The following is a 115,343-nucleotide window of genomic DNA, read 5'->3' as shown; positions in this document are numbered from 1 at the left end:
CTGGCTACGGCTTCCCTCTCGCCCCACTGTGATGATCGGAGGATGTTCACAGACAAAGACGACTGCCTGGTCTGTTTGTTGCCCATGCATTTCCTCTAAGGCGTGCTTTTGCAAGGTCAACAGAGAATCAAAATCGACACACCCCAGCATGTATATTTTGATCGCCCGGTTTTGTTTTTGCAAAAGATCAGAATTAGAAGAATGAGTTTTCATAGTTATTGAAACCAGTGAAGAAACTTGCTTCAACAAATGACTTTGCTGCTGCACACAGACATTTTCGACGATTCGAGTTACGAGTCAATCGTAGGGAGCTTGGATTTCATGACTCGCTATGTCAGGGAGCCAAGCTATATGTAAATGTATACGTTTGCAGATGGCAATCAAGCCGGAATACCATTTCATTTTACTGTTGGAACTGACAAAACCAACTACGTAATGCCTTATAGAATTTAAACTTGAGATACATTTCAGCATTACTGGCTAAGTGGAACCTAAGAAATCGTCATAATCAGGAAATCTTATTATTTCCGTTTATTTTAAAAAATTGGAATATCTCATTCAATTTTGAGAATCCCTACATCCGATTAAGAGAGATGGATAAGAGCCATACCGCAGTTTGTAATTTATTTGAACTCACCTGCTCACACCAAACTCGTCACGTCAATCCAAATCAATGCTCAATCCTATCCAGCAGTAAATTCCAATCGGTAAGGAGAAACAAAATGCGACGCGGAAAAAAGATGCTCGCGATATTTTCAACTATGGTAATGAGTGCGAGTATCGCTGCCGCCGATGACCGCATTTTCGAATCGAAGTCTCCCTTCGATGCGATTCCCCCATCAAAATCGTCAAACCAATTTTTCTCGAATCAGAATGATAAAGTGAAATCTTCTGAGGGAAGAATTACGATTTCTCGACCGAATCAGAAATCGACCACGACGAAACAGCTTTCACCTTCAAAGCAATCAGCGAAAGCCAAACTTTCCAAGGTTCCCAACTATTACAAGGAACTCTTCGGTCAGGAACGTCCTTATCGTCGATTGGAAGACAAGAAGCTGACACCACAGAGTAATCGCTCAACATTCCAGCAAGTTGGTCATGCTGAATCTGCTGCCAAACAGAACAAATATCGCTTTGAAGAATTTTCTTCTCAACAGGCTGACCAGAAAAAAATTGTGCATGCTGAATTTCAACGTGGCAATAATCAGTCCCGTAATGGTAGGATTCAACAGGTCAGTGCAGGTCCAAAAAATAATCAGCAATTTCGATTGCCTACTGATTTTAATCAGACAAATTCCCAAAAACCAAATGTTACGATTCCACGAATTCCGAACCGGAAAGGTAGTGAAAAGAAACATCAGTTAACATTTGGAAACCCTCAAACCAAGGACAATTCGACTCGGCCTACTGGAATTACGATTTCAGCGCCCATTCAAAATCGTAGCGTGATTCAAAGAACTCCAGAGCCTGTTGGTGTGTCTTCTAAAGTCTCTACCTCTAAAGTTTCTCACAAGTGGACTAAGAAGACTGAGATCAATGTCGGCCAGGAATGTAAGTTTGAACTTGAAATCAAGAATGAAGGCCAGCAAACTGCCAGCGATGTACTTGTGGAAGTCTTCTTCCCCGTTTCAGTCCGATTGACGAATGCTGTACCCCAACCAACTTCGAGTCGTGATCACCTGGAATGGAAGTTTGGATCGTTAAAAGCGGGTGAAACAAAAATCATCCAGATTTCTATGATTCCCAGCCAGCGTGGTGCAATCTCAGCGAGTGCCAATGTTCGGTTTACAAACTCATCATCTGAATCATTTACGGTTGCAGAGCCACTATTGCAAGTTGCTGTGAAAGGGCCAACAAATGTCATGATTGGAGAGCCTGCTTCTCAATCAGTGACAATTTCCAACCCAGGAACAGGAACCTTACATAATGTGATTCTGGAAGCAGAAATCCCACCAGGATTAGAGCATGTCACTGCTGAATTTTTACAAATGCAAGTCGGCTCTCTGAATCCTGGCGAGACTCGAACGATTCGCCTAGCTTTGGCTGCTGTGCAGGGTGGCGAGCAGACTGTACGAGTTCGTGCGAAAGCAGAAGGTGGTTTGACTCAATCCACTCAAGCACGTGTGAATGTCATTGCTCCCAAAGTACAAGTTGCCATTGATGGTCCCGGCCTTCGCTATAAAGGTCGCAATGCACAGTACGTCATTACGACTATCAATGACGGAGCCGCTGCGACAAACAATGTGAGAGTTTTACACAGAGTTCCTGATGGCTTTGAATTTGTCAGTGCCGATCATGGCGGGCAGTTTAATCCAGAAGACTCAACCATCAGCTGGTTCCTTGGTCGTATGGAGCCAGGTCAGTCTTCAAATGTGAAACTAAAGTTGAAAACTAAGACAATCGGTAACTACGTCCATCATGTTCGGGCTGTCTCTGAGCACAATGTCAAATCAGATGCTCAGCTACAAACTCGAATTGAAGGAACGGCACAACTTGTTCTGGAAATTTCCGATCTGGATGATCCCGTTGAAATTGGTGCTGAAACAGGTTACAAACTGAACGTCAAGAATGATGGTAGCAAATCTGCTTCGAACGTTGCGATCTCATGCGAACTTCCACCAGGAGTCCAATTGATCTCAGCAACCGGTCCTACACAGCATATCGCCGAAAATGGTGTTGTTGTCTTCAAATCTTTGGGAGACCTGGCACCGGGAGACTCGGTTGAGTATCAAGTGATCGTGCGAGGGACTGTCGAAGGGAATCAACGTTTCAGAGCACGTCTTGCCAGCGACTCCATTCGTGATCCACTCATCTTTGAAGAGTTGACTCGATTCTATCGAGACTAGTGAGAATCACTCTGTGATACGAAAAACGAAACCAGGTCAGTCTTGAACTGACCTGGTTTTTTCGTTTTATAACAGTCTATTTTCAGCTCAGCGGTAGCATATTCTTAAAACTACTGATTTCTCTGCCAGACCACTAATTGATGATGTGGATTCCCTTTTTTCCCATTGGATACTTTCAGTATTAGAGAATTAAGTGCCCGGTTCTGTTTGAGAACTTGTTGGAACTCACTCAGATTGTGTACCGGAGTACCCGCTACTTCTTCAATCACATCGTACAGGTTGACAACTCCGTACAGCGGGCTTTTTTGAGCCACATCCATCACGAGTAATCCTGATTGCGATGTTTCAAATCCCAGTTGAATCGCAAGCTCTCTATTCATGGTATAGAGTTGTAAGCCTGTCACCTCTGCTTGATCGTTATCGTTCTTGATACGCTGAAAGCTGGTGGGTTCTGCAGCTGGTCCAATTCGAATCGAAGACTGTTCAGACTCTCTTTTCTGCTTCCGTTCCAATTCATCCAGAATTTTTCGATTAGCCAATTCCACCATGACATTGATTTTTCGGCCATTCCTGAGCAGCACAACATTAGCACGTTTATCAATTGGTGTCAGACTCACTAAATTGATCAAGTGATTTTGATCCAGGACATCGATTCCGGCAAAGCTGAGAATGATATCATCGTATTTCAAATTGGCTCGGGAAGCGGGGGTATTTGAAATGACTTTCACAACACGGGCACCACGTACGCGGTCCATTTTCAATCGATTCGCGGTCGCGATGCTAAATTCTGGATCAAGTTGAACTCCCAGGTAAGCGCGATAGACTTGCCCATACTTGACAAGCTGATTGAATACATGACGCACAAGTTTACTGGGGATACTGAAACCAATACCATCATTGCCCCCACTGTTAGATGCAATCGCTGTATTGATGCCGATGATTTTCCCCTCAAGGTCGATTAAAGGGCCTCCACTATTTCCAGGATTGATGGCAGCGTCTGTTTGCAAAAAGTTTTGGTTAAGAACTTCGGAACCGCTGCCCAGCTGGAGAGAGCGACGACCTTTCGCACTGATGATTCCCAAAGTGACTGACTCACTTAAACCAAAAGGACTTCCCATCGCCAATACCATATGTCCGATATCCAGGTTATCACTGTCTCCCCAATCTGCGGGCGAAAGACCACTCGCGTTTACCTTTAATACGGCGAGGTCAGTATCTTTGTCTTCCCATTTACGGAGCGGGTGAATGATCCGCCCATCGTGCAATTGAATCGAAATGGACCGCCCATTTGAACCTCGGACGACATGTCGATTCGTGACGATAAACAAACCGGAAGTTTCTTCGCCTCGTACGATAACACCTGAGCCGGTTTCTTCGACCGCACCACGTGGCGTTTGTCGTTCACATTGAATATGAACAACACTCGGAGTTGCCAGTTTCGCAATCTTCGCGAGATGCTTACTGCCTTCGTGTAGCGATGAAAGAGGGACAGAAGTCGAAATCTGCTGTCGAGCGATTCCCTGTGCAGGAACCTTTGCTTCCAGATGTTTTGAGTTTAAGGGAGACTCAAACCAGGTGCTCCACAATGAAGCAGAGAGAGTAAACGCAAGCACGAAAACGAGCGTGTATCGATTTTTCATTTTGCAAGTCTTTCAGCGGGACCCAGGACCGATATTTTTGCATTCCAGCTATTTCTAGCTACGGCAAAATAAGGCACTCCTTCGCCAACTGCCGGACGATTTTGCATACAGGAAACCAGCAATTGATAAAGATTTGCTGAAGTGATTTCCTACATTGCTAAGGATCACACTCCTGATTGAAATCAATCTCTTTCAGAACCAAACTATCGATGGAAAATGGAATGGCTTGTGAAGAGATCGATCAACTCGCAATCAAGTCGTAGAGAACCTCTTTTCCTGATATCGGAAAGAGAGTTTATTTTTCCATATCCAAATCATGGATTCTGACATCTTGATCGTTAAGCCGACCTTCAAATTCGTAGGCATTCTCCCAATCGCTACCAACATCATTACTGGGTAAGCCCATTGATTCGCGCTTTTGCGCACAATCGACGCAAAACATGGTATACGGAACTGCCTTAAGTCGAGCAATGGGGATATTTTTGTTACAGGCCTCGCAATGACCGTAGCGCCCTTCTTGAATCAGTGAAATTGCGCGACGAATCTGCACTAATTCTTGCGACTCAATTTCTGCTAAGTGAGACTCTAACCCCTGACGGGTTTCGCGAATCGCCGCATCGCCGCTGTCTTCTACAATCGCACGGCTGGCAGAGGAGCCCTCTGAACTACCAGACACTAGTTTTTTGAGTACATCTCGTCTATTTAACAGTTGCTTATGCAACTTGACTATTGCGTCTTTTCGTACCACGTCTCTTCCCCTCATAATTATCAAATTCGGCAAGTAGATTCAAAAGCTGCTATTTTAAAAAGCATAGCTTTTAAAAATGCTCAAGTGATGAGAAACCTCTCCAATCAAATTGCATTTTGAGGGAACCCATCTGTTCGTATTATTCTCTACGTGAATTAAATGTCGATAGTTGGAAACTTTCTAAAGGTTCATGTATTACACAAGTTCATTTTCAAAAATGACTTATGAAAACTCTTTTTGTCATGAGACAGAAAAATCATCTCTTTGGTCACCTGCGAGAACTAAATAAACAATAATTGAAAATAAGATCACATACGTATACATTTTACATGCTGGTTTGGCTCTCCTGATATTGACCCATTTGACTGATTCCGATGTAATACGCGGCCTGCTTTTCTGAGCCATCCTTCTGGCTCAACTTCTCTGACGATAATCAGCGATTGGGAAACGTGTTCACAACCTTCGACCGTTATTTGCTAAAACGATATTTCCATGTCTTCATTATTGGTTTCATGGCGACCTATGGTTTGTATATGGTCTTTGATGGATTCACCAATATTGATGAATTTCAAATGGCCGTAAAAAGTGATTCGTCGACCAGCTTGCTCGCGGTGATGATTCAGCACTACTTGTATCAATCCAGCATTTTCTTTGATATGATCAGTCCAATCCTAACTGTGCTTTCTGGTGTTGTTGTCTTTTCTTTAATGGTTCGTCACGGCGAACTCAACCCCGTTCTTTCAGCAGGTATTCCTACATACCGACTGGCAATTCCATTAGCATTCGCCACAATCACAGTCAACTGTTTTGTCGTCGCAAACCAGGAGCTTTTAATCCCGAAGATTGCCGATAAAGTTCAAGCTAATCGTGGTGATGCAAGTAATAGTCTTCAATTTGTGGAACCCGTTTATGATTTCAGTACAAGGATTATGATTAACGGGCTGGAGCTCTCCCTCACAGAACAGAAAATGTCCAACGCAGAATTCGTGCTCTCCAAACCTACCGTACATGATTTTGTAACACTTAAAGCGAAAACCGCTTTCTATTTTGCAAAAACACCAGATTCCCCGGGAGGCTGGTTACTCAAAAATGCCTCACCAAAGTATGATGATCTGGAAATTGCAGAATTCGCAAAAGAAATGATTCTTCCCGGAGAAGATCCAAACGATGTTTTTGTTGTGTCTGATGTCGGCTGCGATCAACTATGCAATCGGAATTCCAGTTCGTTGATCTCAACCCCTGAGTTAATCGCGAGAATCAATAACCCGTCCTTTAGTGATCTCTCCATCCGAAAACAGACGATGGATTTGCATTCTCGGTTAACCAGCCCTCTTATGAATCTGATTGCCGTGATGGTTTCGATTCCGTTTGTGCTTCGCAAAGAGAGTCGTAGTCAGATTTTGAATATCGCTATTTGTTCGTGTGTCATGGGCGGACTGTTTGCCATTTCTCAATGCTTTTTTTATCTGGGAAGTTCCAGGATGATCACACCAGATCAAGCTGCCTGGTTTCCTGTGATTACAAGTGGAACGCTCGCCGCCTGGTTTTCGAATCGTGTGTGGACTTAGTTCACTTGCGCTTTCGAGACTTAGCCACTCTGTCCCAGGTCCATCAATTGGCCAAATCGTTCCAGTACGCGAACTTTTAATGGCGCAAATCGGGGTTGGTCGAATTCTCCTTTTTCTACCAGACGCAAAGCCACTTCGCGCGTTTCGTGCAATATTGCCTCATCTCTACGCAGGTCAGCCACACGTAAGGGCAATTCTCCATGCTGTCTCGTTCCAAAAATATCACCGGGACCACGCGTTTGAAAATCGGCTTCGGCGATCTTGAATCCATCGTTTGTCTCTTCCATCGCGGAAAGTCGTTTTAGTGCATCCTCACTTTCGGTATAAGAAAAGAGAAAACAGTTTCCCTGATGTACCCCGCGTCCGACCCGTCCTCGTAGTTGATGAAGTTGCGATAAACCAAAGCGGTCAGCTTGTAGAATCACCATCAATGTGGCGTTAGGAACATCAACCCCCACCTCGACAACCGTTGTGGAAACCAGAACCTGGATGTCTCCCTGATGAAACTGGCTCATAATTTCCGCACGTTCTTCACGGTCGATCTGACCGTGTACTAATCCGATTGAAACCGAAGCGAGTTCGCTTTTCTGAAGTCTACGATAAACTTCTTCTGCACTAAAACGACGATTTTGTTCATCACCCGATTCTATGCTCGGACATACAATATAAGCTTGTCTGCCCGTTGCAATTTGGGCTCGTAAAAAGTCCCATGCTTTTTTACGTTGCGGATTCGTAGAAACGCGACTTGTGATCACTGGCTGCCGACCGGGGGGTAACTCGGTAACGACGGAGATATCCAGTTCTCCAAACTGAGTCATGCAGAGGCTACGTGGAATCGGTGTCGCCGTCATCACCAGCATGTGAGGCGTATTTTGATCGCTCGTAAAGTGAGCGCGTTGCATCACGCCAAACTTATGCTGCTCATCAATAATGACCAGTCCAAGATCGTGATACTTCACATCTTTTTGCACAACGGCCTGCGTGCCGATAATCAGTTGCTGCTCACCGGATTCAATCTGTTCCAATGTCGCTTTACGTTCTGAAGCTGATAAGCTGCCCGTGAGCAGGCAGCGTTTCACGCGGCTCTCTTTTAAAATTTCGTTGATCGTCTCCCAGTGCTGCACAGCCAGTAATTCAGTCGGTGCCATGAGTACCGCTTGATAACCACCGGCAATCGTTGACAGCATGGCGTAAATCGCGATTGCCGTTTTCCCCGCGCCCACATCGGCCTGCAGCATGCGATGCATGGCCCGGCCCGATCCCAAATCGTCGCTGACTTCCTGAATCGCCTGGTTTTGCCCGTCTGTTAAGTCATAAGGAAAGAGCCGACGGATTCGAGCATCGACCTTGGCGGTCACCTTCAAGAGTGGTGCATTATCCACACAGGTCCAGAGTCGGCGGCGCATGGCCAGTGCCAACTGAAATTCTAAAAGATCATCATAGATCAGCCGATGTACGCCGGCATGATATTCTTCCATCGTTTGAGGTTTGTGCATTTGAATCACCGCTTGCGACAGGGGAGTCAGTGATTGTTCCTGCAAAAACGCTTCCGGTAAATAATCGGGGATCAGATGCGCGTATTCATCGACGACCGCGCGGATCAGACGTCTGATCTGGTACATCTTGAGTCCCTCGGTCAGACTGTATTTGGGTAAAATTAAGCCTTGAGGATTATCCAGATCTTCTTCCAATACCTGATATTGAGGATGAGACATCTCCCATTTTCCGGAACGCTTTTTGGCTTTGCCAGAAAACATCAATAACTGACCTTGGAAGAAACGCTTGATCACCCAGGGTTGATTGAACCAGGTTCCCTTCAAAAAACCGTCGCCACAATCCAGGAGGATTGAAGTAATCGTACGGCCTCGGGAAATCGTGCGGGCATCAAGGTCGACCACTTTTCCACAAACCGATGCAACCTGATCATCTTCCAGTTCGTTCACGGGACGAACGTCCGTCAGGTCGAGTACACTGCGTGGCAAATGCCAGAGCAGGTCTTCAACCGTTTGAATCCCGATTCTGTGCAGTAACTCGGCGCGTTCTGGCCCTACTCCATTAAGAAATTGAACAGGAGTTTCCAGAGGGGATTCGCTCATCGTTTTCCGGAACCATATGGTTACAAATCAGACTGATTCTGCAGTTTCAACGCGTAGTCAACCGCCAGTTCATCGCAACGTTCGTTTTCCGGATGACCACTGTGGCCTTTAATTGTGGTGAACTTGACTTCATGCTGCTCCAGCAGTGTATCTAGTTTTCGCCAGAGTTCTTCATTTTTCACTGGTTTCCAACTCTTGCCTTCGCGGCGTCTCCAGTTATTTTTTTTCCAGTTTGGCATCCATTCTTGAGATCCTTTTGCCACATAAACGCTGTCCGTAATAATTTCGACTCGTGAAGTGCGCGTCAGTAATTCCAGGCCAGAAATCACCGCCTGCAATTCCATTTGGTTATTGGTGGTAACAGCTTCTCCCCCGGAAAACTCTTTCTCGGTCCCGGTAGAGGGATGTCGCAGAATAATTCCCCAACCTCCTGGTCCCGGGTTCCCTCGGCAGGCACCATCGGTATAGATTTGCACAAAGGGAAGCGGCTCCGTATTCGCTGACTGATCTGGCATAATATTACGGCGCAGGTTTCACAAGGAGATTATAACGAATGTCACACGAGTACAGAATTAATTAAGCAAAGAATCACATCGAACGAGTGAATGAATCTGCACTTCGTATGGGAAAAGAACGGATGGCAGATGCGTGCCGACTATCGTTCTCGATAGACAATACGTCCACGGTTCAGATCGTAAGGCGAGACTTCAACAACCACTTTATCTCCGGGAACAATCCGGATAAAGTGTTTTCGCATCTTACCTGCCACGTGAGCCAGAACCTGGTGACCGTTTTCCAGTTCTACTCGAAATTGAGTATTTGCCAGTGCTTCTGTCACTGTACCTTCGACTTCAATGGCCTCTTCTTTGGCCATAACAATTGTATCCTATCCAATAGAGTTCATAAAATGGGGAGAAACGAAACGATTCCTACAGACCTAACTCCTGTCTGCTTCTGATCATTCAGAAATTGGGAGCCACGCTGTGCCGCTTATTGTGACAGGGAATCGACGATTATGCCAGTCTGAAGAGAGTCCCAACAGACAATCCCGGAAATTCCCCCTGGAAAAATCGGAATTCGATCCGGATTTCCATAATTTTATAACAACTTTTCCAAATTTTACCGAGACCGATTTCAAACATGAGGTAGATTTAATGTATAGCGAAGGCACTTTGACAGAGAAATTACGCCAGCGTCGTGCTCATGATGTCGGCTGGCGATGATACACCATATTCCTGTTTGTTTGAGAGGTCGTAGATATGAAATTTCTGAAACGTTTTATTCGTGAAGAAGATGGTCCGACCTCTGTAGAGTATGCTGTCATGTTGGCCGCGATATTGATGGCTTGTATCGCTGGAATCGCCGCTGTCGGAAATCAAACGAATTCCATGTTTGAAAATGCCAAGACAGAACTGGAAAATCACGGCTGATTCAAGTGGACGACGTTCTGCCTGCCATCTTGTTTCGATCGAAAAGATGTTTGTCTCACCTCTCAGTGTGAGTTCTGTGCGATCTCTTTATTAATTGCGCAGAGCTTGTTGAAACCCGTGTTTTCTGGAATTACACTGATTCGTTGACTGATGAAACAGCTATCGTAGAACAAAACCACTCATTTCCAGGTTCAGAGAACTGGTATGCCTGACTGCTTTATCGCTTTGGGAGGAAATCAGGGAAACGTGCGGGAAACCTTTGCCCATGCGCTGGATCGACTCAACCAGCATCCTGAGGTCTCACTGATCAAGACCAGTCAATGGATTGAGACGGCACCTGTAGGCAATCAAACCAATGATACCTTTTTAAACGGGGCCGCACATCTGAAGACGACGCTTTCACCCGAAGCGATGCTGGCAGAATTACAGACCGTGGAAACAGAAATGGGCCGCACTCGGGAAGTCCGTTGGAGTGCGCGTACACTCGATCTGGATCTCCTCCTCTACGATCAAGTTGTTTTAGAAACCGCGGGCTTGCTGATTCCTCATCCCGCGTTCTGGTATCGCCGTTTTGTACTCGACCCACTTACAGAAATCGCTCCCGAAGTCATACACCCCATTAAAAAAGTGACGATCAAAAAACTACAACAACGTTTGCTGAAACGGCCCTTCGTGTTCTCACTGGCTGGCTTACCTGCTGAAGAAACTGCGGCCATCATTCAAGAATTAAAACGACATTATCCTCAAGTGGCTTTTTGTCATTGGGAAGCCTCAGAAACCACTCCCCAATCGATGACCCCCACTTTGATTGCCTGGTTCGACACTGAGAAGTCAGATACCAGCTTTGAATCGCTGCCTGAGATACCCCGCATCGACGTTTCCGAATATAGGAATAATACTGGACAAATTATACACATCTTACAATCTGCGCTGGATTTCTAATCAAAATCGTCTATACTAATTCATAAAGGTTCGCCGATATTTTTATATGGCTAACTAGATTTGTTGAGATGGATACCAAATAGCTAGTCATCCCTACCTTTAAACATCCCACCGTGTTGAATTTGGAGACCTGAAACCATGCTGAAGATCTTGGGTTCTCAGAAAAGTCAATTTTGTGATCGGATCACTCGCAGAAATTTTCTGCAGATTGGTGGTCTTGCTTTAGGCGGAATGTCTCTTCCACAGTTGCTCCAGGCCGAATCAGCAACGCCGCAAAAGAAACAACACAAGGGGATCATTATGATCTTCTTGCCCGGTGGCCCTCCTCATCAGGATATGTGGGATATTAAAGTTGACGCGCCCAGTGAAATCCGTGGCGAATTCAACGCGATTCAAACCAACGTCTCCGGCATTGAAATTGGCGATCAATTTCCGCGCATGGCACAAATGGCCGACAAGTTTGCTTTCATTCGTTCTATGGTTGGTTCGGACGGACGGCACGATGCATTCCAGTGTCTCTCCGGCCAACGTTTCAATAACCAGCCACTCGGCGGTTGGCCTTGTTTGGGATCTGTACTTTCACATAAATATGGAGCCGTTGATCCTGCGGTACCTGCGTTCCTCGGGCTGTCTCCCAAAATGGGCCACATGCCCTGGTCACGTGCCGGCGAGCCCGGTTTTCTTGGCTTGTCACACGCGCCCTTCCGCCCCAACGGCGAAGGCATGGCAGACATGACGCTCAACGGCATTACCCTGGATCGTCTCGACAATCGGAAACAGGTGCTCGGTTCACTCGATCGTTTCCGCAGCCAGGTCGATGCTTCGGGAATGATGAAAGGTCTCGATTCATTTACAGAGCAGGCGTTCGGCATCTTAACCTCCAGTAAGTTGGCGGATGCATTAGACATCACAAAAGAAGATCAGAAACTCCGCGATCGCTATGGCAGAGGAACCGCGAAAAAAGCCGCCGACGGTGGACCGAAACTGCTTGATGATTTCTTGACCGCCCGTCGCTTGATCGAAGCGGGTGCCCGCTGCGTGACGCTTGCCTTCAGTCGCTGGGACTGGCATGGCGGCAACTTCAAACGCGGACGACAGGACATGCCAATGTTGGATCAGGGGGTCACCGCGTTGATCGAAGACCTTGAAAATCGAGGCATGCTCGACGATGTGACCGTTGTTGTCTGGGGTGAATTCGGACGGACTCCCAAGATCAATCCGAATGCAGGCCGCGATCATTGGCCGCGTGTCTCGACCGCGCTCCTGGCCGGTGGCGGCATGAAGACGGGGCAGGTCATCGGTTCGACCAACAGATTGGGCGAATACGCAGAAGACCGTCCGGTCCATTTCCAGGAAGTCTTTGCCACCCTGTATCACAATCTGGGAATCAACGTGGAAACGACCACCGTCACCGATCTGCAAGGACGGCCTCGTTATCTGGTTGACAATAATGCGTATAAGGTCATGCGTGAACTGGTTTAATAAGTTCATAAAGATCACCACCACACTAAGATTCGCTTGACACACTCGCGACGAGTTTTCCTCTTCCCTTTCGTGCGGCACCCCGGTGAATTTTTTGCACTTGACGTCGTCGCGCCGTTCTCGAAACTCCCTGATTCTGCGTCGCGCGCGCGAGGCGCGTTTTTCTGAGCACTGCTCGCCGCGCACCACCTCAGTTTGTGCATGCGAAAAAGCATCGTTTTTTCCACATTTTCACCTGAAATACCAGAACTGGTTCTCCATGTCTCGTACCGAGTCACTCCTTTTGAGCACGCTTTCTGAATCCGCAAGTGAAACCAAACCGCGATTTCGTACCACATCTCAGACAAAACTGCGCAAATCTTTCTGTTGACCCGTGTGTGCCATTGGGCATGATGAGTCTCACTCAACAAAGAAAGCTCGCGTTTAAATAAAGGAATGACGAACATGACCAACCTAACCTCTCAAGGGAAAACAAAGCTCACCAGAGAACAGCAAATTCAATTAGTGCAGCTTGTAAAACATTTACTCAGTCTCGGAAAACATCTTTTAGAGATCAAACGAGCCATTAATCTGGAATTCAATCTTTCCACACGTTCGATTGATCGTTATATCACCCGTGCCCGCCGCGAGATGATGGAACGTTTAGAAGTACCGATTGAACAGTTACGTGCTGAATCGTTTTTCTTCTATGTCAGTGTGATCAACGATGCCAAGTCCACCCAACGCGAACGCCTCCGCGCCCGCGAACGCATCGATAAGCTGTTAGGCCTCGACAAACCGATCCAATCCCGCGGCAACCTCTGGCAACTCAACCTGACCCCGGACGACATCCAAAACATGTCCGACGAAGAACTGGAAGCCGCCTACCAGAGCCTGCTGAAAGAAGCCAACGAGCAACAACCCACACCATACCGAATAGCGCCCATTACCCCTAGCTGAAAATTGGGAAGTGCACAAAACGCGTTCCTCTAAACAAAATGAAATCAGGACTACCACGAAAGACACGAAACTCACGAAATTCTATCAGCGACAGTTCATTGGGGGCGACTGGTAACAGACTTGACGAAACAGAATGGTCATTGAGTATACGTAGGGGCAAACCCACGTGTTTGCCCGTCAGGGTTGGTGTGATTGTGGTGCGTCGAGCGGATGATTTGCGAGGTTCCATTTTGGGAGTGAATCGATGGAACGTCGTGAGGCGGGGCGACACATGGGTCGCCCCCTACGAGTGTGATGTTTGTTGGGCAATATCAGACTCCGGTTATCTTTTTAATATCACACCAATGACGACGGCAGCGTCGTAGTTTTTCGTGAATTTCGTGGTAGTAAAAAGCCGAATTGTCATGACAGTGACATTCAATAGTGCGCAAATTTCAAAGCGATCAAACAGTCCCATGAGCGACAGTGCGCTAGCACTCGGTAATTCGAAAGACCAATTTCACTCACAACAGTGATACTGAGCCCCGACGGTTGATCTTACAATCCAGACTGCAGTTCACCAAATTCTGGTCCCATGATTTATTAGGATCTGGAAATTGTACCAGCGTTTTATTGGTGGTTTGTTTTGTGGGGGGGGTAAAAATCGTTACGACCTGTTGGTAATCAGATGTGCCAATTCGGCGTCATTCATATTCTCAAGGTTTAGAATCGACGCATAAGGATCTCCCGGCAATTCAAGGGCACGCGCAAATGCTGGTTCGGTTTTCAGCCCTTGTTGTTTGAGTTGCAGTACGATGCTTCTTAACTTTGGTTCGAGATTGAGGAGTCGTTGTTCGATGTTGAAATGCCGAACACCCCACTGTTGATTTGTGGGAATCGTTTGGCAGAACAGCTCAATCTCCCAATCATATGCCTGGAATTGAACGACGACCGAGTTTTGATTCTGCAAATTGGAATTGCGGCATTGAAAATTGTTAAATGTGCTGAATTCGATTGATGCTACATCTTTGAAGCGCGCAAGATCATTGGCTGAGCAGGCAATGTCTATGTCGCTGGTTTCAAGTTCGATCCCGAGTGGTGGAGTACCAATAATTTGAGGATCGAATTCGCGGAGTCTGGCCAGTATTGAAAGCTTTTGGATCACTTGTTCAAAATCAAGACGCATTAAACTGGATTACTGACTGTATGAGGATTAAGAGTCCATGTAAGTCCCTGATTTGAGATGACTGCGATACGCGACTGACCTGGCAGTGCTAATGCATTACACGATTCTCCACTCCAAATTGAGTGGGATGAATCATGTAGAGTTTTGCAATCGAACTCGATAAATACAACTCGACGTGCCTCTTTTTGATCCAGAAAGCCAAACGGTCATGAAAGTCTCAGCGATCAACGGCAGTCTCATTACAGTTTGGTAAGTCTCTAAAACTAATCTGATTGCGTTCTCATTTGATTATATTAATTCACACAATAAATACATATGCAAAATAATTGCAATTTATATCAATGTTTATTATGCTCAGCTTTAGTATCTTACAAACGAAATCAAATACAGATAGCAGTTGAAGTGCTTTCTTCAGGTGGCTCAAACGTGGTATGGCGGCTGTTTAATAGACATTCTGCATTTCCTCAAGCTGGACTCCCTTTGGCGAAGTAGATCGCGAGATGTTCATCGAATATACAAATATGATATTGATGATGAGCGCGATCCTGGGCTGTCTATTCTGGGCACTGCAGATAACAGAACCCTATTTTGCAGTAGTGCTATTTATAAGTAACTTATGGATCGTCTTAAAAACAGCTGTTAACTCTCAGAATCGTTTTCAGAATATGGTATTTCATTTACTGGTTCTGATTCTGTTGTGTTTCACATTCTTTTATGCAGAAAAAACTTCAGAAACAAACTTGTTCTATCATGGGCCTTTTTCCGCTCCTGTTGTCGCAGTAATGGTTCTGATCCTGCTTCTATTAGATCTATTCAAATTAGCTCCAGAAAACTAACGATATCAAAATGCAGAACAGACCATCATTTCCGATGTTTAAGCTGTTAATATGTTCGTTATCTGTGTTATTGATCGTTTTTTTTCTGTTTCTTCCTACGATTGAATTTTTCTCTGACGACTCGACACTACAAAGCACGGCCTCGTCAAACGAGCTGGAAGATCAGTCCCTTTACGATCTGATTCTCTTGTATGCTACAAGCCTGTTTGCAACGGTTTCGTTTTTTGCGCTCGGTGCAGCGGTTGGCAGCTATCTGAATGTCATTGTTTATCGCGTACCCAGAAAGCTTCCTCTCACATTCAGTCGATCTTCATGTCCAGCATGTGGCTCACCCATAAAACTCTCTGACAATATTCCCCTCATAAGCTGGCTTCGTCTCAAGGGGCGGTGCCGTGACTGCCAGGCACCCATTAATATCCGATATCCATTGGTCGAGTTTTCTGTAGCGGCTATTTTTTTAATACTCTATTTTCGAGAACTCATTTCAGGTGGTGCGAATATTCCCTTTCGAGAGCCCAACCTTTACAACGGTGTGCTTTGGATTCTGTTTTATACGAAATGGGATCTGGTCCGGTTGTACCTCTTGCACTGTTTCATGCTGACTTCCCTATTGGGCTGGGCGTTAATTAATGCGGATGGCTTTCGCATCCCGATTTCTTCACTACTGACATGTTTATGCATCGTGTTGATCGCTATTCTGATCTGGCCGGACCTGATCCCCCTCAAATCGACTCTTCATTCTGTGCACGCTCCTCACCGTAGTGATGTGCTGATCTCATTATTCTTTGGCACGGTTTCCGGAGCGCTGTTTGCTCCTGTTCTCGTTTGGATCATCAGAAAAACCGGGTTGTCAGATTTTACACACTTAAACAGCGTAAATTATTCGTTCATTTTGTGTGGAATGATTTATGGCTGGCAGGCAATGCTTACGATTTTTCTCATGACTTTCATTTTCATTTTGCTGCAACAAATAAGCACGCGCCATTTTGAAATTCATGTCCTGCGTGCTCCCGGCTACGCTGTTTTTCTGTCCGTCTTTGCCTTCCACTATTTCTGGCGATCTCTCGCCTGGTTCTAAGTGCCTTTATACATGTTTGTAGGCGCATTATTTTCGTTATCTCTTAAAGAGCACTGTTTAGATTCGATTTGCTACTAACAATCATGTTAATATTGCAATTTATTTGCATTTGCATGTTGACTTGACAATGAGTGGAAGGAAATAATCGTTTAGTGAAGAGAATGTAATTCCAAGTCTCCCCATTACTTGAGTTGCAGGTGTTTCTGGTTAGACATCATGGACCATAATCGGGATCTCTCAGGGGAGAGTTACTTAAGTCCCTGGAACTTCTTCGGATGATGTATTCACTCACAACAACGGAATGCAGTCTCTTCAATCGTTTCGTTCTTATTCTTATCCATAATTTGCAATTAAAACACATCACCAACCTCTCATGGAAAAACGATTTGCCATCATTACGATATTGTGTTTTTGTGGTCTCTTGATTTCACTACAAGCCGGATGCATACAGACGACTCAGTCTGCTGCGGAAGAGGAGCATCTTGAGCACCACATTCCGGAACATAAGCCCGAGTCTTTTTCTGCCACAGTGAGTGAAATTAAAACTCGGATGAAATGGCTGCTGGAAAATAATCAGGCTGAGGAAAGTCAGGTTAAAACACAGGAGCTTGCAGAGATCATTGCCTGGATCCCTGAAATGGCGGCAGACAGTGAGCTGAAACATCGAGAGTGGAACGAAGTGAAACAGCTTTCAACCCAATTAAATACTATCTTTCAGCAGATTGACCTCACCACTGCAGATTCAGAATTGGTTGATCAATACTTTCTCCTGGTCAAGAACTTAAACGAATTTACCGCGCGCTCCGAAATGAATCAGTTCAATCATTAAACCTCATGCTGAAAGTCTTTTTTATCCATTTACTACTATTCTGAGACAACAACATGTTAGAATATATTCTCTGGGGATTCGCACTTCGGTTTGTGCAATGTTTATTTGAAGCATCGCCCTTTATACTCGCCGGCCTGTTTATTGCAGCAATCTTTCAGCGTTTTTTTGGTTCAGCAGAGACCAGAAAGCTGTTTGGTGAAGGAACCAGATCGTCCCTGGTTCGAGCATGGGGCATTGGAATGCTGCTCCCGGTCTGCTCGCTGGGTGTCATTCCCGTTGCCCGACAGTTAAAAAGATCAGGACTGGCAGGGGGCACCATCATTGCTTTTGCAATGGCCGCTCCTCTGTTTAACCCGCTCTCGTTACTTTACGGTCTGACTCTCTCTGAACCGGTAACGATTCTGGCCTTTGCACTGTTCTCGCTGTTGATCGTTACTGCCGTGGGGACTATTTGGGACAGGCTCTTTCCCGAAAAAACTGCATTACCCGCCGATGACCAGGCGATTCCCTACGGAATTAAGCGTATGATCTCAGTTGGGGTCAGCGCTGTCAAAGAGGCGTCGGGGGCCAGCTTGATTTATATTATAATCGGACTGGCAGGTGTCGCATTATTAGGCGTGGTTTTACCACAAAGCAGTTTGCAGAGATCGGTCAATTATGACAACCCCTATGCCCCACTGCTGATGACCGGGGTTGCGATTCCCGTTTACGCCACTCCCATGCTGGCGATGTCTCAACTGGGGTCGATGTTTCAGCACGCCAACTCGGTCGGGGCTGCGTTCATTCTGCTGGTGCTCGGTGCCGGAGTGAACTTGGGACTGGTTGTCTGGATCATTCGAAATTATAACTGGAAAAAGACGATTGTCTGGTTTTCTCTCCTGTTACTGATCATCATCGGTCTGGCATATGGAGTGGAAAAACCTCTCTTTCCGACGCATATTGAGCCGTCGGACCACACGCATGCGTTCGATATCTATTGCCAGCCTTTTAGTTCGGGAACGACCGACTTTTATATCACCGCAAAACAGAAGTTGGGACATGTCGTCGACCCTTATGAAATTTATTCAGCGGGTATTCTTGGCTGCTTGATTCTAGCAGGCTTTGCCCTGAGATTCTTTGACAGACACTCACGTATCGAAAGCTGGCTGATGAAAACGGAACCTGTTCGTACTGGTAAATATGACGTTGTGATTCCTGGGCCGGTTCTGGGATTATTAATTCTCGTTGGTTTGATCATAGCCAGCGGTGTCGGCTGCTTTTCCTATTACCCGGCGCCGGATGTTGTCTTCGAAGAAATGGGGATTGCCAAAACAGAGGCCCTTTCCGGTGCTCTGTCTGGGAATAAATCACATTCGAAATACTGGATCGAAAACTATGATGACTGGACACGCAAGCTGGAGGTGGGCGTCTATTTAAGAAAATGGAATCTCAGTGAATACCACCACTGGAAAGCCCTCCTTCTTCGAGAAAAACTTGAACTACTTGAGCATGAGGTCGAGGACGAGGAACAGGACGAAGTACGGCGTTTAGTTTCTGAAATCCACCACACACATCGTCGGATGGCTGACGCATACCTGAGAGATTTAAACTGAGCTCATTTATCGATCGATACCAGATCAACGAATCGATGAATTCTGGCCTTTCGATCAAATAACTTGATTACGGGCCTATCTCGAATAGTTCACAAATCTTACTATAATTTTATTGCAATCAATTTGCTAATAATCGTATTATACTGATGCATCAATTATGCAATATGATTAATAAAATAGGAATGATGTCACTATTTTATATTGAGCCTCTATCAAATGTGTTCTCTATCAGGCTCTTCTTCGGATGAGGTGATGGTGAAAATTTCTAGATGAGGACACTCTACATCTGCATGGAGTCGAGATCCTTTCATGATCTCGACACGTGCGAGAAAAACTTTGATTTTTTATCTAACGCGGGCATAGAGAAATGCAGACAAATCGACCTGAAACAAAAACAGGCTGTCGTGGATTAACCGTAGTCGAATTGCTTGTTGCCATAACCATCATGTCAATCTTAATTGCATTGCTATTACCGGCTATGCAACAGGCGAGAGAAGCTGCGCGTAGGGCAAGTTGTGCGAACCATTTGAAGCAGCTGGGTCTGGGCATGCATTTGTATTCGAAATCTCACGGGTGTTTTCCACCTGGATACACAGCAGAGTTAAGTCAGGATCAATATGCCAAAAGCTGGGCCTGGGGTGCGTTCCTGTTACCTTATCTGGAAAAACGGCCTCTTTACGACACTATCAATCTTGAGAAGCAATCCCTGACTGAGTCGGTTGTAGACCCAAATATGATACGCTTCTACCAGACGGAGTTATCGATTTTCTTGTGTCCCTCCGATTCCGGTTCTTCTCTTTCTCATTCCTATCGGCAATTGTTGGTTCCGCAATATCTCACGCAGACAAAACCAGAACCAGAGAACGACTTAAACAATCATGCTTCTTCTGAATTAATGTGGGTATATCTTACTCCTTCTGTATCCCGTGGTTTCTCAGGGATTTCTGTAATCGCTCATGCCCGTCCCCCCATTCCTTTCCCTGTACCAAAACCAAAGCCTAAACCAAAACCATTCCCTTTTCCTTTTCCTGACTCTGATCCTGATCCTACAGATGATACCGAACCAGAACCGACTCCAGATCCTCCCCCTGTGACGACGATGCCGACCAAAATTGGTAAATCAAATTACGTCGGTTCGCTGGGTAGTATCTGGAAACCAAAGCAAAGTGATTGGTCTGACGAAGACTTTAAAGGAAACGGTGTGTTAGGACGTAACACACGAGTTTCCTGGCATCATATCACCGATGGAACCAGTAATACGTTTGTTCTAGGTGAGCGAAGCTGGAAAAATTATGCTGCTGTCTGGCCAGGAGTCAACTCGGTCAATGATTGTGGCTTTATTGATAATCAGATGGTGTTAGGCACGGCATTTTATCCCCTCAATCAACGAAGCGTGTCGGTCAATATTGACTGTGATGGAACGGGATCTGCCAATTTCAGCAGCCATCATCCGGGGGGAGCAAATTTTCTGTTCGCTGACGGCTCGGTTCATTTCCTGTCTGACAAAATAGATTTTCGAAACTCAGATTCTTCTCACCAGTCAGGGCTGTTTCAACGGCTGGCCCACCGTAGTGACGGAGAAATTACTGGTGAATTCTAAATATACTATCTTGAAAAAGATCATGAAAAAAATTCATTCAATGCAAACAGTTCCGACAAATTGGATCTATTTGCTGGTGTTGACATGTATCACTACCGCCTGTAGCCAGGAATTGGAAGAGACGAGTTCGCTTAAACCTCACACAGATCACGAACATCACACAGATCACGAACACCATAGACACATCATCCAGCTACCTGAAAGCAGTGGTGTTGAGTTAGAATTTTTATCCAGCGGCAAAAGAAATCAAATTGAAATTCATGTCATCAATGCGAAAACCCACAAGCCTTATTCGATAGACTCTGAAAAGATTCAGGCAACTTTTCATACCGGTGACCAGGATATTCCCGTCATTTTTGTTGCATCTCCATTGGAAGAAGATCCAGATTCCCAATCCTCAAGATTTGTGCTTCCTTTTGAAGAGCTGCCTCAGCAACTCAAACTACTCAATGATTTTCAGGTCACGTTGACTCTTGAACTTGACGGTAAGTCGGTTACAGGAACGTTGGATCATAAAAACGACCATCAACATCACCACGACTGAAAAAGAATAAATGGTCTTGCAGTCGATAGTGATAACATCATCATTCTTTGTTTCTGGATTCTACGAAATGGAAGTCAGGATTAAAGAATTTGTCAATTGAGCTTATGATGCCGATTCTTTTTGACAGCACGCACGACCACATAATCCATTTAAACAATGTGCCCATGCCAGGAGAGTCGCACCGATTGCAGTAGGGTGACTCGATAACCAATTTAAGAATGTCAGTAATGCTACGAGGACGTCGGCCTTTTCCGTAATGGCAACAACTTCTTCGTTTTTATACTTTTCAGAAACAGAAGTGCTACAGCAGGAATCTTGACAGCATTCAGGCAATTGATTTGTTTCCTGATTGTTTGGATGAATCTGACAGCATTCCGTTCCAAAAAAAGCAGCGTAGTTCATGATCATCAATCCGCTTCCTGCTAATAAGATCACTGTGCTGCGACCATGAACCCTCCAGCTTGGTAGTAGTGCCCATAGTCCAATCCCAATACCAAGCAACGCAAGAATTTGATGCAGACGTGGACTAACTAGCCAGGTCAATCCCCAGGCTGGCAGGCTTGCCAGTAAAAGTGGCATCATCATGCAATGAATAATACATCCGACAGCAAGAATCAGCCCGGATAGATTAGATAGCGAGCGAATGAAATGAAACACTTGATGTCTTTCCGCTAACAATTTTAATTCTGGAAACAACTTAAACAGATCTATACTGTTAATGAAGTTCTGTTTTTTACATTTTATATACATTTGCAAATTATTTACAATAGTTGTTTTGATTTTTTTACAACGTCGATTATCAATTCAGGATTCCCGTTTCCAAAGAACAAATTCGTTACGTTCTTACACGCGATCACATCCCTTCCAGAATATGTCCGACGAAGAACTGGAAGCCACACCTACCAGAGTCTGCTGAAAGAAGCCAACGAGCAACAGCAAAACACCTTATGGAATAGTGCCCGCTCCCCTAGCTGAAAATAGGGAACTGTATTAAGAGCATCAAAGTGCTTTCGTCTAAAGAAAAGGAATCAGGACTACCACGAAAGACACGAAACTCACGAAATCCTGTGGGCGACAGTGCATTGTATGCCACTAGAAACAGAATTGACGATTCAGAATGGCAATTGAGAACACGTAGCGACTGTCTCTAAAATCAAGCTTTAATTATTTTTTCATCCCATTTTCTCCCTTCTCTGATCATGACATTGAGAATGGTGAGCAGTTTCCGCATAGCCGCCACGAGTGCGACCATTTTGGGCTTCCCACTTTCGACGAGCCGTTTGTAGAACGCACAGATTTTGGGGTTATGTTTTTGAGCGACAACGGTAGGCATATACAATCCATTACGGATACCGACCCGTCCTCCACCGATCGTTCGTTTCCCTCTCATGATTCCGCGATCCCGATTGGTTGGCGCAACTCCTACTAACCGTGCGATCTGTTTTCGATTCAGACTCCCTAGTTCTGGCAACTCTGCAATCAGTAAGGCCGCCGTAATCCCTCCTACACCTGGAACCGATTGAAGGATGTTGGCGCGTTCCTGAGCCTGCTTATCAGCGGCGATCAGTTGCTTTAGTTTCTTCTCGATGACTTTGATCTGCTTTTTATAGGCACGAATCGACTGCTGAATCAGCTTACTTACGTCTCTGTCCGCAGTGGATGCCAGACGGTTTGTTTCCTGGATGATCATTTTACTGACCTGCTGTCTGCGGGAACTGAATTCACGCATTTTCTGCTGAGCTTGTGTTAAAGCTGGAGTAATGCGGGGTTGCATCAGTTGTGCAAACTGCATGATGGTTCGGGCATCAATTTGATCAGTTTTGGCAAGTTGATTTTTGGCCCGGGCAAAGTCCCGGATTTGTCTGGGGTTCACGACTGCCACGGCGAACTGATGCTTGTGTAAGCAGGCAACGAGTTTTCGTTCCAGTCCTCCTGTTGCTTCGAGGCAGATCAGTTGCGGCTGAATATCTCGAAGTATCTGAATGAACTTTTTGGTCTCCTCTGGTGTATAATTATAGGTAGTTCCTTTGGAAAGATGTGAGAAAGCGACATCGAATTTAAATTTCGCAATATCGATTCCGACGAAAATTGTGTTATGCTGTTGCATGCTAAGTCCCTTCCTTGCTGATACGAGCTGGTGTTGTGGCACCGCTCAGGCGACTGTACGGGTTAAGGCATGTAGAGAGCGAGTGGCGATCAAGCTACAGACCGGTCTTTGAGACCAGGGGCGGACACGATCTGACACTCGCCACCATTGATTCCCGCCTTTAAAGGCGGGAATCAATGGCTTTGTTTACATATCAAAACAAAGAATTGCAGACAGTCAACCGTAAGATACAAGGGGCGAACCCATGTGTTCGCCCGCTGCTATCCAGCATTCCCAATGCCTAAAAATAAAGCACAGAATATTCGCCAACAAAAGATAAAATTACAACGGATCATAAACAACCGCGGTCGGACACGCGGGTCCGACCCTACATGATGCGTTATTCGTTGGTCGCAATTTGGCTTTTGTCAACTTTAGCATTTCAGACCAGCGATCTCGGCAGCGTCACTGTAGTTCGTGCTTTTCGTGAATTTCGTGGTAGTAAAAACCTCAAACAGTTACGCCCGCCAGTTCATGCCAGAGCAGGGCACTGGCTAACGTTCCCTGGCGAAAGGCTTCGAGGGCAAAGCGTTCGTTTGGGCTATGCAGGTTGTCCGTGTTCTGTCCCCAGCCGAGTAACAGGGTTTCCACGCCGACGACCGTCTGAAATGTTTCGACAACGGGAATCGAACCCCCTTCGCGGATCATAACAGGAGCCGCGCCGAACGATTGCTCAATCGCCGTTTTGGCGGCGCTCATGTACGGGCTGTTGAAGTCGAAAACCAGTGCGTTACATCCGTGGAAATCAACAAACTCCATCGTCAAGCCGGTCGGCAACTGTGCTCGCAAGTATTGCTCCAGCGCTTTGGTAAGTGCCACCGGATCCTGACCGGGAACCAGACGGCAACTGATTTTGACCCGTGATTCCGCTGGCACTATGGTTTTTGGGCCTTCTCCCGTGTAACCAGAGATCATGCCGTTCACATCACAGGTTGGCCGAGCCCAGCGACGTTCTAACGTGGAAAAATCTGCTTCTCCGCTGACGGCGTTCACACCGAGGTCGCTCATGAATTTTGCTTCATCAAAGGGTAGAGCAGCAAACTGCGCACGTTCCTCCGGCTGTAATTCGATCACGCCGTCATAAAAGCCGGGAATCCGTACTCGCCCCTCGTCATCATGCAGGGCGGCGATCATTTTAGCTAAGCCGTTTCCGGGGTTCATCACCGCTCCACCAAACACGCCGCTATGCAAGTCCTGACTTGGACCCTGCACAATCACTTCGCAAGCCAGAATGCCACGCAAGCCATACGTAATCGCGGGTATGCCCGGTGCGTACTGGCTCGTATCACTGATCACGGCGATGTCACTGGCGACCAGATCTTTGTTCTCTTCCAGAAAGCGATCCAGATTGTCGCTGCCCACTTCTTCTTCGCCTTCAATGACAAAGATGACATTCACTGGCAGTTCGCCATGGGTTTTCATCCACGCTTCGACCGATTTAATGTGTGTATACATCTGCCCTTTATCGTCCGTGGCACCGCGGGCGTAAATGTGACCGTCGCGAATGTCGGGTTCAAAAGGGGGCGTAATCCATTGATCCAATGGATCGGGTGGCTGCACATCGTAATGCCCGTAAACCAGAACGGTCGGCTTACCTTCGGCTTTTTTCCAGGCACCGTACACAATCGGGTGCCCGGCGGTTTCGATGATTTGGCTTTCGATGCCCGCGTCCTCGAGCTGCTTCAACACAAACTCGGCACCGCGCCTCGTTTCGGAATTGAGAGTCGAATCGGCACTCACGCTGGGGATTTTTAAAAATTCTGTGAGTTCCTTCACAAAACGATCCTGATGTTGTTCTAAATAACTGCGAACTTGCTCAACCATTGTTTTCCTGCCGCCTTGATCCTGCTAAGTTATGATGTCAATGAAGGTGAGAGAGACCCAGATTGGAGTTATTGTATTGTGGAGTATAAGAGTCTGCTTTCCATTTGAGTATAGAAGTCATCCATGAAAACAGTAGATGTAGCAATAATTGGCGGCGGCATTATCGGATTAGCCACCGGTTGGAGGATCTCACAACGCTTTCCTGATAAATCTATCCTGGTTCTCGAAAAAGAAACCCAAGTTGCCCAGCACCAGACGGGACACAATTCCGGCGTGCTGCATTCGGGCATCTATTATAAACCCGGGTCATTAAGGGCCACCAACTGTCGCGAAGGCAAAGAAGAGATGGAAGCCTTCTGCGATGCCGAAGAAATCGCCTGGGAAAAATGTGGTAAGGTGATTGTCGCCGTCGATGAAAGTGAACTCTCCTCCCTTAACACCATCTTTGACCGCGGTCAGCAAAACGGCGTGACCTGTGAAATGATTGGCGAGGAACGGCTCAAGGAACTGGAACCGCATGTCGCAGGCATCAGAGGCATTCATGTACCGGAAACCGGTATCGTCGACTATAAACAGGTCGCTGTCCGACTGGCAGAACGGATTCAGGAAAAAGATAATCAGGTAGAGACCACTGCCGAGGTGACAGGCATTCGGCATCACGCCGACTATCTCACGATTCAGACCGGACTGGCAGAGTATTCTGCGAAGCACGTCATCAATTGTGGTGGCCTGTTCAGCGATCGCGTGGCCCGCATGGGTGGCGCGCGGCCTAATTCCAAAATTGTTCCTTTTCGCGGTGAGTATTATGTGCTCAAACCACAGGCGCAACACTTGTGTCGTGCTTTGATTTATCCCGTTCCGAATCCTGAATTTCCTTTCCTCGGCGTGCATTTCACAAAGATGATTCACGGCGGCGTCGAATGTGGCCCCAACGCGGTCTGGGCGTTTGCCCGTGAAGGTTATTCAAATCGGCATATCAATTTCCGTGACATGTTTGAATCAGCCACCTATCCGGGTTTCCTGAAGATGGCGTTCAAATACTGGAGGACGGGCGTCAAAGAAATGTGGCGTTCGCTGAGCAAATCCGCGTTCGTCAAAGAACTACAGCATCTGCTCCCCGAAATCAAAGCCGAAGATCTGGAAACCGCCCCCGCCGGTGTTCGCGCACAAGCTTTGGGTCCGGATGGGAATATCATTGATGATTTTCTCATCGATGAATCCGACCGCATGATTAACGTGTTGAACGCTCCTTCGCCAGCCGCTACGTCTTCATTAAGAATCGGTTCGATGGTCACTGATCGGCTCGCAGCTCATTTTTAGCACAAAGAACAAGGCAACGCCTGATGCAAGCATCGTTCATCACATTCTGGGGCTGGGCTACCGTCGTATTCTGGTCCGTGTTACTTGTGCCGTCGATTGTGATGATGGTGCGCAAGCGTTTGTCCCGCTGCGTCGCTCAGACCGAAGCTCCCGAAACCTGGCCGCTGATTTCCGTGATCGTACCCGCCAAAGACGAAGCGGAAACCATCGAAGTCACACTCAACTCGCTCTTGGCCACCAATTATCCTTGCCTCGAAATTATCGCCGTCAATGATCGTTCGACAGACGAAACCGGCGCGATTATGGAGCGTGTCGCAGAGAAGGCAGCAGCGCAGGAAGAGATTTCCATGCAGGTCCTCCAGATTGAAGATCTGCCGTCCGACTGGCTGGGAAAATCGCACGCCATGCATCAGGGAGCGAAGATCGCAAAAGGGGACTTATTGCTGTTTACCGATGGCGATATCGTTTTCGATCCGCAGGCGATCACGAACGCCACGCAAATCTTTCTGCACAAGCAACTCGATCACCTCTGTTTGATTCCCCAACTGGCACGTGGAGGAATTATTGAATCCGCGTTTGTGACGTATTTTGGTTTTCTGTTAGCAGCAGGCACGTATCTCTGGCTGGTCCCCTCACGATGGCAGCACGTTTATATTGGCGTGGGGGCGTTTAATCTCATACGCAACTCAGTTTACACTCGCATTGGAGGCTTTGAAACCATTCGGCTCGATGTGATCGACGACATCAAGCTCGGAAAGCTGGTCAAACAGCATCGGTTCAAACAGGATTTCTATCTGGGCATCAAAGAGCTCAAAGTCCGCTGGCAACCCTCGGCCTGGGGCGTCATCACCGGCGTCGAAAAGAATGCGTTCGCTTCTCTCAATTATTCGTTGAAACGTCTCTCCGTAGTCACATCGCTCTACGTCCTGTTGTTTTTCGTCCCCTTTATCATGCCCTTCTTGTTTCCGATCGCTCAGACCGCTGGCTTTGTTGTAGCTCTGGTCCTCTTACATCTCAGCTACGCCATATTGGGGAGTCTGTTTCGTTCCGGAATTCGTATCACCCCGTTCCTGCTCTACGCCTCGCTGGCACTCACATTCGCTTTCTGGCGCTCAGCCTGGATCACACTCAAAAACGGCGGCGTCAAATGGCGCGATACGGTCTACCCGCTCGATGTCCTAAAAAAACACTTATACTAAAAGCTCAAATATTTCGTGTCGTTCGTGTTTTTCGTGGTAGTAAAGAAGCGGTAGCGAATTAATCAGAATTCTTTTCAACCGTTTCTGCAAGACGATCAATTTCCTGCAAGATCGTTTCGGCTTCTGCCATCAAAGACGCGTAACCCTGAATGTTCCCATTCCGCTGTGCATCACGCGCCTGCTCCAGCTTCGTCGCGTATTGGGCCTCTAATTTCTTTTTGGGATTGCCGCGAAACCAGCCAAACATCGTTCAGGTCCTCTAAAAAACGTACAGATTATGGTGTCCTAAAGTACTATAGTCGTTCGGCTCCGGTTGGCAATTTTATTTATTGGATTCATGCAGTGAATCGAGTGTTTCTCTGCGCAAAGCTTATCGTCCAATTTTAGAGAAATCTTTCACCAGAGCACGGCCAATCACTCCGCTATTCTTCGATTTGTCTTTGCACGGATCTTTCACCTCACCGGTGCGATAATAGCCGTGATAAAACATCCACACTTTGCCGTTCTCTTCCCGTAATGTCGGAGCGAACAAGCCTGTGACATGACATTTCGAACTCATCAGACCGGAGTCATGCCATTTCACACCGTTGTTCTCAAAAATGAGTGGATGCCATTCTGTGAAGTCGCCTGTTTTGCTCCCGTCCGGCGTGCTGGATTCCGTGATCCAGAGTCCTTGTTTGGAAAGGTCCTGCTGGTTGTAGAGGAACCCGGCAAAGTAGTAGCGTCCATTCTTGACAAGTACATCGATCGAGAAGGGCCCCGTTTTTACAAATTGATTGGTAAACGGCACTTTATGTGTCAGTCTTTTTTTGTTTCCCCAGGTGATTCCGTCCTGACTCGTAAGATGCACAAGGGAAGCACCACCATCCTTTGGTTTGCTGACGGCCTGATACCACATATGCCAGACGCCGTCCGCTCCGCCTCTTCCTGAGCCTGCTTCGTAGTAAACCGATTGATCACCGATGAAGCTGGAATTATTCATCCTTTCCCACGGCTCGGTACCCGTGGCAACGGGCTTACCATGTTTCACCCAGCGTTTCTGTTTGTCGTCCCATTGTGCAAAACTGATCTGATAATGTTTCTGTCCATTTTTCTGTGTCGGCCAGCCAACATAGTACAACCGGCCCACAAACTTTTTGGCTGTGGCATCATATCCAAAAACGTATTTGGTGGTCTCAATCGTGCGATCATCCCACGAACCTTTGGGACCTGGTGAAATCACCGGATGTGGTTGCACAGTCCATTTAGAGGGGGCGGCACTCAGCGGTTCACCGGGGGGCAGGTTGGCAGCCAATACATGAATGGGCAGGCCCTTTTCAAAGTCGAGCTGAATCGAATTAAAAAACATCCACCAGCGGTTACCAAATTTGACAAGCTCCGGATCAGAAGCCACAACCCAACCTTTGGGTAGATCCTTATTTGAAATCATAAGCGTTTCATCGACGGCCAACTCCTTCTCGAAAACCTCTGCCGAAGCCTGAGAATGATTCCACGTCAGTGTAGCCAGGAGTGCCAGAACGGCGAGATTGCGATGTCGATTCATTACAAACCCTTTCTATCGTGTATGGTCTATGGAAGATCGGGCGATAACGATTGTTCGAAATAGGCTCACTTCCCGGGGGTCATTCGATACGGGACGCTATTTCTTAGCAGAATTTTGCAGATTTGAGCTAAAATATGGGTTTTGTCTGAATGCACTTGTACTAAGAACGACTTCGAAAACGTGAAAAGGTCGTTTTCGTGTCTTTCGTGTTTTTCGTGGTAGTAAAAAATCGTTCTAGTAAAATTAACCGGAAGCATCTTCAACCGTCTCTGCAAGACAATCGATCTCCAGCAAGATCGCTTCTACCTACGCTGTAGAAATTGCTAACGCGATTGTTTGGGTTTCCGTTTTTTTCTGCCTCCCCCTTGAGGAACGACTTTGACGGCGGTTTTAGGAATCGGCGCTTCTTCAGCCGTGATGAGGGGCAGGTCATCGGGTAGTCGTTTGAGATAAAAATCTTTGTATTGAATTGTCATCGGCGGGCCCACGTGGACTTGTACTCCCAATAGACCGGCGAGGTCGCGTCCTTTTTTGTCGAGGTCGATCACGTCGATTGTTTGATGACCGTCGATCCAGTGTTGCAGGTGGTTGCCTTTGGCCAGAACTCGAAAATCGTGCCACTCTCCCGCGGGGAAGGTTTTGACCAGCAGCTTGCCGACCACCCAGGGCTGTCCCGCCGTGTCGATGATGACCTTCTTCCCGGTGCGGGCGAGAATCCGCCGTTCTTTTTCTTCATAGAGCATGCCGTTGTATTCGGGACGATTCGAAACCACATCGCATTGATAACCGGTGAGCACGGTATCGCCGAGATCGTGAAACTTTTTACTGCGATATTGAATTCCACTGTTGCCGCCGGGAGAAACTTTGACCTTCACTCGTAATTCAAAATTGCGAACAGGCTGGCCTTCATAAATGATAAAACGATTGTACTTCAAACTGCCATCCGCTTTGCCTGTGAGTGCCCCGTCTTGAACAGACCAGTATTTGTCTGATCCATTCCAGTTGGTGAGGTCTTTACCGTTGAAGATTTTTTCAAAACCAGAAGGAGTCTCTCCACCCACGACAGGAGCGATCAAAGCGAAGCTGAGCAGGAAGCAAAAGCAGGGTGCCTTTGGAATATGAAACATGGTGTGTCCTCAAGGTAAGTGAATCGTTAAACCATCTCTTATATCCGATCATATCGTATTGTGAGAAACATGTTAAACATTCTTCAACAGGAAAGTGCAAAAGATTCTCAAAGGATATTTACACGCTACACACAGGGCTAGTTGCAATGTTACAATGATTCTCGTTGCGTTTCTGGAATATAGTCAAAATCAGCCCCATTGAGCCTCCCCTTATTCCCACAGAGAGACCACAACCGTGATCAAGAAATTCTCCTCGCTCATTCCCTTTGTCATTCTGTTTGGTCTCTTACTGTGTGACATGCAGAGCTTGCCGGGGGCAGAGTCGGTTCCCGTTGACCTTTCGCAGATCGCCGACGATGTCATTATCAACGAGGAGAGCAAAACCTACGACTCTCATCCTTCTGCGGTCACGATGTCCGATGGCTCCACGTGGGTGGCCTGGAATGCGTTCAAGAATAGCCGCGATCAAATTCTACTGCGTAAAATCGAAGCGAACGGAACACTAGGACCGATTCAAACTGTCAGTAAACAGGGAGCCGTGCATGGCCATCCGACTGTGGTTTCAATGCACGGCGATTCACTGTGGGTCGTCTGGTCTGCGAAACAACCCACTGGTTGGACAATTTTGGCACGCGAGTATCGAGCGGGTAGAGGGCAGAAAGTAGTCACTGTTTCCGATGCGGAGATCGATGCCATTCAACCGACGGCAACCCGCATTGCCGACGATCAACTGATGGTTGCTTGGAGCGGCAAGCAAGGCGGGCGTTTTCGCATTCAAGGCCGTGTGCTTAAAGGGAAGGAGTGGCAGAAACCGTTCACGATTTCGACTGACACGGTGGATGCCTTCCGTCCCGCGATTGCTGTTGAAGAGTCAGCGAATGTGTGGGTGGTCTGGGATCAGTATCGTCACAAGCGGTACAATGTCGTTGGGCGAAAAGTCGCCCCCGAAGTCGGTCCGATGGAAACAATTTCCCCAGCCGAGATGCACGGTTTACAGCCAACGATTCTTTCCACAAAACAAGGTCTGTTTGTCGCCTGGCTACAAAAACAGGATGTCGTGGGCGGCCCGGGGGTGATCAGTCAGTGGCATACACTGCATGTCGCGAAGCGTGGTCCACAGGGGTGGAAACAGATTCAAGATGCAGAGGGGAACCGTGTCGCGGCAAAACTCACACAAGGCTTGATGGCGCAGATCGAACCCAAACCGGTTGCCACAAGTGGTTATCTCGGCAGACGTACGGCTCCGATGTTACTCGCTGACGGAGAGGACCTCTGGCTGTTATGGGAACGAAAATCAGACCATCGCGGATCGACGGCCAACCCACGGGGAGACCTGGTGGGACGTCGCATTCAACAGAACATACTACAGCCTGCGGCTGTGTTGTATCAGGGAAAGGTTGATTATCATCTGGCACATCCCGAACAAGCGATCGATAACAAATTTGCTCTGCTGGCTTCGAATGTGTTTGGCGGGGGACGTCGTGTGTATCATCGTCTTGTCGGTGATTTGAAAAAGCAAACGAAGTTTGAACAGGAACAATGGGCTGGCTGGCAACCAATCGAGCTTCCCATCGAGCGGGAAGTCACCACGCGAAGAACGATTCAAGCCGATGGAAAAACTTTGAAACTGTTCTGGGCAGACATGCATTGTCATAATAATCTTTCGTCCGATGCCGAGGGGGAACCCGATGAGTTGAACGTTTACGCCCGAGACCGGGCCGCTTTGGATGTGGTTGTTTTTACGAATAACGATTACTACATCGTCCCGTTAACACAATACGAATACGAACTGGGTAACTTCTTCGCGAATGCGTTTACGCAAGAACAGAAGTTCCTTTCACTGCCCGGCTATGAATGGACGTCCCGCATTCCCGGCGTCAAAACGGCGAAAGCCGCTGATCCTGGCAACTGGACGCATCCTTATAAAAACCGTTCCTACCCCAACCATCGCAGCGTCGTTTACCCTTCCACGGGAGGCCCCGTGGTGCGGTTTGTTGAAGTGGAAAATGACATCAGCCAATTGAACACAGCCGTTCAAAAGACGGGTGGTATTACCTTAACGCAACACCCGGCCTTCAAACCATCGGGACATCCCGTTGAAGTGGGCATGGAATTAACCTCGGGCTGGAGTAATTACATCGCCCGTGTTCCGAAACTGTTTCATGGCGTCCTCAATCGCGGCGGAAACCTGGCGTTTGTGGCCTGTGGGGATTCTCATCGTCGCGCTCCCGGATTGAGTGGTGCCTTGACGGGAATCTACGCCGAAGAGTTAACGGCGGAATCGATTCTCGACGCCTTAAAAAAACGCTGCTGCTTTGCCACAAACGGTGCTCAGTTCTTTGTCGATACTCGCGCCAATGGTGCCTTGATGGGTGAGGAAATCACAGCGCAAGATGGTACGATCAATCTAGCTCTGCAAGCAATCGGCACACGTCCCATTGTTTCAGCCATGTTGATTCACAATGGCAAGGAGATCAAAACATTCACAGGAACGGGAGCAAAAGAATTCAGCACTGAGTATCGTTTGACAGATTTACCTCCTGGCAGACACTGGTTCTACTGGCGAATTGTGCAATCGAAAGATGCCCCCGTTCTGCCCGGAAACCTGATGGCCGCCCATGGACATCTTGCCTGGTCAACGCCACATTTTGTGAATGTGGGACTTAAATAATACACACAAGGGGCTTAGTTATAGCCTCTTTCCTATCCAACATCTCTAAAATTGTTCTTACTCGATCCTGCCTGAGCCACTACAATAGAGTTCGAAAGAAAGAGCGTGCCTTTACTAAAGTCTTTTAATACTCAGGTTGAAATTCACATGAAACGATTTTCCGGAACGATCGGTGTTTGTCTGATATTAGCACTGCTGCTACAGGAAAATCATTGTTTGCAGGCACAGCTCTCGATTCCGAAATCAACGAAACCTCAGGGAGCTCCGATCAAAACTTCCGTTTCGGTCACATTGCTCATGGAAAATACAAGTTCGGCTTTGTTTGCTCAGGAGTGGGGGCGGATCTTTCGTGATTTGAATATTTCCATTCAGACCCGGCGTTCTTCGGGCGATGACAAGCCCGAGATTGAACAAAATGTACGGGGCACGTTTCGTGAAGTCCGCCTGATTGGCATATTAGATCGGAGGGGTGAGGTTCAATTTCCAGGACACAAGTTCGCACGCAAAGATGTGGGGAAACTCAAGGAGTGGCTGAACGAACTCAAAACTTATGGCGCTCAAGGTTCACCCGACAGTAAACCCCTCTGGGGTTTATCAGCTGACCAGTTTCGAACCGTCTTTGCCGAACTCTCCGAGCCAGCTCCCGTTAATGTGCAGGGAATGTCTCTGAAAGAAGCGATCAGCAAACTTGATTTTCCTAAAACACTTCTTGTGAGAATGAACATCGATGCGGAAAAACGGGTATCAGAAAAATATCAAGATCTCAAAGTCATTCCCGATCTCGGAAAGCTGGCGAAAGGAACCGTGCTCGCAATTTTATTGAAGCAGTACGGATTGGAATTTTATCCCTCACGTACTCCCTCGGGTTCCCTGGAACTGGTTGTGACTCCGATAGGATCGGTATCCAGCGCGTGGCCTATCGGCTGGGAATTGAAAGAGTCCCGTCAGAAAACGGCACCACGTTTCTTTCAATTGATTCCTGTGGAACTAACGAACGTTCCACTAAGAGACGTTTTGCTGGCGGCGTCTAAAGCCTCAGGCATCCCGATGATTGTCGATGAGTATGCAGTCCAGCAAAAAGGAGTCGATCTGGACCAGGTCAAAGTCAACATTTCGAAAAAACGAACGACCTGGGGCATTCTGATTCGTAACGCCATCGGCCGCGATGGACTCACGCGCAAGCTGGTGATCGATGAACGGGGACAACCCTTTATCTGGATTACGGTTTTTGTACCGAAGGTTTCATCTGCGATTCGCAAGTAATTCGCTTTGAAAAACTTTCATAGATCGGGTGGTTCCGAATGCAATTCGGAATTGTCGTCAGACAACAGGAGGTTGTAGTGAATATGATCTATTAAGAAACAGCATGCCGTTCTGAGCTTGAAAACACAGGTAGCAAGTATGCGCTGAGTTGAAAAGTGAATTCTCAACCTCCTGCTCTCTGTGCTCGGCCCGAATTTCATTCGAGCCCACCCTTGTTTATGAACAAAATCCTTTCGAACGATAATCTCTGAAAATACAACAACCGCCCCTGTATGGTAGATTCTTAATTGCGTTTCAGGATCGTTCAGATATTAAGGAGCAGGTGGCACAGGGGGAGGCGCTGTTGTTCCCGCAGCAGGCGGTGGTTCTGGTGAAGGTGGAATGGATTGGGGATACGGTTTCTTCGGTGTCACAGGGGGGCTTACTTTCCCATGATAGGGGATGGTCATTGCGCCGTTTGGGATGACACTCGGTGTCGGTTCATTCGGCGGTGTATGCTCATTTTCTGTCGCGCCGACATTCACTACAGCTTCATAAGGAGCCGCACCAGCTCCTTGTAATCCGCCAACCAGATCGGGTCGCGAATATTTCACATCACGTCCCGGAGTCACTCCATATTGCCAGTGGAAATAAGAAACCTGCCTTGCTTTGTAAGGCATATGTTCTTGTTTTTGCAAAAAGATGGCAGGCGCACGCAACGTATTATAATCGGCCCACATACTGGCCAGGCTATACCGTTCTCGACGGACGAGACAGCCTTGCAGACTGATCATGGCAGTACACAGCAACAGCAATATCAATCGACGCCAATTTCGTTGCGTGATAAAAGCTGGCATGGGGAATGACGTATTTCCTAAATGAGTACAAGTAGAATAGCTGACATTGATTGCGCAGTTTCTCTGATCGGATATAGATTTTTATCGTCGAAAGAAATGGGAGGGATTAAATCAATTCAGCCCGAATGAAAGCCAGCCTGAGAAAAGAGCCTTTATTTTGTAAAATAGGGAGAATGGGAAGAGTGCTTAGCGCCACATTTCGGCAAATATCTTTCCCAGTGCGGGAAGCTGGTAGTGCGCGTTCAGGCCACTTGGATTGGGGAGCACCCAGAGAGAAGCGTTTCCGATGGTCCGTTCCTGTAAACCGAGTTGAGCCTTGGGTTCCTGAAAGGCTTTCCGATAGGAGGTGATTCCCAGGAAAACCACCTTTTGCGGACGATACTTAATGACCTTCTCGGTGAGGATTTCCGCACCTTCGAATAGTTCCGTTTTGGAAAGTTCGTCAGCTCGTTTGGATGCTCTGCTGACAATATTCGTCAGGCCACCTCCCCGTTTGGGGAGAAGGTAATCTTCAAACGGTGAATAGAGTCGCTCCGTCACACGACCTTGATACATGGCGGGCCAGAACCGGTTGCCGGGACGCGCAAAGTGATGTCCGACTGCAGCCGAGTACAATCCGGGGTTCGTACCGACAAACAGTGCCTTCAACCCCTTCTCAATGATATCGGGAGTCTGTTTATGAATTGCTTGTTCCAACTCTTTCGCAGTTGGTTTCCAGATTTCATCCACGTTCAATCGACTCCGAGAGTTTTCGCATTGTATCAATCGATGAAACCATCGGCGCGAAGTGCATCGATGGCCCGTTCGAAGGCATTCACGGTGAAGCTGATATCCTCATCCGTGTGTGCAGCCGTGGTCATGGCGCCCCAGCCGAACCAGTCGACCCCATTCAAGAGCAGGGCACAGCGAAACGCGTGGCCTAACTGCGCATCGTGTTTGCAGTCCAGACGATCAAAGTCATTATCGTAAGGCACAAATTTGTCATCCACGGGCCGCGGACCATCGTAGCCGGGAAGCACTTTGATAATCGAAAACTGACCATAGACGGCCCAGTTCACATTCTTACGTGTCAGGACTTCGTTCATCCCCATTCGCAGTTTCGCGCCGCTCTCGTTGGCTTTCCGACAGGGCTCTCCATTTTCGATCAACTTGAGAGCAGAGACGCCTGCCGCCGCCGAAAGTGGATTCGCATTATAAGTTCCGGGGTGCTTCATTTTTTTGCCGAACGGATTATCAAAGGCAATCGCCTGCATCAGATCGGCGCGACCGGTCAAACAACCGCCGGGTAATCCGCCGGCAACGATTTTTGCCAAAGAGGTCAAATCGGGGACAATCCCACAGACTTCCTGCATTCCCCCGGGCGCGACTCGAAAACCACTGATGACTTCATCCATAATCAGCAGCACGCCTTTGTCAGCCGTCAGTTGTCTTAGTCCTTGTAGAAAACCATCCTCCAAAGGCACTACACCCCAGCGGCTGCCCGTAGCTTCCACAATGATACAGGCCGGGTCATGTTCGGCAATCGCTTTCTCGACCAGCCCCAGATCATTGGGACGCACGATAATCAATTCATCAGACACGCCGTGCGTGACTCCGGGCATCTTATAGGTTTTGTCATCGTGTGGTGGTTCGGCGGCCTGAGCTAAGAGATCGTGCCAGCCGTGAAAGTGACCGGCGAATTTCATGACTTTTGTTTTTCCGGTAGCGATTCGCGAGACGCGTAACGCCATCATGGTGGCTTCAGTTCCGCTACTGGTAAAACGCACCATTTCACCAGAAGGGACCAGTTTGCGGACAAGTTCCCCCCACTCCAGTTCCAACTCATGACAGGCGCCGAAATGCGTTCCTTTCGCAACCTGATCCTGAACCGCCTTGACCATCTGCGGATGACTGTGCCCCATGATCAGAGCACCGTGACCACTCCAGTAATCAATAATATCGTTGCCGTCCACGTCATATTTATGTGAACCTGTTGCATGATCGACATAAATGGGAAACGGTTGCATATAGCGACCATCGTGAGTCACCCCACTGGGAAACAAAGTACAGGCCCGCTGGTACATCTGTGAAGAGGTCGGAAACTTCGCAAAAAACTCGGTTTCAATCTGTTGTCCCACAGCTTGGCTCATAGTGTACTACTCACATAAAACAGGTATAGAATGGATCTGATGCTTTAACAGAAACGATGCTGTCCGCGCATTTCATTTTAGAATGCAAAATGAAACTCACTTCCGTAATTTATATCGGAATGGAATCTAAATATCAAAGTGTTCAGAGTAGGAAAGCTGGTCTGAACAACCAACTTTCGGTCTGAATCAATCGACGAATCCTGTGAGCGACAGTGCGCTGGCACTCGGTACTTTGCGACTTTATTTCGAATTGCAATTGAGTGTGAATTACCGATTGCAGATCGAATGACGAATAGAACAGTACCGGCGGCTAGCGCCGAGCCGCTCAAATAGATCGTACTTTAATCCCACATTTCCCATTTGACTTCCCACACTTTGACACGTGATTTGCGTCAGACCTTTGAATAACAACGTAACGTTATGATTAGGTACCGAAAAAATTTGCCTGGAGCGGTTTCGGACTCAATCCAAATGGGAATTCCCTGTTTAATTCGTCGAGAAAACGCTTGGAACCCCAGAGTGGTTCACTTATGATAGAAACGTATCCTTTGTTTATTTTGCACATAAGTCTAGACAAATTCTTAATTGGATTTAAAAATGTTAACTCTAAAAAACCAGTTTCTCGTTCACATGCTTAGTTTTGTCTTGTGTTCCCTTATTATTTCGGATGGAACGCAAGTTCTGGGAGCATTTCCACTTTCTGAGAACATCGATTTCTCTGAAAAATACAAGCAGCTGTTACAGAAATCGAAATCGAGATCAGGGTCCAGGAAAGAACTGGCGTTTGAAGCGATCGAGACCAGTCAGGCTGCAATCAAGGCAGGCGATTATTCGTCAGCACTGAAGATCGCGGCATTAGCCGTCAAAGCGGGGAAAGCGTCAGGAAACAACCACGCATATACACTGGCGAACAGTTTAAAACAGCGCTGTGGAATGCTGGTTCGCGAATATCGCAACGTCGAAAGATTTCATAAAAAACTGCAACAGAATCCGAACGACGCAAAATCAGCTTTTCTATATGGACAGTTTCACGCCTTAAAGTTGAATGACTGGAAACAGGGGCTTGTCTGGCTCGCCAGAGGCGAAGATGCGGAATTTCGAACCCTGGCTAAGCAGGAACTTGCGAACTTAAATAATCAAAGTGCGCTGCTGGAGGTTGCCAATGGCTGGTATCAATTAGCTGAGAAAGAGAAAGGATTGACAAAGCGAGAATTGGAAATGCACGCTTATGACTTGTATAGTCGAGCGTGGAATCAATCAATCGGAGAAGATAAAAGGGAGATCAATGAAAAGTTAAGCAAGATGCCCCTGCGGTATCTGAACCACATGCAGGAACTGGATGTCATTCCAGGTGGATGGCCTTTCGGAAAGAATGGTGATCCTGGAAATGGGGGAATATTTACGGTCAATCAGATTGAGTTCCCCAATGGTCTGGGACTGGTTCCACCAAGTAGAGGTTTCGCGCGCGTCTGTTACCAGCTGGATGGTCTATACAATACTTTTGTGACCGGTGTGGCCATCCGGGACTCTAAAACTCAATTTAACAGTACAATTACCTTCATAGTCTTGGGAGATAACAGAGTTCTCTGGAAATCCATCCCAATTCGACATGATAAGGACGTGCTATTCTGTAAAGTTTCTGTCAAAAATATTCATCGACTGGAAATTCGAACTGAAACTCCAGGGATTAATCGGGGGGCATATGCCGTCTGGCTTGATCCACACGTTTTGAAATAGATCTGAATTCATAGGTGAAATGGCCTTGTTGAGAATAGAAAACTCATGCGAGTTTTTTTATGGCCGATAATCTATCTCAATCATCGTCGGAACGCAGCAGAATTTTTGGTAGTGGGTCAGTTTGAATTTTGACTTCGGGCACGGAAGCGTCGAGTCGCTTGACTAGGTGTCGATCTCTTGTTGCTCGTTTTGCGTTAGGTACTCTGCCAGTGCTGAATCGGGGCTGGCCAGTTCGGAAACCAGAGTTCGGAAACCATTCATATCCGTAAGGAACATTGGAATCCAAATATTGTTTGAACGGCTTTGAAGTATCGCCACTTTAAGCCCAAACAGATAGGTGAACGGTCGCACATTCTCTGCTTCACTCCATTTTTGCTCTCGATAGAAACCCCAAAAGTCACGGCATCCAATTCGATCCTTATACACGCTTACCTTGTAGTATGGGACTAGAACTACAAGGGCTACTAGAGCCACTGCAATGACTGCCATTCCAATAATAGTTCCCAAGACTGTGATCAGCGTACCAGAAAAATTCATGTTTTCAACACCGCAAACCGCTGCATCTGCAATCACAACCAATAGAAACCCCGGAATAGCATAGGCCATCACCACAAGGTACATACGCTTGAATGACAGTTTGAATTTGGCGATTGGTTTCTCTTTCATCGGTTCTTTCCCCAAGAGATGTCTTGACTTGCCGAGACTTGATAGCCAGCACATACTTTATCCATGCCTAATCGCTCAAGCAAGAAAAAACGCAAACTGCCCCACTACCGCATTTTTTTACTTAGTGCCCTTTATGATTCTCAAATGATTGATCCCAGTTAATATTCATTCGATTCCTCAGTCTGTCCTTCGATTCCGGAAAAGCTGTTTTCCACAACCTGCCGTACAAGACGATCTTCGACTTCCTGTTTCAGTTTGGAAATTGCATCCCCTAACGGCATTGGTCCCAAGTCACCGTCGATACGGTCCCGTACCGCGACCGCAGTTTGTTCCGCCTCTTTGGGACCGACGATGAACATATACGGAATCAATTCCAGTTGGGCGTCGCGAATTTTCGCGTTGACTTTCGAACTGCGTGTGTCGACGGAAATACGGAATCCGTTCTTGCGCAGTTCGGCTGCCACTTCGTTCGCATAATCGAGTGTCTTGTCGCTGACGGGCAACACACGGATTTGCTCAGGAGCCAACCAGAGTGGAAACGCACCTGCGAAATGTTCGATCAACATACCGGTAAAGCGTTCCATCGAACCAAACGGGGCACGATGAATCATGACCGGACGGTGTGGCTGATTGTCGGAGCCGGTATATTCAAGCTGGAAACGCTCTGGCAGATTGTAATCGAGTTGTACCGTTCCCAACTGCCATTCGCGGCCGATACAGTCTGAAACCATAAAGTCGGCCTTTGGTCCGTAGAACGCGGCTTCACCTTCACACTCTGTGAATGGCATTCCCGAATCGGAGAGTACTTTTCGCAGACTGTTTTCGGCACGTTGCCAGTTCTCTTCACTGCCCACATACTTGTCACTGCCCGGTTCACGCAGCGAAAGTTGCACGCGGAAATTGTCCAGGCCAACCGAAGCCAGAATGAATTTGACAAGATCCAGTGTGATCCGGAATTCGTCTTCCACTTGCTCGGGAGTACAGAAAATGTGCGCATCATCCTGAGTCAGGCCGCGGACGCGCAACATCCCGTTCAATTCCCCCGTTTGCTCGTGGCGATACACGGTTCCAAATTCCGCCAGTCGCACGGGGAGATCGCGATAACTCCGCGGCATCGAGCGATACATTTCCGCGTGATGCGGACAGTTCATCGGCTTCAGCAGATACCGTTCGTTTTTGTGTTCCCAGTCTTTGAGGATTGCAATTTTTTCTTCGCGATTCGCGCCGGGAGGGAATTCGAAATCGCAGTTCATCACCCGTGAGGATTTCCAAAATGTCTCTTCATCCTCAGCCGACAGATTGTCCTCTTCCAGTTTGCGGACCCAGAAATCGACCAGTTGACCGGCATCGTGCCCGAACAGGGGCGCGAATTGCGAGTCGCGATAGTAGGGGAAGTGACCGCTGGTTTCATACAGTTCGACACGCCCGATATGGGGTGAGTAGACCGGCTGATAGCCGAGCCGTGTGAGTTCAACTTTGATGAAGTCTTCCAGTACCGCGCGGATCGTGGCCCCTTTGGGCAGCCAGAGGCAGAGTCCCTGTCCCACTTCCGGATTGATCTGAAACAGTCCCAGTTTTTTGCCAAGCACACGATGGTCGCGGCGTTTGGCTTCTTCGACCTGTTCCAGATACTTTTTCAAATCTTTTTTGCTGAAAAACGCAGTTCCATACAGACGCTGCAACGGTTTATTCCCGGTGTCGCCTTTCCAGTAGGAACCTGCAACCGACAACAGTTTGAAAGCTTTGATTTTTCCCGCGTTGGGAATATGAGGACCACGGCAGAGATCAACAAACTCGCCCTGTCGATAAAAGCTGAGTTGCCCATGATCGGCGAGCCCCGTTTCGATATGCTCCGCTTTAGAATGCTGAGCCATCTCGTTCACAAACGAAACGGCTTCGCCTCGGTCGAGGGAGAATCGTTCGAACGGTTCCTCCTCTTTGATGATCTTTTTCATCTCCTCTTCGATTTTGGGAAAGTCATCTTCGCTGATGGTATGTTCGAGACCAAAATCGTAATAGAATCCATGAGGCAGGGTCGGGCCAAAGGCCAGTTGAATGCCGGGCCAGAGACGCATCACGGCTCGCGCCATTACGTGGGCACACGAGTGCCGCATCACGCCGAGTGCTTCGGCATCGCGATCGGTCAGCAGGCGGAGTGAGATTTCGGACGAATTCGCGATCTCCTGCATGGGTCGGAACGCATCACAAACGGTTCCGTTTACCTCGGCAGCGACCACCGCGTTGGCCAGCCGTTCTCCAATTGATTGTGCGACATCGATTGCGGAGCTGTTGTCTGAGAATTCCTTAACACTTCCATCGGGTAATTTGATTTGAATCATTCGTTTTTTGAACTTCATCTAAAGTCGGAACCACCACAGTCGCCGTTACAAAGGGCTCACTGCTCAGGCAGTTCGAAGGAGGTAGAGTCTTTATATTCGACAAGTTATGTCCGCGTCAATGTTCGCCCGTCCGCAGAAAAATCGTCGGAAACCGCTGAAATTGATATGATCGGTCAGACAGGGCGCCAGACTCTTACTTTCAGCAGTTTTTTTCACAGAAACTCGTCTGGAACTTGACGATTTCTTAATCGGCGCGTACCCTTTTTAACCGCAGGACGATTAGCTCAGTTGGTTAGAGTGCCACGTTGACATCGTGGAGGTCACTGGTTCGAATCCAGTATCGTCCAATTATAAGCCCTTTCTCATTAAAGAGATAGGGCTTTTTTAGTGACCCGGCTCTCGTCTCAGCAGCATCTAATCCAAGCAATACAGAAGAGAGCAGCCCACTTTGAGAGAGTTTTCATGACGATTTCAGTTCAGTGTGACGAATGCTTCCAAAATTATAATGTACGCGATGAACGAGCCGGCCAGACACTCAAATGTAAATCCTGCGGTGCGAAAATCCGAGTGCCGGCCGCTGACGAAGAAATCGAAGATCTATATGAAGACTACGAAGAGCCGAGTGTCCCCACACGGAGAAAAAAGAAACCCGCTTCCGCCAAGAAGAAAAAGAAATCGAAAAAGGCAATCGAGATCACTCCCGGTAAAGTCGTGAAAAAGATATTCGGCTGCCTTGCCATTTTACTTGGCTTACTCATGCTCTTTGGTGCGATTCGAGTATTATTTACCGAGGGGTTGCAGGGTAAACAAGGGGCATTTCCCATAGTAGGATTCTTTGCCGCCACCGGTTGTTTTACAGTTGGCAAAAAATGGTTGACCGATTAAATGATGACTTTGATTGCCTATTCCTTCATTTCGACAGCTGTTAGCGGTTCCAATCAATTTGTTTACAGTTTGGGTTTCTTAGCTTTTAATGCGGGGTCTGGCCCATTGATGAAATAGATTCGGTCTCCGTTTTCATCTTTTCCTTCGACGAGTGAGTATTGATCTAAACGGAAAGTTCTTAAACGTGGATTCATCTTATGGTAATCCTCAATCCATTGGGATGAATTTACAATGGCCCCATGCAGAAAAGCTCCATAAAAAACAGCCAATTTTATGTACGATCCATGAAATTTCGCTCCAGCCAAGCGTGTTTCAAAGAACATGGCTCCCTCTAAGTTTGTTGCTCTGAGGTTCGTGTCGATTAAGTTGGCTCCAAAGAATCGCGCCGATTCCAAATTAGCTCCTAAAAAAGTGGCGCCTTCCAGATTTGTATCGCTAAAGTCGACTCCTTCCAAGTGTGCTCCTCTCAGGCTAGCACCTTTCAGAGCCCCTACCAAGTCATACTCTTTTAATTTTTTCCTACTGAGATCAACATTACTTAGAAAAGCACTATTCAAATCAATTTTCTTTCCTGCTTCCCTTTCAAGTTTGATGAACTCGATGACAGCTTCTCGTCTCGATCGCAAGTTGGCTTTTGGTAATCTCGGTTTTCTGGATGTTGAGTGATTTTTGAGGAACACAGGAATCGATCCACTCTGAGCTTCCCTTTCCTGGTAGAGGATATCTATCAAACGAGTTCGTTTTGCTCTTTTTCTTTCTATAATCTGCTGATCTATCAGTTTTTGAAGTTTCGTATTCTGTTGATTTAGTTGAGTCTGTAGCTTCTTAGTTTTTTGATTTAGCTGGAGCTGAAGCTCTTCGTTTTGTTTCTGAATGGAATGGTTTTGAGACTCTATAAAACTGTCTTGTTTTATATAAAGTACTAATACTGTCAGAGAGATAGTAATAGATACAAACACAAAGAAAAAATTGATTATTGGTTTCATGATAATTCTACTTATTAGGAATAATATGTCTGTATTGGACTACTACAGTGCTTGCCAACTGCCCTTTTTCAAGTGATGGCTGACATATTGATGGACAGCTAAAGAGAACATAAAATGAGGGTAAGTTACAAATTTATCCCGCTAAAAGTGGTGCACTCCAAATTGGCCCAGCTCAAACCAGCCTCTCTTAAATTACAATCACCCAGATCGGAACTTTTTCCTTGCTCCTCTTGATCGTTTTCAACACGGTCACTGAATTATGTTTGTTTAGAACTTTTTTTTCAAGTTTTTTGCGAGGTGATTGATTAATGTTGTTAATATGAAATGACGTAGTACTATTCACGACGTCGAAGTAAGCATATTGATACTGACATGAATGACAACGCAGAATTATCAAGGCAGTGTCCGTGTTGCGGTCTAGTACTTCTGTTGGGTACTATTTTTGATGCAGCAGCAAAAGAGGAAGAGTTTGGGCCGATACTTGGGATAAAAAAGAATGTTGATCCAGCGAATGCAAAAGCAGGATATATTGGAATCGGCAGTCTTAGATTGGAAAACCATGCACCTGAGTTTTATTCATGTCCTCGGTGCAAAGCCGATCCTTCGGAAAAAGTTTTAGACACTTGATCGGCTATTGGTTTTAAATCAACTGCACCGGATTTTGCAGCGCTTGATTTTTATGATTGTTGTATCTGTTTTAATTTCAATGAGTTAGAAGATTTGTAAATGGACCAGTATCGTCCATTTTTCAAGTTTAATCGATAACCTGCAAGTCGCGATTATCTATATATAGTGGTTTGCCGTTTTTTAGATCATGGTTAACAGGATTGGTTTACCTTTCGTAATGACCAGCGTGTGTTCAAACTGGGCTGAGAGACTGTTTTTTCCCCCTGCCAGTGTCCATCCGTCGTCGGTCTCGGTGACAAACCTGTTTGTCGTTGATAAGAACGGCTCAATGGTGATAACCAGTCCTGCATGTAACCTGCGTTTCTCTCTTGGCTCATCGTAACCTGGAATTGTGTCAGGTGCTTCGTGCAGACCGCGTCCGATACCGTGGCTGCATAAATTTTTGATAATTTGAAAGCCGCTCTGTTTTGCAACCTTCTCAATCGACCTTCCGATGCCATTGAGCGGTCGACCTGCTCTCGCGACGTGGCAGGCTTCATTCAGGGCGAGTTTTGTTGAGTCGATCAGTTTGTTTTTGATCGCGTTGTCCGGAGGAACAACCAGGGTTCCACCGGTATCTGCGAAGTATCCATTCTTTTCAGCAGACACATCAATATTCACAACATCGCCGGGCTGGATCACTCTGTTTCCGGGAATTCCATGCGCGACCTCTTCATTGATACTGATGCAGGTATAGCCGGGAAAATTATATGTTACTTTCGGAGCGGAATGGGCATCATAGCGTTCAAACATCTCTTTGCCGATGAGATCCAGCTCGCCCGTGGTCATGCCAGGTTCTGTGCGATTCATCATCTCTTTCAGCGTCATTGCTACAATTCTGCCAATATGTCTTAATTCTTTGAGCTCCTGCTCTGTTTCGATCGTCATCTTAAAACTCCCTTCAACAGGTCTATGATGCAACTGAGAGCTGTCATTTTTATATAAAGCCGCAGAAGCTTTATTCGTGTTATTGATTTTAATATTGTGAAGCAGAAAGCAAGGCAATCCTGAGGGTAAAGATATCTGTTAATGGTACGAAAAGTAAGGCTAATCGGAAGATCCCTGTTCACTCGCATTCCCCCTGCCTATAACCTGTTCAAGCCTCATGCGATCGTCCAGGCAGCCACAGTCAATGCACCGGAATCGAAATTCGAGTTTCAGCTCGACTCAAAATTCAAGCCCCCGCGTTCGTTTTTTGAAAACTGATCATCGAGTCTCAAGGTGTGTTTGATAATAAAAGAAATAGATAAAGGGGCGTGTCTCACTAGTAAAAGAGACCTACCCCGATCCTGTTCGGCACAGTTTATGTTACCTTTTGACTTTATTACTACGAACAAGGAATTTTTTTTTGTTTTGTGTCGTTCGTGGCTTGTAAATTGGTCAATCTGCATAGAGGAAGCCGCGTTGACTGTTTGAGACATCTACACGCCGCAAGCGAAGCCCGCTGAGATTGAAGAACAGGACATCACCGGACTGAAGTATTTCTGACAGTGGCACCCGGTGGTAATTAAATTGATCGTCTGTGTTATCAAGGCTCAATTTCTTGTCCAACAAACTCTACTGATCCAACACTTCCGTAGTCGTTAAGGAGATCTATCCTCCATAGTTTCTCTCTGTCTTGAATTACGATTTCGTCTAAGAAAACCGTTTCGTGGTATCTGACACTGGCGTTGTTGAGGTAGTAGGCAAGATTATGAAGAATTTCAAATGCTTCACATAGCCGTGACGGTTTTGGGCCTGATTCATCACCTGGAATCAAAAGTTTGATATTGTCGAACTGAATCAAAGAACTTGTTAACTCATGAGGAAGCCAGAATTGGGATACATTTTCGGTATAACCTCCCCAGCAAATCCCAAGTGTATCTTCAAAGTCTTTTAAAAGACCGTTTTGGAACACTTCGTTTAGTTGGTACAAAACCCATGTACTGTAGGTGATTTCGCCATTTACAAGACACGATTCTAGCCATTTTCTTTCACCAAAGTATACGAATCCGTCACGATCTTCAGCACTTGCTAAGTATTTCAAACGGTCATTTAGCTTGGGGAGTAATATCCCACTTTGGCCAATGAGTGTACCGTGTGATGCTTCTTCCTCAATTTTTCGATACTCTGGCCAAGGTATATAGTGTCTCTGCTTTGTAGCAAATATGTCGTTCATTACTTTGCCCCTCCAGTGAGAATGTTAACAAACTCGAAAAACACTCGGAGTAGAAAGTAAAAAAACCTGGTCTTTTTATTCAGTTGTGGCTACGCCGGATTCACGCGAACGTCGGTGATTGTTTGAGGAAAACTCTGTATCAACAACGGTATCGGTGCAAAGAGCAAACACAGAACGAAGTTTTGCACCCATATGAACATATCCATGGCAGGAGAGCGAAGTTGCCTGGATTTAAGATGTGAAGGGTATTGCTGTTTGACAAAGTTCGCGGAATCGTAGGCGATGCTGAGATCGTTGATGGATTGAAACGGTGTGACGATTTCGTGGAAAGGATTAACTTTGGTTTCCGGACGATGAAGGAATGAGAGCAAAATGGAACCGATACCAAACGGAATAAAGAAAATGTGTAGGTGATCATCAAAGCCGGTTATCCAGACAATCAACAGGCATGCAAGTAACAAAACGGCAGCAACTGGTTGCACGAAGGACCAGATATGTGTTTTCTTGACGATGACAGTGGAATTCGACTCCAGTAGTAGAAGTAATCGCTGGAAGTAATCCCATTGTGGTTTCGACAGCACAACGGGATGATCAATACAATCATCGTAGAAATACCAGACAGTCTCAATGACAAACTGCACTGTCGAGTCATCGGTATCAGGAAAATCCAGCAGCGCATCATCGAAATCGAACGCCGTCAGTTCATCGTCGAGATATTGACGAATGAGGTCAGCAAGTCGGTTTCGTGCATCGCGGTCAACCATTATTTAAACTCTTGTTGCGAAATCTATTTTTTTAGAACAAATCAAGATTCGTTTTTTCGTATCGAGACTATTTGTGATGTTGTCTTCTACCAAAACAGAACTTTGACACTCAGCAGCGTAAATCAGGTTCCAGTGAGTAGCAGTTAACAGTGCCTTCCAGATCACGTATGGCCATCACCAATGCTCCCTGCTGATTAAAGGTACCCTTCTGTTTGAACTGTACCTTACCTTTGGTTTTGCCGCATTCCCAGTAGAGCCCGCCTTGTCTGGTGAACTCGTTATGATCAGTCTCGGCCCGAAAAACACACATTGAACCTAAGAGTAACCTGCCCACGTTGGGTAAGTGTCCCGGGGCGTGGGCAGAAGTGAAGAAGAGATTCGATTCAGTGGGACTGGTTTTAAAAGTGACCTGCTCGATAATCCTAAAGCTCCAGGGCCACTTGCTCGCACTCTCTAGAAATGGGTCGGCTACTTTCTTGTTCTCTTCACCGTTGATGTCTCCGGTTACCATCACCCCCATGGTTAGCCCTGCCACCATTTTTACCGCATCTCTTCTGCTCAGGTCACTCATGATTGCCTCCCGATGAGTAAAATCAACATGCGAATTTAGAACTGATCGTTCATCGTATGAATTTTACTTGAACGAATGTGGCTGCATACATTCTCTACGATGCAATGTAATACTAAATCATATCAGTCAGTGGTATACTGTCAACAACGAGTATTGTGTATTATCCCGTTTCAATTAGAACCATTTCTCAGGAGCAGTGCCGAAGCAGGAGCGTAAAGAGAGACGAAGCCTGTTTTTCGGGCTTGGGGGGTAAGCCATGAAACAACGTAATTCAGCGCGGGCGATTCTGCTGAACAATCGGAGTCAGGTGCTGTTGATCCAACACCAAGACACCATTCCGGTTGATCCAGCACAGCCTGATGTTCTTAAATATTGGGCAACGCCCGGCGGTGGAATCGAAGAGGGGGAGCAGCCAGTAGATGCACTCCAGCGCGAGTTACGGGAGGAACTCGCGTTGAATAACGTAACGATAGGACGACAGATTGGAGTTCGAAACGTATCACTGAATCTTCCGGGGGAAGGTTGCGTCATCAGCCACGAAATCTACTTTGTATGCCATGTCTCCGAGAGACCGGAACTCAATCATGCTGGTCTGTCGGAATGCGAACATGGTACGTTCAAAGGAATCAGATGGTGGTCGCTCGAAGCGCTCCATAACACGACTGAGATTCTGCGTCCCAGCGCGTTGACTGAATTGGTTGAGAATGCATTGTGCGCCGATTCCGAACCAGTCCTTTTACAGGACTAATCGTCTGGTGGATGGTCTAAGAAATACGATCTAGTAGAGGCCCTTGAGTTTATCGGGCACGAGATTTAATGCTATTTTGCCAAGGGGTTAAGGGGTTGGGAATGGATACCGTGCATCTCACTCCAACGCAGCATAATCCGTGAAACGACTGGAAATGCGACTGGTGATGGAATACGATGTGGGCGCTTCGGTAAAATTCTGTATTCGTACTAGGCTGCATTCTGCAGTCAACAGGTAGTATGCGAAAGCTTCGTATTACTGATGTGAGCCACGCCTATGATCGAAAGGATAGTCAGACTATGAACGACGAAATCTCAATGCCGAATGACATAGTTGAATTTGCTCAGGAATTGACCAGTGGTGAGCCTGGGGCCTTGGAGATAATAAAGATCCAAGAGTTCGAAGGCGACGAAGATACGAATGATGACGCATTAGAACGGAAGCATCGTGAGTTCGAAGCTGTCCACCAATCACTTGTCGAGGAGTTATCCAGTCGATTCGGCGCTCCAAATGTTTCGAAGGTAGAAGATGAATTCGAAACCATTCCACTCTGCGGCGTCTATCCAGCCGCGACATGGGAGGTGGAAGGGATGGAGCTATTTTTGGCAATTTCTCATGAAGATCGAGAGACTCCCATGCTACTCGCAATCGGCACTACATGAGAAAACATAACATTCAGTTTTATTCCTCGCGGAATGCGACGATCCCTTAAACAGTTTGCTGGGGCTAATAAAACTGCCTACTTAAGTATGTCGTTCAAAATGATGCCGATCTTCCATGAGATATTAACGAAGAAGGAAAAGTATTTTGTGTTACAGTCAGGGAGTGTCGTTTAATTCCGGATCAACTCGGAATACGGGGGCGCGTTTTTCAAGAAAGGCCTGGATGCCTTCATGATAGTCGGGACCATAATAGACTTTCCGTCGCAGCCCATGAATGTACTCGAACTGCGATGCACTAAGTGGTGCGGCCTGACTGAGCATGTTGAGCGTTGTTTTGGCAACGGCAATCGATGCCGCTGATCGAGACGCGATGGTCCGCGCCAATTCATAGGTTTGGCTTTCCAATTCTGTATGGGGAACGATCTGATTGACCAGTCCGGCTCGCTCGGCCCGCTCTGCCGTCAGCAGGTTGGCCGTGAAGAACAGCTCTTTGACAATGCTGAGAGGCAGCCTGGAAAGGAAGCTCTGGAATCCCGATGCATTATACGGGAGCCCCAGTTTGGCAGGGGTAATTGCGAAGGCACAGGTTTCATCAGCGAGAACCAGATCGCAATTCATAATCAGGTCACAAGCGCCTCCCCAGACGGAGCCATGCACCATCGCGATCACGGGGGCGGGAAAACTGCGTATAGCCCGTAGCAGCTTTTCGAGTGGATCATCATATGGGAGTGGGTCTGTATCCGCCTGCGGAAGTTCATCCACATCATGGCCGGCTGACCAGACTTTTTCGAAGGTCGCTGCCCGCAGCACTACGGCCCGCGTGCCGTTTTGTTGCATTGTCTTAAGGGCTGATAACACTTCGGTGATCAGATCGGCACTCAAAGCGTTTCGCTTCTGATAGTTGTTGAACGCAATCGTTCCAATTCGATCTTCATTGCTGACTGTGATAAAAGACATAGTCCACCTCAAATTAGAGTCACGCGTTGTGCGGCTGCGGTCAGTTCATCTCGAAAATCAGGATGAGCAATGCTGATCAATGCCTCGGCCCGTTCCTTGGTTGATTTGCCTCTCAAATTGACAATCCCGTGCTCGGTACAAACGTATTCCACATCCATCCGCGGGTCTGTCACCATGCCGACCTTGGGCACGATTGTCGAGAGCGTTCCTTTGCGTGCCGTCGATTGCAATGCGATAATGGACTTTCCCCCTTTCGACAGGGAAGCGCCCTTTACGAAATCATACTGGCCACCGGAGCCACTGTATTCATGCTCCCCGATAAACTCGGCATTCACCTGGCCGTACAGATCGATTTCGATAGCCGTGTTGATAGAGACAAAGTTGTCATGTTGTGAGATGACACGGATATCGTTGACATAAGATGAGGGATAACTTTCGAACGCTGCGTTATCGTTCATGAACGCGTATGATTCTCTGGTTCCGAAAGCGACCGTGAAGACATGTTTAAAGGGATGCAGCGTTTTCTTTTTCCCGGTAATCACTCCTTTGCGAATCAGGTCGGCCATGCTGGGAGAAAACAGTTCCGTGTGAATTCCCAGGTCTTGATGATTGCTCAATGCCTCGGCAACCCCCGAAGGCACACGTCCAATGCCCAGCTGGATCGTTGCGCCATCAGGGACTAACGGTGCGATCAATGCACCAATGGCACGGCCTGCTTCCGAAGTTTCAGCCACTCCTGCCTCAATGAGTGGTACATGATTTTCCACAATGGCCTCAACTTCGCTGACATGAATCTGTGATTGCCCGAATACGCGAGGCATGTTTTGATTGACCTCAACGAGCAGCCGCCTGCAATGCCGTGCAGCGGTGGAAGCGAAATCGTTGTTCGTACCCAGAGAGAAGTAGCCTCCCCCATCCATGGGACTGACTGTAACCAGAAACGTATCGAGATCGATGATTTCTTTGAACAGCCGAGGAAGGTCGCTGAAGTGCACGGGGACAAAACTCATCACCTTGTGGCCTGTCTGCTGCTGGTCTTTGATAATCTGGTGTTCGGTGCCGCTCAGGAAGAAACAGTGGGGGTCAATCTTTTCCCTGACACCTTCCACCAGAAGTGAGTCGCTAATCGGCTGCATTCCGATCTTATAGTAAAAGCGAATTGATTTGAGGTCGTCCGTTCGCAGGCGATCTCCCAGCGCCGCTACCAGTGCGGGCGGTTGTCCAATTGCCATGCCAGCCGAGACGGTCTCACCTTCTGAAATCAGTGCGACTGCTTCAGCAGTACTTTTGAGTTTTGCAGCATACAGATCAGCGGCGTCCATTCCCCACAGTCCTTTTACGGAATAAGAATCTATACGAGACCATTGAATACAAGAGGACTTTCGCGTTTTCGAATTAAAGTGTCAAGAGGGAATGGCATTGTCAGTGGTAGGATCAGCCATTTGTTGGCAGACTAATGCGAAGTTTCCTTATTCACCAAACTTCTCTACAACCAGTTCCTGAAGCAGATGAAGATCGATTTTGCCCATGCCCGTGCATGGTAGTTCGTCGAAGAGCAGGTAGTGCACTGGATTTTTATATTTGGCAAGGATGACAGAAAAAGGGGAGCAGGTCAAATCTAGAAAAAACGAGTCCTGACCCAATTCTCCGCCCTTAATTCTCCGATTACTCTTCTCCGATATCTTCATTCCAGAGTTCAGGGCTTGAGTCCTTGAGTTGTTCCATCAAGGAAATGCATTTTGCGTTTTGAAGTACTTCGATCTCAACTCCGCTCGCTTTTAACATTTCTTCATCGCCTAAAAAGGTTTGATTCTCCCCGATAATGACTCGAGGTATTTGATAAAGACGGATGGCACCACTACACATGGGACAGGGCGACAGAGTCGTATAGAGAGTCGAATTTCGATAGACACTTGCTGGTTGCCTGCCTGCATGTTCCAACGCGGCCATTTCTCCATGCAAAATGGCACTCTTTTTTTGTATGCGAAGGTTGTGTCCCCTGCCAATAATCTTGCCTTGGTAAACAAGAACTGACCCGATTGGAATGCCACCTTCTTTAAGCCCTTGTTCCGCTTCGTCTATTGCGGCTTGCATAAATTCATCCATTGTATACAAGCATCCTTTCAATCACTTCAAAATTCGTATACAACAAGAGTGTTGTGATAAAAAGTGCGTCTCAAAAAACACTCTATTTTTAGATTGTATCAAGGTGTAGTGTAAATCGTTTTTCTGACAATGACCAGCTTTTTTGAAAAAGTAAACGAGCTTTGGTCTGTTTCTCAGGTTTGGGGAACTTCGACTTGACCCCAAATATTCCCTTGAAGGAGTTTTCCCAGCTCTATGCATTTTTTAGAATGATATTTGGCTTCGGACACCTTTATTTGTCCGACGCAGGCAAGGCTTAAAAGGAGATAACAATGTTACAAACGATTTCATTTGTTGCTGTCATAGCGATTACCAGTTGTTCTTACGCAGCTGATGCGCGGCCTCCTTATGGGAAATTGACCGTTACCGAAGATCTGATACGACAAGAAATCGTCAGGCTAGGTGGAGACTGGGAGTCAGGAGAGAAACCTAAGCTTGTCTCTTTTATAGGCGACAAATTCGAAAGCAGACATTTCGAAATGTTGACTCACCTTCCAACTCTAGAGGGTTTTTATGTTGACACATGTGCTATTGATGAATTTGCTATGTCATGCCTTTCTCAATTACATCAGCTTAAGCGGCTGGACATTGTAGAGTGTAAGCTGGAGCCTAAGAGCTTGTCGCTTCTTCGAAGCAATCGTGAGCTCAAGCAAATTTATTTTGGTTCCATTTTCATATCGGATCAATTAATGACAGAGCTCGCAAAATTTCAGAATCTCAGAAAGATTATATTTGACGATTGTAAAGGGTTAACGAAAGAGCGACTTTCGACCTTAAAAGCGGCATTGCCCAACGTGATGATTCATTGAGAGAACAGCTTTTGTCCGACCGCACCAGAAAAACCGTGAAAGAGATTGCTACTAGTCATAAAAGACACTATTGGATCAGGACTCTATTTCTAAATTGTACACATCTCATAATTATGCCGGATTCACGCGTACATTTGTGATTGTTTGACGAAAGCATTGTATCAACAATAGTAATGGTGCAAAGAACAAACAGAGGATAACGTAAGACATCCACACTGGCATACGGAAATCAAATGAGCGAATTCGTCGCGATTCAAGATCCGAAGGATACTGCCGTTTGACGAAGTTCGTGGATTCATAGGCGATGCTGAGGTCGCTGATGGATTGAAATGGTGTGACGGCTTCGTGAAAAGGATTTTCTTTGGCTTCCGGTCGATGGAAGAATGAAAGCAAAATGGAACCGATGCCAAATGGAATGAAGAAAATGAGTAAATGATCACCAATGCCGGTTAGCCAAACGATCAACAGACATACGAGTAACAAAATGGCAGCAACTGGTTTCGCGAAGGACCAGAGACGTGTTTTCTTGACGATAACAGTGGAATTCGACTCTAGTAATAAAACTAATCGTTGGAAGTAATCCCATTCTGGTTTGGTCAACACAACGGAATGGTCCTTACAATCATCGTAGAAATACCAGACAGTCTCAATCACAAATTTGACTGTCGTGTCGTCCGTATCAGGGAAATCTTTCAGCGCATCGTCGAAATCGAACGACATCAGTTGATCGTCGAGGTATCGACGAATGAGGACTGCAAGCTGGTTTCGTGCATCGCGTTCAACGATTGTCACTGGATCTTTTCTGCTCAGATTACTCATGTCAGCCTCCCGATGAGTAATATCAACACGTGAATTAAAGATTGATCGTTTACCATATCAATTTTTGTGAAACGAATTAACTCTCACACATTGCATATAATGTTTTGTACTAATAAATCGTACTAAGCAACAGTGGACTGTCAACAAGCAGTTTTCTATTATCGAGATAATTGAGAATCGTTATGTAGGTGCCACACTGAAGCAGGGGAGTTAATAAAGACTTCAGTCACTAATCGAGAAGATCTCAACAGCATTGAACGAAAAGGAAGGAAGGGAACTGTGATCACGGCAGGTGGCAGATTTCGCAAAGCCATTGAAGAAGAACAACCCTTACAGTGTGTAGGAGCCATCAATGCCTACCACGCGCGCCTGGCGGAAGCCTCCGGGTACCGGGCCTTGTATCTTTCCGGCGGAGGAGTATCAGCGGGGTCGTGCGGTCTTCCCGATTTGGGAATCACCACAATGGACGATGTGCTTATCGATCTCAGACGCATGACCGACGCAGCCAGTTTACCAATATTGGTTGACATCGATACCGGCTGGGGGGGCGCGTTCAATATTGCCCGCGCTGTGCGCGCGATGAACAAGACAGGAGCCGCAGGCGTGCATCTGGAAGATCAGGTTCAGCAGAAACGGTGTGGACATCGTCCCAACAAGGCCATTGTGACTCAGGCAGAAATGGTCGATCGAATCAAGGCCGCCGTTGATGCCAAGCTGGATGACGATTTTGTGATCATGGCTCGCACCGATGCCCTGGCCGTGGAAGGCATGCAGTCAGCCATTGACCGCGCGTCTGCTTGTGTAGAAGCGGGCGCTGACATGATTTTCCCGGAAGCAATGACTCAGCTCGAGCAATACCGGGAATTTGTCGATGCGGTACAGGTTCCCGTCCTGGCCAATATTACCGAGTTTGGAGCCACACCCCTGTTTACCGCGCAGCAATTGGCAGACGTAGGAGTGAGTATTGCCTTGTACCCGCTGTCCGCCTTTCGCGCTGCCAACAAGGCGGCGCTTAACGTTTATCAAACCCTTCGCAAGGATGGCACGCAACAAGGTGTGCTCGATACGATGCAAACGCGTGACGAACTCTACGACTATCTTGGCTATCACGATTTCGAAAACAAACTTGACCAGCTCTTTGCAGAGAACAGTTCGGAGGACGAACCATCATGAACGAACCACCGGCCGATATTAGAAAACCGAAAAAATCGGTTGCACTCTCGGGAGTGGAAGCGGGCAACACAGGAATTTGTACTGTGGGGCGTTCAGGAAACGACCTGCATTATCGTGGCTTTGACATACTCGACTTTGCCGAGACAGCCGAATTCGAAGAAATCGCGTACCTGCTCATTCACGGATCACTGCCAACGCAATCGGAACTTTCCGCATACAAAACAAAACTGAAGTCGTTGCGAAAACTTCCCGAGCCCGTCAAAACAATGTTGGAAGCCATTCCCGCCTCGGCACACCCCATGGATGTCTTGCGGACGGGCTGCTCGATGCTGGGAACGTGCGAGCCCGAACCGGCCGAGCATACGGCTGAGACAGCGCGGAATCTGATTGACCGCTTGATGGCCAGCTTTGGTTCGATGTTGTTGTTTTGGTACCATTTCGCCAATGAGGGGCGAAGGATCGAAGTGGAAACCGACGCGGATTCCATCGGCGAACACTTCCTGCAACTTTTACATGGCGAGCAACCTGGCGATTCCTGGATTCGGGCGATGCACACCTCGTTGATCCTTTATGCGGAGCACGAATTTAACGCATCGACCTTCACCGCACGCGTGATTGCCGGAACGGGGTCGGATCTCTATTCTTCAATTACAGGAGCCATCGGCGCACTCCGGGGGCCCAAGCACGGCGGTGCGAATGAAGTCGCTTTCGAAATTCAGAACCGTTATACGGATCCCGATTCTGCCGAGGCCGATATTCGCGAACGCGTCGGTCGAAAGGAAATCATCATTGGGTTCGGCCATCCGGTTTACACAACAGGCGACCCGCGCAACACCGTGATTAAATCTGTTGCCAGACAGCTCTCGGAAGAAGCAGAGGAAATGACGTTATTCGACATTGCCGAGAGACTGGAGTCAGTGATGTGGGAAGTCAAAAAGATGTTTCCCAACCTCGATTGGTTTTCGGCGGTTTCCTATCATCGAATGAACGTTCCCACAGAAATGTTTACCCCATTGTTTGTCATGTCCCGCATTGCTGGCTGGGGCGCACACGTGATCGAACAACGTGAAGATGGTAAGATCATTCGCCCTGGTGCCCATTACACCGGCCCCGAAAACCTCGACTGGATTGCACTGGAGAATCGTTAACAGATGAGTGAAACTGACGTCTACGATGCCGCCCGCCCGGAATTTGACCGGGTGATTCAGGACATTGCCGATTATGTATTGGACCTCGATACGGGTCGACCCACGGTTGAGCAATCGAATGAAGCCATGGAGACGGCCCGTTATTGCTGGATGGATACCATCGGCTGCGGGCTGTATGCGCTCAACTACCCTGCCTGTACCAAGCTGCTGGGACCCATCGTACCGGGCGCAGAACTTCCCGGCGGTGCACGAGTACCCGGAACTTCCTATGAGCTTGATCCCGTGCGGGCTGCCTGGAACATCGGTGCTACAATTCGCTGGCTCGATTTTAACGATACCTGGCTGGCTGCGGAATGGGGGCATCCTTCCGATAATCTGGGCGCCATTCTGGCACTGGCCGATTATCAATCTCGAACCGGGACACGCTCGCTGTTGATGAAAGATGTGCTCGTCGCCATGATCAAGGCCCACGAAATTCAGGGCGTCATTGCGCTAGAGAATTCATTTAACCGAGTAGGCCTCGACCATGTCATGCTGGTACGCATCGCCTCAGCGGCTGTCTCCGCACAGATGCTGGGCTGCAATCGCGAACAAACACTCAACGCGATTTCCCATGCCTGGCTCGACGGTTCATCGCTCCGCACCTATCGGCATGCGCCGAATACCGGTTCACGAAAATCGTGGGCAGCCGGCGATGCGACTTCGCGCGGTCTTTTTCTGGCCATGTTGGCCCAACGTGGAGAAATGGGCTATCCCACTGCCATTACTGCACCAACCTGGGGGTTTCAAGATGTTTCATTCAGAGGCGACACTCTCTCTTTCAGCCAGAAGTTTGGAACCTATGTGATGAAAAACATCTTGTTCAAGATTTCATTCCCGGCCGAGTTTCATGCCCAGACCGCAGTCGAAGCCGCTTTGATATTGCATGAGGAAGTGAATGAGCGCCTTGATGAAATTGAACAAATCGTGATCGAAACACAAGAATCCGGAAACCGCATCATTAACAAAACGGGACCCCTCGATAACCCTGCTGACCGAGACCACTGCCTGCAATATATGGTTGCTATACCCTTGATCTTCGGGCGACTGACGGCCGAAGATTACGAAGACGCGGTTGCCGCTGATCCACGAATCGATGCACTACGCAACAGAATGCAATGCCGGGAAAACGAACGTTTCACCCATGAATACCTGATATCCGACAAACGCGCCATCGGTAACGCCGTACAAGTCTTCTTCAAAGATGGCACCAAAACTGAGCGAGTCGAAATCGGTTATCCGGTCGGACATTACCGCCGGCGTGCTGAAGGGATTCCTTTGTTGAAGGAAAAGTTCGAACGCTATTTACGTGGCGGTGTTTCGGAAACAAGTGCGAATCGCATCCTCGAAATCTGTTCGGATCAAGAGGCATTCGAATCAACGTCTGTCGAGGAAATGATGTCGCTATTAGTCGCCTCTCGCATTCCGAAATAAACAAGCTTTGCTTGAATGGATGTCTGCATTATTATGAATCGACAGCGGATGCGACTAGCTCAAGCCGCTTAATCACCAAAATTCTCTGCAACTAGCTCCTGAAGCTGATGACGATCAAACTTGCCAGTACCCGTGCGTGGCAATTCGTCAAAGAACAGATAGTGCACCGGATTTTTATATTCAGCAAGTTGATCCGCGACGTAGGCGCGAATGGTTTTTTCGCTCGAATCGTCTTGCTTTCCGATCAGCGCGACACACGCCACCGGCAGCTCGCCATCTCTCGGATCGCGTAAGCCTACAACAACGGCAGCATGCACTAATGGATGCTCATCAATGATCGACTCAACTTCCGCGGGGGCAATGTTGGAACCGCGGCGGACGATCATCAGTTTCTTTCGACCGATGAACCAGACATATCCATCATCGTCAAAATGCCCCAGGTCGCCAGTATGCAGCCATTCACCTCGAAATAAATCTGTTGTAGCTTGTTCGTCATTCCAGTAGCCGATAGTCGCTGAGGGCGTCCGCAGCACAATTTCACCCGTTTCACCAGAGGGACAGTCATCTCCTTCGGCTGTGACGATCCGCAACTCGGTATCAGGAGTTGGTAATCCAAGCGATCCCCACTTACGGGTTCCAAAACGGGGATTCGCCGCGTAGTAACCTCCGATTTCTGTCATGCCCGCACCTTCCATTACTTCCCAGCCTAACAGGTCACGGAAGCGATGGTGAAGGTCTGTCGGGACCGCATCTCCCGAACCGATGCTGTTTTTGAGCGTTGGTAGTCCTGTCGGATTCTGTTCCAGGTATTCCACGAAATCCAGAAGGTCGCTGGCAAGCATCCCATATTCAGTGACCGATTCGGCTTGAATTATCGAGACGGCCGAGGCAGGAGTGGGCCTCATGGAAAGGACGACTCGCGCACCGACCGACAGGGCAGGCATCAACTGAGTCTGCAAACCACCGGCATGACTGATGGGCTTGCCCACCAGCACGACATCCTCACTCGTAAATTCAAAAATCTGACGCGAGGTCTCGATCCCGGCAAATGCTCCTGCGTGGGAATGGATGACTCCTTTCGGATGACCGGTACTGCCAGATGTAAAAAGAATGAAAGCTGGATTGCCTGGTTCCACATTGATTCCCGATACCAGTGCCTCAGTTTCTAATAATACCGAAAAGGGATGTATGTCATCTGGTGTGCTGTGAGTCGAGCCAACCGAAACCGCAATCATGCCCTCGTGTGTAGGGAGTAGCGGTTGAACAATTTGCATCTTATCGACATGGAACAAAATCATCCGGGCGTCAACGCGCTCAACGACATCAATCACTTCCTCGGCGACATAGCGATAATTCAGGGGAACGGCTACAGCACCGATCTGGTAGCAAGCAAGAGTTGTCAGGATCGCTTCCAGACAATTCGGCAGGAACCAGGCCACACGATCTCCCTGGTGAATTCCCAGCTTTTGTAATCCGCCCGCGACTTTCCGAACCTGATGCTCCAGATCTGCATAACTGACGCACTCACCCTCGAATTGAATCGCTGTTTTAGTAGGACACTGTCGAACGGAATTTTTGAGAAGCGCCTGGAGATGCGTCATGAAGTTTTTGTCCCCTCTTTTTCATTCATTTTATCATCGGCCTCATACGCTTTGCAAATCATGAAGTCAGACAGTTTTTTCCGTCGAGCAGGAAACGCATTTCATGAGAGGGTGTTCAATACACTTCTCCTGGCACTCAATTGGGTCTGGTAAATGACATACGTGAATAGCGCGTACACCCGCGCATATTTCGTGGAAAGAGCTTTGTAATACTTCTCTTCCTTGCGGATCCATTCCAGAAGTCGTGTAGATTAGAAAATCAGGTTTGGTGTAGGCGATTGCGGCAACAGCTAAGATACAGCGAGGGTTTCCGGCATTGCAATTAAGTCGTTCATGAACCGGTACGGGCAGTTGAGTAATGATTTCTGACGCAGCTTGACGTGAGCAGCGCGCAGTGCGTGCGAACCAATTGCTGGCACATTTTGAAAAGAAGTGATCGAGCCAGCGCGGCTGAATTGTAAACAGACTTGCAAAGTGTGCCGTATACCCAGACGTGCGGAGTCTACTAACTAGCGATTCAGAGACAGCGAATACATCAGAGTCGCCGATGTGGCAGCAAAGTGAATCTTTACTATGTTCGATCTGTTTGAGAATCGATGCTACTTGAGTGAATTCGTGACTCATGATTACAGTTCAAAGGTAAAGGGAGACTGTTTTTTTCACGTTTAATATTTATTTCATTCGCGATGATATTCCGATCTTACGATATTAATACCTGTAGAATATTGTTTTGATATACGAAAATCTGTTTTGTACAAGATGCCATAATTGTCTCTGAAGCTTTAAATTCGATACTTTCAAACTGAATTTTGCTGTAAACTGCGTTGTTTCTAAATAAAGATAACTATTGGTTGATCATGAGGTACTGTAGAAAAAGTTCAATTTAAGTGTAAATCCTCCTGGATATAAAATTAATCACGTGTATATTAATAAACTAATGTATTAATTGATATTCGATCACTTAAATTTATTTCTTTTCTACAGGAGTCGATCATGAGTCATAAACCACGTCGGCACGGATTTACACTGATTGAATTATTAGTCGTGATTGCGATTATCGCAATTTTGATTGCCTTGTTGTTACCAGCCGTCCAACAGGCCCGCGAAGCCGCGCGACGGAGTTCGTGCAAGAATAATCTGAAACAGATTGGCTTAGCACTCCACAATTATCACGATGCTTTTCGTACGTTCCCTCCTGGCGGAATCACAGTGGGAAATTGTTGCGGAACCAAAAGCGGAATCACCTGGGGGATTTCGATTCTACCTCAACTCGATCAGGCATCCTTATTTCAACAGTACAACTCAAACGTGTTCAACGAAGATCCTCCCAATGCGGCTGTCAGGGAGCAACTCGTTGTTGTCTATAACTGCCCATCGGATGACAACGCCGGAAAATTGAGACAACCGGCGAGCGGACCGGGCAGTGGGTTACAATATCGTATGAGTTCCTATCGCGCCGTTTCTGGGAAAACCGATACGAGTGGCTGGATGGATAATGCCGATGGATCAGGTCTACCTGAGAACTGGAGAGGCTTGTTACATAGTATTGGAACGAATAGTTTCACGGTAGAGAAATTCAGTACAATTAACGATGGCACTTCGAATACAATCGTGGTGGGAGAGTATCATACGAAGTCACAGCCCCGCCGGGGGACCTTCTGGGCCTACACATACACTTCATACAACCAGTCTTCCTTTGTCGCCCAGCGTCGCACACTTCTCCCTGATTATGATCGTTGTGTGGCGATCGGAGGTGCAGGAGGCAGCAACGCTTGCAAACGTGGTTGGGGAAGCATGCATGTCGGTGGCATGCAAGTTCTGCTGGCAGACGGATCAAGTCGCTTTCTCAGTGAAAATATCGACTTAACACTCTTTCAAAACTTGGGATCAATTTCAGGAGAAGAAATCATTGGAGAATGGTGATCGATCAGTTCCTTGAGTGGAATGGTTACAGCCAGATTGAAAACTTATGGTTTGAGTTCTGTTTAAGGAGTGCTTTACAGATGAACGACTATTCGATTCCGCAATTGTTTCTGATGATTAATGCACTAGTGGTTATGACAGGCTGCGGGGCTGATGAAGTAAAGCTGGCTTCTGTTGCCGGTACTGTGACGATGAATGATCAACCGTTACCAGGAGCCACCGTACTGTTTCGCCCGCGAACGACGGCGGAGGACAGTGAGGACAAAGGAGCCGCTGAGTCATTCGGTAAAACGGATGAAAATGGACGGTATGAACTGGCACTGGTGATGACAAACGACGATGGAGCCGTCATCGGGCCGAATGACGTGATCATCACGCTTGATGCGTTCGAGGAAATCCTGCCTTCCTACGATGCTTCTGGAAAGGACCGTCGCGGTCCGAATCCGATTCCACCACAATACAATTCAAAAACGGCACTGGAATTCAATGTTCCTCCGGCAGGAGCCAAAGACGCCGACTTCAAACTCGTCAATCCGGATTTCAAAGTTCCCGATAAAAAAGCAAACCCCGAACGCGATGTGTGATGCTTATCAACGGGTACTGCTCGTAGACTGGAATTACTATTTGATAATAAAAAAAAGACGAGGCGCAGGAGATTCCTGTTTCGTTCCTGTGATCGGATCATTATTGGGAGAACCGCGTTTTTAACTTCAATTGAGAAAATTATTTTCATTCGATGTCTTTTTCTCTGGAATCGCTTGTCTTTTAGCCGAATCTTCTCTTATACCGTTTTTGAGGGGAGAATCTTGAGGAAGTGCATTACTAATTAACGAGGGATTTGATTCCCCGACATCAGCGTTCGCTTCCTCGATTTTTGCCGCTACAATATCTGGATCTTCGGTAAAAGCCAGTCCATCAAATGAATGGAGCGTCTGGCCTTTATTCTACACAAGAGTCAACTGATAAGTCCCCCTCTTAAACAAACTGAACCATTGATAATGGTATGTGTCCAAACCCTGGTCATTCTGCTGAGGTCCCTCTTCCTGGCTAAATCCGACCATTATCTGGCGTGCTTCATCGATGGAGACATCTCGAACGCCGTTAGCAATTTCCTGTAGTGCGGAGACAGACGCATCATAGTTCTGTTTCGCGCGATACTCGATGGCTACGATGACAATCAGAACGGTAATTCCTCCCTAAACTAGGATCCGTTCGAGAGGATTCCGTTTGTGTGGATTTTCTGAGTAAACGCAAATGAGCATCTCCCCAGAGAGCAGGACGTATCGGGTCGGGCAGGGAAGAGAACGGCATGGGGGTAAATCAAACCCGTTGAGTGGTCAATTTGTGTGATTCAAAGGATGGTTCTGTAAACCGTTTTGGAAACAGAACTATGCCTTCTGTCGAAAAATCTCTCACAAAGCAGGAGATGAAGGCTCTAGAAATAAAAAAAGGCCAGGCTGATCCACCTGGCCTCCGATTCGATGATCTCTTTTTAAGGTTAGCTTTTCTCGAAGACAACAGTCGGGTTATTATCTCCTTCGTTGACGGTCACCTTGAGGTCGCTGGTTGCCTCATTCCAGTATTTGTCGGGCATTGATGTATCCATCGTGACCCCTGTTGGCTGCATCTCAGGATCATCTGGTGCTTGCGGCTTGGGAGCGAGATAGACAGTGTAAGTTCCCACTCTGACTTCTTCACCGACGGAAAACTTTCCGTCTGCAGCGACTGGTGCGGTATAGGCTTGTCCCGAGGTGCTATCGAGAAACATCAGCACTGCGTCCGCGTCAAAAGGGCGGTCCCCGATCTTTGCAGTTCCAGTAAGTGTACCGGTTTTGAATTCCGGTCCAGAAGCGCCGCAACCACTGGAGATGAGAACAACGCACACCAGGATAATCAGGACTCCATACTTTCTCATAGCGATTTCTTTCATTCACTGAAATTTGAAAACAACAATTCACACACATAGCAGTATTTGATTGCGGGGCACAGGATGCCGAATATCGTTTAAAATTCTCCCACGGGAACCCCATCGTAACGTACACATAATTTTTTGAGTGTGAGGAAGTCGATATTCTCAGAGAGAAAATGAACGCTACCGTCGCCCAGCAGAACATGTATTCCACCGGTGTGTTCAGAATTGATAACGGTATTATTGCGATATTTTCGGTCAGTGGCTCCGGTCTGAATGATGTTGGAGTTCGGAGCAAATCGAACACAAGTTGTGCCAGCCGACCATAAGTCAGAACAACTGGGGCCGCTGACCCGGGAATCGTTGCGCGCTCCATGCCATCCACCATAGTAATTAGCAGTCAGGTTTTGCCCGTTTACCCGGCCAGATTGTTCAGCAACAATAATGGTATTCGAAGAGCCATCGATGATCTCTGCGATCGCAATACATTCGTTTGAGAAAAACGTTCCGTTATCACACGACCACCCATGACTACAGTCTCGCGTTCCCTGATTAGCATCAGGACCAGGGATAGGTCGCGCTGCTCCTTGAATACCAGCGTAGTGATGGTTGAGACCTCCAGCAGTATTGTTACTGACTCCCGAATTATCAAACGGCTTGAGAACACTGGAAGGACACAGGAATACTGGCATCTTTAAACCGATCAATACTTCATTGCCGGTGTAGGTTAATCCGTTGAACGTTGCATTCACATCATCAAAGGTCAGTTGATTATAAACGGTAGCTTGATCGATATTCGGCAGAATCATTGTTCGCCAGTTCGTTCCGTCACGAAGCGGCCATTGATTGTTGGTCATTCCATAGTTACCCTGTGGAAACTTGCGATGGGTATCATGGTAGTTATGCAGTCCCAATCCCAGTTGCTTCAGATTGTTTTTGCACGTGCTTCGTCGGGCCGCTTCGCGAGCCTGCTGGACGGCTGGTAAAAGTAAGGCAATTAAGACTGCGATGATCGCGATCACGACTAACAATTCAATCAGTGTAAATCCATATCGACATGTTTTATTCCTCATGGCCCACTCCTTAAAAAAGAAATAAATTCGAGCAATCAACAACTAATATTAATACATTAGTTTATTAATATACACATGATTAATTACATGTCTATAAGACTTTACATGTAAAGTGGGATTTTTTTACATCAGATCATGAGGAACAAAACATTAGTTTTATTAATAAAAAGGCCTCTTATGTTCTTTAAAGCGGTCTGGTTGAAGTAAGATTCGCTATTTTGAACACTACACCATCGGCATTAATGAGAACATGAGTTATGTACGAGGATTGATGTTCTTTTGAACAGTAATTAAACCTTAAGAACCGGGAAGAATCGGCCATATATGAGCGATTTGGTATAGTAGCTTCAGACTTTTTGGGCGTATCAATAATTCAAACAGGACGCTTCATACTAGAGTATAATTAATAAAGAAGATCTTGTTTGAGTAATCATACAGAAAGAAAAGGTCATTGAGTTTCGATACGCCGACCATTTTGATGTGTCCTCCTGACTATTACGGCATTGAATATGAAATCAATCCGTGGATGAGCCGTAGTCAGCAAAGTGATCCAGAAGTGGCCCGCCAGCAATGGGAGTCTCTCTATCAAGTTCTCAATTCTTTAAACGCCAGAATTGAATTACTGACTCCCGTTAAGGGCTTGCCTGATCTGGTCTTTACGGCGAATGCAGGGCTGATCTGGAAGGAGCGTGTCTTTCTGGCGCTGTTTCGACACGAAGCCCGACAAGGGGAAACGCCCGTTGATCAGGAGTGGTTTCAGGACGCGGGATTCGAAACGATTGAAATGCCCGACGACTATTTCTTTGAAGGCGCCGGCGATGCACTCTTTTGTGGAGAGACGCTCTTTGCCGGTTATCTGATCCGTAGTGATGTGAGGGCGATGCAATGGGTGGCCGAAAAAATGAATTGCCGAGTGATTCCTCTGCAACTCGTCGATGACTTTTACTATCACCTCGATACCTGTTTCTGTCCTTTGAGTGAAACGGAAGCCATCTATTATCCGCCAGCCTTTGATGAGTATGGGCAGCAGGCATTGAAAGAACATGTGCCGCATTTAATTCCTGTCGTGGAGAAAGAAGCACAGCGGTTCGCCTGTAATGCCGTTGTCATTGGGAAATCAGTGGCTCTCAACACGGGATGTCCGCAATTGGAAAAAGATCTCAACCAGCTTGGTTATGAGACCTATAGCACTCCCCTGGATGAGTTCATCAAAGCCGGTGGTTCTGCGAAATGTCTGACCTTAAGGTTGGATGGAGAGTGCGCGGCTGTTTGGCCTTAAGGGGGAATTGAAATTCAAACGACTCATGCGTGAGATTCCTTCCGATGTGACTTCAGAGGGAAAGAAACGTGTTCCGGTTTGCGCGAGCGACGAATCACGGGGCTGTGAAAGATGTCGTAAAGGAACAGCGCCTGAAGACGCTTCAAAAACTCCGTTACCAGGAGAAGTGAGTGTGACTTGCACTTCCCCCAGCGCATAGACATTTAAATTATGTTCGGGAGTGGGAGCAGGTAATCTGACAATCCAGGTTTGATCATTGGGTTGTCCCGCACCGAATCGGTTGCCGACGCGCGGCGTTTGTGTTTCCGGAGTCGAAGAACTGTTACAGGTCCAATTTGCCAATGTCATCGTTTCGACCGGCTGTACTGCGAACTGCTGATCCCAAACATGTAGCAGCTGTTGTCGCTGGCCATAGAGAGTGATATGAACTGTTCCGGAAATTCTGGCCGGATTTCCTCGTCGGTCGAAGCCTTGCACACGAATGGCTAATGCGTTCCAGTCTGCTTTACCTCGTGTATTCAATGGAGTCGCCTGCACCCCAATGTTTGCTAACTTGCCTGAGATGGGGGCTTGTTCCGGAGGCGGTGGAAACCTGTCTGAAGCTGGCGAGGACTCCCACGCTTGTTGCACAACCAAATTTCGCATCAATCCCAGTGCATAGCCACGCTCAAGCGTGGGTACTCCTTCTGGGTAATACTGATGAACTAAGGGCACATACGCATCGAGGGGATCATCGTGGATTCCAATAATCACACCGCGGTTGCAACTTGAGTGATATGGAATCTGATTCGGTTGATTCAAAAACGGAGGGGGCGCTGTTTCTGTTTCATATTCACTGGGAGAGAACGGATCACGCATCAGATTCGGAACTGAAGTTGTATGAGTGGTATGAATCAAATCAGGATTCGCAGCCGCGATTTGGATGGTCTGCTGATCGTAATGGCTGCCATCAATGGAAAGTCGATTGATGTGATCCAGGGGAATTGTTTGTTGTTCTTGTTGCCCTTTGTTTGATGTTTCCAGGACCAGTGTTGCCGATGGTCCCCACTGAATCCGGTCTGCTGTTATGCGGTTTCCATCTGTGAGTTCGATTTCGACAGCAGCCTGTAGCGTGGCGGTCGAAATTAGATAGAAGCACAGAATCAAGAGTAAGTCGTTGAATCGGCTTTTCATGATGTTCCCTGTTGAATACTCAGATAGCCCAAGCGAACTGCTACGAAATGAGGATGGTCAGACAGGATTGAGGGGCAAACAGTGCGCCCGAGACGTGGGATCTTCTCTATCGGGAAATCATCAGGCTTTGAATTCTTAAGCTTCCAGGCAATTTGGCATGGTTATGACAGTTACATTTCGTGTTTGGCGAGAAGAACAGCGTGATTTGAATTCGGTTCGATGGAAATGATGCGGATTCTGAACACGTGAAAGCGAACTGTGACTCCCATTTGTTTCAGTTACTTAACACGTTTCTCAAAGTGACGTTCGGCAGACTTTACAAAAGTTGTCAGTGAATGCGATCTGTTTGAAACAGGTCGTAGTTTGTCCGTTTGTTGTGACTTTTCAGCTGGGAATGAGCAGAAATTGACAATCCGAGTCAGCGAAATTACACAAAGTCTGCTGAATATGGCACTTAGACCCCGATAATACGGCAAACAATCTTGCGAATATGCTTGACAGCAAGGAATGAAAGCGTGATGATCATGCTTAACGCAGGATGTGTTGTCCTCACTCAAATTGATGTTAGTCTAACGGGAATATCTGTTTAGATAATTTCTTTTTTAGACAAAGCAGGTATAATTTGTTACTTTAATCAATTCGTTTTTATGATCGATTCCGATCGGGCCAGGCAATCGTAGACAATTCAGATCAACGATAGTGCGTTCATAGGGAATTCATGTGCCAACGTCGGATTTTGTCTTTTTAGAAGAGGGTGGGCTGGAATTATGGCTGCTGGTCACCGTCGTGTTGACATTGAGGAAGTCTCGGATGTCACCATTGCAAAGTTTATTGACAAGAAGATTCTTGATGAAGGAAACATCCAGATCATTGGGACCCAATTATTTGGACTTGTTGATGAAGATGGACGCAAAAAAATTGTTCTCGACTTTTCCAATGTAGAATATCTTTCCAGTGCTGCACTGGGAAAATTGATCACCTTGGATAAAAAAGTAAAAAAGGCAAAAGGCAAATTGAAACTTTGTTCAATTCGTCCCGATATCTATGAAGTGTTCGCTATTACCAGACTGAATCAACTTTTTGATATCGCTGAAACACAGGAAGCCGCTCTTGAAGGCTTTTAGCTTTGGCCCGGCAATTGCGGAGTGGATGCTCTGCGAGATCAATTGCCGCTCCATCAAAGCGAAAGTTGAGAGCAAACGTTGTGAGATGTTTAAAAATTGGGGTAAATGAAAAATCATTCTTATTTGAACTTTATTCCTGAGCCGTGATTAATTAAATATCTCTAAATTTAGTAACTGCACAAACACCAGAAATCGTGTGCTGGCCAAATTCATGTCATCGGACGAATACTTTGAAGTAACGATTCCTAGCGACACCTCGGAAGGTCAGGCTGTGCAAGTCCAGATTGTCGAGGCACTTGAGGTACGTGAATACCCGGAACGCGATGTCTTCGGAGTCCGCTTGGCTCTGGAAGAAGCGCTGGTAAATGCCATCAAACATGGCAATAGAATGTCGCCCGACAAGAGTGTGGAAATTAAATGCTGGATCAACGATGAACGAGTTCGCGTCGAAATCCAGGATGAAGGCCCCGGCTTTAATCGGAGTGATGTTCCCGATCCGACATTACTCGAAAATCTCGAACGGCCCTGTGGACGCGGGATCATGCTGATGGGAGCCTTTATGAATCTCATCGAGTACAACGAGCAAGGCAACAAAGTCACTCTGGAAAAGATTAAAGGGGTTGCCCCGGAACAGCCCAATACAGAAGGTGAGTAATTCGAAATAGTTACGAAATTCTCAGAATGCTAAAATTATTGGGAATTTTATCAAAACGCTGCTGTTAAGTTCGGTTGACTTCATCCTATCCTCACAATATCTTATACCCACACTGAGGTTAAGAATTTCTTAATCTTCAATCTAATCCTCGATAGCTCAATCGGTAGAGCGAGCGGCTGTTAACCGCTAGGTTCAAGGTTCGAGTCCTTGTCGAGGAGCTTTTTAAACTGGTCACGATCCAAATTACTAACCCTCAGTCAGAAGTTGTTTTCTGACTGAGGGTTTCGTCTTTAACGTTTATATGGACTTAAGTCTGGTTCAGGTTGCAAACATCTCTACAATCGATGCAAGCAGGCGACTGATCGGATTCGCTTCGGTCAATGCAACCATGGTGGGTTTCATCATGAATCAAACTCTCTTGGTGTAACGATTCAACTCAGCAGTCCGGGCCTCTGAGTCGGCTATGAAGTTCCACAAACGAACATATAAGCCGGGACAGCTGTAGCGCCTAGTTCGGCGTGCCTTCAATTCGCCGTAGTCGCCTGGTACAGCTCGATCAACTCACGGCTCGGCCCCAGGACTAACGCCATCCGCATGGGCTCGGGGTGATCACCCGACATGATCACGTCGAGCGGCGTGCCGTCCCATCGTTGCTCCGGGACCGGGATATCGGTGGGCGTTCCGCCGGCGGCGAGTGCCCGAGTGTAGGCAGCATCGACATCGGTCACGCCGAGCGCGAGGTGGTTCAGCGGGAATCCGGGCGGAGACATGGGCCACTGGCCGGCGGGGTGCAACTCGACGTAACGCCCATCACCGGCCTCCAAAAACACGCTCGCCACGCCGAAGGGAAACTCTCCGGAGGCGCGCTTCCCCACAATGTCTCGAAACTCTTCCCGCACTGTCAATCCGAGACCGACAGTGTAGAAACGAGTCGACGCCTCCATGTCGGCGACGAACAGACTGACGTGGTGTAGCGTTGGCCGGCTTGCGGGGCAGAACACGTACTGGTTCGGGTCCAACTCACCGAGTTGGCTTTGGATTGCTCTCGTGGATGCAGTTGCGGCCTCCTGCGTTTGCTTTGTCAAGCCGAGGCCGCGCTCCATGATTTCGGCGACGGTGTCGGCGAGTTCATTTGGCAGCAGGTCAGCGGTCCAAACCACCCGGCACCCCTGGTCATCGCCAATCACTTGCGCGGAAGCATTGTGGTGTTCGAATGGGCCGGCGACAACCGACCAGACCAGACGCCGGGAGTCGTCGTCCACGGAGATGATTCGCTCCCTCAGGACGAGGCCGTCGGAGAAGGTGACAACGCGAATCCCTCCGCCGTCTTCGAGCGTCGTGTTGGTTACGAATCCAGGGGCCACCCGAGTGTGGATAGCCCCAATGTCCTGAATTGCGTCCCACACGGCGGCGGCCGGAGCCGCGATGACAATCTCTTTCCGAATCGATGCCAAGGTGAAATCCTCTCAAAAATACATAAAAGTTGTATCCGGTGACGCTTGCCGCCGGACGAAGTTCGGCTGAAACCAAAACGTTAGTTACTTCATATGACCGGAGTACTTGGCCGGGCTCTCCTTCACTGTTTTGGCGCAATCCTGACAGCAGACGGCGATTTCCTTCCCATCAGCCTGAACCTTGAAGGCTTCTTTGATTTCCCAACTGCACACGGGACATTTTTTCGCATTCATATCATCTTCCTTTGAATTGGACACCAATTAACATATTGCAGCGACTTGCGCCAGCGATTTAAAGGTGATGATAGCCGAAGTCGAGAACTCAGGCTTCCAGATTCTTGCTCATTTCGCGAAGCGATTTGCGCGTTAGGGTGTGTCGCATGTCGGATGGCGAGCAGCCGAACTCGCGGCGGAAGGTGTCAGTGAAATGGCTGTGGCTGGAGAATCCGAGGTCAAGCGCCAGTGCGGTTAGATCACTAGCGCCGGCGGCAAGCTGTTCAAGCGAAGTGCGGAGGCGTAGGCAAATAAGGTAGCGATGGACGGGCATCCCGGTATGTCGCCGAAACACACGTGCGAGATGGAAAGGCGATGCATCCACTGCGCGAGCGACATCGTCGAGAATAACGCGTTCCCCAATACGGCTTGCTACAAAGGATTTAGCCGCCTCGGCCAGATCAATATGATCCGCATCCGTACGCGGTCGATGCCGTTTCTTCGGCAACCCGGTGCGTTGGAATGCAGCGTTGAGCACATCAGTAATGAGCAGCATTGCCTTCTCATCGACCCAGAGCGAGTCTGGCGGATAGGATTGAACAGACTCAAGGACCGTCACCAGTTCACGATGCTGGTAGAAAGTCCGCGAATCGCATGGGCCTGTGACAAACGGGAACGGTCGATCGGGGTGATCGCTGATCGAGGGATCGAGTTCGTGGATCATGTCGTTGAGAACATGCGGCGAGACAGAAAAGATCGTTCCACGATCACCACAGTCGGCCGGATGGCTTACGCGATAGGTCGATCCTTTTGAGAAGAACGTCGCTTGATTGACATCGCTAGCGACAATACGCTTTCCCACATGTTTGCAGAACACACCGTGGCGCATGAGAACAATTTTGTTATCGCTGGAATGCTCTTCTTCCGCTGGTCCACCTCGACAGGCACTGCAGCGATAGTCGCTCAAGCTGACGATGGAACTGTTGTAGAGTGATTTGTATTCAAGCATACTTCTAACCGCTCATCCTTGACCAACGCTCAGATAGAAAATAACCACAATGATCTTCTACGAAATTCATGTTCCTCTTTCAGATATTTGGGGCCACTAGCTAAGAAGCAATTCGGCGTTCTGAGCCAGCTTTTCAAGCAGCAGTTGGCATTGCTCAGGCGCCGTCGTTTCAGGACCAATTGTTAGGTGAGCAACCGAAGCGTTGGCAATAGTGAGGCTTGCGACGTAGGATTTGGCCGCCTCGGCCAGGTCAATATGATCCGCATCCGTAAGTGGTCGATGTCGCTTCTTCGACAATCCCTTGCTACAAAATACGTCCATGACACTCTCGATCACGTCCGATTCGTTAAATGATTATTCCAATGGCATCACGAGATCCTCCAAAATTGGTTTAAACGCAAATATACGCCGTATTGACTAATCCGTCAAAAAATGACAATATATTTATCAAGAACCAAATGATACTTTTGTAAGACGTAATTCTCTTCCACGTCAGCACTAACGACTTCGCATACTCTGACTCTAAGTCGTTACTAACGTCGCCCTCTAGTCACTTAAAAATCTGAGTCACTCGTGCCCGACGGATACCAGAGTGTTGGTCGTCGAAAGAAGTTCGACCTATAATCTTCGTCTATGAACATAAAATCAAATGACCATCGACAAACAAAATCAACAATGAAACTAATGAAACTTCGGGCCACTTTGTGGCTTTTATTGTTGATTTCAACGCCTGCTGTCTGTCCAGGGGCCGGCGCGTCCCCGCCAATTCGACAGACATCAACGTCATGGCAGTTGGATCTTCCCGACCACCCCGTTTCGCGACGTATCAGTCTACGCAGTGAATTCAAGGGTAAGCAAACCTTCGGAACGCTAATCGGTCCTGGATGTATTCGTCGCATCTGGGTAACGGGGAATTTCATCAGTCGAAAGGACATTTTACGAATTTACTTCGATGGCGAAACAATCCCGTCTGTCGAAGCACCTCTGCCCGATTTTTTCGGCTTAATGCATAACCTGACTCAACCGGGAAAGAACTATCAGATCAATAGTCCATTCCTCTCGGTTAAGCCGAAACTGGGGATGACGTGTTATCTTCCGATGCCCTTTGCCAAGGGGGCACGTATTGAGGTTGAATCGCCTGAGGGAAGCATCGTCTACATGATGGTCGATTGGCACGATTATCCAGGTCAGCAATTGAAGGAAAAGATGCGATTTCGTGCCCGTTGGCGACGAGAATCTCCGGTTGCGGATTTTGCAGACGACTTCATAATGCTGGATGCAGCCGGACCGGGAAGGTTAATCGGATTTGTTTACGCCGTCGATATGCTGGAAAGCCGACACAAGATGCGCTGGAGCCATGGTGGAGCAGACAACATCTACATTGATGGTCTTGGCGACCAGCCTTCGTTTCTACGTGGCATTGGTGGTGAAGATACTTTTGGCGCCTCTCATGGAGGCGCCGATTATGTGCCGCAGACATTTCTCTATTCGGACATGCCTTACTACATTCAAAAAGATGCCAAAGGCGAACGGCAAAAACTGGTAGGTTATCGTTTTTTTGCCAAAGACGAAGTCCACTTTAACGAATCGTTACATATCCGCTTTGGCGCACGAGCGCATGATATTTCATCAACTGCGTATTGGTATTCTGAAGAGCCGGTAAGGCCGTATTTCAAGATGCCGCCGGTAAAGCAGCGCTTACCGCAAACAAAAATTCTCCGAGGCGAATATGATCTTCCGTTACCTGACAGTGGTTCGTGGTGGTTAGCAGGACCTTTTGCGAAGGTAGAATCTCTACCAATGCGTGATGGTAAGTTTAATCCTAAAAAATCATTTCTTGATCGTGCCTGGAAGAAGCGCGACTCAATCCGAGGATTTGTTGAGTTCAATCACGTTTTGCGTCCCAAGGCGTCCAATGCAAATTCTCCCACGTTAGACGGATGGGCTGTTGCGTATTGCAAATTAGAGGCTCAGTCGGAAATGACCGCGGAATTCCGTTTGGCTTGGGACGACCATTTGATCCTCAAGCTAAACGACGATCCCACTGTCGATCTTGGATCACAGCCCTACATTCGTACAAGAACTCTGAAAGTGAAACTACTAAAAGGGACTAATAAGTTACAGGTCTGGCTGAGCAATCAAGTAGGTGTGACGCGCGGCGCCTGGAACTTTGCGTTTCGTGCTACTGCACCCAATAGCAGGATCATTCTACCCAGGTCTGAGTAAGTAGACCACACTGTCGAATACAATCAATTTTACAAAGCATTACCGTTTCACGACTTTTGGAATGGGTTCGAATGCGAGTCTTTACGAAGCGTATTTTGTAACACCAGCTTTGTGTAGCGCATACTAACAATCGTTATCCTCTGGTTACCAAAAACGTCGGACCAGAAATCGTTAGAAGTTTGTTTGTTTATCTGTGACGATGTCCGCTATAATAAAAGAACTTAGATGTCATTTATTATCGATCATGCAAAGAACAATCAATGAAATATTTTTATACAATGTTATTCGTGCTTTGTGGTATGTCAGTATGCGATGCGGATGATGTGCTACCGAAGCCCCAGTCTGCTGTCGATTTTGCTCATGAAGTGATGCCTGTGCTCCAGAAGCATTGCGCGAAATGCCATACGGGCGACCAGAAAAAGGGCGGCCTGGCGATGAATACGCGGGCCGAACTGCTGGCTGGAGGAGAGTCCGGTAAAGTGGTAGTCCCAGGCTATGCGGCAAAGAGCCATATGATCGAATTACTTGAATCGTCCGACGATTCCGTCTGGATGCCTCCGGAAGGTCCCCGTGTTTCGGCAAAGGAGATCGCAACTCTGAAAAAATGGATCAATCAAGGAGCGCCCTGGGACACGGGAATCACGTTAGGTAAGTCTGCCTGGGAACCCCCGCTGAAACCCCGCCTTGTCACCCTGCCCCCAGCACAAAACGGCCGCGATCATCCGATTGATCGACTACTGGATGCCGATCTCGCCAAGCGAGGACAATCGCGTCCTCTACCGGTTTCAGACGCTGCCTTTCTTCGTCGGGCTACCCTCGACGCCATTGGTCTGTTGCCGATGCCTGAAGAATTGCAGGCGTTCGTCGCGGACCAATCAAGCCATAAACGCGAACAGTGGATTGATCAGCTGCTGGCGAACGACATTGCTTACGCCGATCACTGGTTGACAACCTGGAACGACCTTCTGCGCAACGATTATACAGGCACCGGCTTTATCACCGGTGGACGCAAGCAGATCACTCCGTGGCTCTACGCTGCGTTGCGCGAAAACAAGCCTTATGATGCGTTCGTTCGCGAACTGATTTCGCCGACGACCGAATCAGCTGGCTTTATCGACGGGATCAAGTGGCGCGGCGATGTGAACGCAAGCCAGACGCGCGAGATCCAATTTGCCCAGAACGTCTCGCAGGTTTTTCTTGGCATCAACATGAAGTGCGCCAGTTGCCACGACAGTTTCATTGATCGTTGGACTTTATCAGAGGCCTACAATTTAGCCGCGATTTATTCTGATCATCCCCTTGAACTCAATCGCTGTGATAAGCCGACAGGCAAGATGGCCACGCCAAAATGGATCTTTCCCGAGTTGGGGGATGTTGATTCGAAAGCCCCTAAAAACAAGCGACTCCAGCAGTTGGCTGTGTTGATGACACATCCCGACAACGGGCGATTCACCCGGACGCTGGTCAATCGGATTTGGGCGCAACTCATGGGCCGTGGCATCGTGCATCCGGTCGACGCGATGCATACGCGGCCCTGGAACGAGGATTTGTTAGATTACCTTGCGGTGCAGTTTGCGAAGGATGGTTATGATTTGAGGAAGTTCACCCGCTTCATCATGACGTCGCAGGCTTACCAGTCGCAGGCCGTGATTCTGGAAAAAGAGCCGGGTGAAGATTATGTTTACGCGGGGCCCATCGCCAAACGAATGACCGCTGAGCAACTTCTGGACTCGATCTGGCAGATAACGGGAGGGAATCCCGCCGTTGCGGAAGCCAAGGTGGACCGCTCAGAGAAATCGGAAGCAGAAAATTCGAAGTCCGCATCGGAACTGTTGGTGCCCACACCGATTACCGCCTACTGGATTTGGCACAGCGGCGAAGTGGGCAAGAAATCACAGCTGCGAAAGAAGTTTAGGCTCAACGCGACTTCGACCGGTGCGAAATTGATGGCAACGTGTGATAACGCCTTTGTCATGAAAATCAATGGCGCGAAAGTCGCCACCTCTCGAAGCTGGAAGAAGCCGGTCTATATCGACATCACACCACATCTTCAGGTGGGGGAGAACCTGATTGAAGTCGATGCGGAGATGTTCGGAGGCGCTGCGGGATTTATTTGTCAGATCGCATATTTAGATGGTGTTGATCAAAAAGAAATTACGAGCAACAAATCCTGGGAAGCGCGTTCTCCGGCCGGAAAGTGGGCCGCGGCAGCAGAACTCAATCTGCACGGCAAGCCCCCCTGGGGCGCTGTTCTGGATCCCAAAGTGAATGCAGGTCCGTCGTTTCTTCCCGCGCCACCAGTTCGTGCGGCTTTAGTAAAGAACAATTTTCTGATGCGCTCGTTGGGTAGACCACATCGCGATCAGGTAGTGACAACCAGGCCCGGCGAGTTGACCACCTTGCAGGCAATAGACCTTTCGAATGGAGATATCCTGGCCGAGTACCTCCGAAATGGTGCAAAACATCTTGTCGGCAAAGAAATGAATAGTGAGGAGTTGATCGTTCTGCTTTTTCGATATGCCCTCTCACGTGACCCCTCAACCGCAGAGCGAACCGTTCTAGCTGAAGTTGTCGGAGATGGCCGCGATCCTATCGCTGTTGAAGACCTTTTGTGGATCGTCTTCATGAAACCTGAATTTCAAATGATTCGTTAGTTCAAAGTCGATAATCTTATGATGACACTCGAAGAAAAAATTTCCCGCCGTGACCTGCTCAAAAAACTAAGCGCGGCATCTCTTGGTGCACTAGCAATGGGAGCCCCTCGCGCCTGGGCCAATTCCGAAGCGGTAAAACAACCGTCTGCCAAGGCCGATTCCTGCATTCTCATCTGGCTTGCCGGAGGTATGGCCGCCCCAGATACATTTGATCCGAAACGCTATCTGCCTTTTGAAAAAGGGCTTGAAGTGGAAAAAATTCTAAGCACATTTCCGGCGATTGATACTGCAGTCGACAATATCAAAATTACAAAAGGCATGGAGCAGATTGCCAAAGTTATGGATCGAGGCACACTGATCCGCTCCGCAGTACAACCGGATCTTGGTCACATTCTGCATTCCCGCCACCAGTATCATTGGCACACCGGCTATGTCCCGCCGCTCACGGTCGCTGCTCCGCACATCGGAGCCTGGATGGCGAAGGTGCTTGGACCGAAAAATCCGGTTGTCCCGCCGTTCATTAATATTGGCCAGCGGCTTGAAGGAGTCGGGGAAAAGGAAGAACTCAAAGCTTTCACTACCGCCGGTTTCTTTGGTACGGAATACGGCCCGATGAATCTACCCTACCCGAAAGACGCCGTTCGCTCTGTCCAACCGCCGAAGGGAATGGAGCCCGGACGGTTCGCCAATCGTTACCGGCATTATCGTCAGTTGATCGACAAAAACCCAAATCGTGAATGGATGAGCGATTACCAGCAGGAATCGATGCTGCGTTCGATGGACGCGGCGCATCGTTTGTTGCAGTCAAAGGAAAAGCACGCCTTCGATCTGACTCTGGAGCCAATGGAGTCTCGAGAGATTTACGACACAGGCCGATTTGGACGGGGTTGTCTTCTGGCGCGCCGTTTGGTTGAGTCAGGGGCTCGATTTGTCGAAGTGACCACCGAATACATCCCCTTTATCCATTGGGATACGCACGAGAATGGTCACACCACTGTGAAACGTCTCAAGCAGGAGATTGACCGACCGATCGCACAGCTCGTTCTCGATCTCGAAGCAAAAGGCCTGCTCGATCGTACCCTTGTTATCATTGCCAGCGAGTTCAGTCGCGACATGATGATTGAGGGAGTCCCGGGCTCTAACGCGAAAGATCAGTCACGCGCCAAGACCGAGAAACTAGCAGAGATGAAACATTATGGTCTGCACCGTCATTTCACTGGCGGCACAAGCGTCGCCCTGTTTGGTGGCGGCGTCAAAAAGGGCTTTCTCTACGGTAAGACGGCCGATGAGCGGCCTCTGCTTGCGGTCGAAAACCCGGTGTCCGTTGAAGACTTACATGCCACGATCTTCACCGCGATGGGCGTCAGCCCGAAAACGGCTTACGACGTCGAGAAACGTCCCTTCTTTGCGACAAAGGACGGACACGGCAAACCAGTGACAGAAATATTCGCCTGAGATGTAACCAATAATGGGATTGAGTAAGCGATGATGAATCGATTCTGTCTTGTTTTTCTAAGCCTGTTCAGTTTCACGGTGGCGACCGCCGCAGAACCCGTAATTTCAGAAGGCAACAAGTCTCTGCCACTGCCGGGTGAGTCCTTCAAGCTTGATGAGCACGACGCATTCGTTATTCTACCACCAAATGCAGACGCTAACATTCCATGGATTTGGTACGCTCCCACTCTTAGCGGGCTACCGGCCAAATCTGAGGTTTGGATGTTCAAACATTTTCTCGCGAAAGGCATCGCCATCGCGGGTATCGACGTTGGCGAATCTTTTGGCAGTCCACAGGGTCGAAAGATCTACACGGCCTTCTATGATTATCTGGTGAAGAAACGTGGCTTTCGCAAGAAGCCATGCCTGCTGGCACGCAGCCGCGGCGGACTGATGCTTTACAGCTGGGCAGTCGAGCATCCGCAATCCGTGGGCGGAATCGCTGGTATTTATCCGGTCTGTAACATCAAGAGTTATCCCGGCATTGCGCGTGCCGCTGGCGCTTATGGATTAACCCCTGCACAATTCGAACTGGAATTGTCCAAATACAATCCAATCGATCGACTGAAACCACTTGCCAATGCCAGAGTGCCTCTTTTCCATATCCACGGTGATAATGACAAGGTTGTGCCTTTGGAAGCAAACTCCGCAGAACTGGCCAGTCGTTATAAGGTCTTTGGTGGTCCCGTTGAAATTGAAGTGGTCACGGGGCAGGGGCACAATATGTGGAAAGGCTGGTTTGAATCCCAAAGACTTACCGACTTCGCGACAGCTTGCGCGCTGGGGCACCCCCTGGAAAAACGTAAAGCGGCAGCCCGGTTAGAGCGCTGATCAGCACAGTGACCACATACAATTTGCCACATCGCTTATGCCACCTCCAGTTCTTTGAGTAAAAAAAGGAATACGAGCAATGCAAACAAGATTGCGCAAGCTGCGGACGTGGCATGGACTATTAGAAAGGATTGCCAGCCATTCCAAGGCTGAAACCCTTCGCTGATCTTGTGTTTCATGAACGATGTCTGCAGAATCCCAACGATCCAGATACGGCTAATCGTATGAAGCAACCACGAGCAGGCAATCAGTCCAATAAAAGTGATCAGAAATCTTATCACGATTCTTGAAAATAATCTTTTCGTTGAGTGTGTTTTCATTCACTGGCTTTACTTAACGCGCTTGAATCTTTGATCCGTCCATCCTCCATCTCGATGATTCGTTCTGCAATATCCAGTACTCGGGAATCGTGTGTCACCATGAGAATTGGAACTCCACGCTCTCGTGCGAGTTTCTTCAACAGATCGACGATACTCCTGCCAGATTTGCTATCTAATGCGGCAGTTGGTTCGTCTGCCAGGATCAAAGAAGGATTGCCAACTAGCGCACGAGCAATCGCGACGCGTTGTCTTTGCCCCCCGGACAGGCCAGAGGGTTCGTGCCTCATGCGATCGCTTAAGCCAACGGCAGCCAAAGCCTCGGCAGACCTGGAAACGATCTCGTTTGACGACACAAGTCCCTGCATTTCCAGCATCAATTCGACATTCTGTGCTGCCGTCAGAAAGGGGAGTAAATTATGCTGTTGAAAAATGAATCCAATCTGCTTGCGTAGTGAAACCAGTTCTGACTCTGTCGCTTGATGCAACGAATGTTCTAGAACGGTTAACTCTCCCTCCTGAACTTGTCTGAGGCCGCCAATCAGGGTCAATAGTGTCGTTTTGCCACTGCCACTCGGTCCAGTCAGAAATACGATCTCCCCCGCTTCAACCGAAAAGCAGATGTCGAACAAGATTTGCTTTTGCAGTTCTCCATTGCCGAATGAGAAACAGAGGCTGTTTGCAACGATGGGAGTAGGATTCGACATCTAGAACACGTCTGCTGGTTGAGCGGAAGAAAGTTGTCTAATTGCAATCAGGCCTGACAGACCACACATCGATAAAGTCACAGCAAACACTGTCACCGCGCGATCAATAGTCATGATAATTGGCATTTGGATCGCATCTGTAGCGACCGAATAAATACCGAGAGCCATTAGAAAGCCTGGGACAAACCCAAAAATGGAAAAGATCACGGCTTGGCTGAGGACGATTCGAACCAGAAATGATTGTCGAAATCCCATCGCTTTCAGCGTTGCATAGTGAGGCAGATGATTTGTGACCTCTGTGTACAGGATTTGGTAAACGACCACAAAACCGATGAAGAACCCTACAGCCGTACCCATACCAAAGATAAAGTCGAGAGGGGCGGTTTCTCTTAAGTAAGTTTCTTCGGCATCGACCAAATCTTGACAAGGCAAAACGCGGGCTTCTTTGCCGAGAAGCTCAGAGAGTGAACTGGCCACAGCCTGAGGGTCCGAATCACTTGTTAATCGGACCAAACCGATATCGATCGAGCCGGGGTTGCGATCAGGAAAAAGCCTGAGGAAATTCGCTGGAGACACATACAAATTGCCGTCCGTATTAATAGACACACCCACGGAAACGGAGCCGACGACGTGGACTTCTCGATGATTGACCTCCGTGATCACGCTCCGACTTTTATCAAGTTCGTCAGCAACAGGGCCATAGGTGGGTCGGCTTTGCCGGTCAAAACAAATGCGGTCAGCACGCTCAAGTATCTGCTGCATTGACTCGTAGCCGGGTAGATCCATCATTGGTCGGTCTGGATCGATTCCATAGACGCTGATCGGAAACTCGATATCACTCCACGGATTGCGAAATACAGCGCGCCCAACATAGAGAGATTGCACACGCTCGACCTCTGGATCTGCCAATACCCGGTAGAACATACTCCTTGGGACGGAAGAAGGCTGAAAAATTGTTTTCGTCCGCGGGCTGACGACAACGACATCTGCCGTCAGGCGTTTCGCGACCGCGATACTGCTATCGATGGCTCCGCGGCGAATACCCAGTTGCACTAACATCAGCATGACTGCAACAATCACGCCAGCGGAAGCCACGAGTAACTTGGTCTTATTGTGGCTGACTTGCTGCCACCCCACACGAAGACTCGCAGGTAGACGAACCATCAAGGTAGCCCCCTATCAACTGACAGATCTCTTGACACTTCTGGCTTGATCACCACCTCGACTCTGGCATTCGAAAGCCGCGCGAGCGCCTGTACAACGTCAGGTTCCAAGTCGATGCGCACTTCAACTACGCGGGCATCCACATCGCTCACGGGATCGACAGAGAGAACGTCTTGGCGGCCGACGAGCTGCCCAATTTCAGCAATGGATCCCTTGAACCGTTGATTCATCGAGATGACACTCATTTCAGCGGACATGCCAACAGACAATTTAGCGATGTCGGCCTCAAAGATTTCGGCTACGACCTGGAGATGTTCCATGTCTGCTAACTCTAGAATTCCTTGGTCGCCAATCGTCTCGCCCGCATGCGCGTGAAGCTTCAGCACTTTGCCATCAATAGGCGCAAAAACTTGAGTGGCTTCGAGTAAAGCTAATTGGAGTTGCAGTTCAGCTTCCGCTGTCTTTAGCTCGGCTTCTGATAGTGTGATATCGACCGCACGGACATTTTCCATGGCCGCTAATTCACTTGTAAACTGCTGAATGTTTAGGACCGCTTCGTCAAAACGGAGCTGAACCTTTTCAAGTTCATGAACGGTGATCGCCTTGGAATAATCAAGCCGCTTTGAACGTTCCAATTCCTTTCGAAGCGACTCCATCCGCGTGCGTACGAGTTTCAGTTCGGCACGCTTCGCGTCGATGGTCTCAGGCTCTTCGCCGGATTTGATTTTTTGGAGTCTCGCTAGAGCAGTTGCAACGTTTGCTTTCGCTACCGCAATTTCACTAGATCGTTGAGCAAATGTATCAAATGTGGCAAGCAACTGCCCCTTCTGTACGATATCTCCTGTATTAACGTGTAACTCCGTGATGACTGACGAGCGAGAACCGCCCCAAGGAGAAATACGCCGAATGCGACTACGCGGTTCAATTCGACCGAGCGCGCCAATCCATTTATCCTGTTCCTCGGAAAGAAAACGCGACTTTGCATTACCCGCAACGACACTTCGCAACTCACTCTTGTTTGAGCTAAGTGCAGCGATAGCGATTGTCGCGATAACAACGATTGCGAAGATGATGTTCCAGGACCGGCTTAGCTTCACTTGAGGCCCTCTTTCCGTCGTTTTGTTCGCTGAGTCGTTTTTTTGCTCTTGGTCGATTGCTCTTTGCTGTCTTCTCGAGGTGACAGTCCCACGCGGCTTCGGAATTCATTGCCCACACGAGCGAATAGCTCGTCTTTTGGGTCGATTAACCCCAATAGCTGCCAAACCAGAAGACCGTCGATCGCGAGCCAAATCAGCATCTGCTCCAGACCAACAGACTCATCTTCGAGTAAACGATCGCGCAACTCTGTTCCCATTTCAGTAAGGGGGCCGATGCTGGTACTACGATCAGCAGCTAACGTGAGCATTGATAGCATGAACTTGAAAATGATCGATGGGTCAAGCTCCTGTTTTGTAGTTTCCAACTCCGCATCTGAAGGAAACATGCATGAAACAATTCCACGCGCCCAGCGCATTTCCGAATTGGGGTCAGACGCAATTCTGCCCAAGAGCATATGTTGGCCAACTTCAGCAAAATGCTGTAGCGTGCCGTGCATTAACTCTTCTTTTGTACCAAAATGATAAAGCAATCCGCCTTTGCTGACACCGGCTTCTGCAGCTACGGCATCCAAACTCATCGAAGAGAATCCGTCCCTCGCGGCAACAGCGATTGCTGCTTCACAGATTTTGTTTCGAGATTCGCTAGCTTTGGACATAAATTCTCCTTGGACTTTTTTATTGTACCGTCTGGACGGTTTGTGTCAAGCTCAATTTTACTTGAGTACTCTGTCTGATTTCCATACCAACGCTCACAAACCCAAAATAGCCGATGATTCGTGAATCACCGTGACGACCTCTAAATATTGATCGAAGTATAGTGAGCATTCCTTTTCGAAGATCTGATGTTGGACCCGTAGGGAACATTTAGCATCTGCAAGTTAATCCCGAGCAATCTGCATGGCAATGGCTTGAGTGTTGAGAACACCTCTTGTAATTCATAGAAGCTCCTAAAGGAAAAAAGTGTATTTCTAAGCGAGTCCATCATGAATCTGTTATCGTAAGTGAAATCCCAAAATACATGATAGGGGTAGTGGTTGTTTTTGCGGCCACCGCTCACGTTCTTTTTAACTATCAGCGAAACATGCCAAGCTTGTCGGCCTTGGACGTCTTTCGCGTCCGATCGAAGAGCCCAATGATCTAGTGCAGGAGCTAATGACTGTCTGCCCGCCGGAAATGGAATTAAACAACTACGGATGAAATTAAAAAGTAAAAACACCGCAGGTTTATCTGTGGTAGGATTGAGCATTGACAACAAAAAATGACGAGGTCTGTAAGACCAGAAACCTCCATAGATGGCTTTGGGTTGAGACAACATGGATCTAAAGAAGAGGCCCAATTATCTAATTTTTACTATCGCCCAATAAACAAAAGAGCTACATTGAGAGTATTAAGCCTGTTTCATCATCTGGTAGAAAAAGGGGAATGATGACCAACCGACTCCGACTCACGAGAAAGAACGCGATCCCTCTTCAGATTTTGGGTTGTACCATTTTAGCCCTTTTACTCCATACCTCGATTGCCGTTGCAAATGACAAACCTAATATCATTGTGATTTTCACTGACGATCAAGGCTATCACGATCTGGGGTGTTTCGGTAGTCAGACGATCAAGACGCCACATTTGGATCAAATGGCCGCAGAAGGTCTAAGGCTGACAAGTTTCTATGCGCAACCGGTCTGTGGTGTATCGCGGGCCGCTTTGATGACAGGATGTTACCCGATTCGCGTTGCTGAACCAGATAACGTCAAGCACTTACATACCGTACCACATCCTCAAGAGTGGACTATGGCCGAGATGCTGAAAGAGGCAGGTTATGCGACGGCTTTAATTGGAAAATGGCATTTATGTCAACGCGATCGCAAAGCTTCGACAGGTTTTCGTGCTGCTACGATGCCGAACGCTCAGGGATTTGACTATTTCTATGGCACTCCCCAATTTAACGGTCTTACGACATTTGTGAATCAATCGCGGTTTCGCAGTCCAATCTTACGCAATGAGGAAGTGGTCGTTCCTCAGGTTCAAGACTGGGATGCCATTACTGGCGATTACACTCGTGAAGCAATTGATTGGATAGAAAAACATCACAGGCAGCCGTTCTTTCTGTATCTCGCGCATAACATGCCGCACATTCCCGTGGGTGCGTCAAAAAATTTCAAGAACAAATCGAAAAACGGACCCTACGGAGATACAATCGAAGAAATCGACTGGTCTTGCGGTCAGATTTTTGCGAAGCTCAAGTCACTTGGGTTAGATGAAAACACGCTCGTCGTTTTTACATCCGACAATGGTCCCTGGATTGAAAAACAGATTCCCAGAAACCATTCAGGGACAGCAGATCCCCTGCGTGGCTGGAAAATGTCGGCATGGGACGGCGGATCGCGCGTGCCTTGCATTGTGCGCTGGCCTGGTAAGATCAGCCCGGGCCGTGAAAGCGATGAGGTCCTGACAACTATGGATTTGCTGCCGACGTTTGCGGCGTTCGCCAAAGCGAAGACACCGAAGGAGCTTATTTTAGATGGCTTCGATGCATCGGAATTCTTGCTGGGCAAAACAGACAATAGTCCGCGTGATGAATACTTCTATTATTGTGGTTGTCTCCTGACTGGAGTACGCGTTGGCGAATGGAAACTGGTGTTACCTCGAGAGAAAAATCCCCCAGGCACCGGCTGGTGGGGTCGCATGATCGAAGCCGTTGTGAAAACCCAGTTATTTAACCTCGATAAAGACCCTGGCGAATCGAATGACATTGCCCGACAGCATCCAGATGTGGTGCAACGTCTGATGCAGCGAATTCAGCATGCCCGGCAAGAACTTGGCGACATTGATCGTAGCGGTCGCGGTGCCCGGTTCTTTGATGAAGGCCCGCGCAGATTAGAAGCCACTCGACGGTCCATCAAAAACAGAAAAGTGGTTTATGACAACGCAAAGCCGGTAGGCAACTATCGATTCACATTTGAAAAAGAGGACTGGCAAGGATGGAAAGTCGTCGAAGGATCTCTGCCTGATGCTCTCACGGATCGAGACACTTTACCAAACTTCAAAAGTCAGCCCTTCAACAAGCAAGGCGACTGGTTTCTATTCACAGGCAACCGAAAGACTCAGACGCGTGGCGATGACAGTCAAGTCGGCATCATCGAATCGCCGACGTTTCTTCTCAAAGGGCCTAAAGTCAGTTTCTTAATCGGTGGTGGTAGTGGCAATTCCACATACGTAGCCCTCTATGATTCCGATGGGAAACAACTGCGAAAGGCAAGCGGTAGTAATGGACCTACGATGCGACGCGTAGTGTGGAACATGAGTGATTCTATTGGAAAACGAGTGAAATTACGCATCGTCGATCAAAGTGCGGGCGGATGGGGACACGTTACGTTTGATGATTTCTCCTGCCAGACTGACGATTAAACAAAAGTGCTATGCTGTCGCATCGTCAACGAAGAAAAGATCATCATCTGCTATGTCCGGAATGCCTACAACAAGGACACGCATGCGACCTTTGGCACCATGCACAACACCGGGCGGAATATGAACCATCGTACCAGGGTTTACGGGATGCTCGACCCCATCCAGAATGACAACTCCTGTACCGTCCAGTACGTAATAAAGTTCAGTAGATCGCTTGTGGTAATGCTCGCGTGCACCGTCAATATCGACTGCGTGAGCCCAGGCCGCTACATCACGGTCTTCGCGGCTAATGAGTCGATCACGCCAACCGCAAGTGCTCCGCTCCCGTGGTGCTTCGCCTTCGTGACGAATCAGTGTCTGCAAATTGGTGTGAGGCATCTTTAATCGCCTTAATAGTTGCGTGAAACAGGTTCATTTCTCAAATCAATTCTGATTGTAGATCCAAACCGGGTTTCCTGCAACTTTTAGAGAGTGGCATTGAACGACGGATGGGCTTGCTCTAGGGGGGAGAAATTTGAGAGCAGAACGAGTCACCTTTTTGATGAAAACTCAAACCAGCGGCGTGTCGTGTTTGTTTCCACAGAAACTGCAAATGCATCGCCGGATTCACTGAATTTTATTTCTTCGACACGCCCGACGGGCAAAGCTTCATCAAAAACAAGTCGCCAGTTTTTTGTGGAATACATCAATAAACGTCCATCATTGCGTCCCACAATCAATAACGGTTCTATTGGATGAAACTGTGGAGTTGCATATTGGGCATCTGTTTCGATTTGGTGAAGCACTTTTCCCGAACGAAAGTCAAAAATCGTAATTTGCCCATTGATATCTGCATTGGCAAGCAGGGAGCCGTCTGGTGAAAGGGTGATTTTGAAAAGAACTTTCGATATTTTCTTTGCCTGATCAACCCAAGTATCTTTTTCGAGAATGACAGATTGATACCCGGTAGAATATACAGAAAGAAAGTTACCACTCGAATTAAACTGCATTTTTCCCCGCATTCCCATTAAACACTTGGTGTGAGAAATTTTTTCAAGAATTTTTTGCTCGGTGATTGACCAAATGATGAGCCCCTCTGCATCACCGCCAATTAGTTTTGTTCCGTCAGGGTGAAATGCCAAAAAGGCGCTTGAAGGAAATTTTCCACAAGGTAAACGAGCGACTATTTTTCCGGTTTTCAGAGAAAGAACTTCTACTTTGTCTTTACTTCGATAGTACGCAATGTTCCCACTTTTATGATGAACTGCCACTTTGGAGATACGAAAATAGGGAAGTGGGAAGGCTCTCTTACGGGTGACAATATTTCTCTTTCTGTCAACAACGTCGTTTCCATGTCGATGAGAAATAAAAACCCAAGGTTGTTCATTCCAGTAAAAGACAATCGGTCGAGCCTCGGTTCGGGGAGCGGGATGAAGTGGATGCCAGCGAGCTAACGTGCTTTCAATCGCTTCAGATTGAAAGCGGCGCAAGTGCTTGGGTGTTTCGCGAATAACGACCGAACGATTTTCAATTGAAGCATATCGCTTTCCATCTCGGCTGACTCCTTGTCCGATTGCTTTGCCGACATATTCACCAGACTGTCGATTCCACCAGCAAAACTGTTTCCGCTCATAAGCTAGCGATGTGGACTTGGATGCTTTCAGCATCGTATACTTGTTATCATCAGAAAACGAAAAGTTAAAAGAAAAATCAAAGAGTGAAGCGACAGCAGGGTCATTCTCCAAAACAGTAACCAGCTTTGAAGGCAATTCGACGATGACTGACTTTCCGGGAACAACAGTTTTTCGTTTCGATTTCCAATACCAACTCTCTTGGAGTCTGCCAACAATCTGTTTCTGATCTTTAGATAGGTTGTGGTGATTGGCATTCAAGCGTTGAAAAATTCCTGCTAGAGGTGATTTTCCTTCCTTAAGTAGTTTTACATCAACTTTTTCGGGAGAACGAAAAGCAATTTCCGTTTGGTCTGAGTTTACACTGAAGCGATTTAAGCTAACATAGGGACCGATACCAAAATGAGTCTCTTTATCAGTCAGGAAATTCCAGGTCAGGTATTCGACCTTTTTGCTATCTTCCTTTGAGTTCCTCTGGAGAACGATTTCATTCGCATTGAATGGACTTAAATGAGCATTCCGCACGGGGCCAAAATATTTGACTATTTTTTTTTGCTGAATATCAAAAATCCCGAGTGTTGATTCAGATCTCATGGGAAATTTTTTCTGAAAAGCAATAATTAGATACCGACTATCAGTGGTAAAACCGTCAGTCATAGCTGTAGCAATGTGGTAGTCGTTATTTTGAATTTCGTGCTGGAACTTTCCGGTCTGTGCATCAAATATCGATGTTACCATCCTGGGGTGATGATATGTTTTGTCCGCCGGTAACGATAACGAAATGGAAACAAGCTTACCATCTGGAGAGAGGACAACCCGAGGGCTGACAAAGTTATATTTCTTGAAATTTGCAATCCTGCAAATTTCTTTTGGAATACGCGATGATTGCAATTTCCAGACCCAGTTGCGATCAGGCTTGGGCAGAGCACTCAAATAAGAGAGTGCTTCGTAAAAACGACCTGCTTGTATTTCATAACCTGCCAGAAGAAGTTTTGATTGAGAAGCTTCGATTCGCTGGGCTACCTCTGATATCTCTGCTTTCTTTTTTTCGTTCACTGCAATTGCTTCCTGAGTTCGCGCAATTGTTAAGTTATTTTCTGCCTCTTCACGAGCATCCGAAGCTTCAAATAAAGCCAGTGAGATCATGATTAAACTCGTTGAAAGTATTGCTAAAACCAGGCCCAGCAAACTGCTGACCACTTTGTTTCTCCTCGCCCAGTTAAAAACACGTTCCGCCTGAGAAATTTTTCGGACAGAGACAGATCGTCCATCCAACCATCGGGTAAGGTCATCTGAAGCGGCTAGACATGATTCATACCGGTCACTCGAGATAGGTTGCAGCATTTTCTGGCAAATTGCAATCAGATCGGCTGGAATCAGGTCTGCTGGGATCTTCTGTTTTATAAGGTGAATGGTAGGCGGTGCAGGATAATTTTGAAGCGTTTTTATTATTTCATATGCAGTTCCTTTTAGTCGTGGCTCACCAACAAGTAGTTGGTAAAAAACGGCTCCCAATGAATATTGATCCGTTTCTGGACCGATCTCTGCAACAATCCCTCTTGCTTGTTCAGGTGACATATAAGCCGGCGTTCCCATCACTTGTCCATCGGTTGTTTGATCGACAGCAAGATTCGTCCGCTTTGCTAATCCGAAATCCATGATCATCGGATCATGGTTTTCATTGACCTGGATATTGGCTGGTTTAATATCCCTGTGAATGATATTTTGCTCGTGAGCATAATGGAGTGCCAGAGCAAGATCACGTATCCAAATTACCTTCTGTTTCAAGGCTGGTGGATGAGTTTTCAGACAGTCCTCAAGTGTCTCGCCTTTAACATAGGCTGAAGAAATATAGTATTGTTCTTTGATCTCCCCGCGTTCCCAAACAGCTACAATATTGGGATGATGAAGCTGGGCTGCGATTTGTGCTTCGCTGAGAAAACGATTGATACTTTCTGTATCTCGTTTTTCTAGACGAGGCAGTTTCAACGCGACAACGCGATCCAGCGTCGGGTCATAAGCACGATATACTGTGCCGAATGCACCGTGTCCTAATTCTTCCAGTAATTTGAAACGCCCAAAATGTTCTTCTGGTGTTTCCTTTGAAGTATTGGGCTTTGCCTTATGAATATGTTGATCTTTTTCGCTTGTCTGCTGCGGAAACAGCAGGGTGTTCAATTCCACTTTACTCGATTCCACCACTTCCTGGATGACATCGCTGAATTCAGGAAGCTGATTCTGGTAGAGTTCGGGAGCAATCTCAAGACCATTGGAAAAGCGTAATTCCAGATCCACTTTGATGAGTTCTTGTACGGCCCCCCGGTGCAGGTGAGGCGCACACCGATCGAGGTAGGGTTTGAAGATCAACGAACTCTCAGGAGTCCATTCTGATTCAAACGCATCGCAAAGCGAGTCGATTTTCAGATTGTCTTCCAGGTTTAGTTCGGCGAACATGTCTTTTCATTCTCTGAAGTTCGTGAAGGAGATTTAGGCAATTGTATCAAAGCGAGATCCAACAGCGTTACTTCCCGGTCGAAGCTTCCAGTTCAATAAATTCAGGATCGTCATATTGGAAATCAGTCAGTCTTCCATACATCTTTGTACCAGTTTCATTGAGTCGAAATTGAACTTTCCGGCTTCCAAGATTATAGGTATCAAAAAAATGACTCGTTGAATTGACACCCGTCATTTTTTTCAAGTTTAAGGCATAGCCATTAATCATATTCTCAGTTGTGACCAAAGTCCCCTTATAATTTGCTTTGATTTTCGAATTCCCTTTCACTTCGAGGACAAGTTCAACAGTGTTTGTCGTTGGTTCATAAGATCGGATTTTGGCGAGAATTTCAACCGAACTGTTTGTTTTTGGTGCGGTTAAAACTCCTTTCCAGAGTATGGTTGTGCTCAAAGCAGATCGCCATAATTTCTGGAACTCAGCTGTTTTCAGCTGGTGACTCGGTTTCACTGCTTCGTCTTTCGTCAGAATGGTTCGTTGTCCTCTGAGCGAATAGGCATACATCTGCTTTCCATCTGGGGACAGGCGAAACACTTTGTGATCCCAATCGATGTTCCAGACTCTGCCGCCGGAATAAACGTATTGATTAAAAAAGACTCCGTCAGAGATTTTATCAACGAATGAAGATTGTCCCCGTTGTTGCATGACTAAGCCAAATCCATCAATGGTCCCACTCTCCTTCTGTAAAGAGCCTTCATAGACAACGTATTGACGCGCATCACTCTTTTTTTTCAGAACCAGTCGTACATAGTTCTGATCGGGACGGTAATCGGCAATTCGCATCCGGAGTGCTTCTTCCGGATCATTTTTCCAATAGAGCGGCCCCGACCATTGAGTGCCTGGTTGAAGCGCCTGTTTCCATCGCTCCAAAGCACTTGGTAGGGTGAGACGATCTTTCTCAATTTGAAACGTCAGTTTTGCATCACCTATCACGCCTTGCCAGCCTGCTTTCGTTGGTACCAGCAATAGTGTTCCCGATTGTTTGGAGAACAAATTGGTTCGCGTTTTGTTTCCATTGGGTGAGAGATGAGAAAAGGAAACTTGTTTTAACTGAATTGGTATGCCCAGATGATGGGGGGGATCGGTGCGACGAACGCCTTCAAACACTGCCGACAGAAAGGGATTATCTTTTTCTTGTATCACAATGCGAAAGAGGTTTCTTGCCGGGTCAAATTCCATGTTTGTCATTTGCAACAAACGATCTGGCATGGAATTGATTTTCTCTTTTCCGCTGGATTGAGCACCTTTCAGAATTCTTGCTTCCAGTAATTGGGTAGAATTGTTTTCTGGCTGAGTTTCTCTTTCGGCACTGAAATCAAATGCACTGTTTCGATTTGCGAGACGGAATTGGGCAGTTGGCTGATCGTAGTAGATCACCATTCCGCGTGGAAACGTCTTTGCGAGTTCAGATAGTTTGAAGTCTTCATTTTTTAAAGTGAGGACCCAGCCATCATGGACGTTTCTGCTTGCGAATGAATTACGCTCAGACACATCAGGTAGCAACAATGACCCACTGAAGACAACCCGCGATATGATCTCATCAGAGTCAATCGCAACGGCACTCAGAGAGTGTTTGTCACGATTTTGTTCAAATTCGAAATTGAGATTGATGGACTTTGCTGTTCCGTTTTTAAAGACCCCCTGTAACCGAACTGGATGAGTGACTAATGTTTCTAGATTGGTTTTTTCTGCCGCTAATCGCGCTTCCATCTTCTGCCGGCTTGATTTAACAGCATCTACAAAATTACGCTGTTGTTCTTGGTACATTATTAAAGGATCGTTCTGGGAGCCATCTGCAATCGCGGTCTGCTTTGACAATTTCGATTTCGTAGTCAGCTGTTTAAAATCCAGGTCTTCGTTGGACTTTACTTTTGTCAGCTCGAGATGAAAGAGTTCTCCTTCTTTTTCCAGTGTTCCTTCACCCCTCCACAGAACTTCATCAGAGACTCCATATTTCTCTCGATAGACCTTGGGAAATCGAAAAGCCCTTAATTCTTTGTGTAACTCCTGAATCTTGTTTTTTTCAGGAAATCGTAGTTGTTGAAACTGCTCGACGGCAGTTTGGAAGCTTTCTTGATCCGGTACGTTCTTTTTTAACTCAGCGGGAACATCGACTGGTAGGAGCCAGGGTTCTGCAGGCGTATCTCGACTCTCAAATTTAACTTTCCATTTCTGCCCTTCTTTGAGAGACTTGATTTCAGTGATCTCAACGACCCGACTTGAACAGACGAGATCATGAGGGGCTGTCTCCTCTAATGCTTCAAGCAAGTCATTTTCTGAGGGTCCTGAGGAACAGCCAGTCAAAACAAATAGAAGAGGTACCCAAAAGCCGATTCGAAGCGTAAATCCGCTTAAGCAATGGTTTTGTAACGCGTTTGGTGTCTGCAAGTCATTGAATCTCATGTTTGTTTTTCCTATATTAGTTGTATTATTTCGAGTTTCTGGCTCTCACTAATTTGTTAATGGCAAACGCGTTTAGACCACCGCCATCGTTTTCTACGGTTTTTTGAAATATATGAACGATTCCTCGCAGCCCGATCCAACCGAGACGATTTCCGTGCTTGCAGACTCAATGCTTCAGGAAGCGGAGGACTCTTCGAGTCGAGTCTTTCTTGAAATAAGAGAACGGTTCCAGGTGAAGCTGAGAAACTATGTGGACAAACATCTGTCTCCCAAACTGCAAACTCACGCGGATTCCAGCGATATTTTGCAAAGCGCCTTTATCAGTTTTTGGAAGAAATTAAATAGTGAGAGCCAGCCAGCTGTTGATGATCATGACGATCTCTGGCCTTATCTGATCAAGATCACGCGGCGTAAACTGGCAAAGTCCTGGAGAAGAATTTATGCCCAAAAGCGAGGTGCTGGAAAGGTCCTGTCGGCAGCCGATTTAGCTGCAATGGAATCAGACTCTGATTTTCAGAACCTGGTTTTCGATGAGTTTGATTATCAGCTCGATCTGGACCTGGAATCGATCTTACAGAAATTTGATTTGGAAACACAAACGATTGCTTCCATGAAGTTGTCCGGGATGACAAATAAAGAAATATCTCAAGAGTTATCCTGTAGCCTCAGAAAAGTCGAACGAAAAGGTTCAATCCTTCGAAAAGCGATTGGTGAGTATTTTGATGAACATGAATCGCTTCAAAGTGAATCGGAAACTTTGTCGTAACTCAACTTCTGTCTGATGGATCTGTCAGAGCTGGTATACTTGAATGGCCTCTTCTTTGGCTGGTTGTCTATTTTTTCACTATCCTGTTGGCCTCATCAGGGTTACAGTGATAGTGTGAAGTCAGTCCCATTTTCACACCTCGATTAAGGATTTTCACGTGTCGCTTAAGCAACTTTTGTTTTCATCGTTTTGTCTGTGGATTGTCTCTACGGCAATCCAGGCCGCAGAACCTCACCCACATTTTATTTTCAGCTCGTTTCATAAAAGCCATGCGGAGCAGGAAACCCTGCCACCATTGAAAGCAGGAAGCGCTCCGCAGAACTTTGCAGAAATGTGGTCTGGCTTTGACCCACGGGTGGAACCGCTCGAAGTGGAAACAATCAAAGAATGGGAAGAGGATGATGTGGTGTTGCGGATAGTAAGATTCCGTATCGGAGTCTTCAAGGGGCAGAAAGCCAAACTGGCTGCCGTATATGGTTTTCCCAATAGTATCGTTGAGAGTGGCAAGAAGATTCCCGGGTTACTTCAAATTCATGGTGGCGGTCAATACGCAGATTATAAAGCTTGTCTACTGAATGCCAAACGAGGATATGCGACGCTTTCGATTGCCTGGGCGGGTCGGATTTCCGCACCTGACTATCGTGTCGATCCGAATGTCGTGAAGCTCTTCTGGGAGGGTAAGACTAACGACCCCGCTTATAAACTGACGACTGACTGGGGTGCCGTGGATGGCTATCACGCGCCGGGCAGGAATCAGGGTAATCTCTTTCCCAGCGCGATGCCAGCCGCATGGACGTTGGATGAAGTCGAATCTCCCCGCAACAGTGGCTGGTTTCTGTGTGCACTCGCCGCGCGTCGCGCACTGACATTTCTGGAGCAACAACCCGAAGTCGATCCACAAAGGCTTGGCGTCTACGGGCATTCGATGGGGGGGAAGCTGACCGTCATGACATCAGTCGATTCACGTGTCAAAGCAGCTGCACCTTCCTGTGGTGGCATCAGTGATCGTGATAATAAGAGTGCCCTCTTTCGATTAACCCTCGGCGATGATGTCAGTTTAAAAGAAATCTCCTGCCCCATCATATTTCTGTCTCCTGCAAATGATTTTCATGGACGCATTGGTGATTTGCCAGATACCGTTGATGAGATTGCCAGCCGCGACTGGCGCGTCACTTGTTCGCCGCATCACAACCATCAGGATACGGCCGAATTTGAAGTGGCCTCATTGTTATGGTTCGACCAACATCTAAAGGGATCTATGGGGTTCCCGCAAACACCGAAAACTGTTTTAAAGCTTGATTCTACTGATGGCGTGCCAACATTCACCGTTCACCCTGATTCCTCAAAGCCGATTCTCTCAGTTGACATCTTTTATACGCAACAGGGGAAGGCCGATGAACACCCCGAGGATCGTGAACGAACGATGCATAGATTCTGGCATCACGCGCGGGCTACGAAAATAAAAGGTGGCTGGACCGCGAAACTTCCGTTACATAGCACAGAGAAACCGCTCTGGGTCTATGCAAACGTCGTGTATCCGCTGGAAGCCCCGGTGACTGGTGCGGGTTATTACTACGGAACCTACACGACCAAATCGTTCAACCTCTCCTCATTACTGCAAACAGTATCCGTCAAAGAACTACAGTCTGCCAGGATTCAGGCGACTATGAAGCCCTCTTTGTTAATCGAGAGTTTTCAAGACGATTGGGAAAAGGAGTGGTTCACCTACAAGCCCCACGAATGGGCGCGAACCACTCATAAAGTTTACGACGAGACCTGGAAAGCTCCCCCAAACACAACGCTCGCTTTGGAAGTGCTGGCTGAGGAAGCGAACAAACTGGTCGTCATGCTGGATGGATTTGCTGCCGAGGTGCAACTGCATGGAGGAGATCAATGGCAGACCGTTGTTTTGGCACCAGACCACTTTCAGGAATATGCGGGTATATCTTTGCCAAACTGGGAGAATATCAAACGGCTGAAACTCAGCCCTGCCGAACGCCTGAGGCCGAAACGCGGTGATCCCAGAGCGCCGCGTTTGGTAGGTAAGCACTGGCGCGGACCCAAGCCCCAGTTTCGGAATCTACGTTGGCAGTCGACAATCCAGGATCGCTAAAAACTACGACGCCTGAAATTCTGACGATTTTCGGTCATACAACTTTTAAAGAGAGGAACTTCCAAACATGCTCACTCTAACCGGGATCAACATTTTTCCCATCAAGTCACTCGGCGGCATTCAAGCCCAGTCCGCCACATTGACAGATCGGGGGTTGAAACATGACCGCCGTTGGATGCTCGTTGATCAGGCAGGAAAGTTTCTGACTCAACGGACCGTACCGGTCATGTCACAGTTACTTGTGAGCATCAAAGGCAATCATCTTCATGTGCAGAATCAAAAAGTGAATGATGACGATTTGTTGGTCCCCCTGCGGTCCGATGAGTGGAGTCCGCGGGATGTCACTGTTTTCGCGGATACCTGTAAGGCGTTCGCTTATCCTCAAGTCATCAATGACTGGTTCTCCGAACGGATCGGCGTCTCATGCGAACTGGTCTTCATGCCCGATGATGCCGACCGCCCGGTCGATCCTGACTATAGTATTACGGACGAACAAGTTAGCTTTGCCGATGGCTATCCTGCCTTGATTATTGGCGAGTCCTCACTGACAGATTTAAATTCTCGGCTGGACGAACCGGTTACGATGGAACGCTTCCGTCCTAATCTGGTTTTCTCCGGTGGTACGCCTTATTGCGAAGATGATTGGAAGCAAATCCAAATCGGTGCGGTCGAATTCACGGCCGTCAAACTATGTGCGCGTTGTGTACTGACGACGGTCGATCCCTTGACCGGTGAGAAAGGGCGGGAGCCTCTGAAAACCCTGGCGACTTATCGCAAACAGAAACAGGGAGTGATGTTTGGTCAGAATTTGTTACATCCCGCTAAAGGGGAGATTAAAGTCGGCGATGAAATCAAGGTGATTGAGTAGAACAAAGATGATTCATAACGTCCGTTTCTGAGTGACAACCGAAAAAATCAGTCAGACTGAATTACGTACCAGCACCTGAACGATCGCCAGTTGACTCATGTGCTCGACGGAAACCGGATCAAAAGAGTGCTGTCGGCAAAACGTTTGAATGTTTCTAGACAAGCGACTCTTACCCGACTGAAAAAGTGATCTTCCGATGAGTTCCCATCCGTTTCAGTGATAATTGCAAAGCCATCAAGACCCACTTTGAAACGAGACTCACGTGCCTATAATCGAAAGGAGTATATTTTGGGAAAACTATACGAGAGTATATAAATTCTGCGTTCATTGCTGAAATTCATTTGCAAGTACCGACCAGATCGGGACTGAGATAGAGATTTCTGAGGGCGTCGATGGGGAGTGCAAAAAAACGCAGTAAAAAGACAAGCTTTCGAAGTGATACGAAAGAGGCACAACAGAGTTTTCGTAGTCATGCTCAGTGGTTGAAAGAATCTAATGAGTCAATCGAGTTGATTGATCAGTCTTTGTCTGATCGTGGAGATATTGCATTGTCGCATATCTTTTTGTCAGAGGAATGCAGTGCTCCGCCAGCAAGCTCTGACTTAGTGATCTCCACCATAATCAAAGGCCGTTCACTCAACAAGAAACAAGTAGATCTTGGTTTTGGTCGCTTTGATATTACAGAGCATCCTGGGTACACACTTGTATTCACTCCCAATGTGGATGTCAAATTCACTGAGCCGGGACCGTACGAAATTCTTACGCTCAGCCTTCCGTGGTCAAGGTTACAACCACAGATTGAATTGGTACTGAACCGCCCCATGCCCCACCTGACAGCTTCAATCCATGGACAGCAACACAAAGACCCTTTACTGGTGCAAACACTCAAACAACTTTGGGATCCCATTAACGGAAAGAGTGTGGGTGATGAGTTAATTCGAGATGGTTTAATCAATATCCTTATCGGGCGATTACTTCAAATTGCTGGTTTGAATGTCCCTCTCGTCGCCCCACGTCATAAGCTTTCACACTCAAAACTGGCTAACGTTCGAGAATTTATCGATCAGTCTCTCGAACAATCAATCTCGCTCGACATGCTTGCAGATATCGCAAACTGCAGCCGTTTTCACTTTGCGAGACTATTCAAGGCAAGTATGGGCATGACTCCGATGGCTTACGTTAGTCAATGTCGCGTCGAGCGTGCGAAGCAATTAATCAATAAAAATAATGAATGGCCACTTTCAGTTATCGCTATAAAGTCTGGATTCAGTGATCAATCCCATATGAATCGACATTTCAAAAAAACTATTGGGATCACGTCAGGTCAGTATGCGAAAAGTGCGAATGGATGGTAATGCAGAGTAATCTAACACTCAGAGGATAGCTACACCAATTTTTCCGATTGGTTGCGAACACACGCTCAATATATGAAATTTCGAGATACTTGGTAGCTTGCAGGTTAGAGCAAGATCTAATCAAAACAAGGCAAATTTATTCTATATGGAAATGCTCGAATTTTCATATTGTTGTTTTGTAAGTTATTACAAGATTTTTTAGATACGACTCAATGAACGGTTGCTTTACGGTAACGACTACATATTCAAATTGATGAGGAGCAATAGGATGGGACAAAAATATAATCGACTCGATAAAGATCAGGCTGCGCTTTTATTGGTTGATCATCAGTCTGGACTGATATCGCTGGTTCAGGATTTCACTCCGGATGACTTCAAAAATAGTGTGATCGCGTTAGCCGACATCGGAAAATTTTTCAATCTTCCAACTGTAATTACAACGAGTTTTGATGAAGGCCCCAATGGTCCGATTGTTCCCGAAATAGTCGAGCGACACCCAGAGGCACCCTTTATTCATCGTCCGGGACAGATCAATGCATGGGACAATGAAGATTTTGTTAAGGCGGTTGAAGCAACTGGTCGAAAGCAGCTAATCATCGCCGGTGTCGTGACCGATGTTTGTGTGGGATTTGTGACTTTGTCAGCAATTGAAGCTGGTTACGATGTTTTTGTCGTTACTGATGCTTCAGGAACGTTTAACCACACTGTTCAACAGGCCGCCTGGAATCGGATGTCTGCCGCTGGGGCTCAAATGATGAACTGGTTTAGTGTTGCTTGTGAATTGCATCGGGATTGGCGAAACGATATGGAAGGGCTCGGAAATTTACTATCGAATCATCTTCCCAACTATCGTAATTTGATGACCAGCTATTTTACATTGCAGGATGCCAAGAAAGGATAGGTTCATCAATATGAATGACCTATCCAAAAAACCGCCATCCTCTTCATCGCAAAATGATATTCACTGCGCAATCACGCGAGTCGTGCGCGAAGGCAAAGAAGCGGAGTTTGAAGAAGCGATCAAACGGTTCGTTGCGCGTTCGATGAGGCACTATGGTACGACGGGGGCGCACCTTCTGCGTCCAACGGCCATTTGTCACCCGCGTGAGTACGGAATTCTACGTTCATTCAACAATGAACAAGATATGAAAGCATTTTACGCCTCGGATCTATTTACCAATTGGCAATCCGAAGTCGCGGATTTAGTAGAAGGTGAAGCAGTGTATCGGCAACTGCATGGACTAGAAGCGTTTTTTCGTAATGAAAACACAAAACAGCCGCCACGTTGGAAGATGGCTTTTATCACCTGGCTGGGTGTATTTCCAGTCGTTTTCATTTGGTCCCGATTGCTGATGCCTCGCCTGACCATGCTACACCCCATCTTAGTTATGGCAGTCATCAATATCTGTGTTGTCGTTACACTTGCATGGCTTGTGATGCCTGCCCTCACTCGATTATTCCAACCCTGGTTACAAAGTAGAGAGCAATGAATACAACTCGACGCAATTTTTTACAGAAGACATCTGTAGCTGTGGGAGCTGCAGCATGTGTTGGACTGCCACAGCTTGCTTTTACACAGAACAACGATGTTGCCGACCCGGAATTAATTCTGCATAGTGGCAAAATCACAACCGGAGATAAAATGCATCCGGAAGTGAATGCGATTGCGATTACGGGCGGAGTCGTCGCCGCAATCGGTAGCAATGATAACATACTAAAACTTGCGGGAAACGCGACTCGGAAGATTAATCTCAATGGTCGGCGCGTGATCCCTGGCCTGAATGATTCTCATCTGCATGTCATTCGAGGCGGTTTATATTACAATCTGGAGCTTCGTTGGGATGGCGTGCCGACAATTGCGCAGGCGCTTAAGCAATTAAAGATACAAGCAGATAATACCCCACCACCTCAATGGGTCCGCGTGATCGGTGGTTGGAATGAGTGGCAGTTTGCCGAAGGTCGTATGCCAACATTAGAAGAGATCAACAAAGCGGCTCCAGAGACGCCCGTTTTTTTATTACACCTTTATGACTCCGCTTTGCTGAACAAAGCAGCCTTAAGAGCTCTGGGGTTTGACGAGTCCACGCCGAACCCGTCTGGTGGTTTGATTGCCCGCGACAGGGCAGGAAATCCAACGGGTATGCTTGTTGCCGAACCGAATGCGCTAGTACTCTACTCTGCAATTGCTGACGCACCGAAGTTGAGCTTTGAAGATCAAGTCAATTCATCACGTCATTTTATGCGGGAACTAAATCGATTCGGTGTGACCAGTGCTTCCGATGCAGGTGGTGGTGGTCAGAATTATCCCGATGATTACGCAGTCATCAAACAGCTTGATGACGATGGCGATCTGACAGTTCGAATAGCATATAGTCTGTTTGCACAAAAACCCGGTCAGGAAATGGCTGACTACAGTCGCTGGATCGGCATGACAAAACCGGGCGAGGGCAGTGACAAGCTACGCGTCAATGGTGCAGGAGAAAATTTACTATGGGCTGCAGCAGACTTCGAAAATTTCCTTCAGCCGCGACCCAATCTGAAACCCACAATGGAATCCGAACTTGAAGCGATTGTCCATAAGTTAGCTGATGCTAATTGGCCTTGGCGAATTCATGCTACTTATGACGAATCGATTACTCGATTTCTAAACATTTTTGAGCGTGTTCATCGTGACCGACCGATCGACAAGCTGCGTTGGTTTATAGACCATGCCGAAACAATATCTGAAAAAAATATGGAACGAATCGCCGCTTTAGGTGGTGGCATCGCGATTCAACATCGGATGGCATATCAGGGTGAATATTTCCTGAGACGCTATGGGGCCGAAGAAGTGAAACGAAAGCCACCCATCAGAAAAATGCTGCAAATGGGATTGCCCGTGGGAGCTGGAACTGATGGGACGCGCGTCGCGAGCTATCACCCGTGGACATGTATTTGGTGGATGGTCACTTCTAAGACAGTTGGCGGAACTGTAATGCACGATCCCGGTGATCGGCTCAGTCGGGAAGAGGCACTCAAACTTTATACACACGGAACTCCCTGGTTCAGTAAAGAAGATGATAAGAAAGGGATCTTGTCTCAAGGTTACTTCGCAGATTTGGCTGTATTATCTGATGATTATTTTACTGTGGAGCCCGATCGAATTCGTGAACTAGAAAGTGTTTTAACGATTGTTGGCGGACGTGTTGTACATGGCTCTAAAGAGTATGGAAAGCTAGCACCGGCATTGCCGAAAGTGAGCCCCGGCTGGTCACCTGTTACTCGATTTGGGGGCTATGACAATTCGAACGTAACTCCTCCACGACACAAGCATCAACCAATTATGGGGGCAGATGGCCGAGTTTGGGAGACTGGTTGTGGCTGCGGTATTTGATCTCAACCATTAAGGAATAGGTATTAATGATTACGATTCGTAAAGCCCATGATCGCGGTCACGCCGATCATGGTTGGCTCAACAGTTATCATACTTTTTCGTTCGCATCATACTACGATCCCGATCATATGGGATTCCGTTCGTTGCGTGTGATGAACGAAGATCGAGTTGCTCCCGGACAAGGCTTTGGAACTCATGCACATGAAAACATGGAGATTATTTCCTATGTGTTAGCAGGAGCGTTAGAACATAAAGACTCGATGGGAAACGGAGCAATCTTACAGCCAGGCGAGTTTCAACGTATTTCTGCCGGAACTGGTATTGAACACAGTGAATTTAATCCGTCGGCTGAAAAACCGGTCCATTTTTACCAGATTTGGTTGATTCCGTCTCAGACAGACCTGAGCCCCAGCTATGAACAGAAACAGTTTCCCGATCACCAGTTGAATAACCAATTTTGTCTCGTGGCTTCACCAACTGGTGAAAAATCGTCTCTGACGATTCATGCCGACGCGAGAGTTTATCTCAGCAAGCTGACAGCAGATGAAAATTTAACGATGCCACTTGCTGAAGAACGCCACAATTGGATTCAAGTCTTGCGCGGTGCGATAGAGCTTAATGGCATAGTGTTGGATACAAGTGACGCGGCCGCGCTCAGTGAAGAACCTACACTTGCCATTACCGCGATATCTAATGCTGAGATTATGATTTTTGATTTGGTTTAATCACTTATTACTCAAGTACTAAAGAGAAACTATGAAGCAGTATCAGTTCATTGATGGGCTTTCCCCTGCGATCGACACTATGGTCACAAAAAATGTGATCGATTTCCTTGATGAAGATTGTATTCTTCAACCGGGTAACGCAACCCCTGTCAGAGGGCATGCTGCGATTACTGAAGTCTTTGATAATCTGTATGCACAGATTCAATCAATTAAACACAATATTATTGATGATTTTGCAGTCAACAACTCAGCCGTTTATCGTGGAACCGTCACATATAAACGATTCGATGGCTCGCTGCTAACAGTGCCGTTCTGCGATGTGTTTAAAATCAAGAATAACTTGATTTCTGAATACAATATTTACATTGATTGGCACCAACTATTTGTAGCTTAAGTAGTCTGCTGAACTTGACAACTAAGGCATTTCAATAATAACAGTTGCCGAATCGAGCAAGACTGTTACGAATTCAGATCGCTTCTAAGAGTGAGTTTTCAATATATGATTAAAACAAGACTTGAGGCATTTAGTGATGGCGTGATTGCAATCATCATTACAGTGATGGTGTTTGACATCAAAGCTCCTCAAGATACTGGAGTATCCGGTCTGTTGGTGGTGATGCCTTCCATTCTGACCTACTTGATGAGCTTTTTGTATCTAGGCATTTATTGGATGAATCATCATCATATGCTGCAAATCGCCACGTCTATCAATGGTGTTGTTCTTTGGGCGAATCTGCATTTGTTATTCTGGTTGTCCTTGATCCCTTTCACAACGAATTGGTTAAGAACAAGTAATTATGCGCCTTTACCATCAGCAATTTACGGAGTGGTGTTGCTATTTGCCGCGATTGCCTATCGTATTCTGCAGTCTTCTATTATTAGAGTAGAGGGTTCCAGTTCGCAGTTAAAACAAGTAATCGGTCGCGATCTTAAAGGGATGACGTCACTGATTGCTTACGCAGTTGGTGGAGTCACTGCCTTTTATGCTCCATTAATTGCCATCCTGATTTACATCGCAGTCGCGTTTATTTGGATGCTTCCCGACCGACGGATCGAGGCACATTTTTAGTCTGCTTCCCAGCCATCGAAACAGAATGAAGAGACTTTGGTTTCGGACAAAAACAGTTCTTTACATTAAGTTCATATTACTTGCTACGCCAAACGCAACTTTTTTAAAAGTCAGAACTAGATTCAAAGTAGAAATGGTCAAATCAGGCCTGATTCGTTCAGACTGAATTACGCACCAATGCTTTAAACTTCTCCAGTAATTGACTTTGGAATCGATAGGGATTCCAGACCATTGCGATGGTACGCGTCGGCTTGTTGCCGGCGATTGAGCGATAGATGCGTCGATCACTCTCATCCAAATTCACCGCCATAGCGGGAACCATCGAAACTCCATGATTGAGCGAAACCAGTTCCTGTACCATTGCCAGTTGACTCGTGCGTTCGACGGATACCGGATCAAAAGATCGTTGCCGGCAAAACGTCTGAATGTTGTCAGACAGGCAATGCGCTTCGTCCAATAAGACAAACGGCAAAGGTTCGATATCCGTGAGTCGAAGCTGCTTCTTCTTTGCCAGCGGATGATCGGGAGCCAATACAATCTGAAGTTCTTCATCAAAGAGGGGTTCGATTTCCAGATATTTGACTGTGATTGGTAGTGCCAGGATGGCTAGATCGATTTCCCCCTGAGTACAACGTTTCAGCAGGTGGTCGGTGGTGTCTTCCTGAACGGTCACAGTGGCGCCTGGATGCGCGGCGGCAAACGTCTTTAGTATCTCTGGTAAGTAGAACGGAGCAATTGTGGGGATGGCTGCGATCCGAATACGACCACTTTCGCCATCGTCAGAAATTTCAGCGATGGTGTCATCAACAATGCCAATTAACTGCTGCGCTCTGCGAAGCAGAAGCTGACCGGAGTCGGTCAATTTGACTTTTCGGGTCTGTCGTTCAAAGACAGGTTGCCCCAGTTCCTCTTCGAGCCGTGCGATAGATCGACTCAATGCTGGTTGCGACAAGCCGATGAATTCTGCAGCACGCGTGAAGTTCTGGTGCTCCGCCACAGCCAGAAATTGTCGTAGCTGTTCAATTTCCATGTGTACTTTCTTGCTTGATTTAGCGGTTCAAGTGGCTAATGATATAATGTGCTTCATGCATGAATTGTATTAATTCAATGCAATATCAGAATATATCACCTTCCCCGATACTTTGGTAGTTCGAAGATCAACCCCCACAGTGTTAGTAGGAATCGCATTTGATTTTTACTTAGAGATTATTCCATTTTTTTCGAATGGCTCACTACGACAATGAATTTCTAAAATCTTAATTTCATGACCTTAGGTATGGCGCTGGTTTGTGTCTTTTCTCACAAATTCGCACCCGATTTGTGAAATGATTCACTTTTCATAAACACAATTTGTAATTCATCTTACATTCAGAAAAAACTTTCCATTTCTTTTGGTAAGACACCTGCGAGAACCTGCGTCTCATGATCATAACCCAGGTCATCAACCAAACTCTCTGGTTGTCGTTTTCCCAATTTTTTAGTCGAGAAGGAAAGTTTCATGTCTACAAAAATCTCTCGCAGATCCCTGTTCACCACTTTCGTCGTCACATTATTGATGAGCCCGGCATTCTCCCAAGTTTCTGAAGCAGATCATACTCCCGGACACAAAGTTGGCTTAAAAGGTTATTGTCCCGTGTGTGTGATCGAGGCACGAAAATGGGAACGCGGACGACGTGAATTCCACTCGACCTATGATAACGTGACTTATTTTTTCCCAAACCTTGCGATTAAACGAAAGTTTGATCAAAATCCTGTCAAATATGTACCCGCTTTAGCAGGCGACTGTACTGTCTGTTATAAAAAACTTAAAAAACGGGTTCCCGGAAACATTGATCATGTTGCCATTTACAAGAATCGGCTCTATCTCTTTCCAGGCGAGAGTGAAAAGAAAACCTTCCTTGCCGACCCATTTGCTTTTATTGATACAGACTTAGCCGCCAATGGGCTGTGTGTTGTCTGTTATAAAAAAGTTAATAAACGTGTGCTCGGTAACACCAGATTTACCGAAATTCACAACGGATTTCGATACCTCTTTCCCTCAGTAAGAGAGCAAGCAGAATTTCGGAGAGCACCTGACTTTTATGCACTTGCAGGAATGAAACAAGAGACACAACAAATCAGCTTCAGAACGAATCAACCCGGCAAAACATTAGAAAGCTTCGCTGGTAAGTCGACATGTGCTGGTTGCGAACATGGTGTCACTCCCATTGGCAGCCCGGATGAATTAGGTCTGGCGATCAACGCTAGTGGAGGCCGCGTCATTGTGGTCGAAGAGGCACACAAGCTGTATCCTAAGATTTATGCAGCTCGCTTTCAGGGACAACAGCTCCAGGTCAAAGGTCAGGTCATTAAATCACTTGGTAAGATTTCCTGGTTGAAACCAACTTCGTTGAAAGTGATCAACTAGAGGCTTTCTTTCTCAATCGTTTCTCGAAGGAAGCTCAATGGAGCCGTTTCTCACTGTGAGTCTCGGCTCCTCTTTCTCCCTTTTCATTCATAAATGGCCCAATAAGACGAAAGAATGTCATCATGTTTAATAAGTCACTCTTTTACTTTGTTCTCTGCGGTTTCTTGCTCTTGCCTTTTGTCAGTTCGATCGCACAAGAGAAGGACAACCCTCAACAAGTTGAAATCTCTGCACAGGTATCAAGAGTGGCTCTTAATGAAGCAGAATTGGTGATCACCGCGAAGATACAACCGGGCTTACACATTTATGCACAATCTCAGCCAAAACCGTTTTTAGCGACGAAGATTACTCTGAAACCAGACAATCAAATTCGCTCAGCAGGGCCGTTCGTTCCCTCGAAAGAACCGGTTCTAATGAAACATGAAAAACTGGGAGTCGAGCTACACGAGCATGAAGGAACTGTCTCCTGGCGGTCACGCATTCAACTTAAAGGTTCAGATGCAGCCACTTCGATCAGTGGTACACTCTTTTCGCAGGCTTGTGAAAAAGATCGCTGTTTTGCTCCGACGACGACTCCCTTTCAGGTACAACTAGCAGGCACTAGTCATCCCCTAACAACGCAACAAAAAACAGCGGCAATGGATCTCAGCTTAAAGCAAACAATAGGTGATAAAAATTCTGACGAAATAATCTCGACAGATGATCAAGAGAATTCAAGCTTTTCACTTAATGAATTGAACATCACCAAGCAGCAAAAGCCACAGTCTGCATGGTCTGTTTTGCCGTTGGCATTCATCGCAGGTTTTTTGCTGAATTTTATGCCGTGTGTGCTTCCCGTTGTCGGATTAAAACTTCTCTCGTTTGTTCAGCAGGCAAATTCGGATAGAAAACGTATTTTGTTAATGAATCTCTCGTATACAGTGGGCTTACTGTCTGTCATGATGGTACTTGCTACGTTGGCCGTCTTTGCCGGGCTGGGATGGGGAGAACAATTTAGCAGCACCGCGTTTACTGTCAGTCTGTCTGCGATCGTCTTCGCCTTTGGTTTGAGCTTTTTGGGAGTCTGGGAAATTCCATTACCTGGTTTTGTGGGATCAGTGGGTGGCAAGACTCCCCAGGAAGGTTATGGGGGTGCATTTAGTAAAGGCGTGTTAAGCACATTGCTGGCGACGCCCTGCAGTGGTCCCTTTCTTGGTGCGGCGTTAGCATGGGCGGTCACTCAGCCGGGTTATTTAACGTTTAGTGTGTTTGCAGCCGTTGGTCTGGGGATGGCCAGCCCCTATCTAATCATTGGGCTATTCCCTTCCATGATTCGATTTTTACCCAAGCCGGGAAACTGGATGATTGCCTTCAAGCAGATTATGGGCTTTATCATGTTGGCGACAGTTGTTTATCTTATGAGTTTCATGTCCATTGCCGCTGTGGTACCCACCGTTTTGTTACTATTGGGAGTGGGAATCGGACTTTGGTATGCAGGCCGCGTGCCTGCTCATGAAACAATCCGTAAACAGCTCAGGGCCTGGTCTGTCGCGGCAGGAATGGTGGTCGTCATTGGATTGCTTTCTTTCACCTGGCTACAGGGGGTGATGCAACAACGTTTCGAAAGGGCGGCACAACGATTCATCTCAAGCCATGTAGAAATTTCTCAATCTGCTCTTGTAGAAAGTCAGACCGTGGGGGCAATTCAATGGGAGTCTTACTCACCTGAGCGACTGGAAAGTTTACTCAAAGCAGGGAAACCAGTGTTTATCGATTTTACAGCGGACTGGTGTTTGACTTGTAAAGCAAATGAAGCGGCTGCGATTGAAACGAGAGAAGTAGCGACAGCCTTGCGAGAATCAAACGTGATTGCACTCAGAGCTGATAAAACAGAGCCTAGCCCGGCAGTGGACCGTCTGTTACGCCAGTTGGGTAACTCAGCTGCTTCGATTCCTTTTTACGCGGTCTTCCCGGCAGGCAAACCCAATGAGCCGATCCTGTTAGATGGTGTCTATGCGACACCTGCACCCTTTGTGAAGGCAATCGATCAATCGAAAGCGATCGCAAAAAATAAGAAGCCGACGACCATTGTTACAAACCGAATTGAAACGGGAAGGCATGTTACCGGTAGTTAAGAGTATGAGTTTTTCCGAACAGAAAATACCAAGTTTTAAAAAGGAACCGAGTGTGATGAATCAAAAATTGAAAGTTCAGATCGTCACCTTACTGTTTGCGTTTTTGTTAACCGGTTGTTTTCAATCGGTGGGCAATGAAACAATGGCTCAAACCAATGAGCAAAAACAAGCGACTCCAAAAGGATTTGCCGTTGTGGAATTATTTACGTCAGAGGGGTGTAGCAGTTGCCCTCCGGCGGATGCCAATTTGACTCGCCTTGTGGAAATTGCCCACAAAAATAAATTGCCCATTTACGCACTCTCGTTTCACGTTGACTACTGGAATGATCTTGGTTGGAAAGATCCGTTCAGCCAGCGTCAGTTTACAGAGCGACAAAGAGCCTATGCCCGAGCACTGCGTTCATCAAGAGTTTATACGCCACAGATGGTCGTCAACGGAGAAAAAGGATTTGTGGGATCGAATCGCAGACAAGCACAAGAAGCAATACTCGCGGCATTTAAAACAGCTCCTTCCGCCAGTCTTCAGTTAGTGCTTAAAGATACTGCTGAAGGTTTGCAAATCTCCTGGAAGACCAAAGGAATGAAAGCAGGGGACCAGATTAATCTGGCTCTTGTGGAAAAAACAGCGGAACGGAAAGTAAGCGCCGGTGAAAATGAGGGACGCAACTTGACTCATGTTAATGTAGTGCGATTGTTTAAAGCGATTAAGTCTCCCTCGGCATCAGGTTCTACAATGATGCAAACAGCTGAGAAAATGGATTGGAAAAAATATCGGGTTGTTGGTTACATCCAAGCACCGCAAACTCTTCAGATCAAAGCGGCCACCGAAGCAGAGTTGAAACCGAATTGAATCTGGAAAATCAATGAATTGAAGAAGTTTGCAGAAGATCAATATAGACGGTAGCCGCGTAATGTGACAAAATTTTGCAGCGCTCATTTTTAATGACTCATGGAGTTGGTTGTGTGATATTTGATCGTGAGGATAATCACTGGATCTCCCGTTTACAGGAACAAAGCCCTGAGCGTGAAACGGCGATTGCTGAACTTCGAAACCTGCTCGTGCGTGGGTTGACAGGGTTTCTCAAACATCGCCCCGGTGGGCTGCTGATTGTGGAAGATGCGGCACAAGAGGCGACTCTGAAGGTAATAGACTCGTTTGATCAATTTGAAGGCCGTAGTCGCTTTACAACCTGGGCGATGACGGTTGCCACGCGCATTGCGATTAGCAGCTTCCGTAGAAAACATTTTCAGGACGTTTCACTCGAGGGTGTTTCAGCAGACCAATGTCTGAAGATTCAAGTTGCCGTCGATGAACATTGTTCTGTCGAAGAGGAACATGATCGGAAGCTTATTTTGCAGAAGCTGGGCCAGTTGATCGACACGCAATTGTCGGACAGACAGAAAATTGCGGTACGTGCATTATTAGATGGTATGCCGGTGGAAGAAATTGCGGTACGCACAGAAAGTAATCGGAATGCCGTTTACAAACTCATTCACGACGCGCGCATGAAATTACGTGAGGGCTTTGAACAGGCAGGGATTTTCGCTGACGATCTTCAGATTTTCTTAACCTAAAGAATGTACCAGTTATGACTTTAAACAAACAACACATCACAAACTTGCTCGGAATGATCCGATCTGTTGAACCGGACGAGCTCGATTGTGACAGTTGCTATGAGCAGCTATCCGAGTTAGCAGAAGTCGAGCTCCATTCAGGCAGAGTTCCAGATACACTGAAATTAGTAGAGCATCATTTACATCAGTGCCCCTGTTGCAAAGACGAGTTCAACGCTCTGCTGGAAAGCCTCAATGCTTTGCAGGCAGAGAATTCAGATTAAGTAGCTGATCATCATCTGAGATGATAGCTAAGTTGTGGATGTATCAATTCCTAAAGTAAATTGAAGTCTGCTCCGAATAGGAAAGCTATTGAGAAAGTATCTGGTGTTTTTTACGCCAGCTTCCCATTCAAAATGTAATCTCTCCCAATTCTTCTCATTGACTTTTGCAGTCAAATATCCTTTTTTGAAAATTAATCTTGCATTGACGAATTCTTTCGTTTAATATGACGAAAGAATTCGTTTTTCTGTTTTTGAAGGAGTTGGAAACATGGCAAGGCCCAGTTCATCCCAACCAACGGAAGTGGAACTGCAGATACTGAATGTGCTTTGGGAAGACGGTCCGTTAAGCGTACGCGACGTTCACGAGACGCTTCTTGAGGAACGGGAAACCGGTTATTCCACGACCTTGAAGATGATGCAGGTTATGCTGGAAAAAGGCCTGCTGATTCGTGATGAGTCCGTCCGCCCACAGCTTTATCAGGCCGCGCAACCGAGAGAGGAAACTCAGTTGCAGATGCTTGATGGATTGGCGCAACGCGTTTTTCAGGGTTCGGCGATGCGACTGGTGATGCGGATGGTCTCATCGGGTCGTTTGTCGGTGGATGAACTCGAAGAAATTCAACGACTTTCGAAGGATTCGGAAGGAGGCCAGAAATGATCAACGACTTGATTTCGACTGATTTGGTATGGCGGTTGGGGTGGACCCTGTTGCATTCCGTATGGCAGATTTTGTTGATCGGTCTCCTTGTTGCAGTGGGACTCCTGCTGGTCCGCAAATCTACCACAGCCCGATATTGGATTTCTTGTTGCGGTTTAGTCTTACTGTATGTTCCACTGGTGGTGACGTTTGCTTTGATCGCTCCACCAGTTTCACAGGAATCCCAGGTTGTCTTAACAGTCAAACAGACTTCATCTGATCAGCCACAGCAATTCGTTCACAAATATGCTTCACAATCTATACCCGGAAATTCGACTTTGAGGCAATACGATCATGTCTCAAATAATCTCAGTGGAAGCGAACCGGAAAATGAAAGTCAGATCACAGTGCAAGCATTCAATGTTTCTACAATTTTTTCCTGGCTATCTTGGTTAGTTGGTAGTTGGTGCATTGGAGTCGCAGTCTTAGCCGTCTGGAATGGAGGCGGCTGGATTGTCGTTCATAAATTGCGTTCTCACGGGACGGCACCCGTTGACGAGTCTCTCCGTTTAAGGATGGAGAGGCTATCCCGGCGTCTGCGAGTGAACCGTCCCGTTGTTTTGGTTAAATCGATGTTAGTTGAAGTGCCGATGGTCATTGGTTGGCTACGTCCGATGATCTTGATGCCTGCGAGTTTGCTGGTGAATCTATCACCAGACCAGTTAGATGCGATTTTGGCACATGAGTTGGCACATATCCGTCGACATGATTACCTGGTGAATTTATTTCAGTTATTGACTGAATCATTGTTATTTTATCATCCTGTCACCTGGATACTATCAAGACAAATTCGTATCGAACGTGAATTCTGTTGTGACGATGCTGCAATAGCCGCATGTAATGATAAATCAGTGTTAGTGCAGGCCCTGGCAAAAGTGGAATCGAGTCGACCGATTCCGGCGCACGCTTTGTCGCTCTTTGGACGAGAAACCAGCATGTCGCTTCAGCGGGCGCGACGCATCATGGGTAGATCACACAATGTTCCTCATACAGGAATTGTAGGTATCTGCGCACTTCTGTTCGCGGTGATTGTGGGATTCGGCGTTGCTGATTCGATGCGGCAGGCTGCGGCGACCGATAACACGGGGCCTGCACAAGTCAAAATCCAACGTCAAGCATCAACGCTTAACCAGCAAGTGGAACAAAATCCGGCACCGCCAGCAGGGAAAGCAGGCAAATTCAATCCTGCTGAAGCAGGCATTGATGTGAAACGTTTCCGAATCGACATCGGGTATGAAGGACCATCCGACAAACCTTTTTATGATTTTTCACTGAGCACCTATCCGTTCAGCGAAGAACGGAACCCAATGTGGTTGACGCATGTAGTCGACCAAACAAATCACGCGAAGCTGGGACAAATCGTAGCGTGGCTCACGAATTCGGGATGCTTATTACACGCAAAAAAAAGTTCACTAATACAAGCAGCTGGAACACAGCGGTATATGATGCGCGTCACGTCTGGTGATAAAACATTGATAGTGAATCTAGGCTGGGACCTGGGAATGTTGCTACGATTGGACAGCCTGCGAAAGGTCCTTGCTGAGGGAGATGCACAAGCAAAGACACCACTTGATCCCCTTCTGAATCGTCTGTCAGGCTATCGTCGTCAATGGACCGAAGGTCGCGTTGTCAACGATATCAAGACTCAACTCTCTGCGTCAAAAAAAGTGTTTCAAGCGGGAAAGCCGATCAAAGTGAAACTGAAAGTCGAGAACACAGGAGATCAGACTCGAAAAGTCGGAACGATCCTCGGCGATCAAGGTGAGATTAAAAGTGCTGTGAAGCAGATTGAATTTAAAATCTTTAACAGGTACGGACAGCGTGTCCCGTTTCTGGCAGGAACGTCACAGTTCCTTGAACATCAAATGTCCCTCGAACCGGGACAGGCGGCAACATTTGAATTTGATCTGGCAAAAGCTCATTACCTGAGACAACCGGGACGGTATACTGCGGTGTACGAATCGTGGAATCAGCTTGATTCGAACAGTTTTGAATTTAATGTCACGCCGAGTCCACTTCATGAAGAAGACCTCGTAGGTCAATTGCTTCCGCTCTTACATGATGAATGGTATATGATCGCAAATCCTAACTTCAAAGGTAAAGTTCGTCCCGGAATCAATTTTGAAGAGGTCGATGGTTTTCCGATGCGTTTACAAAATATTCCAAGGCATGGGAACATCGGTGATATGAGTACGGTCTGGCTCTGGTTTACTAAGGAAATGGCCAGCCTAGAAGCCCAGGTACCCGAGAGCCGGTTTCCTCCTTCGAGTCAGTATCTTGGCAAAACAGGACAATGGTACTTCTATGCGTTTGCAGATGAGAAATCACTGAAACGATGGCCGACTGTCCTGGAAGATGTGAAACAGAAATTGATTAAATCCCAGGTGAATACCAGAAGTCACGCCGATTCTACGAAACAGGCTAAACAAGTCAGGCAAACATTAATCAAGCCGGGTGATGATATAATAGTATCTGAGAAATCAGTTCGTGCCGATGTTCTCGATGGAACATGGTGGATGCTTTCGACGCAACTCGATAGCGAAGCAGAGTCATTCGATCAGGGAGAAATGAACGTTTCGTTCCACAAGGAAGTGTTCTCTGTGAGTAATGAATCAAATCCCTCACGTTCGGCTAAACGGCGATTTCAACTTCTTCCCGATCAGCGCATTGACTTCTTTGATGAGCGAGACGGAAAACCAGAGCGAGCACTCGGACGCTATCAACTTGCGGGAGACCGTTTGTGGATCGCCGTTAATGATGATACAGAAGAGGTCAATCCGATTGCTCCTTCCGAAGCAGTCAACCTTGCTATTGAAAAAGGAGTGCGTTACTTAGTGCTGCAGAGAAAGCAGTCTAAGGTTGATACGGTGGCGGCAAAAGAGCCAAATAAGAAAAATATGCGTAAAAATCCTGGCCTGATTGGTCATATCTATGCCGTAGACCGTGATGGGAACAACTTGGAATTACTTGCAGATGAAACACTGCTTGACGGGTATACGTTTCTGGGAGGGTCTGCATGGTCTCATGATGAAAAATGGATTGCCTGTGGCGCCACTCCCTATCCCGGGCGCGGCTATTCGAAGTCTCACCTTGTCAAGTTTTGCATCAATGGTCCGGACGAAGGGAAGAAAGTGGACCTTGGTTGTGGTCTCTCGCCTTCCTGGTCACCCGATGACAAACAGATTTCATTCCTCATCAACGGTAATAACCCAATCGGAGCAAAAGCTGGTTTGTGGGTTATGGATGCAGACGGAAAGAATCGTCGACGTCTTGGTTATGCCGTTCACGGGCAGTGGTCTCCAGATGGTGAATCGATTCTGGCGGTCAGTAGCCATATGAGTCCACGTAAATTTCTGCTGTTCGATGTGAAGACGGGAAAACGCAAGGAAATCCTAACCAATTATTCTGGTATTAGTCTGCCTACCTGGGCGCCGAATAAAAAACAATTTGCAGCAACTGTTATGGACGGAAATGACCGTGTGCTGGGGATTTTCGATCCAGTAGAAGCCCCCGAGTCTTACACAGAGCTTTGGCGAAACCCATGGGGAGGTAACGATGGTAAAACCTGGTTCGACGAAACCTGGCCTGACTGGTCACCTGATGGAACAACGATTGCGCTTACATTAAATGGCTCATCAATACGATTGATCGATGCGACTAAGGCCTCCGCTGTGAAACAACTTTATGTGGCACCTGAGAATACCGAGGTCTTCTTTGTTGCCTGGTCACCCGACAGTAAACGACTCTCGTTTACCCTGCTTGGACCGGGTTTGCTGGAACTTGAGAAAGATAAGTAACAAAAAAGTGATGATCTCTGAAAAATGGTGAGCAAGAAACAGCCCTTTGTTAAGAAAGAAAATCGAAAACCCTTGGTAAATCATGCGGTTTTTTTCGACCATGTTATATATCATTAATCACATAATGGAATAGTCTCAGTGAGTCAAGAGTCTGTTAACCAAAGCTGTCCCTTATGTTTTACTGAAAAAAGGAGCCCTTTCCATCAGGACCGTCGCGAGTATTTTTACTGCCCGACTTGCCACTTGGTTTTTGTGCCGCCCAAATATTTTTTGTCTCCCAAAGAAGAACAGGCACAATACGATCATCATGAAAACTCTGTCGATGATCCGCGTTACCGCCGTTTTCTGGGACGACTTTTTACGCCCTTGTCAGAACGCATAGTGCCCGGCAGTAACGGCCTCGATTTTGGTTCAGGTCCGGGTCCAACCCTCTCTGTGATGTTTGAAGAGGCTGGACATAAAATGGCGATTTATGATCCCTTCTATGCCCCCGACCTCAAACCGTTACAACAGCAGTATGATTTTATAACAGCCTCTGAGGTCGTAGAACATTTACATCAGCCACGACAGGAATTGGATCGGCTCTGGTCTTGTTTAAAACCAAATGGTTTTTTGGGGGTCATGACGAAACGCGTTATTAACCGGCAGGCATTTTCAAGCTGGCACTACAAAAATGATCCAACACATGTCTGCTTCTTTTCGCTCGAAACCTTTCAGTGGCTGGCGAATCACTGGAGCGCAAATTTGACTGTGTCTGGTGATGACGTTGTTCTTTTTCAGAAAAGCAATTCGTCTGATTCTGATTGAGTCAGAACTCAAGTATTTGCTGGCATCGCTTTGGTGCCTCGGGCAGTTTATCAGCTCTACCCTCCAGGCCTTTCTCACCCAAAACGATGTTGAGATTCTTATTCTCAATGATTTCTGCGTATTTTTAGCCAATTCAATGTAATGTTTACTTTACACAAAGTAATGTTTGCATTACAATAAATTTCAGTGATTCTGAAGTATTTATACATTGTCAAAGGAGTTCTCCTATGTCTGCATCACAGAAACACGCCTGGTTCAATTTGGTGGTGATCTTAGTAAGTCTCATTGCCGTGGGATGTTTGTATCCATTTCTGGGATGGAAAGCGAATGGTGCACTTGGATTGTGCGGTCTGCTTGGCTTTGGACCATTCTTCTACCGAAAGCGAGAAAATGAAGTCGTTATGGATGAACGGGATTTATTGATTGAAAAGCGTTCTACACTACTTGGTTACTCAGTTTTTTGGGTCGTCTATGTGCTTGTGGCCAGTCTCCTGATACCAATGGTCTATGGGAAGCAGGGCAGCATCCCCGTCATGGTCGTTCAGTGGAGTGTATTTTACGCACTGGTGCTGTTTCTCGGTTTGAAGTCGCTTGCCACTCTTGTCCAGCACGGTAGAGGGTGAAGGGCATGCCCAGCAAAGAACAGGGAACTCTTACGAATCAAATTCGCCGCTTTCGTTTTGAACACGACGAGATGACACAACAAACGCTCGCAAGTCAGGTTGGTGTCACTCGGCAGACAATCATTGCTCTCGAATCAGGAAAGTATGCCCCTTCGCTTCTGCTTGCGTTGCGAATTGCCAGAGCCTTTGATGTGCGTGTGGAAGATATTTTTCAACTGGTTGAGGAGTCGTAAATATAAATCGAGTGAGGGAGAACTCTGAGTCTCCTCAATTGCGTGAACTTGATATGCCAAAGTTTCATGTCTTTTATAGATTCTAAAACAATAACACCCCAGGTCTGATTGCTCAGACCTGGGGTACTGGATGACATCGCGACCGTGGTCATAGCAGGTTGACCACTTTGTCCGCCAAGCCCTTCTCGCCCAGGACGATATTGAGCTTGTTGTTCGACGCGATCTTTTCCAGAACTTCCAGTTCACGCATCCGCATCAGAACTGGATTATCCTGTAGTAGTTTGGCCGTGTTAGCCTGACTACGGATCGCCGCCGTTTCTTCACGCCGCGCGATCAGGTTGGCCTCGGCTGCTTTTTTCGCCTCCGTGACCTTGTTCATCAGATCTTTCATATCACCTGGCAGAATCACATCCCGGATTCCAACTGAAGCGATTTTCAGACCCAATTCACTGGCGCGCTGACGAACATTTTCCTCGATGTCCCGCGCCACAGCGTCTTTCTCGATCAGGAAGACGTCGAGGTTACGGGCACCCAGCATCGCACGCAGTACAAGCTGTGTTTCCCGATACAATGCCTGCCGCACGTCATCCGTCTGGCTGACTGCTTTGCGCGCGTCGATGATTTTGTAT

The 115,343-nt window shown here is 47.2% G+C and carries 100 protein-coding genes and 2 tRNA genes (2 of these 102 running past the window's edge); 56 read left to right on the top strand and 46 right to left on the bottom strand.

From position 1 onward, the window contains the following. A protein-coding gene (locus V202x_RS04555) for a lipoyl(octanoyl) transferase LipB (protein ID WP_145171627.1) crosses the window boundary here: on the bottom strand, positions 1-213 show its beginning. 534 nt of this gene lie to the left of the window's left edge; only the first 213 of its 747 coding nucleotides appear in the window; its start codon is at positions 211-213; its stop codon lies beyond the left edge, outside the window. A 509-nt stretch (positions 214-722) separates the two neighbouring features. On the opposite strand from V202x_RS04555, the gene V202x_RS04550 reads away from it, so the two are divergent. Continuing rightward, a complete protein-coding gene (locus V202x_RS04550) occupies positions 723-2,846 on the top strand; it encodes a DUF11 domain-containing protein (protein WP_197993226.1) in 2,124 nt (707 codons plus the stop codon). Positions 2,847-2,956: 110 nt separating this feature from the next. Here V202x_RS04550 and V202x_RS04545 read toward each other — a convergent pair whose 3' ends face one another. Together V202x_RS04545 and V202x_RS04540 are read right to left on the bottom strand one after the other, a co-directional pair. Then, complete coding sequence (locus V202x_RS04545) at positions 2,957-4,486, bottom strand: trypsin-like peptidase domain-containing protein (RefSeq protein WP_145171623.1); 1,530 nt, start codon at positions 4,484-4,486, stop codon at positions 2,957-2,959. A gap of 295 nt (positions 4,487-4,781) precedes the next feature. Continuing rightward, complete coding sequence (locus V202x_RS04540; RefSeq protein ID WP_197993225.1) at positions 4,782-5,234, bottom strand: TraR/DksA family transcriptional regulator; 453 nt, start codon at positions 5,232-5,234, stop codon at positions 4,782-4,784. Between the two features lie 449 nt (positions 5,235-5,683). Here V202x_RS04540 and V202x_RS04535 point away from each other — a divergent pair, with 449 nt between their 5' ends. After that, a complete protein-coding gene (locus tag V202x_RS04535; RefSeq protein WP_145171619.1) occupies positions 5,684-6,802 on the top strand; it encodes an LptF/LptG family permease in 1,119 nt (372 codons plus the stop codon). Positions 6,803-6,822: 20 nt separating this feature from the next. On the opposite strand, the gene recG is transcribed toward V202x_RS04535, so the two are convergent. From recG to infA, 3 genes are all read right to left on the bottom strand, one after another. Further along, the gene (gene recG, locus V202x_RS04530) at positions 6,823-8,898 is read right to left on the bottom strand and encodes an ATP-dependent DNA helicase RecG (protein ID WP_145171617.1); all 2,076 of its coding nucleotides are present in this window, start codon (positions 8,896-8,898) and stop codon (positions 6,823-6,825) included. 20 nt (positions 8,899-8,918) lie between these two features. Beyond that, a complete protein-coding gene (gene rnhA, locus V202x_RS04525; RefSeq protein ID WP_145171615.1) occupies positions 8,919-9,413 on the bottom strand; it encodes a ribonuclease HI in 495 nt (164 codons plus the stop codon). 140 nt (positions 9,414-9,553) lie between these two features. Then, positions 9,554-9,772, bottom strand: coding sequence for a translation initiation factor IF-1 (gene infA / locus V202x_RS04520; RefSeq protein WP_002643979.1), 219 nt, complete (start codon positions 9,770-9,772; stop codon positions 9,554-9,556). A gap of 385 nt (positions 9,773-10,157) precedes the next feature. On the opposite strand from infA, the gene V202x_RS04515 reads away from it, so the two are divergent. From V202x_RS04515 to V202x_RS04495, 4 genes are all read left to right on the top strand, one after another. Next, positions 10,158-10,328, top strand: coding sequence for a Flp family type IVb pilin (locus V202x_RS04515; RefSeq protein ID WP_145171613.1), 171 nt, complete (start codon positions 10,158-10,160; stop codon positions 10,326-10,328). Positions 10,329-10,532: 204 nt separating this feature from the next. Further along, a complete protein-coding gene (gene folK / locus V202x_RS04510) occupies positions 10,533-11,270 on the top strand; it encodes a 2-amino-4-hydroxy-6-hydroxymethyldihydropteridine diphosphokinase (protein ID WP_145171611.1) in 738 nt (245 codons plus the stop codon). 138 nt (positions 11,271-11,408) lie between these two features. Beyond that, positions 11,409-12,752 carry a DUF1501 domain-containing protein gene (locus V202x_RS04505; protein ID WP_145171609.1) on the top strand — a complete coding sequence of 448 codons (1,344 nt, stop codon included), beginning with the start codon at positions 11,409-11,411 and terminating at the stop codon, positions 12,750-12,752. Positions 12,753-13,196: 444 nt separating this feature from the next. Then, entirely contained in the window at positions 13,197-13,691 is a 495-nt protein-coding gene (locus V202x_RS04495; RefSeq protein ID WP_145171605.1) for a hypothetical protein, read from the top strand. Here the strand turns inward: V202x_RS04495 and V202x_RS04490 are convergent. Together V202x_RS04490 and V202x_RS04485 are read right to left on the bottom strand one after the other, a co-directional pair. After that, positions 13,684-13,962, bottom strand: coding sequence for a hypothetical protein (locus V202x_RS04490; protein ID WP_145171603.1), 279 nt, complete (start codon positions 13,960-13,962; stop codon positions 13,684-13,686). The two genes, V202x_RS04495 and V202x_RS04490, sit on opposite strands and share 8 nt — an antisense overlap. A 375-nt stretch (positions 13,963-14,337) precedes the next feature. After that, entirely contained in the window at positions 14,338-14,856 is a 519-nt protein-coding gene (locus tag V202x_RS04485) for a DUF4269 domain-containing protein (protein WP_145171601.1), read from the bottom strand. An 846-nt stretch (positions 14,857-15,702) separates the two neighbouring features. Here V202x_RS04485 and V202x_RS04480 point away from each other — a divergent pair. From V202x_RS04480 to V202x_RS04460, 5 genes are all read left to right on the top strand, one after another. After that, positions 15,703-16,770 carry an A24 family peptidase gene (locus tag V202x_RS04480; RefSeq protein WP_145171599.1) on the top strand — a complete coding sequence of 356 codons (1,068 nt, stop codon included), beginning with the start codon at positions 15,703-15,705 and terminating at the stop codon, positions 16,768-16,770. A gap of 373 nt (positions 16,771-17,143) precedes the next feature. Continuing rightward, positions 17,144-17,599: a hypothetical protein gene (locus V202x_RS04475; protein WP_145171597.1), complete on the top strand. Its 456-nt coding sequence runs from the start codon at positions 17,144-17,146 to the stop codon at positions 17,597-17,599. Positions 17,600-17,652: 53 nt separating this feature from the next. Continuing rightward, the gene (locus tag V202x_RS04470; RefSeq protein WP_145171595.1) at positions 17,653-19,191 is read left to right on the top strand and encodes a permease; all 1,539 of its coding nucleotides are present in this window, start codon (positions 17,653-17,655) and stop codon (positions 19,189-19,191) included. Between the two features lie 367 nt (positions 19,192-19,558). Further along, the gene (locus V202x_RS04465; RefSeq protein WP_145171593.1) at positions 19,559-20,791 is read left to right on the top strand and encodes a DUF1559 domain-containing protein; all 1,233 of its coding nucleotides are present in this window, start codon (positions 19,559-19,561) and stop codon (positions 20,789-20,791) included. A 22-nt stretch (positions 20,792-20,813) separates the two neighbouring features. After that, entirely contained in the window at positions 20,814-21,335 is a 522-nt protein-coding gene (locus tag V202x_RS04460; RefSeq protein WP_145171591.1) for a hypothetical protein, read from the top strand. 102 nt (positions 21,336-21,437) lie between these two features. Here the strand turns inward: V202x_RS04460 and V202x_RS04455 are convergent, their stop codons facing one another. From V202x_RS04455 to V202x_RS04445, 3 genes are all read right to left on the bottom strand, one after another. Beyond that, the gene (locus V202x_RS04455; RefSeq protein WP_197993224.1) at positions 21,438-21,992 is read right to left on the bottom strand and encodes a MerC family mercury resistance protein; all 555 of its coding nucleotides are present in this window, start codon (positions 21,990-21,992) and stop codon (positions 21,438-21,440) included. A gap of 496 nt (positions 21,993-22,488) precedes the next feature. Then, positions 22,489-23,442: an IS110 family transposase gene (locus tag V202x_RS04450; RefSeq protein WP_145171587.1), complete on the bottom strand. Its 954-nt coding sequence runs from the start codon at positions 23,440-23,442 to the stop codon at positions 22,489-22,491. A 489-nt stretch (positions 23,443-23,931) separates the two neighbouring features. Further along, positions 23,932-25,305 (bottom strand): dipeptidase, encoded by a 1,374-nt coding sequence (locus tag V202x_RS04445; RefSeq protein ID WP_145171584.1) that lies wholly within the window; start codon positions 25,303-25,305, stop codon positions 23,932-23,934. Positions 25,306-25,428: 123 nt separating this feature from the next. Here V202x_RS04445 and lhgO point away from each other — a divergent pair, with 123 nt between their 5' ends. Both lhgO and V202x_RS04435 read left to right on the top strand, forming a co-directional pair. After that, a complete protein-coding gene (lhgO, locus tag V202x_RS04440; protein ID WP_145171582.1) occupies positions 25,429-26,625 on the top strand; it encodes an L-2-hydroxyglutarate oxidase in 1,197 nt (398 codons plus the stop codon). Positions 26,626-26,648: 23 nt separating this feature from the next. Beyond that, the gene (locus tag V202x_RS04435; protein WP_145171580.1) at positions 26,649-27,824 is read left to right on the top strand and encodes a glycosyltransferase; all 1,176 of its coding nucleotides are present in this window, start codon (positions 26,649-26,651) and stop codon (positions 27,822-27,824) included. A gap of 58 nt (positions 27,825-27,882) precedes the next feature. Here the strand turns inward: V202x_RS04435 and V202x_RS04430 are convergent, their stop codons facing one another. The 3 genes from V202x_RS04430 to V202x_RS04420 all read right to left on the bottom strand — a co-directional run bounded on the left by V202x_RS04430 (position 27,883) and on the right by V202x_RS04420 (position 30,494). Further along, positions 27,883-28,071, bottom strand: coding sequence for a DUF6435 family protein (locus V202x_RS04430; RefSeq protein WP_145171578.1), 189 nt, complete (start codon positions 28,069-28,071; stop codon positions 27,883-27,885). A gap of 123 nt (positions 28,072-28,194) precedes the next feature. Beyond that, on the bottom strand, positions 28,195-29,367 hold the full coding sequence (locus V202x_RS04425; RefSeq protein ID WP_145171576.1) for a hypothetical protein: 1,173 nt from the start codon (positions 29,365-29,367) through the stop codon (positions 28,195-28,197). A 323-nt stretch (positions 29,368-29,690) separates the two neighbouring features. Then, on the bottom strand, positions 29,691-30,494 hold the full coding sequence (locus V202x_RS04420) for a DUF1080 domain-containing protein (RefSeq protein WP_145171574.1): 804 nt from the start codon (positions 30,492-30,494) through the stop codon (positions 29,691-29,693). A 235-nt stretch (positions 30,495-30,729) separates the two neighbouring features. Here V202x_RS04420 and V202x_RS04415 point away from each other — a divergent pair, with 235 nt between their 5' ends. Then, positions 30,730-33,165, top strand: a complete 2,436-nt coding sequence (locus V202x_RS04415) for a hypothetical protein (RefSeq protein WP_145171573.1) — start codon at positions 30,730-30,732, stop codon at positions 33,163-33,165. Positions 33,166-33,312: 147 nt separating this feature from the next. Beyond that, positions 33,313-34,428 carry a hypothetical protein gene (locus V202x_RS04410; protein ID WP_145171571.1) on the top strand — a complete coding sequence of 372 codons (1,116 nt, stop codon included), beginning with the start codon at positions 33,313-33,315 and terminating at the stop codon, positions 34,426-34,428. Positions 34,429-34,739: 311 nt separating this feature from the next. Here the strand turns inward: V202x_RS04410 and V202x_RS04405 are convergent, their stop codons facing one another. The 3 genes from V202x_RS04405 to V202x_RS04395 form a co-directional block, all read right to left on the bottom strand. Beyond that, the gene (locus tag V202x_RS04405) at positions 34,740-35,264 is read right to left on the bottom strand and encodes a hypothetical protein (RefSeq protein WP_145171569.1); all 525 of its coding nucleotides are present in this window, start codon (positions 35,262-35,264) and stop codon (positions 34,740-34,742) included. A gap of 186 nt (positions 35,265-35,450) precedes the next feature. Beyond that, positions 35,451-35,993 carry a mismatch-specific DNA-glycosylase gene (locus V202x_RS04400; RefSeq protein WP_145171567.1) on the bottom strand — a complete coding sequence of 181 codons (543 nt, stop codon included), beginning with the start codon at positions 35,991-35,993 and terminating at the stop codon, positions 35,451-35,453. Between the two features lie 32 nt (positions 35,994-36,025). Beyond that, positions 36,026-37,393 carry an aspartate aminotransferase family protein gene (locus V202x_RS04395; protein WP_145171565.1) on the bottom strand — a complete coding sequence of 456 codons (1,368 nt, stop codon included), beginning with the start codon at positions 37,391-37,393 and terminating at the stop codon, positions 36,026-36,028. Positions 37,394-37,990: 597 nt separating this feature from the next. Here V202x_RS04395 and V202x_RS04390 point away from each other — a divergent pair. Further along, positions 37,991-39,130 carry an NPCBM/NEW2 domain-containing protein gene (locus V202x_RS04390; RefSeq protein ID WP_145171563.1) on the top strand — a complete coding sequence of 380 codons (1,140 nt, stop codon included), beginning with the start codon at positions 37,991-37,993 and terminating at the stop codon, positions 39,128-39,130. Between the two features lie 162 nt (positions 39,131-39,292). Here the strand turns inward: V202x_RS04390 and V202x_RS04385 are convergent, their stop codons facing one another. Further along, the gene (locus V202x_RS04385) at positions 39,293-39,796 is read right to left on the bottom strand and encodes a hypothetical protein (RefSeq protein ID WP_145171561.1); all 504 of its coding nucleotides are present in this window, start codon (positions 39,794-39,796) and stop codon (positions 39,293-39,295) included. Positions 39,797-39,954: 158 nt separating this feature from the next. Further along, complete coding sequence (gene thrS / locus V202x_RS04380; protein WP_197993393.1) at positions 39,955-42,135, bottom strand: threonine--tRNA ligase; 2,181 nt, start codon at positions 42,133-42,135, stop codon at positions 39,955-39,957. 273 nt (positions 42,136-42,408) lie between these two features. Here thrS and V202x_RS04375 point away from each other — a divergent pair. After that, a tRNA-Val gene (locus tag V202x_RS04375) sits at positions 42,409-42,482 on the top strand. Between the two features lie 115 nt (positions 42,483-42,597). Continuing rightward, positions 42,598-43,020 (top strand): hypothetical protein, encoded by a 423-nt coding sequence (locus V202x_RS04370; protein WP_145171557.1) that lies wholly within the window; start codon positions 42,598-42,600, stop codon positions 43,018-43,020. Between the two features lie 62 nt (positions 43,021-43,082). Here V202x_RS04370 and V202x_RS27360 read toward each other — a convergent pair whose 3' ends face one another. After that, the gene (locus V202x_RS27360; RefSeq protein ID WP_197993223.1) at positions 43,083-43,646 is read right to left on the bottom strand and encodes a pentapeptide repeat-containing protein; all 564 of its coding nucleotides are present in this window, start codon (positions 43,644-43,646) and stop codon (positions 43,083-43,085) included. Positions 43,647-44,378: 732 nt separating this feature from the next. Here V202x_RS27360 and V202x_RS04355 point away from each other — a divergent pair. Further along, on the top strand, positions 44,379-44,633 hold the full coding sequence (locus V202x_RS04355; RefSeq protein ID WP_145171553.1) for a hypothetical protein: 255 nt from the start codon (positions 44,379-44,381) through the stop codon (positions 44,631-44,633). Between the two features lie 180 nt (positions 44,634-44,813). On the opposite strand, the gene map is transcribed toward V202x_RS04355, so the two are convergent. The 4 genes from map to V202x_RS04335 all read right to left on the bottom strand — a co-directional run bounded on the left by map (position 44,814) and on the right by V202x_RS04335 (position 48,165). Next, positions 44,814-45,560, bottom strand: coding sequence for a type I methionyl aminopeptidase (map, locus tag V202x_RS04350; protein WP_145171551.1), 747 nt, complete (start codon positions 45,558-45,560; stop codon positions 44,814-44,816). A 640-nt stretch (positions 45,561-46,200) separates the two neighbouring features. Next, complete coding sequence (locus tag V202x_RS04345) at positions 46,201-46,830, bottom strand: hypothetical protein (protein ID WP_145171549.1); 630 nt, start codon at positions 46,828-46,830, stop codon at positions 46,201-46,203. Between the two features lie 89 nt (positions 46,831-46,919). Further along, positions 46,920-47,594 carry a hypothetical protein gene (locus V202x_RS04340; RefSeq protein ID WP_145171547.1) on the bottom strand — a complete coding sequence of 225 codons (675 nt, stop codon included), beginning with the start codon at positions 47,592-47,594 and terminating at the stop codon, positions 46,920-46,922. Positions 47,595-47,703: 109 nt separating this feature from the next. Next, positions 47,704-48,165, bottom strand: coding sequence for a hypothetical protein (locus tag V202x_RS04335; protein ID WP_145171545.1), 462 nt, complete (start codon positions 48,163-48,165; stop codon positions 47,704-47,706). Positions 48,166-48,421: 256 nt separating this feature from the next. Here V202x_RS04335 and V202x_RS04330 point away from each other — a divergent pair, with 256 nt between their 5' ends. Continuing rightward, positions 48,422-48,913: an NUDIX hydrolase gene (locus tag V202x_RS04330; protein WP_145171543.1), complete on the top strand. Its 492-nt coding sequence runs from the start codon at positions 48,422-48,424 to the stop codon at positions 48,911-48,913. Positions 48,914-49,212: 299 nt separating this feature from the next. Next, a complete protein-coding gene (locus V202x_RS04325) occupies positions 49,213-49,575 on the top strand; it encodes a hypothetical protein (protein WP_145171540.1) in 363 nt (120 codons plus the stop codon). A 156-nt stretch (positions 49,576-49,731) separates the two neighbouring features. Here the strand turns inward: V202x_RS04325 and scpB are convergent, their stop codons facing one another. The 3 genes from scpB to V202x_RS04310 all read right to left on the bottom strand — a co-directional run bounded on the left by scpB (position 49,732) and on the right by V202x_RS04310 (position 52,638). Beyond that, the gene (gene scpB, locus V202x_RS04320) at positions 49,732-50,532 is read right to left on the bottom strand and encodes a methylmalonyl-CoA decarboxylase (protein WP_145171538.1); all 801 of its coding nucleotides are present in this window, start codon (positions 50,530-50,532) and stop codon (positions 49,732-49,734) included. 8 nt (positions 50,533-50,540) lie between these two features. Further along, positions 50,541-51,854 (bottom strand): acetyl-CoA hydrolase/transferase family protein, encoded by a 1,314-nt coding sequence (locus V202x_RS04315; RefSeq protein ID WP_145171536.1) that lies wholly within the window; start codon positions 51,852-51,854, stop codon positions 50,541-50,543. 343 nt (positions 51,855-52,197) lie between these two features. Continuing rightward, positions 52,198-52,638: a nucleoside deaminase gene (locus V202x_RS04310; protein ID WP_145171534.1), complete on the bottom strand. Its 441-nt coding sequence runs from the start codon at positions 52,636-52,638 to the stop codon at positions 52,198-52,200. Between the two features lie 311 nt (positions 52,639-52,949). Between V202x_RS04310 and V202x_RS04305 the strand changes: the two genes are divergently transcribed. Beyond that, positions 52,950-53,486 (top strand): hypothetical protein, encoded by a 537-nt coding sequence (locus V202x_RS04305; protein WP_145171532.1) that lies wholly within the window; start codon positions 52,950-52,952, stop codon positions 53,484-53,486. 111 nt (positions 53,487-53,597) lie between these two features. Here the strand turns inward: V202x_RS04305 and V202x_RS04300 are convergent, their stop codons facing one another. Continuing rightward, positions 53,598-54,305 carry a hypothetical protein gene (locus tag V202x_RS04300; protein ID WP_145171531.1) on the bottom strand — a complete coding sequence of 236 codons (708 nt, stop codon included), beginning with the start codon at positions 54,303-54,305 and terminating at the stop codon, positions 53,598-53,600. Positions 54,306-54,584: 279 nt separating this feature from the next. On the opposite strand from V202x_RS04300, the gene prpB reads away from it, so the two are divergent. Genes prpB through V202x_RS04285 form a run of 3 tightly spaced genes read left to right on the top strand, consistent with a single transcriptional unit; the run spans position 54,585 to position 58,099 of the window. Beyond that, complete coding sequence (gene prpB, locus V202x_RS04295) at positions 54,585-55,478, top strand: methylisocitrate lyase (protein WP_145171529.1); 894 nt, start codon at positions 54,585-54,587, stop codon at positions 55,476-55,478. Next, positions 55,475-56,626, top strand: a complete 1,152-nt coding sequence (prpC, locus tag V202x_RS04290) for a 2-methylcitrate synthase (protein WP_145171527.1) — start codon at positions 55,475-55,477, stop codon at positions 56,624-56,626. The genes prpB and prpC overlap by 4 nt, the downstream gene beginning before the upstream one ends. 3 nt (positions 56,627-56,629) lie before the next feature. Continuing rightward, entirely contained in the window at positions 56,630-58,099 is a 1,470-nt protein-coding gene (locus tag V202x_RS04285) for a bifunctional 2-methylcitrate dehydratase/aconitate hydratase (protein WP_145171525.1), read from the top strand. Between the two features lie 68 nt (positions 58,100-58,167). On the opposite strand, the gene V202x_RS04280 is transcribed toward V202x_RS04285, so the two are convergent. Together V202x_RS04280 and V202x_RS04275 are read right to left on the bottom strand one after the other, a co-directional pair. Further along, on the bottom strand, positions 58,168-59,700 hold the full coding sequence (locus V202x_RS04280) for a class I adenylate-forming enzyme family protein (RefSeq protein WP_145171523.1): 1,533 nt from the start codon (positions 59,698-59,700) through the stop codon (positions 58,168-58,170). 66 nt (positions 59,701-59,766) lie between these two features. After that, positions 59,767-60,324, bottom strand: coding sequence for a hypothetical protein (locus V202x_RS04275; RefSeq protein ID WP_145171521.1), 558 nt, complete (start codon positions 60,322-60,324; stop codon positions 59,767-59,769). Between the two features lie 369 nt (positions 60,325-60,693). Here V202x_RS04275 and V202x_RS04270 point away from each other — a divergent pair, with 369 nt between their 5' ends. Beyond that, complete coding sequence (locus V202x_RS04270) at positions 60,694-61,623, top strand: DUF1559 domain-containing protein (protein WP_145171519.1); 930 nt, start codon at positions 60,694-60,696, stop codon at positions 61,621-61,623. Positions 61,624-61,703: 80 nt separating this feature from the next. After that, the gene (locus V202x_RS04265; RefSeq protein WP_145171517.1) at positions 61,704-62,207 is read left to right on the top strand and encodes a carboxypeptidase regulatory-like domain-containing protein; all 504 of its coding nucleotides are present in this window, start codon (positions 61,704-61,706) and stop codon (positions 62,205-62,207) included. A 914-nt stretch (positions 62,208-63,121) separates the two neighbouring features. Here the strand turns inward: V202x_RS04265 and V202x_RS04260 are convergent. Both V202x_RS04260 and V202x_RS04255 read right to left on the bottom strand, forming a co-directional pair. Beyond that, positions 63,122-63,538 (bottom strand): hypothetical protein, encoded by a 417-nt coding sequence (locus tag V202x_RS04260; RefSeq protein WP_145171515.1) that lies wholly within the window; start codon positions 63,536-63,538, stop codon positions 63,122-63,124. An 89-nt stretch (positions 63,539-63,627) separates the two neighbouring features. Beyond that, a complete protein-coding gene (locus V202x_RS04255) occupies positions 63,628-64,605 on the bottom strand; it encodes a DUF1559 domain-containing protein (RefSeq protein WP_145171513.1) in 978 nt (325 codons plus the stop codon). Between the two features lie 451 nt (positions 64,606-65,056). Between V202x_RS04255 and V202x_RS04250 the strand changes: the two genes are divergently transcribed. Then, entirely contained in the window at positions 65,057-65,884 is an 828-nt protein-coding gene (locus V202x_RS04250) for a dimethylarginine dimethylaminohydrolase family protein (protein WP_145171511.1), read from the top strand. On the opposite strand, the gene V202x_RS04245 is transcribed toward V202x_RS04250, so the two are convergent. Beyond that, positions 65,846-67,057 carry a hypothetical protein gene (locus tag V202x_RS04245; protein WP_145171509.1) on the bottom strand — a complete coding sequence of 404 codons (1,212 nt, stop codon included), beginning with the start codon at positions 67,055-67,057 and terminating at the stop codon, positions 65,846-65,848. The genes V202x_RS04250 and V202x_RS04245 overlap by 39 nt on opposite strands. Positions 67,058-67,824: 767 nt before the next feature. Between V202x_RS04245 and V202x_RS04240 the strand changes: the two genes are divergently transcribed. From V202x_RS04240 to V202x_RS04230, 3 genes are all read left to right on the top strand, one after another. Next, the gene (locus V202x_RS04240; RefSeq protein ID WP_144983074.1) at positions 67,825-68,181 is read left to right on the top strand and encodes an STAS domain-containing protein; all 357 of its coding nucleotides are present in this window, start codon (positions 67,825-67,827) and stop codon (positions 68,179-68,181) included. Positions 68,182-68,392: 211 nt separating this feature from the next. Further along, a complete protein-coding gene (locus V202x_RS04235; RefSeq protein WP_232098833.1) occupies positions 68,393-68,836 on the top strand; it encodes an ATP-binding protein in 444 nt (147 codons plus the stop codon). A gap of 145 nt (positions 68,837-68,981) precedes the next feature. Then, positions 68,982-69,054: transfer RNA gene (locus V202x_RS04230), tRNA-Asn, on the top strand. 306 nt (positions 69,055-69,360) lie between these two features. Here the strand turns inward: V202x_RS04230 and V202x_RS27355 are convergent. From V202x_RS27355 to V202x_RS04220, 3 genes are all read right to left on the bottom strand, one after another. Continuing rightward, positions 69,361-70,290, bottom strand: coding sequence for an SRPBCC family protein (locus tag V202x_RS27355; RefSeq protein ID WP_197993222.1), 930 nt, complete (start codon positions 70,288-70,290; stop codon positions 69,361-69,363). Positions 70,291-70,374: 84 nt separating this feature from the next. Continuing rightward, entirely contained in the window at positions 70,375-70,524 is a 150-nt protein-coding gene (locus V202x_RS27350) for a hypothetical protein (protein ID WP_197993221.1), read from the bottom strand. Positions 70,525-70,612: 88 nt separating this feature from the next. Beyond that, a complete protein-coding gene (locus V202x_RS04220) occupies positions 70,613-71,512 on the bottom strand; it encodes a helix-turn-helix transcriptional regulator (protein WP_145171505.1) in 900 nt (299 codons plus the stop codon). A gap of 684 nt (positions 71,513-72,196) precedes the next feature. Here V202x_RS04220 and V202x_RS04215 point away from each other — a divergent pair. The 4 genes from V202x_RS04215 (at position 72,197) to V202x_RS04200 (ending at position 78,717) form a co-directional block, all read left to right on the top strand. Next, positions 72,197-73,738: a glycoside hydrolase family 172 protein gene (locus V202x_RS04215; RefSeq protein WP_197993220.1), complete on the top strand. Its 1,542-nt coding sequence runs from the start codon at positions 72,197-72,199 to the stop codon at positions 73,736-73,738. Between the two features lie 260 nt (positions 73,739-73,998). Beyond that, positions 73,999-76,392, top strand: a complete 2,394-nt coding sequence (locus V202x_RS04210; RefSeq protein ID WP_145171500.1) for a DUF1549 domain-containing protein — start codon at positions 73,999-74,001, stop codon at positions 76,390-76,392. A gap of 18 nt (positions 76,393-76,410) precedes the next feature. Next, a complete protein-coding gene (locus tag V202x_RS04205; RefSeq protein WP_232098832.1) occupies positions 76,411-77,847 on the top strand; it encodes a DUF1501 domain-containing protein in 1,437 nt (478 codons plus the stop codon). A 30-nt stretch (positions 77,848-77,877) separates the two neighbouring features. Further along, positions 77,878-78,717 carry an alpha/beta hydrolase family protein gene (locus V202x_RS04200; protein WP_145171498.1) on the top strand — a complete coding sequence of 280 codons (840 nt, stop codon included), beginning with the start codon at positions 77,878-77,880 and terminating at the stop codon, positions 78,715-78,717. Positions 78,718-79,033: 316 nt separating this feature from the next. Here V202x_RS04200 and V202x_RS04195 read toward each other — a convergent pair whose 3' ends face one another. From V202x_RS04195 to V202x_RS04180, 4 genes are read right to left on the bottom strand one after another with little or no spacing between them, the layout of a single operon-like run. Further along, positions 79,034-79,741: an ATP-binding cassette domain-containing protein gene (locus V202x_RS04195; protein WP_145171496.1), complete on the bottom strand. Its 708-nt coding sequence runs from the start codon at positions 79,739-79,741 to the stop codon at positions 79,034-79,036. Further along, positions 79,742-80,905 carry an ABC transporter permease DevC gene (gene devC, locus V202x_RS04190; protein ID WP_145171494.1) on the bottom strand — a complete coding sequence of 388 codons (1,164 nt, stop codon included), beginning with the start codon at positions 80,903-80,905 and terminating at the stop codon, positions 79,742-79,744. Beyond that, complete coding sequence (locus tag V202x_RS04185; protein ID WP_197993219.1) at positions 80,905-82,002, bottom strand: efflux RND transporter periplasmic adaptor subunit; 1,098 nt, start codon at positions 82,000-82,002, stop codon at positions 80,905-80,907. Before V202x_RS04185 ends, devC begins: the two co-directional genes overlap by 1 nt. After that, positions 81,999-82,658 carry a TetR/AcrR family transcriptional regulator gene (locus V202x_RS04180; protein WP_145171491.1) on the bottom strand — a complete coding sequence of 220 codons (660 nt, stop codon included), beginning with the start codon at positions 82,656-82,658 and terminating at the stop codon, positions 81,999-82,001. Before V202x_RS04180 ends, V202x_RS04185 begins: the two co-directional genes overlap by 4 nt. Positions 82,659-83,424: 766 nt before the next feature. Here V202x_RS04180 and V202x_RS04175 point away from each other — a divergent pair. After that, the gene (locus V202x_RS04175) at positions 83,425-85,404 is read left to right on the top strand and encodes a sulfatase (protein WP_145171489.1); all 1,980 of its coding nucleotides are present in this window, start codon (positions 83,425-83,427) and stop codon (positions 85,402-85,404) included. 9 nt (positions 85,405-85,413) lie between these two features. Here V202x_RS04175 and V202x_RS04170 read toward each other — a convergent pair whose 3' ends face one another. The 3 genes from V202x_RS04170 to V202x_RS04160 form a co-directional block, all read right to left on the bottom strand. Continuing rightward, positions 85,414-85,782: a cupin domain-containing protein gene (locus V202x_RS04170; protein ID WP_145171487.1), complete on the bottom strand. Its 369-nt coding sequence runs from the start codon at positions 85,780-85,782 to the stop codon at positions 85,414-85,416. Positions 85,783-85,934: 152 nt separating this feature from the next. Next, positions 85,935-89,468 (bottom strand): WD40 repeat domain-containing serine/threonine protein kinase, encoded by a 3,534-nt coding sequence (locus V202x_RS04165; RefSeq protein WP_145171485.1) that lies wholly within the window; start codon positions 89,466-89,468, stop codon positions 85,935-85,937. 67 nt (positions 89,469-89,535) lie between these two features. Beyond that, positions 89,536-91,929 (bottom strand): hypothetical protein, encoded by a 2,394-nt coding sequence (locus V202x_RS04160; protein WP_145171483.1) that lies wholly within the window; start codon positions 91,927-91,929, stop codon positions 89,536-89,538. A gap of 112 nt (positions 91,930-92,041) precedes the next feature. On the opposite strand from V202x_RS04160, the gene V202x_RS04155 reads away from it, so the two are divergent. The 10 genes from V202x_RS04155 (at position 92,042) to V202x_RS04105 (ending at position 102,198) form a co-directional block, all read left to right on the top strand. Next, positions 92,042-92,695: an ECF-type sigma factor gene (locus tag V202x_RS04155; RefSeq protein WP_145171481.1), complete on the top strand. Its 654-nt coding sequence runs from the start codon at positions 92,042-92,044 to the stop codon at positions 92,693-92,695. Positions 92,696-92,939: 244 nt separating this feature from the next. Further along, the gene (locus tag V202x_RS04150) at positions 92,940-94,808 is read left to right on the top strand and encodes an alpha/beta hydrolase family protein (protein WP_409996677.1); all 1,869 of its coding nucleotides are present in this window, start codon (positions 92,940-92,942) and stop codon (positions 94,806-94,808) included. A gap of 67 nt (positions 94,809-94,875) precedes the next feature. Beyond that, positions 94,876-95,676, top strand: a complete 801-nt coding sequence (locus tag V202x_RS04145; protein WP_145171479.1) for an MOSC domain-containing protein — start codon at positions 94,876-94,878, stop codon at positions 95,674-95,676. A 392-nt stretch (positions 95,677-96,068) separates the two neighbouring features. Next, on the top strand, positions 96,069-97,031 hold the full coding sequence (locus V202x_RS04135) for a helix-turn-helix transcriptional regulator (RefSeq protein WP_145171477.1): 963 nt from the start codon (positions 96,069-96,071) through the stop codon (positions 97,029-97,031). Positions 97,032-97,299: 268 nt separating this feature from the next. Then, complete coding sequence (gene ycaC, locus V202x_RS04130; protein WP_145171475.1) at positions 97,300-97,932, top strand: isochorismate family cysteine hydrolase YcaC; 633 nt, start codon at positions 97,300-97,302, stop codon at positions 97,930-97,932. Positions 97,933-97,942: 10 nt separating this feature from the next. Further along, positions 97,943-98,521, top strand: coding sequence for an antibiotic biosynthesis monooxygenase (locus V202x_RS04125; RefSeq protein WP_197993218.1), 579 nt, complete (start codon positions 97,943-97,945; stop codon positions 98,519-98,521). After that, positions 98,518-100,404: an amidohydrolase gene (locus V202x_RS04120; protein WP_145171471.1), complete on the top strand. Its 1,887-nt coding sequence runs from the start codon at positions 98,518-98,520 to the stop codon at positions 100,402-100,404. The genes V202x_RS04125 and V202x_RS04120 overlap by 4 nt, the downstream gene beginning before the upstream one ends. A gap of 26 nt (positions 100,405-100,430) precedes the next feature. Then, complete coding sequence (locus V202x_RS04115; RefSeq protein ID WP_145171469.1) at positions 100,431-101,129, top strand: pirin family protein; 699 nt, start codon at positions 100,431-100,433, stop codon at positions 101,127-101,129. A gap of 31 nt (positions 101,130-101,160) precedes the next feature. After that, positions 101,161-101,523: a nuclear transport factor 2 family protein gene (locus V202x_RS04110; RefSeq protein ID WP_145171467.1), complete on the top strand. Its 363-nt coding sequence runs from the start codon at positions 101,161-101,163 to the stop codon at positions 101,521-101,523. Between the two features lie 105 nt (positions 101,524-101,628). Further along, a complete protein-coding gene (locus V202x_RS04105; protein WP_145171465.1) occupies positions 101,629-102,198 on the top strand; it encodes a TMEM175 family protein in 570 nt (189 codons plus the stop codon). 157 nt (positions 102,199-102,355) lie between these two features. On the opposite strand, the gene V202x_RS04100 is transcribed toward V202x_RS04105, so the two are convergent. Further along, complete coding sequence (locus tag V202x_RS04100) at positions 102,356-103,228, bottom strand: LysR family transcriptional regulator (RefSeq protein WP_145171463.1); 873 nt, start codon at positions 103,226-103,228, stop codon at positions 102,356-102,358. A 338-nt stretch (positions 103,229-103,566) separates the two neighbouring features. Continuing rightward, positions 103,567-103,698 (bottom strand): hypothetical protein, encoded by a 132-nt coding sequence (locus tag V202x_RS27965; RefSeq protein ID WP_261343659.1) that lies wholly within the window; start codon positions 103,696-103,698, stop codon positions 103,567-103,569. On the opposite strand from V202x_RS27965, the gene V202x_RS04095 reads away from it, so the two are divergent. From V202x_RS04095 to V202x_RS04050, 10 genes are all read left to right on the top strand, one after another. Further along, on the top strand, positions 103,697-104,605 hold the full coding sequence (locus tag V202x_RS04095) for a hypothetical protein (protein ID WP_145171461.1): 909 nt from the start codon (positions 103,697-103,699) through the stop codon (positions 104,603-104,605). The two genes, V202x_RS27965 and V202x_RS04095, sit on opposite strands and share 2 nt — an antisense overlap. 122 nt (positions 104,606-104,727) lie before the next feature. Continuing rightward, on the top strand, positions 104,728-106,719 hold the full coding sequence (locus V202x_RS04090; RefSeq protein ID WP_145171459.1) for a protein-disulfide reductase DsbD family protein: 1,992 nt from the start codon (positions 104,728-104,730) through the stop codon (positions 106,717-106,719). Between the two features lie 55 nt (positions 106,720-106,774). Then, entirely contained in the window at positions 106,775-107,569 is a 795-nt protein-coding gene (locus V202x_RS04085; protein ID WP_197993217.1) for a DUF1223 domain-containing protein, read from the top strand. A 113-nt stretch (positions 107,570-107,682) separates the two neighbouring features. Continuing rightward, positions 107,683-108,294 carry an RNA polymerase sigma factor gene (locus V202x_RS04080; RefSeq protein ID WP_197993216.1) on the top strand — a complete coding sequence of 204 codons (612 nt, stop codon included), beginning with the start codon at positions 107,683-107,685 and terminating at the stop codon, positions 108,292-108,294. A 14-nt stretch (positions 108,295-108,308) separates the two neighbouring features. Continuing rightward, positions 108,309-108,557 (top strand): hypothetical protein, encoded by a 249-nt coding sequence (locus tag V202x_RS04075; RefSeq protein WP_145171455.1) that lies wholly within the window; start codon positions 108,309-108,311, stop codon positions 108,555-108,557. A 268-nt stretch (positions 108,558-108,825) separates the two neighbouring features. Beyond that, positions 108,826-109,215 carry a BlaI/MecI/CopY family transcriptional regulator gene (locus tag V202x_RS04070; RefSeq protein ID WP_145171453.1) on the top strand — a complete coding sequence of 130 codons (390 nt, stop codon included), beginning with the start codon at positions 108,826-108,828 and terminating at the stop codon, positions 109,213-109,215. Continuing rightward, positions 109,212-113,051, top strand: coding sequence for a M56 family metallopeptidase (locus V202x_RS04065; protein WP_145171451.1), 3,840 nt, complete (start codon positions 109,212-109,214; stop codon positions 113,049-113,051). The genes V202x_RS04070 and V202x_RS04065 overlap by 4 nt, the downstream gene beginning before the upstream one ends. A gap of 138 nt (positions 113,052-113,189) precedes the next feature. Next, complete coding sequence (locus tag V202x_RS04060; RefSeq protein WP_145171449.1) at positions 113,190-113,858, top strand: class I SAM-dependent methyltransferase; 669 nt, start codon at positions 113,190-113,192, stop codon at positions 113,856-113,858. 227 nt (positions 113,859-114,085) lie between these two features. After that, a complete protein-coding gene (locus V202x_RS04055) occupies positions 114,086-114,481 on the top strand; it encodes a hypothetical protein (protein ID WP_145171447.1) in 396 nt (131 codons plus the stop codon). Between the two features lie 5 nt (positions 114,482-114,486). Continuing rightward, entirely contained in the window at positions 114,487-114,714 is a 228-nt protein-coding gene (locus V202x_RS04050) for a helix-turn-helix transcriptional regulator (RefSeq protein WP_145171445.1), read from the top strand. A gap of 148 nt (positions 114,715-114,862) precedes the next feature. On the opposite strand, the gene V202x_RS04045 is transcribed toward V202x_RS04050, so the two are convergent. Beyond that, a protein-coding gene (locus V202x_RS04045; RefSeq protein WP_197993215.1) for a slipin family protein crosses the window boundary here: on the bottom strand, positions 114,863-115,343 show its end. The gene runs 626 nt beyond the window's last position; 481 of the gene's 1,107 nt are visible here — the last part of the coding sequence; its start codon lies off the right edge, out of view; the stop codon is at positions 114,863-114,865.

Source organism: Gimesia aquarii (assembly GCF_007748175.1).
GTDB lineage: Bacteria > Planctomycetota > Planctomycetia > Planctomycetales > Planctomycetaceae > Gimesia > Gimesia aquarii_A.
The sequence above is the reverse complement of the archived record's forward strand: the minus strand, read 5'-3'. Positions and strand labels throughout refer to the sequence as shown.

Coding starts and splice junctions, on each gene's coding strand:
- recG (WP_145171617.1), bottom strand. CDS start 8,898: ATGAGCGAATCCCCTCTGGAAACTCCTGTTCAATTTCTTAATGGAGTA.
- V202x_RS04235 (WP_232098833.1), top strand. CDS start 68,393: ATGTCATCGGACGAATACTTTGAAGTAACGATTCCTAGCGACACCTCG.
- V202x_RS27350 (WP_197993221.1), bottom strand. CDS start 70,524: ATGAATGCGAAAAAATGTCCCGTGTGCAGTTGGGAAATCAAAGAAGCC.
- V202x_RS04245 (WP_145171509.1), bottom strand. CDS start 67,057: ATGAAAAGCCGATTCAACGACTTACTCTTGATTCTGTGCTTCTATCTA.
- V202x_RS04275 (WP_145171521.1), bottom strand. CDS start 60,324: ATGAGTCACGAATTCACTCAAGTAGCATCGATTCTCAAACAGATCGAA.
- devC (WP_145171494.1), bottom strand. CDS start 80,905: ATGGTTCGTCTACCTGCGAGTCTTCGTGTGGGGTGGCAGCAAGTCAGC.
- V202x_RS04450 (WP_145171587.1), bottom strand. CDS start 23,442: ATGCAACAGCATAACACAATTTTCGTCGGAATCGATATTGCGAAATTT.
- V202x_RS04115 (WP_145171469.1), top strand. CDS start 100,431: ATGATTACGATTCGTAAAGCCCATGATCGCGGTCACGCCGATCATGGT.
- ycaC (WP_145171475.1), top strand. CDS start 97,300: ATGGGACAAAAATATAATCGACTCGATAAAGATCAGGCTGCGCTTTTA.
- V202x_RS04405 (WP_145171569.1), bottom strand. CDS start 35,264: ATGCCAGCTTTTATCACGCAACGAAATTGGCGTCGATTGATATTGCTG.
- V202x_RS04065 (WP_145171451.1), top strand. CDS start 109,212: ATGATCAACGACTTGATTTCGACTGATTTGGTATGGCGGTTGGGGTGG.
- V202x_RS04210 (WP_145171500.1), top strand. CDS start 73,999: ATGAAATATTTTTATACAATGTTATTCGTGCTTTGTGGTATGTCAGTA.
- V202x_RS04180 (WP_145171491.1), bottom strand. CDS start 82,658: ATGTCCAAAGCTAGCGAATCTCGAAACAAAATCTGTGAAGCAGCAATC.
- V202x_RS04445 (WP_145171584.1), bottom strand. CDS start 25,305: ATGGTTGAGCAAGTTCGCAGTTATTTAGAACAACATCAGGATCGTTTT.
- V202x_RS04475 (WP_145171597.1), top strand. CDS start 17,144: ATGGAAAAACGATTTGCCATCATTACGATATTGTGTTTTTGTGGTCTC.
- V202x_RS04545 (WP_145171623.1), bottom strand. CDS start 4,486: ATGAAAAATCGATACACGCTCGTTTTCGTGCTTGCGTTTACTCTCTCT.
- V202x_RS04095 (WP_145171461.1), top strand. CDS start 103,697: ATGTCTACAAAAATCTCTCGCAGATCCCTGTTCACCACTTTCGTCGTC.
- V202x_RS04085 (WP_197993217.1), top strand. CDS start 106,775: ATGAATCAAAAATTGAAAGTTCAGATCGTCACCTTACTGTTTGCGTTT.
- V202x_RS04340 (WP_145171547.1), bottom strand. CDS start 47,594: ATGGTTGACCGCGATGCACGAAACCGACTTGCTGACCTCATTCGTCAA.
- V202x_RS04105 (WP_145171465.1), top strand. CDS start 101,629: ATGATTAAAACAAGACTTGAGGCATTTAGTGATGGCGTGATTGCAATC.
- V202x_RS04120 (WP_145171471.1), top strand. CDS start 98,518: ATGAATACAACTCGACGCAATTTTTTACAGAAGACATCTGTAGCTGTG.
- V202x_RS27965 (WP_261343659.1), bottom strand. CDS start 103,698: ATGAAACTTTCCTTCTCGACTAAAAAATTGGGAAAACGACAACCAGAG.
- V202x_RS04265 (WP_145171517.1), top strand. CDS start 61,704: ATGAACGACTATTCGATTCCGCAATTGTTTCTGATGATTAATGCACTA.
- rnhA (WP_145171615.1), bottom strand. CDS start 9,413: ATGCCAGATCAGTCAGCGAATACGGAGCCGCTTCCCTTTGTGCAAATC.
- V202x_RS04315 (WP_145171536.1), bottom strand. CDS start 51,854: ATGGACGCCGCTGATCTGTATGCTGCAAAACTCAAAAGTACTGCTGAA.
- V202x_RS04195 (WP_145171496.1), bottom strand. CDS start 79,741: ATGTCGAATCCTACTCCCATCGTTGCAAACAGCCTCTGTTTCTCATTC.
- V202x_RS04215 (WP_197993220.1), top strand. CDS start 72,197: ATGAAACTTCGGGCCACTTTGTGGCTTTTATTGTTGATTTCAACGCCT.
- V202x_RS04155 (WP_145171481.1), top strand. CDS start 92,042: ATGAACGATTCCTCGCAGCCCGATCCAACCGAGACGATTTCCGTGCTT.
- V202x_RS04220 (WP_145171505.1), bottom strand. CDS start 71,512: ATGCTTGAATACAAATCACTCTACAACAGTTCCATCGTCAGCTTGAGC.
- V202x_RS04125 (WP_197993218.1), top strand. CDS start 97,943: ATGAATGACCTATCCAAAAAACCGCCATCCTCTTCATCGCAAAATGAT.
- folK (WP_145171611.1), top strand. CDS start 10,533: ATGCCTGACTGCTTTATCGCTTTGGGAGGAAATCAGGGAAACGTGCGG.
- V202x_RS04050 (WP_145171445.1), top strand. CDS start 114,487: ATGCCCAGCAAAGAACAGGGAACTCTTACGAATCAAATTCGCCGCTTT.
- V202x_RS04110 (WP_145171467.1), top strand. CDS start 101,161: ATGAAGCAGTATCAGTTCATTGATGGGCTTTCCCCTGCGATCGACACT.
- V202x_RS04270 (WP_145171519.1), top strand. CDS start 60,694: ATGAGTCATAAACCACGTCGGCACGGATTTACACTGATTGAATTATTA.
- V202x_RS04505 (WP_145171609.1), top strand. CDS start 11,409: ATGCTGAAGATCTTGGGTTCTCAGAAAAGTCAATTTTGTGATCGGATC.
- V202x_RS04430 (WP_145171578.1), bottom strand. CDS start 28,071: ATGTTTGGCTGGTTTCGCGGCAATCCCAAAAAGAAATTAGAGGCCCAA.
- thrS (WP_197993393.1), bottom strand. CDS start 42,135: ATGATTCAAATCAAATTACCCGATGGAAGTGTTAAGGAATTCTCAGAC.
- V202x_RS04480 (WP_145171599.1), top strand. CDS start 15,703: ATGCAGAACAGACCATCATTTCCGATGTTTAAGCTGTTAATATGTTCG.
- V202x_RS04335 (WP_145171545.1), bottom strand. CDS start 48,165: ATGAGTGACCTGAGCAGAAGAGATGCGGTAAAAATGGTGGCAGGGCTA.
- V202x_RS04205 (WP_232098832.1), top strand. CDS start 76,411: ATGATGACACTCGAAGAAAAAATTTCCCGCCGTGACCTGCTCAAAAAA.
- V202x_RS04550 (WP_197993226.1), top strand. CDS start 723: ATGCGACGCGGAAAAAAGATGCTCGCGATATTTTCAACTATGGTAATG.
- V202x_RS04385 (WP_145171561.1), bottom strand. CDS start 39,796: ATGAAAGAGAAACCAATCGCCAAATTCAAACTGTCATTCAAGCGTATG.
- V202x_RS04370 (WP_145171557.1), top strand. CDS start 42,598: ATGACGATTTCAGTTCAGTGTGACGAATGCTTCCAAAATTATAATGTA.
- V202x_RS04460 (WP_145171591.1), top strand. CDS start 20,814: ATGAAAAAAATTCATTCAATGCAAACAGTTCCGACAAATTGGATCTAT.
- V202x_RS04310 (WP_145171534.1), bottom strand. CDS start 52,638: ATGGATGAATTTATGCAAGCCGCAATAGACGAAGCGGAACAAGGGCTT.
- scpB (WP_145171538.1), bottom strand. CDS start 50,532: ATGTCTTTTATCACAGTCAGCAATGAAGATCGAATTGGAACGATTGCG.
- V202x_RS04300 (WP_145171531.1), bottom strand. CDS start 54,305: ATGAGTAATCTGAGCAGAAAAGATCCAGTGACAATCGTTGAACGCGAT.
- V202x_RS04330 (WP_145171543.1), top strand. CDS start 48,422: ATGAAACAACGTAATTCAGCGCGGGCGATTCTGCTGAACAATCGGAGT.
- V202x_RS04410 (WP_145171571.1), top strand. CDS start 33,313: ATGAAACGATTTTCCGGAACGATCGGTGTTTGTCTGATATTAGCACTG.
- V202x_RS04285 (WP_145171525.1), top strand. CDS start 56,630: ATGAGTGAAACTGACGTCTACGATGCCGCCCGCCCGGAATTTGACCGG.
- V202x_RS04305 (WP_145171532.1), top strand. CDS start 52,950: ATGTTACAAACGATTTCATTTGTTGCTGTCATAGCGATTACCAGTTGT.
- V202x_RS04100 (WP_145171463.1), bottom strand. CDS start 103,228: ATGGAAATTGAACAGCTACGACAATTTCTGGCTGTGGCGGAGCACCAG.
- V202x_RS04280 (WP_145171523.1), bottom strand. CDS start 59,700: ATGACGCATCTCCAGGCGCTTCTCAAAAATTCCGTTCGACAGTGTCCT.
- V202x_RS04390 (WP_145171563.1), top strand. CDS start 37,991: ATGTTAACTCTAAAAAACCAGTTTCTCGTTCACATGCTTAGTTTTGTC.
- V202x_RS04255 (WP_145171513.1), bottom strand. CDS start 64,605: ATGAGGAATAAAACATGTCGATATGGATTTACACTGATTGAATTGTTA.
- V202x_RS04260 (WP_145171515.1), bottom strand. CDS start 63,538: ATGAGAAAGTATGGAGTCCTGATTATCCTGGTGTGCGTTGTTCTCATC.
- V202x_RS04200 (WP_145171498.1), top strand. CDS start 77,878: ATGATGAATCGATTCTGTCTTGTTTTTCTAAGCCTGTTCAGTTTCACG.
- V202x_RS04055 (WP_145171447.1), top strand. CDS start 114,086: ATGTCTGCATCACAGAAACACGCCTGGTTCAATTTGGTGGTGATCTTA.
- V202x_RS04420 (WP_145171574.1), bottom strand. CDS start 30,494: ATGTTTCATATTCCAAAGGCACCCTGCTTTTGCTTCCTGCTCAGCTTC.
- prpC (WP_145171527.1), top strand. CDS start 55,475: ATGAACGAACCACCGGCCGATATTAGAAAACCGAAAAAATCGGTTGCA.
- lhgO (WP_145171582.1), top strand. CDS start 25,429: ATGAAAACAGTAGATGTAGCAATAATTGGCGGCGGCATTATCGGATTA.
- V202x_RS04170 (WP_145171487.1), bottom strand. CDS start 85,782: ATGCCTCACACCAATTTGCAGACACTGATTCGTCACGAAGGCGAAGCA.
- V202x_RS04145 (WP_145171479.1), top strand. CDS start 94,876: ATGCTCACTCTAACCGGGATCAACATTTTTCCCATCAAGTCACTCGGC.
- V202x_RS04135 (WP_145171477.1), top strand. CDS start 96,069: ATGGGGAGTGCAAAAAAACGCAGTAAAAAGACAAGCTTTCGAAGTGAT.
- map (WP_145171551.1), bottom strand. CDS start 45,560: ATGACGATCGAAACAGAGCAGGAGCTCAAAGAATTAAGACATATTGGC.
- V202x_RS04515 (WP_145171613.1), top strand. CDS start 10,158: ATGAAATTTCTGAAACGTTTTATTCGTGAAGAAGATGGTCCGACCTCT.
- V202x_RS04325 (WP_145171540.1), top strand. CDS start 49,213: ATGAACGACGAAATCTCAATGCCGAATGACATAGTTGAATTTGCTCAG.
- V202x_RS04485 (WP_145171601.1), bottom strand. CDS start 14,856: ATGCGTCTTGATTTTGAACAAGTGATCCAAAAGCTTTCAATACTGGCC.
- V202x_RS04345 (WP_145171549.1), bottom strand. CDS start 46,830: ATGAACGACATATTTGCTACAAAGCAGAGACACTATATACCTTGGCCA.
- V202x_RS04160 (WP_145171483.1), bottom strand. CDS start 91,929: ATGAGATTCAATGACTTGCAGACACCAAACGCGTTACAAAACCATTGC.
- V202x_RS04355 (WP_145171553.1), top strand. CDS start 44,379: ATGAATGACAACGCAGAATTATCAAGGCAGTGTCCGTGTTGCGGTCTA.
- V202x_RS04090 (WP_145171459.1), top strand. CDS start 104,728: ATGTTTAATAAGTCACTCTTTTACTTTGTTCTCTGCGGTTTCTTGCTC.
- V202x_RS04240 (WP_144983074.1), top strand. CDS start 67,825: ATGGCTGCTGGTCACCGTCGTGTTGACATTGAGGAAGTCTCGGATGTC.
- V202x_RS04425 (WP_145171576.1), bottom strand. CDS start 29,367: ATGAATCGACATCGCAATCTCGCCGTTCTGGCACTCCTGGCTACACTG.
- V202x_RS04075 (WP_145171455.1), top strand. CDS start 108,309: ATGACTTTAAACAAACAACACATCACAAACTTGCTCGGAATGATCCGA.
- V202x_RS04165 (WP_145171485.1), bottom strand. CDS start 89,468: ATGTTCGCCGAACTAAACCTGGAAGACAATCTGAAAATCGACTCGCTT.
- V202x_RS04395 (WP_145171565.1), bottom strand. CDS start 37,393: ATGAGCCAAGCTGTGGGACAACAGATTGAAACCGAGTTTTTTGCGAAG.
- V202x_RS04470 (WP_145171595.1), top strand. CDS start 17,653: ATGTTAGAATATATTCTCTGGGGATTCGCACTTCGGTTTGTGCAATGT.
- V202x_RS04070 (WP_145171453.1), top strand. CDS start 108,826: ATGGCAAGGCCCAGTTCATCCCAACCAACGGAAGTGGAACTGCAGATA.
- V202x_RS04435 (WP_145171580.1), top strand. CDS start 26,649: ATGCAAGCATCGTTCATCACATTCTGGGGCTGGGCTACCGTCGTATTC.
- V202x_RS04175 (WP_145171489.1), top strand. CDS start 83,425: ATGATGACCAACCGACTCCGACTCACGAGAAAGAACGCGATCCCTCTT.
- V202x_RS04495 (WP_145171605.1), top strand. CDS start 13,197: ATGACCAACCTAACCTCTCAAGGGAAAACAAAGCTCACCAGAGAACAG.
- V202x_RS04465 (WP_145171593.1), top strand. CDS start 19,559: ATGCAGACAAATCGACCTGAAACAAAAACAGGCTGTCGTGGATTAACC.
- infA (WP_002643979.1), bottom strand. CDS start 9,772: ATGGCCAAAGAAGAGGCCATTGAAGTCGAAGGTACAGTGACAGAAGCA.